At 36.0% G+C, this 90,283-nt stretch carries 78 protein-coding genes; 11 read left to right on the forward strand and 67 right to left on the reverse strand.

The genetic code is table 11. From position 1 onward, the window contains the following. Positions 1-379: 379 nt before the first annotated feature. Positions 380-1,300, reverse strand: coding sequence for a hypothetical protein (locus GYV61_RS07340; RefSeq protein ID WP_174795340.1), 921 nt, complete (start codon positions 1,298-1,300; stop codon positions 380-382). Positions 1,301-1,546: 246 nt separating this feature from the next. Between GYV61_RS07340 and GYV61_RS07345 the strand changes: the two genes are divergently transcribed. Next, positions 1,547-2,122, forward strand: a complete 576-nt coding sequence (locus GYV61_RS07345) for a phosphatase PAP2 family protein (protein ID WP_370448802.1) — start codon at positions 1,547-1,549, stop codon at positions 2,120-2,122. A gap of 97 nt (positions 2,123-2,219) precedes the next feature. Here GYV61_RS07345 and GYV61_RS07350 read toward each other — a convergent pair whose 3' ends face one another. Further along, positions 2,220-3,050 carry a DegV family protein gene (locus GYV61_RS07350; RefSeq protein WP_174795341.1) on the reverse strand — a complete coding sequence of 277 codons (831 nt, stop codon included), beginning with the start codon at positions 3,048-3,050 and terminating at the stop codon, positions 2,220-2,222. A 243-nt stretch (positions 3,051-3,293) separates the two neighbouring features. Between GYV61_RS07350 and eno the strand changes: the two genes are divergently transcribed. Further along, complete coding sequence (gene eno, locus GYV61_RS07355) at positions 3,294-4,580, forward strand: phosphopyruvate hydratase (protein ID WP_046324981.1); 1,287 nt, start codon at positions 3,294-3,296, stop codon at positions 4,578-4,580. A 70-nt stretch (positions 4,581-4,650) separates the two neighbouring features. Here eno and GYV61_RS07360 read toward each other — a convergent pair whose 3' ends face one another. Next, positions 4,651-4,986 carry a hypothetical protein gene (locus tag GYV61_RS07360; RefSeq protein WP_174795342.1) on the reverse strand — a complete coding sequence of 112 codons (336 nt, stop codon included), beginning with the start codon at positions 4,984-4,986 and terminating at the stop codon, positions 4,651-4,653. Between the two features lie 632 nt (positions 4,987-5,618). Between GYV61_RS07360 and GYV61_RS07365 the strand changes: the two genes are divergently transcribed. Then, on the forward strand, positions 5,619-7,892 hold the full coding sequence (locus GYV61_RS07365) for an HAD-IC family P-type ATPase (protein ID WP_174795343.1): 2,274 nt from the start codon (positions 5,619-5,621) through the stop codon (positions 7,890-7,892). Between the two features lie 102 nt (positions 7,893-7,994). On the opposite strand, the gene GYV61_RS07370 is transcribed toward GYV61_RS07365, so the two are convergent. From GYV61_RS07370 to GYV61_RS07500, 27 genes are all read right to left on the reverse strand, one after another. Further along, complete coding sequence (locus GYV61_RS07370) at positions 7,995-8,513, reverse strand: GNAT family N-acetyltransferase (RefSeq protein WP_174795344.1); 519 nt, start codon at positions 8,511-8,513, stop codon at positions 7,995-7,997. A 274-nt stretch (positions 8,514-8,787) separates the two neighbouring features. After that, the gene (locus tag GYV61_RS07375) at positions 8,788-9,315 is read right to left on the reverse strand and encodes an adenine phosphoribosyltransferase (protein WP_046324984.1); all 528 of its coding nucleotides are present in this window, start codon (positions 9,313-9,315) and stop codon (positions 8,788-8,790) included. Between the two features lie 100 nt (positions 9,316-9,415). Next, the gene (gene recJ, locus GYV61_RS07380) at positions 9,416-11,692 is read right to left on the reverse strand and encodes a single-stranded-DNA-specific exonuclease RecJ (RefSeq protein WP_174795385.1); all 2,277 of its coding nucleotides are present in this window, start codon (positions 11,690-11,692) and stop codon (positions 9,416-9,418) included. Between the two features lie 31 nt (positions 11,693-11,723). Beyond that, positions 11,724-13,562, reverse strand: coding sequence for a translation elongation factor 4 (gene lepA / locus GYV61_RS07385; protein WP_174795345.1), 1,839 nt, complete (start codon positions 13,560-13,562; stop codon positions 11,724-11,726). 370 nt (positions 13,563-13,932) lie between these two features. Then, on the reverse strand, positions 13,933-15,075 hold the full coding sequence (gene dnaJ, locus GYV61_RS07390) for a molecular chaperone DnaJ (RefSeq protein ID WP_174795346.1): 1,143 nt from the start codon (positions 15,073-15,075) through the stop codon (positions 13,933-13,935). An 80-nt stretch (positions 15,076-15,155) separates the two neighbouring features. Next, positions 15,156-17,012, reverse strand: a complete 1,857-nt coding sequence (gene dnaK, locus GYV61_RS07395) for a molecular chaperone DnaK (RefSeq protein WP_046324987.1) — start codon at positions 17,010-17,012, stop codon at positions 15,156-15,158. 18 nt (positions 17,013-17,030) lie between these two features. Beyond that, positions 17,031-17,624: a nucleotide exchange factor GrpE gene (gene grpE, locus GYV61_RS07400; RefSeq protein ID WP_046324988.1), complete on the reverse strand. Its 594-nt coding sequence runs from the start codon at positions 17,622-17,624 to the stop codon at positions 17,031-17,033. Positions 17,625-17,636: 12 nt separating this feature from the next. Beyond that, a complete protein-coding gene (gene hrcA, locus GYV61_RS07405; protein ID WP_046324989.1) occupies positions 17,637-18,686 on the reverse strand; it encodes a heat-inducible transcriptional repressor HrcA in 1,050 nt (349 codons plus the stop codon). A 135-nt stretch (positions 18,687-18,821) separates the two neighbouring features. Continuing rightward, the gene (gene ribF / locus GYV61_RS07410) at positions 18,822-19,754 is read right to left on the reverse strand and encodes a riboflavin biosynthesis protein RibF (RefSeq protein ID WP_174795347.1); all 933 of its coding nucleotides are present in this window, start codon (positions 19,752-19,754) and stop codon (positions 18,822-18,824) included. A gap of 18 nt (positions 19,755-19,772) precedes the next feature. Then, positions 19,773-20,666, reverse strand: coding sequence for a tRNA pseudouridine(55) synthase TruB (truB, locus tag GYV61_RS07415; RefSeq protein ID WP_174795348.1), 894 nt, complete (start codon positions 20,664-20,666; stop codon positions 19,773-19,775). Between the two features lie 46 nt (positions 20,667-20,712). Next, on the reverse strand, positions 20,713-21,075 hold the full coding sequence (locus GYV61_RS07420) for a ribosome-binding factor A (protein ID WP_174795349.1): 363 nt from the start codon (positions 21,073-21,075) through the stop codon (positions 20,713-20,715). A 17-nt stretch (positions 21,076-21,092) separates the two neighbouring features. Further along, the gene (gene infB / locus GYV61_RS07425; protein ID WP_174795350.1) at positions 21,093-23,732 is read right to left on the reverse strand and encodes a translation initiation factor IF-2; all 2,640 of its coding nucleotides are present in this window, start codon (positions 23,730-23,732) and stop codon (positions 21,093-21,095) included. Positions 23,733-23,736: 4 nt separating this feature from the next. Further along, positions 23,737-24,048, reverse strand: a complete 312-nt coding sequence (locus GYV61_RS07430) for a L7Ae/L30e/S12e/Gadd45 family ribosomal protein (protein WP_046324994.1) — start codon at positions 24,046-24,048, stop codon at positions 23,737-23,739. Between the two features lie 2 nt (positions 24,049-24,050). Continuing rightward, complete coding sequence (gene rnpM, locus GYV61_RS07435; RefSeq protein WP_110446180.1) at positions 24,051-24,347, reverse strand: RNase P modulator RnpM; 297 nt, start codon at positions 24,345-24,347, stop codon at positions 24,051-24,053. Between the two features lie 18 nt (positions 24,348-24,365). Further along, entirely contained in the window at positions 24,366-25,622 is a 1,257-nt protein-coding gene (nusA, locus tag GYV61_RS07440; RefSeq protein ID WP_174795351.1) for a transcription termination factor NusA, read from the reverse strand. 19 nt (positions 25,623-25,641) lie between these two features. Continuing rightward, positions 25,642-26,115: a ribosome maturation factor RimP gene (rimP, locus tag GYV61_RS07445; RefSeq protein ID WP_174795352.1), complete on the reverse strand. Its 474-nt coding sequence runs from the start codon at positions 26,113-26,115 to the stop codon at positions 25,642-25,644. Between the two features lie 105 nt (positions 26,116-26,220). Next, complete coding sequence (locus GYV61_RS07450; RefSeq protein WP_174795353.1) at positions 26,221-30,528, reverse strand: PolC-type DNA polymerase III; 4,308 nt, start codon at positions 30,526-30,528, stop codon at positions 26,221-26,223. Between the two features lie 5 nt (positions 30,529-30,533). Then, positions 30,534-32,234: a proline--tRNA ligase gene (locus GYV61_RS07455; protein ID WP_174795354.1), complete on the reverse strand. Its 1,701-nt coding sequence runs from the start codon at positions 32,232-32,234 to the stop codon at positions 30,534-30,536. A gap of 24 nt (positions 32,235-32,258) precedes the next feature. Then, positions 32,259-33,515: an RIP metalloprotease RseP gene (gene rseP, locus GYV61_RS07460; RefSeq protein WP_174795355.1), complete on the reverse strand. Its 1,257-nt coding sequence runs from the start codon at positions 33,513-33,515 to the stop codon at positions 32,259-32,261. Between the two features lie 10 nt (positions 33,516-33,525). Next, a complete protein-coding gene (locus GYV61_RS07465) occupies positions 33,526-34,323 on the reverse strand; it encodes a phosphatidate cytidylyltransferase (RefSeq protein WP_046324999.1) in 798 nt (265 codons plus the stop codon). 8 nt (positions 34,324-34,331) lie between these two features. Further along, entirely contained in the window at positions 34,332-35,066 is a 735-nt protein-coding gene (locus GYV61_RS07470; protein WP_122037677.1) for an isoprenyl transferase, read from the reverse strand. A gap of 4 nt (positions 35,067-35,070) precedes the next feature. Next, on the reverse strand, positions 35,071-35,628 hold the full coding sequence (frr, locus tag GYV61_RS07475; protein WP_122026157.1) for a ribosome recycling factor: 558 nt from the start codon (positions 35,626-35,628) through the stop codon (positions 35,071-35,073). After that, complete coding sequence (gene pyrH / locus GYV61_RS07480; protein WP_122026158.1) at positions 35,621-36,352, reverse strand: UMP kinase; 732 nt, start codon at positions 36,350-36,352, stop codon at positions 35,621-35,623. The genes frr and pyrH overlap by 8 nt, the downstream gene beginning before the upstream one ends. Positions 36,353-36,515: 163 nt before the next feature. After that, on the reverse strand, positions 36,516-37,427 hold the full coding sequence (locus GYV61_RS07485) for an ROK family protein (protein WP_046325003.1): 912 nt from the start codon (positions 37,425-37,427) through the stop codon (positions 36,516-36,518). 76 nt (positions 37,428-37,503) lie between these two features. Beyond that, the gene (locus tag GYV61_RS07490; protein WP_174795356.1) at positions 37,504-38,388 is read right to left on the reverse strand and encodes an alpha/beta hydrolase; all 885 of its coding nucleotides are present in this window, start codon (positions 38,386-38,388) and stop codon (positions 37,504-37,506) included. 9 nt (positions 38,389-38,397) lie between these two features. Further along, positions 38,398-39,585, reverse strand: a complete 1,188-nt coding sequence (locus GYV61_RS07495) for an MFS transporter (protein WP_174795357.1) — start codon at positions 39,583-39,585, stop codon at positions 38,398-38,400. Beyond that, positions 39,578-42,364, reverse strand: a complete 2,787-nt coding sequence (locus GYV61_RS07500; RefSeq protein ID WP_174795358.1) for a family 78 glycoside hydrolase catalytic domain — start codon at positions 42,362-42,364, stop codon at positions 39,578-39,580. Before GYV61_RS07500 ends, GYV61_RS07495 begins: the two co-directional genes overlap by 8 nt. 113 nt (positions 42,365-42,477) lie before the next feature. Here GYV61_RS07500 and GYV61_RS07505 point away from each other — a divergent pair, with 113 nt between their 5' ends. Both GYV61_RS07505 and GYV61_RS07510 read left to right on the forward strand, forming a co-directional pair. Beyond that, positions 42,478-43,572, forward strand: coding sequence for a helix-turn-helix domain-containing protein (locus tag GYV61_RS07505; RefSeq protein ID WP_122026161.1), 1,095 nt, complete (start codon positions 42,478-42,480; stop codon positions 43,570-43,572). A 157-nt stretch (positions 43,573-43,729) separates the two neighbouring features. After that, a complete protein-coding gene (locus GYV61_RS07510) occupies positions 43,730-44,851 on the forward strand; it encodes an acyltransferase family protein (protein WP_174795359.1) in 1,122 nt (373 codons plus the stop codon). A 59-nt stretch (positions 44,852-44,910) separates the two neighbouring features. On the opposite strand, the gene GYV61_RS07515 is transcribed toward GYV61_RS07510, so the two are convergent. The 8 genes from GYV61_RS07515 to GYV61_RS07550 form a co-directional block, all read right to left on the reverse strand. Continuing rightward, a complete protein-coding gene (locus tag GYV61_RS07515) occupies positions 44,911-45,537 on the reverse strand; it encodes a nucleoside/nucleotide kinase family protein (RefSeq protein ID WP_174795360.1) in 627 nt (208 codons plus the stop codon). 103 nt (positions 45,538-45,640) lie between these two features. Further along, a complete protein-coding gene (locus tag GYV61_RS07520; protein ID WP_046325015.1) occupies positions 45,641-45,823 on the reverse strand; it encodes a hypothetical protein in 183 nt (60 codons plus the stop codon). 24 nt (positions 45,824-45,847) lie between these two features. Further along, entirely contained in the window at positions 45,848-46,693 is an 846-nt protein-coding gene (locus GYV61_RS07525) for a MerR family transcriptional regulator (protein ID WP_174795361.1), read from the reverse strand. An 89-nt stretch (positions 46,694-46,782) separates the two neighbouring features. Next, positions 46,783-48,807, reverse strand: coding sequence for an FAD-dependent oxidoreductase (locus tag GYV61_RS07530; protein WP_174795362.1), 2,025 nt, complete (start codon positions 48,805-48,807; stop codon positions 46,783-46,785). Positions 48,808-48,988: 181 nt separating this feature from the next. After that, positions 48,989-49,171: a hypothetical protein gene (locus tag GYV61_RS07535; RefSeq protein WP_174795363.1), complete on the reverse strand. Its 183-nt coding sequence runs from the start codon at positions 49,169-49,171 to the stop codon at positions 48,989-48,991. A gap of 292 nt (positions 49,172-49,463) precedes the next feature. Next, on the reverse strand, positions 49,464-50,339 hold the full coding sequence (gene tsf / locus GYV61_RS07540; protein WP_174795364.1) for a translation elongation factor Ts: 876 nt from the start codon (positions 50,337-50,339) through the stop codon (positions 49,464-49,466). Between the two features lie 40 nt (positions 50,340-50,379). Continuing rightward, positions 50,380-51,183, reverse strand: a complete 804-nt coding sequence (gene rpsB, locus GYV61_RS07545) for a 30S ribosomal protein S2 (RefSeq protein WP_046325020.1) — start codon at positions 51,181-51,183, stop codon at positions 50,380-50,382. 155 nt (positions 51,184-51,338) lie between these two features. After that, positions 51,339-52,370 (reverse strand): GIY-YIG nuclease family protein, encoded by a 1,032-nt coding sequence (locus tag GYV61_RS07550; RefSeq protein ID WP_174795365.1) that lies wholly within the window; start codon positions 52,368-52,370, stop codon positions 51,339-51,341. 58 nt (positions 52,371-52,428) lie between these two features. Here GYV61_RS07550 and GYV61_RS07555 point away from each other — a divergent pair, with 58 nt between their 5' ends. Together GYV61_RS07555 and GYV61_RS07560 are read left to right on the forward strand one after the other, a co-directional pair. Then, a complete protein-coding gene (locus GYV61_RS07555; RefSeq protein WP_174795366.1) occupies positions 52,429-53,043 on the forward strand; it encodes a lysophospholipid acyltransferase family protein in 615 nt (204 codons plus the stop codon). A gap of 82 nt (positions 53,044-53,125) precedes the next feature. Further along, positions 53,126-54,301: an SAM-dependent methyltransferase gene (locus tag GYV61_RS07560; protein ID WP_174795367.1), complete on the forward strand. Its 1,176-nt coding sequence runs from the start codon at positions 53,126-53,128 to the stop codon at positions 54,299-54,301. Between the two features lie 76 nt (positions 54,302-54,377). Here GYV61_RS07560 and GYV61_RS07565 read toward each other — a convergent pair whose 3' ends face one another. From GYV61_RS07565 to GYV61_RS07585, 5 genes are all read right to left on the reverse strand, one after another. Further along, on the reverse strand, positions 54,378-55,778 hold the full coding sequence (locus GYV61_RS07565; RefSeq protein WP_174795368.1) for an FAD-binding oxidoreductase: 1,401 nt from the start codon (positions 55,776-55,778) through the stop codon (positions 54,378-54,380). Between the two features lie 267 nt (positions 55,779-56,045). Further along, positions 56,046-57,836, reverse strand: coding sequence for an ABC transporter ATP-binding protein (locus tag GYV61_RS07570; RefSeq protein WP_174795369.1), 1,791 nt, complete (start codon positions 57,834-57,836; stop codon positions 56,046-56,048). 1 nt (position 57,837) lies between these two features. Continuing rightward, positions 57,838-59,592: an ABC transporter ATP-binding protein gene (locus GYV61_RS07575; protein WP_174795370.1), complete on the reverse strand. Its 1,755-nt coding sequence runs from the start codon at positions 59,590-59,592 to the stop codon at positions 57,838-57,840. Between the two features lie 72 nt (positions 59,593-59,664). Beyond that, positions 59,665-59,880, reverse strand: a complete 216-nt coding sequence (locus tag GYV61_RS07580; protein WP_046325029.1) for a YneF family protein — start codon at positions 59,878-59,880, stop codon at positions 59,665-59,667. A 68-nt stretch (positions 59,881-59,948) separates the two neighbouring features. Further along, positions 59,949-60,197 (reverse strand): DUF896 domain-containing protein, encoded by a 249-nt coding sequence (locus tag GYV61_RS07585; protein ID WP_046325031.1) that lies wholly within the window; start codon positions 60,195-60,197, stop codon positions 59,949-59,951. A gap of 142 nt (positions 60,198-60,339) precedes the next feature. Here GYV61_RS07585 and lexA point away from each other — a divergent pair, with 142 nt between their 5' ends. Next, positions 60,340-60,963, forward strand: coding sequence for a transcriptional repressor LexA (gene lexA, locus GYV61_RS07590; RefSeq protein ID WP_046325032.1), 624 nt, complete (start codon positions 60,340-60,342; stop codon positions 60,961-60,963). Positions 60,964-61,016: 53 nt separating this feature from the next. Here lexA and GYV61_RS07595 read toward each other — a convergent pair whose 3' ends face one another. Further along, positions 61,017-61,373 (reverse strand): MerR family transcriptional regulator, encoded by a 357-nt coding sequence (locus tag GYV61_RS07595; protein WP_174795371.1) that lies wholly within the window; start codon positions 61,371-61,373, stop codon positions 61,017-61,019. A 59-nt stretch (positions 61,374-61,432) separates the two neighbouring features. Here GYV61_RS07595 and GYV61_RS07600 point away from each other — a divergent pair, with 59 nt between their 5' ends. Further along, positions 61,433-61,591: a hypothetical protein gene (locus GYV61_RS07600; protein ID WP_174795372.1), complete on the forward strand. Its 159-nt coding sequence runs from the start codon at positions 61,433-61,435 to the stop codon at positions 61,589-61,591. Between the two features lie 365 nt (positions 61,592-61,956). Here the strand turns inward: GYV61_RS07600 and GYV61_RS07605 are convergent, their stop codons facing one another. The 7 genes from GYV61_RS07605 to ylxM all read right to left on the reverse strand — a co-directional run bounded on the left by GYV61_RS07605 (position 61,957) and on the right by ylxM (position 66,715). Next, positions 61,957-62,724 (reverse strand): nucleoside phosphorylase, encoded by a 768-nt coding sequence (locus tag GYV61_RS07605; protein ID WP_174795386.1) that lies wholly within the window; start codon positions 62,722-62,724, stop codon positions 61,957-61,959. Between the two features lie 97 nt (positions 62,725-62,821). Then, entirely contained in the window at positions 62,822-63,169 is a 348-nt protein-coding gene (rplS, locus tag GYV61_RS07610; RefSeq protein WP_034981588.1) for a 50S ribosomal protein L19, read from the reverse strand. Between the two features lie 117 nt (positions 63,170-63,286). Beyond that, entirely contained in the window at positions 63,287-64,012 is a 726-nt protein-coding gene (gene trmD / locus GYV61_RS07615) for a tRNA (guanosine(37)-N1)-methyltransferase TrmD (RefSeq protein ID WP_174795373.1), read from the reverse strand. Then, positions 64,002-64,517 (reverse strand): ribosome maturation factor RimM, encoded by a 516-nt coding sequence (rimM, locus tag GYV61_RS07620; protein WP_174795374.1) that lies wholly within the window; start codon positions 64,515-64,517, stop codon positions 64,002-64,004. Before rimM ends, trmD begins: the two co-directional genes overlap by 11 nt. A 64-nt stretch (positions 64,518-64,581) precedes the next feature. Continuing rightward, positions 64,582-64,854: a 30S ribosomal protein S16 gene (gene rpsP, locus GYV61_RS07625; RefSeq protein WP_038523039.1), complete on the reverse strand. Its 273-nt coding sequence runs from the start codon at positions 64,852-64,854 to the stop codon at positions 64,582-64,584. Positions 64,855-64,941: 87 nt separating this feature from the next. Beyond that, positions 64,942-66,369, reverse strand: a complete 1,428-nt coding sequence (gene ffh, locus GYV61_RS07630) for a signal recognition particle protein (RefSeq protein ID WP_174795375.1) — start codon at positions 66,367-66,369, stop codon at positions 64,942-64,944. Positions 66,370-66,373: 4 nt separating this feature from the next. Then, positions 66,374-66,715 carry a YlxM family DNA-binding protein gene (gene ylxM / locus GYV61_RS07635; RefSeq protein ID WP_174795376.1) on the reverse strand — a complete coding sequence of 114 codons (342 nt, stop codon included), beginning with the start codon at positions 66,713-66,715 and terminating at the stop codon, positions 66,374-66,376. Between the two features lie 364 nt (positions 66,716-67,079). On the opposite strand from ylxM, the gene GYV61_RS07640 reads away from it, so the two are divergent. After that, entirely contained in the window at positions 67,080-68,513 is a 1,434-nt protein-coding gene (locus GYV61_RS07640) for an amino acid permease (protein WP_174795377.1), read from the forward strand. 73 nt (positions 68,514-68,586) lie between these two features. Here the strand turns inward: GYV61_RS07640 and GYV61_RS07645 are convergent, their stop codons facing one another. From GYV61_RS07645 to GYV61_RS07715, 15 genes are all read right to left on the reverse strand, one after another. Beyond that, positions 68,587-70,011, reverse strand: a complete 1,425-nt coding sequence (locus GYV61_RS07645) for a C69 family dipeptidase (protein ID WP_174795378.1) — start codon at positions 70,009-70,011, stop codon at positions 68,587-68,589. Positions 70,012-70,042: 31 nt separating this feature from the next. Then, on the reverse strand, positions 70,043-71,275 hold the full coding sequence (ftsY, locus tag GYV61_RS07650) for a signal recognition particle-docking protein FtsY (RefSeq protein WP_174795379.1): 1,233 nt from the start codon (positions 71,273-71,275) through the stop codon (positions 70,043-70,045). Positions 71,276-71,277: 2 nt separating this feature from the next. Next, the gene (gene smc, locus GYV61_RS07655; protein WP_174795380.1) at positions 71,278-74,841 is read right to left on the reverse strand and encodes a chromosome segregation protein SMC; all 3,564 of its coding nucleotides are present in this window, start codon (positions 74,839-74,841) and stop codon (positions 71,278-71,280) included. A gap of 12 nt (positions 74,842-74,853) precedes the next feature. Continuing rightward, the gene (gene rnc / locus GYV61_RS07660; protein ID WP_174795381.1) at positions 74,854-75,540 is read right to left on the reverse strand and encodes a ribonuclease III; all 687 of its coding nucleotides are present in this window, start codon (positions 75,538-75,540) and stop codon (positions 74,854-74,856) included. 107 nt (positions 75,541-75,647) lie between these two features. Further along, entirely contained in the window at positions 75,648-77,420 is a 1,773-nt protein-coding gene (locus GYV61_RS07665) for an oligopeptide ABC transporter substrate-binding protein (protein ID WP_174795387.1), read from the reverse strand. Between the two features lie 339 nt (positions 77,421-77,759). Continuing rightward, positions 77,760-79,535, reverse strand: a complete 1,776-nt coding sequence (locus GYV61_RS07670; RefSeq protein WP_110446218.1) for an oligopeptide ABC transporter substrate-binding protein — start codon at positions 79,533-79,535, stop codon at positions 77,760-77,762. Positions 79,536-79,879: 344 nt separating this feature from the next. Beyond that, positions 79,880-80,800, reverse strand: coding sequence for an ABC transporter permease (locus GYV61_RS07675; RefSeq protein WP_110446219.1), 921 nt, complete (start codon positions 80,798-80,800; stop codon positions 79,880-79,882). A gap of 14 nt (positions 80,801-80,814) precedes the next feature. Next, positions 80,815-81,774, reverse strand: a complete 960-nt coding sequence (gene opp4B, locus GYV61_RS07680; RefSeq protein ID WP_110446220.1) for an oligopeptide ABC transporter permease — start codon at positions 81,772-81,774, stop codon at positions 80,815-80,817. 2 nt (positions 81,775-81,776) lie between these two features. Further along, positions 81,777-82,754, reverse strand: coding sequence for an ATP-binding cassette domain-containing protein (locus GYV61_RS07685; protein ID WP_110446221.1), 978 nt, complete (start codon positions 82,752-82,754; stop codon positions 81,777-81,779). A 3-nt stretch (positions 82,755-82,757) separates the two neighbouring features. After that, complete coding sequence (locus tag GYV61_RS07690) at positions 82,758-83,768, reverse strand: ABC transporter ATP-binding protein (protein ID WP_046325048.1); 1,011 nt, start codon at positions 83,766-83,768, stop codon at positions 82,758-82,760. Positions 83,769-83,886: 118 nt separating this feature from the next. Next, the gene (gene acpP, locus GYV61_RS07695; protein ID WP_110446222.1) at positions 83,887-84,129 is read right to left on the reverse strand and encodes an acyl carrier protein; all 243 of its coding nucleotides are present in this window, start codon (positions 84,127-84,129) and stop codon (positions 83,887-83,889) included. A 17-nt stretch (positions 84,130-84,146) separates the two neighbouring features. Next, a complete protein-coding gene (plsX, locus tag GYV61_RS07700; RefSeq protein WP_174795382.1) occupies positions 84,147-85,148 on the reverse strand; it encodes a phosphate acyltransferase PlsX in 1,002 nt (333 codons plus the stop codon). A gap of 17 nt (positions 85,149-85,165) precedes the next feature. Continuing rightward, positions 85,166-87,202 (reverse strand): ATP-dependent DNA helicase RecG, encoded by a 2,037-nt coding sequence (gene recG, locus GYV61_RS07705; RefSeq protein WP_174795383.1) that lies wholly within the window; start codon positions 87,200-87,202, stop codon positions 85,166-85,168. A gap of 2 nt (positions 87,203-87,204) precedes the next feature. Beyond that, positions 87,205-88,863: a DAK2 domain-containing protein gene (locus GYV61_RS07710; RefSeq protein WP_174795384.1), complete on the reverse strand. Its 1,659-nt coding sequence runs from the start codon at positions 88,861-88,863 to the stop codon at positions 87,205-87,207. A gap of 21 nt (positions 88,864-88,884) precedes the next feature. After that, entirely contained in the window at positions 88,885-89,247 is a 363-nt protein-coding gene (locus GYV61_RS07715; RefSeq protein WP_046325053.1) for an Asp23/Gls24 family envelope stress response protein, read from the reverse strand. Positions 89,248-89,411: 164 nt separating this feature from the next. Here GYV61_RS07715 and rpmB point away from each other — a divergent pair, with 164 nt between their 5' ends. Further along, positions 89,412-89,597, forward strand: coding sequence for a 50S ribosomal protein L28 (gene rpmB / locus GYV61_RS07720; RefSeq protein ID WP_034981532.1), 186 nt, complete (start codon positions 89,412-89,414; stop codon positions 89,595-89,597). A gap of 476 nt (positions 89,598-90,073) precedes the next feature. On the opposite strand, the gene GYV61_RS09780 is transcribed toward rpmB, so the two are convergent. Further along, a partial coding sequence (locus GYV61_RS09780; protein WP_238786767.1) for a hypothetical protein occupies positions 90,074-90,283 on the reverse strand: 210 nt, incomplete at its 5' end.

A 90,283-nucleotide genomic window follows, 5' to 3' on the forward strand; every position in this document is an offset into this window, starting at 1 on the left:
GCACGGCATTCGCACGGCATAGAACTATAAAAAGAAAAAATTCAAGAGACGAAAATGTTGTTATATCAGTAATTCTAGACAATCATAAACCAAATGAAACCTTATTGTTAATCCCTGTACTCTCCTTTTATTTTGCTCTGTAATTGCTGCTATTACAGACTTTTATACGGAAAAAGTATTCAAAAGGTGTCCAAGTTCTAATTTAAAAAAATAAAGTCTTTTTTCAAATCCTTCTGAAAAAGAGCAAATGAATAGAATCAAGCTTTATAACCAAATCTGTTTTCGGTATTAAAAAAAGCCAGTGAAAGAAATTACTTTTACTGGCTTCTCTTTGTATCAGCGTCACAACTGTTAAAATTATCCAAACTTAATCTTATAATTAAAAGACTCTGACATTATGTAAATATTTATATTGCAATCCAGTTCCAACTATTGCTACCAATGCTCCTAACAAGTTTGCCGCCAACCAATTGATTGAATTGCACGTGAACAGACACACTGCAACCCATGGTACAATGGCTATCAGATAGCCGCGCGCAGCCGTCATTAATAAAGTACCCCACTTAAAGCCTTTACTTATATTATTTGTAACAACTTTATTGTGTAAAAACCTTTGAAATAGAACTGTACCCAATACTATTAAAATAGTAATTAAAACAAATTGCCAAACTTCAAATTTAACTAAGATGAATTCTTTATAGGAAAAATGATTTGCCAAAAGTGCAAAACCACACGCAATATCAAAGAAAAAACCTTGGCTAACATAACCCTTTTTGCAACTATTAACACTAAAGTCAATAGCATTTTTGCAGGTCTTTCCTAGTGATTCCTTTTGCCTGTCAATGACTTGATGATTAGTTAGGTAATGATACTGACAGGTTAATCCAATCAAAGCTACAACTAGACCAACCAGCAAAGAAATAAAGAGGTTAAATCTTCCTTGAGTATGCATACTAAGAGCTAGTAATGGTGCGTTTCCAATTACGAAAGACCTAATCCCAGTTGAAATCAAACTAGTATTTACGAAATATGAAGTCATTTTTTGGGAATTAACCTTGTGTCGCAAGAAGTTTTGGTAACGAATTACGCTAATGATTGCAACAATAGCCAACAATACAAATAGCCAGTCAAACCAAATAACAGAAAATAAATTTTCCAAAAGATAAATGGTGCCATAAACAACGAGATCACCAATATGATTGGTAGAATTATCAGCTAAAGCAAAGTTATGTTCATGGTGAGCAATATCACGTATAGCTTCACCCACAGTCTCTTGCTTAGAAGTGTGATTTTTACTCATTTTTTCCTCCTAAATTACGCCCTAACTTGATAAGAATAATTTTAAGTTGGTTTTAATTAAAGTCAAGCTTTCTTTTAAAAATAATTACCTTGCTAGAACTTATCTTAGCGAAAGTTATAATTCTGAATCTCCTTTAAATTACAATTCTTAAGTTTTACTCAAGAGTAGATTTTAATTTTTATGCTTTGCCCCGTTGCTGTTAAAATACAAGCGAATATAAATTATAGGTAGGGATGTGTTTTGAATATTAATTTTTGGATATCTTTATTATCTGCTCTAATACTAATACTACTTATCTTTAATGTCAGAAATTCACGGCGTTTCAATCTATTCGATCACTGGCTGCACCACAAACTGATTAGAAGGCGTGATGGCATTGGCTGGCAAATAATTGCATTTATTAACGATCCTAAACTGCTGGTTGTTTTGGATGTATTTTTAGCAAGTTTTTTAATTAGTAATAATGAAAATTTACTTGCCTTCTGGGCCTTATTTACATTAGGCTTTACCGATTTGATTGGGATCTTTTTAAAAAAATGGATGCGCAGAAAACGTCCAATTCTGCACTCAGATTTAGAAGATGGCTATAGTTTCCCTAGTGGTCACGTTTTAGGAAGTACCGTCATGGCTTTAATTATCTGGCACCTCTTTGCAGGCCAACTAGGAAACAGCTTGCTGTGGGTTTTGCTGATAATTTGGCTGATGGTGGTCATTTCCCGTATCAGTCTTAAAGCACATTTCCCATCGGACATTATCGGAGCAACATCGCTTGCAGTATTCTGTTTTAGCATTTCTCAACAATTATTACTAATGATTATTTAAAAAACAGCTCTCAACTAAAAAAGTTAGAGCTGTTTTTTGCATACAAAATTATTTTTATCTTATACAGAAGAAAAGCAGACTATCTGCTATTGAAAAATCATAAATCATCAAAGCCTATCATTAAACTTCCCTCTTCGGCATAAAAGGTACAAAGCCCTCTCATTGAACGAATTACTATTTCTGCTTGAGGGTAACTTGCTAAAATTTTTTCTTTTAACGTTTGGGCATCTTTTTCATTTCTACAATGATCTATAATCAAACGCCCACCTTTGTATTTCATTTCGGCCATTAATTTAAGAATTTCTTTAAAAGCACGCTTTATCCCTCTAACTTTTGATAATGGCTCTAATTTACCCTCATCACTGGCGGTGCCAACCACATCAATATTTAAAACTTTTGCTACTTTGGCAACAGCCATGTTTATTCGGCCATTTAGGGCTAAGTTATGGAGCGACTTTAATACAACAAGTAAATGTGTATGTGTCTTGTAATCTGAAATTTTTTGCTCTAAGTCTACGAAACGGGTCTTACTATTAACTAACCTTTCAATTTCCCGTAAAATAACAGAAATTTCTGGTCCGGCCGTTCTGGAATCAACTACAAGCACGTGGCTTCCTGGATGATCTTTTTCATAAATTTGTTTTGCCTGAAATGCAGAGGAGAAGCTTCCGCTCAAACCACTAGTAATCGTCATAATGATCGCTAATTCTGATCCCTTTAAAGCATTTAGCCATTGATTAATACTAGGGCAAGATGTTTTGCCTTCTTCAGTGTTCTTTTCCATACTAGCAATAAAACTATCAAGATCAAGATTTTCGTCATCGACAAAATCTTGTCCGGCAATCGTCATTGTTAATGGTACGACAGTTAAATCATCATTCATTCTGTCGTTTGAACCAGAGTCGATTATTAACTTTACTTTATCCATATTTTATGTCCTTATAGAAATAAACTATCCTTTTTAAAAAATATATAGCTAAATCATAAATCAAACCTGCAAAAAAAGCGACAAAAATATTTTTAATATTTTTTAACATTAGAAATCGTTTACAAATGTTTACATAATCACAAACTTAGGCTAAAATTTGTGATGTAGATATGGAGCTTGTGCTCCACTAATGTATGTACTTACACAAAATAGTACAGCATTTATTATTTAGGAGGTTTTTAGATGTTAAAATCAGTCATTGAAAATGTTCATGCACTGGAAATCTATGATTCACGTGGTAACCCAACTGTTGAGGCTTTTGTAACCTTATCAAATGGTGTCGTTGGTAAAGCTGAAGTTCCATCAGGTGCTTCAACTGGTGAAAATGAAGCAGTTGAATTACGTGATGGTGGCAGCCGTGTAGGCGGTAAAGGTGTTTCCCAAGCCGTTGAAAACGTCAATACTAAAATCGCTGATGCTTTAAAGGGTTTGGATCCACACGATCAGGCAAACATTGACCGCGTAATGATTGAATTAGATGGTACCCCTAACAAAGCTAAGCTTGGTGCTAACGCCATTTTAGGTGTATCTATGGCTACTGCAGCTGCTGCCGCAAAAGACAGCCACCAACCTTTATACAGATACCTTGGCGGCACTGATCTTGAAATGCCTCAAACTTTCCACAACGTTATTAACGGTGGTGAGCATGCTGACAACGGTATTGACGTGCAAGAATTCATGATCACTCCAGTTAAGAAAACTTCATTCCGTGATGGTTTTGAAAAGATCGTTAACACTTACCACACTTTAAAGAAAGTGCTTGAAGATATGGGTTACGAAACTGGCCTTGGTGATGAAGGTGGTTTTGCTCCTAACATGAAGAACTCTGAAGAAGCTTTACAAGCTTTACACGACGCTATCGTTAAGGCTGGTTACAAGCCTGGTGAAGACATTGCCATAGCTTGTGACTGTGCTGCTTCTTACTTCTACAACAAAGAAGACGGCAAGTACCACTTCGAAGGTAAAGTATTTAACGATGAAGAATTAGCTCAATACTACGACAAGTTACTTGACGAATTCCCAGAGTTAATCTCAATTGAAGACCCATACGATGAAAATGATGTTGACGGCATGATTAAATTTACCCAAAGCCACAAAGACAGAATTCAAATTGTTTTGGATGACTTCATTTGTACCAACCCTAAACTTTTGACTAAAGCTATTAAGGAAGGTGCTGGTAACGCTTCATTAATCAAGTTAAACCAAATTGGTACTGTTACTGAAACTTTGGAAACTATCCGTCTTTCACGTAAGAATGGTTACAACACTATGATTTCTCACCGTTCAGGTGAAACTGGTGATACATTCATCGCTGACTTTGCCGTTGCTGTTAACGGTGGTCAATTAAAGACTGGTGCTCCAGCTCGTTCAGAACGTGTTGAAAAGTACAACCGTTTACTTGAAATCGAAGAAGAACTTGGTGAAGGCGAGCGTTTAGCTACCTTCCCAGACAGTGTTGATAAAGATTAATTTATCAATTCAAAAAGTCTGCAATAATTGCAGACTTTTTTTGTGCCTTTTTAAGCTGATAACAAAGTGGTTACTCATTTCCTTGTTTAATTGCTTTTAGGTAAGTGGTTTTTGAAATGTAGTCAATTTTTCTGACATACTGACCTTTGTGGTCAATCCTTATATATTGCCTACCTGGTTCATAGCCGCCCACTCTCTTGATTCGATATGGCAATTTTTTACCAGTTTCTGGATCTATTGCTTGAACATTTAGGTACTCTTGAGTATTACCCGGAACTTTCGCATAACTTATAGCTTCGTCAATTGTGGGATCTGCTCTATCAGTCCATGAATTATGGTTTAAAGGAATTTGGTTAGTGATAATTAAAAAACAAACATATATTGGTACTAACATTTTTTCAAACATGGTATTTCCTTTCTGCTAGCCGATATTTATACTTTTTGTCCAATTTTTAAAGATAACAAGTTTATTTACTGCTGCACTAAAATCGATAGAATTTCTTATTTATTTACAACTTTTAAAAATTCTTTTTTAGAAACGTATTGAATTTTCTTAACATACTGACCTCTATGATCAATTATTATCTATCCCAAACTGGGATCGTACCACCTACCCTATTTATTTTGTAGGGAAACTGACTTCTAGTTTTTAATCATAAGCCTGACCTTTATAATATTGTTGGGTATTTTTCGCTACTTGAGCATAACTTTTGGTTTCCAGAAGCGCAGGGTTAAAGTAATCCAAAATTTCATTATGAATAAAAAAGGAAAACAAAAGAAAGCTGTAATTGTTAGCAATGAAACTAAAAGTATCTTTTTAAAGGACATGGGACTCACCTGATTAAATTAGGTATAACTGCATACATCCGACAGACTTTGGAATAATTATAATTGTTTAAGAGAAGTGTACTAATACACTACTATACCTAGTGTACACTATTTTGGGATTTTTTAAAACAAAATTGGGTATAAATTTATAGCAAAAGCGGTCTTTTTATGCTACTTTAATTAAAGTATTAAAACTAAGGAAGTAAAATTATGTCGGAAAAAATCACTGGTTTAACTCAGGCCCAAGCAGATAAACTTTTGCAAAAAAATGGCTTAAATGAGGTACCGGAACCCCAGTTCAATTTTTTTAAAGAGTTTTTGTCCAAGTTGTGGAATTTATCAGCCTGGATTCTCGAAGCTGCCCTAATTTTGGAATGTGTTTTAGGGAAATGGATACAATCCCTATTCGTTCTTTTAATGCTTCTTTTCGCTGCTTGGAACGGTGCTTCCAAGAAAAAGCAGTCTAGACGCGTTTTAAATAATATTTCACACAAACTGACCCCTACTATTTCTGTTCAAAGGGATGGTCAATGGCAAAATATTGATTCTAAATATTTAGTCCCAGGAGATTTAATCAGTATGCAAGCTGGAGATGTTTTGGCGGCTGATGTAAAACTAATTGATGGCCAAATTTCTACTGATGAGAGCTCAATTACTGGTGAAGCCAGAACAGTTCGGAAAAATCCCCAAGATACAGCCTACGCCGGTACTACCGTTACGGAAGGCAACGGCCTTGCAGTTGTTACGGCTACCGGAGCTAATTCACGGTCTGGTAAAACAATTAATTTAATTAATAATTCCGCTGCCCCGGGTCACTTGCAACAACTACTTACTAAAATTATCTATTATTTGTGTATTCTTGACGGTATTTTAACTTTAATAATTATCATTGCTTCTTTCTTCAAAGGAGGAGACATTAATAATCTCATTAATATGCTGCCATTTTTGGCAATGATGTTTATAGCTTCCATTCCAGTGGCAATGCCCTCTACCTTTGCCCTTTCCAATTCATTTGAAGCTACTCGTCTAAGTAAAGAAGGAGTATTAACTTCAGATTTAACTGGAATTCAAGATGCCGCAAACCTAAATCTGATTTTGCTCGATAAAACGGGCACCATTACCGAAAATAAAACAGCAGTTGGTCAATGGACAAATTTCAGCTCATTTAGTGATAAAGAAGCCCTTGAATTAGCTTCAGCAGCTACAGATCAAAGAAATAAAAAGCTAATAGACACTGCGATTGCTGAATACATAAAAAAGCAGGGTTTAACCGTCAAATCAGGTTCTGACTTTACTCCTTTTACCTCTAGTACAGGCTATTCAATGGCAAATTACAACGGTCATAATATTAAACTTGGCTCTTTTAAACAACTATCATTAATTGATAGAAATGCGAACGAAAACGCTAAGGAAGTTGATTTTAGTGCTGGTCGTTCAGTCGCTTTATTAATTGATGATAAATTAGCCGGTGTTTTCATCTTGCAAGATATGGTGAGATCTGATTCTAAAGAAGCCTTAGGTGAACTCAAAAAACGTGGAGTGAAACCGATTATGTTAACTGGCGATAACCAAAAAACGGCCGTTGCAGTTGCTAAACAGGTTGACCTACAAGGTGAGGTAATTTCTATTCATGATTTTACTGATCAAACTGATACTAGTAAACTAGCTGGAATTGCAGATGTTTTACCAGAAGATAAATTGCGCATGGTTAAATTCTTTCAAAAGCAAGGCTATATTGTGGGGATGACGGGTGACGGTGTAAATGACTCGCCAGCCTTAAAACAAGCTGAGGTTGGGATTGCCGTTTCGAATGCGGCAGATGTTGCAAAAAGATCTGGCAAAATGGTTCTTTTGAATGATGGCTTATCTTCAATAGTAAAGATACTTGATGCCGGACACAGAGTTTATCAAAGAATGACGACCTGGTCCTTGACCAAGCTAGCCAGAACCGCACAACTAACCATGCTCTTGACCTTTGGTTATTTATTCTTCAATTATATTCCGATGGCACTAAACGCCATGGTTATTTATACAATCATGAATAACATGGTGACGATGATGATCGGTACTGACAGAACTCATATCACCTATAAACCTGAAAATTGGAACATGGCTAAATTGGCTAAAATTGCTTTTTCATTAGCTTTCGGCTGGACCGTAATTGGAATAGCAGGTATTGCTTATCTCAATACTCATGGCTGGAGCCACGGCACAATATCAACAATGGTTTATGTTTATTTGGTTTTAAGCGCAATGTTTATTGTCCTGATCACCAGAACTAAAAAGTTTTTCTGGCAGGATTATCCTTCTAAAGCTGTTGGCTTAACCCAACTAGCTGATGTACTCTTAACCATAATATTAGCTTTACTGGGAATTGCTATGACGAAAATTAGCTGGACTAATTTGCTACTCACTTTCGCTGTTGCCCTAGTGGCTGCCATATTGATTGATGTCTTTTACCAACCAATTATGAAGAATCGCTAATTAAATAAAAGCATAGAAAAACCTGGTAATGGAAAAACGCCATCACCAGGTTTTTAGTTTTGAATAGATTGCTATTGTGATAATTGATAACAATTTTTTCTTTTATTTAAGTAGTTCATAAACATATGAGGTTTCGTTAGGACGGTAAGCGCCATGCAAATAACCAACTTTAGAAAAACCCATCTTTGCAATCAAATGTTGCATGGCTTTATTGTCTTCGTGAGTATCAATTCTGATTGAGTCAATATCGTCCCTGTTGTTTTTAATATCATTGATAACAGCCTGTAACAGCTTGGTAGCATAGCCTTTACCAGAATGCTGAGAATGAATTGCCACTCGATGAATAACCACATATTTATTAGTATCAGCCAACCATTTGCCATCTAAATGATCATAAACATGGTCTGGTCCGTCCACTATGGCAATAGCACCAACTGTTTCCTGATCTTCAGAAACAGCTAAAAAGGCCCAGCCGTTTTCAATATCTTCTTTAATTTGTTCTTTTGACGGATAATCTCCTTGCCACTGATCAACACCACGTTCAGCCAGTTGATTGGCTCCGTCTTTTAAAATAGCGATAATTCGGTCAAAATCGGCCATTGTTGCTCTTCTTAATTGCAAATTACTCTATTCTCCTTTTTTAAAAATACTGTATCATTATATATACTTGACTTTGTCTTGTAAAAAATTTGCACTCAAAAAGAGCATAAAAGTTTTCATTTTTCAGAAATCGCTTTCCTTAAATTTTAAGTTTTGCGTCAGAAATTTATTTTAGTCATGAAAAAAGTGCCCCTAATAGTTGACTTTATGGTCTAACTATTAAGAGCACTTGAGATAAAAGCAGTATTTAATTGTAATTCATGAATTCACCATAAATTGCTAGCTTTTGGTGATTTTAAGCACCATGATATTTAACGAGTGAAAATACGTCAAGTCCTGGTAATTTTTCTTTTCCCTTCAAATCTGGTAATTCAATATAAAAAGCTGAACCCACTAGTTCTCCACCAAGATTTTCAATTAGCTCTTTACATGCCCTTAAAGTTCCTGCAGTAGCAAGTAAATCATCACAGACTACTACACGCTGACCAGGTTTAATAGCATCTTTATGAATTTCCAAGCTGTTTGAACCGTATTCCAGATCATATGAAGCCCTTTCGACTTCCCGCGGTAATTTATGCGGCTTTCTAGCTGGAACAAAACCAATACCCAACTCTGTAGCCACAGGGCAACCAACAATAAAGCCACGGGCCTCCGGACCAACAATTACATCAGCATTTTTACTTTTAACGTATTCAGCTAACTTATGAGTAGCTGCTTGAAACAACTTGCCATCCTGCAGAACAGGGGTAATGTCACGAAAGATAATACCCTTATTAGGGAAATCCTTAACACTTGCAATATGTTTCTCAAAATCGTTTGCCATAAGAAGAAAAAACCTCCAAAACTTAACTTTCTTGCTAAAGCTTACTCGACCTTAATATTCTAACAGATTTTGAACTTAAAAGCATTAAATCCGTGAGAAATTAATGTTGTTTTAATTGCTCATTCACGTACATTAGTAATTTTTGACTTGGCATCTGTCTTAAATCAGTTATAAATTTAATTTGGGAATTAGTTGCCCTAAAATAATTAGAATCTGTTAATCTTCTTTTTATGGGATTGGCAACGCCAAATATTCTATCATCTTCTAATTTGACAAATTTTAGTTCAAAAAACACCCGCAAAATGAAAAGAATCTTATCATAAGTGATTTGTAAAAATAAACCTACCGCACGATAATCGGCTACAGCCAAACCAGGGTGAGAATACACGTATTTCAGCAGCCTCACAAAATCAGCTTTTAGCGGTAGCTGCTTAACAGGCAATTGATCCATAATAAAGCGCAAATAAAGTTGGTCGTAATTATTGGTTAAAGCTGAATTGAGTTCCTGCAGATTACGGGGAACATCAAGAAAAGCGGCTACTTCACCCTCATTGTTATAATCATTTACCAAAGTAATTTTAGCTGGATCAATATCATACAGGCTAGAAGCAATATTTTTATTTCTTTTATCAAAAATCAAATACCTATCGGCAAATCCCATTATGTATTTTTCATTCCGCAAATCAATAACAGGTGCAGGAACTGCTAATTTTGGCGCAGCAAAAATGATGCCCTTGATTATTCCTTGTAGTTTTATCTGATTACGATAACAATTTTCCTGCAGCTCAACAAATATTTGATCTACATATGGTAAGAGGATCTTGGTCAAATATTTTTTGTTAAAGCCGACAACATCAATATTCTTATTATTTTTTCCAATATTTAACTTAATATGGTTTTTTTCTTTTCCCATGTAAAAGCAGCTATTTATTGCCGGATGCAATATGCTGAAAACAGGAGTTACATTATCGCTGCCAAACGGCCCCGCCTTTTTAATGTCAGTAATTATTTTCAAGTCAAGATTAGAAAATGGTAATTCACAATCATAATAGCGAATATTTTGATTATAAATTCCTTTAAAACTTTTCTCGAAAGTGGCACGCAATGAAGTTATCTTGTCTTCTGTCATTGACAGACCACAGGCAAAGTCATGACCGCCAAATTTGAGAAACAGTTTATCTTTCAAAGGTTCTAATGCATTAAAAAGATTAAAACCGTCTACATACCTCCCAGAACCTTTTATGATTCCCTTGTCATTTTTAGTCAATACTATAGTTGGTTTGTGAGTTTTTTCTACCAGTTTATTGGCAACTAATCCTAAAACGCCTTCATGAAACTTAGGATTATATAAAACTAAGGTTTTCTTTCTTTCCCAGCCATTATTTTTAATTTGATTGAGACAGGAATTGTAAACTTTACTAGTTAAATTTTTACGTTTAGCGTTTAATTCTTCAATTTTATCTGCAATCTTTTCTGCCTCATCATCAGTTTCACACAAGAGAAGGTCTACAGCTAAACTGGCATTATCCAGTCTGCCAACCGCATTCAGTCTTGGTGCAATATTAAAACCAACATCTGTTTCATCTATGTGTCCCATTTGCAAGCCGGCTTTTTTTATTAGAGCTCTCAAACCTGGTCGCTCAGTTTCGTTGAGCATTTTAAGGCCCCGCTTGACGAGAATGTGGCCTTCCCCTGAGACTTTAACCATGTCGCCGATTGTACCAATCATTGCCAGCTCCAATAATTCTGGCATTGAATCTTGCATCAAGGCTCGGCTAATTGTATAGGCTACTCCAGCGCCGCAATAGTCATCAAACGGATATTTTTGTCCGGGGTAATTACAATGAACTAGGGCATAACTTTCAGGCACTTTATCTTGAAATTTATGGTGATCAGTAATTATTGTATCAACGCCCATATTTTTAGCATAGTCTACTTCTTCAACCCCTGTAACACCATTATCAACAGTAATAATTAGTTTCGTACCGTCTGCCGCAATTTTCTTGTAGGCATCAAGATTTGGACCATAGCCATCTTTAAAGCGATCAGGAATGAAGAAATGAACATCGGCTCCTAAAATTCCCAGCGTCTCCATCATGATACTGGTGGCAGTAATACCATCTGCGTCATAATCACCATAAATAGTAATTTTTTCACCTGCATCAATTGCCTGGTTAATCCTTGTAACAGCTTTTTGCATATCGTGCATTAAGTACGGGTCTGCTAAATCGTCTTCAGTTGCATTAAACCAAAATGCAAGTTTTGCGTCAGTATTTATTCCGCGCAAAGAAAGCAGCTTAGCCGTAATCGGACTAAGCTGATACTTTTCAATCAATTCTGGAGCTAATTTTTCACCCTTGCGCTCACGCCATTCAATCATTAATTAATTCAGCCTTTTTATTTTCCTACTATTTTGAATTTAAATCATCATCATTCATTTTTAAAACTGCCATAAAAGCATCTTGAGGAATTTCAACATGCCCTACAGCCTTCATCCGCTTTTTACCCCTCTTTTGCTTTTCTAGTAATTTAGCTCTTCTATCAGGGTCTCCCGTATGAATTTTCCAAGTTACATCTTTACGGTAGGGTTTTACTGTTGCTCGCGAAATTATTTTAGCACCAATTGCTCCCTGAATATCAACCTCAAAGTTTTGCCGCGGAATTAATTTCTTAAGCATCGAGGTCATTTGTCTTGCTCTATTTTGTGCTTCGTCTCGGTGGGCTATGAAACTTAAAGCATCAACAACTTGCTTATTCAACAGAATATCAATTTTAACTAAATCTGTTGCGCGGTAACCCGTAATTTCGTAATCAAGAGAAGCATAACCTTTAGTAGAAGACTTCAAATCATCAAAAAAGTCATAAATAATTTCGGCTAATGGCATATTGTAAATTACGTTAACCCGATATTTGTCTAAATAGTCCATTGTCACAAACTCGCCCCGTTTGCGTTGACATAATTCCATCACAGGACCGACAAAATCATTCGGCACCATTACTTCTGCTTTAACAAAAGGTTCCTGCACTTCCTTATATTCACCAGCAGATGGTAGATCTGAAGGATTATCAATTACTTTTGTGGAACCGTCATTCATAATCGCATGATAATCTACAGAAGGGGCAGTCATAATCAAGTCTAGGTCAAATTCCTGTTCAAGTCTCTCCTGCACCACATCCATGTGGAGTAAACCTAAAAAGCCGCACCTAAAGCCAAAACCTAAAGCGGTTGAAGTTTCAGGTTCAAATTCTAGAGCAGCATCATTGAGCTGCAATTTTTGCAAAGCTTCTTTAAGATCATCATATTTAGAGTTGTCTACGGGATACATACCTGAATAAACCATTGGTGGTATTTGCCGATACCCAGGTAATGGCTCAGCTGTGGGATGTTCCGCTGCAGTAATTGTATCACCAACACGAGTTTCACGAACGGACTTGATGTTAGCCGTTAGGTAACCAACATCCCCCGCAATCAGAATATCCTTTTTAACCGGATGTGGACTAGAAACTCCCACTTCAGTTACTTCATACTCTTTACCCGTATTCATGATTTTTATTTTATCGCCAGGTTTAACCGTACCTTCTTCAATCCTGACAGAGAGAACTACCCCGCGATAGTCATCATACTTAGAATCAAAAATTAATGCTTTAAGTGGGTTTTGCAAATTACCTTGTGGTGCTGGAATATCTTTTACAATCCGTTCAAGTAGTTCTTTAATACCCTGACCAGTTTTACCAGAAACTTCAACAGCGTCGGATGCATCAAGTCCCAGCATTTCTGTAATTTCTTCTTTAGCTTGCTCTGGGTTAGCCGAAGGCAAATCGATCTTGTTTATTACAGGCAATATTTCTAAATCATCATCAATTGCTAAGTATGTATTTGCTAAAGTCTGAGCTTGCACACCTTGTGAAGCATCGACTACTAAGAGTGCACCTTCACATGCGGCCAAAGAACGTGAAACTTCGTATGAAAAGTCTACGTGTCCCGGTGTATCAATTAAGTGAAAAATATAATCCTCACCATCGTTGGCATGGTACTTAATTTCGACCGAGTTCATCTTAATGGTAATACCGCGTTGGCGCTCAAGCGGCATGTCGTCTAACATCTGATTCTTCAATTGGCGCTCAGATACCGTATCGGTCAATTCTAAAATGCGGTCCGCAATCGTTGATTTTCCATGATCAATATGAGCAACAATGGAAAAATTGCGAATGTGTTTTTGATAATCTTGTAATTTTTTTATATCCATAAATAATTTGCACCCTTTACTCTATCTTTATTATTATAGCAAATTCAACAGACTGTATAAAACTAAATAAGAAACATGACAAAATTAAAGAGCTAATTCCTTGATATTTTAGGAATCAGCTCTTATTCAAATTGTCAAAAATGTTAATAATACTTGACTATACCGTGTTTATCAGGTTTTCCATTTTTTGCAAAAAGTTCCATATACTTGTAAAATTCTTTTTTTGTCCATTGAGGTGCATCCGCCGATATAGTTATCCCGGTATCATTTTTATTCCAATATTTATAACCCTTAGGACATTCTAACATTGCAATTTTTCTTTTCTTTTTATCAAAAAGATCTAATCAGTTAAGTCATGATAACTTGATTATCACTGTAATTTTTCTTTTAGTCTTTCAAAAAAACCTTTTTCTTGCGGTGTTATTGACCCACCACCTGCTTTGACAAAATCAATTAGAGCCTGTTTTTGCTTCTCATTAATTGATTTTGGAATTTGAACTTGAACGGTGGTAATCTGATCGCCGTTACCGTTGCCACGCAAATACGGAACACCTTCACCGTGTATGGTAAATTCCTTATTTGGTTGAGTGCCTGCAGGAATCTTTAGCTTCTTTTCGCCATGTACTGTTTTAACATTAATCTCATCGCCTAACGTTGCCTGAGCAAATGAAATTGGAACGGTCGTATAGATAGTTGTACCTTTACGCTCAAATTCCTTTGATGGTTTAATCCGATAGCTGATGTACAAATCACCGTAAGGACCACCATTTTTACCAGCTTCGCCTTGACCTTCATAACGCAATTGCTGACCATTATCTATTCCAGCGGGAATATTGACTTCAATGGTATTCTTACCGTCAATTACGCCATTACCATGACAAGTCTGACAAGGATGTTCAATAATTACACCTTTTCCATGGCACTTGTCACAAACAGCTTGCTGTCGAATCACACCTATCAGAGATTTTTGAGTTATGGTCATATAGCCTGAGCCATGACATTTATCACAAGTTATAGGATGTGTGCCTTTTTCAGCACCATTGCCCCCACAAGTTGGGCAGGTTTCACTCCGAGTATACGAAACTTGTGTTTTCTTACCCGTAATTGCATCCATAAAATCAATAGACAACGTATAATCTAAGTCTTCACCGCGAGTTGGCGCCGTGGGATTTACATGATGTTGACTCTCACCATTGGCACCACCGAAGAAATCATTAAATATATCGCCAAAATCACCGAAGCCACCAAAGTCACCGTATCCTTGACCAGCACCACCGAAACCTCCTTGACCATTGACTCCGGCAGAACCAAATTGATCATATTGGGCTCTTTTTTGCTTGTCATGTAATACTTCATAGGCTTCGTTAACCTTTTTATATTTTTCCTCAGCACCAGGCTCATGGTTTAAATCGGGGTGATACTTCTTGGCAAGTTTGCGATAAGCAGAGGTAATTTCTTTATCACTGGCATTGCGATCTACTCCCAGCACTTCATAATAATCTTCTTGTGCCATCTATAAGCTCCTTAACTTTACAAAAGAAAAGAACTACTTTTCCTGGCAGTTCTTTTCTAATTTATTCAATTATAAACCCTTTACTTATCTGGGTCTACCTTATGGAATTCACCTTCACCCGCTGAACCATTATTACCATCTTGTGAACCAGGATTTTGTGGTCCGGCTTGAGGTCCAGCTTGTCCTTGTGCACCTTGAGCTCCACCATTAGCTTGGTACAATTTGACTGCTAAGTCTTGTGCAACCTTGGATAATTCATCTTTCTTAGCTTTCATTTCATCCAAATTGTTGTCTTTTTGAGCTTTCTTTAAAGCATCAAGTGCATCTTGTACTTTCTTAGTGTCGTCATCAGATACTTTGCCTTTGACATCTTTCAAGGTCTTTTCAGTGGAGAAGATTAATTGATCAACTTCATTACGTAAGTCAACTTCTTCTTTCTTCTTCTTATCCTCTTCAGCATGTTCTTCCGCTTCTTTTTGCATCTTCTTAATTTCTTCATCAGATAAGCCGGATGAACTCTTGATAGTAATCTTTTGTTCTTTTCCAGTTCCCATATCCTTAGCAGAAACATTAACGATACCGTTCTTGTCAATATCAAAAGTAACTTGAATTTGTGGTACACCACGAGGAGCTGCAGGAATATCAGTTAATTCAAACCGTCCTAAAGTCTTATCATCGGCTGCCATTGGGCGTTCACCTTGCAAAACGTGAACGTCAACAGCTGGTTGATTATCTGCAGCAGTTGAGAAAATTTGGCTCTTTGAGGTTGGAATAGTTGTATTCTTTTCAATAAGTTTGGTAAATACACCACCCATTGTTTCAATACCAAGTGATAATGGAGTTACATCAAGTAAGACAACATCCTTAACGTCACCTGAAATGACACCACCTTGAATAGCAGCACCTAAAGCAACAGCTTCGTCTGGGTTAATTGAGTGATCAGGTTCTTTACCAGCCCACTTCTTAACTGCATCCTGTACAGCAGGAATTCGGGTAGAACCACCATTTAAAATCACCTTGTCAATGTCATTAACTGTTAAATCAGCGTCTTTTAAAGCATTATCAAATGGGATCTTGGTCTTTTCAACTAAGTCAGAAGTTAATTCATCGAATTTTGCCCGAGTTAAATCGGCTTCAAGGTGCAATGGGCCAGATTCACCTGCAGAAATAAACGGCAGTGAAATATGGGTTGCTGACACACCAGACAAATCTTTCTTCGCCTTTTCGGCAGCATCCTTTAATCTTTGCAAAGCCATCTTATCTTTTGAAAGGTCGACACCATTTTCATCTTTAAAATTCTTAATCAGCCAATCAATAATCTTATTATCAAAATCATCACCACCAAGGTGGGTATCACCATTAGTTGACAATACTTGAAAGACGCCATCACCTAACTGCAGTACGGAAACATCGAAAGTACCACCACCAAGGTCGTAAACTAAGACTTTTTCATCTTCTGCGTCTTTGTCCAAACCATAAGCAAGTGAAGATGCAGTAGGTTCATTAATAATTCTCTTAACATCTAAACCAGCTATTTTACCAGCATCTTTGGTAGCTTGGCGTTGAGCATCATTAAAGTATGCAGGTACGGTAATAACAGCATCAGTTACTTTCTCGCCTAAATAATCTTCAGAGAATTTCTTGATGTACTGCAAGATCATTGCTGAAATTTCCTGTGGTGTATAAGCTTTATCACCAATTTTAACCTTGTAATCAGTTTCACCCATGTGACGTTTAATAGAAGAAATAGTATTAGGATTGGTAATTGCTTGTCTCTTAGCAACTTCACCAACTTGGATTTCTCCATCTTTAAAGGCAACTACTGAAGGGGTAGTGCGATTTCCTTCTGGGTTAGTAATAATTTTGGGTTCTTTACCCTCCAAAACGGCAACTGCTGAGTTAGTAGTTCCGAGGTCAATTCCGATAACTTTTGACATTGATATGCTTCCTTTCAATTATTGTGCTACAACAACCATAGCTGGTCTTAAAGTACGATCTTTGTACAAGTATCCCTTTTGTAAAACTCGTACAACATGATCTTTTTGATCATCATTTTCAGCTGCAACGGTTTGAACAGCTTGGTGTAAATTGGGATCAAATTTGACACCTTCAGCTATAATTTCACTGATACCGTGATCTTTCATCGCTTTAACCAGTGAATCAAGTGTCATCTGTACACCTTTTTTAAGCTGTTTTGATGCTTCGTCATCGACTTTAGTAGCTAAAGCTCTTTCTAAATTATCCATCGCTGGCAAAACATCTTTAGCTAAGGATTGAGACTCATATTTGATAAGCTGCGCTCTTTCTTTATTGTAGCGATTTTGCATATTTTGCATCTCAGCTTGACTGCGCAAATACTTATCTTCCAGATCGTCTTTTTCTTTTTGCAATTGAGTCAAATTACGCTGCAATTTACTTTCCAAAGACTCTGGTTTCTTTTCTTCGTTAGCCTTAGTCTTAGAATTTTCTACTTCTGTCTTTGACTTTTTATGCTCATCTTTTTTTGGCTCTTTTTTTGAGTTTTTACTATTATTTTCTTCTTTACTCACGGCTAACCTCCTTTATTTGAATCTACCATAATAATCAAGTAATTTTTTAGATAGTTCGTTTCTGAAATACTCGAGTAATCCAATCACCTGAGAATACGGCATATTATCAGGGCCAAGTAAAGCAATTATGCCCTTTCCATGAGAGCCAACGCTGTACTCTGCCGTAAGCAGACTGTAATCCTTTAACAAATCATTTGATAATTCGGATCCTAAACTAACTCGAACCGGATACCTGTCGCTTTTCAAATTTTGCCTATTGTCCAAAATACTGGAAATCAAATCATTATGCTCAATCATTTCATAGAGCGATCTTAAGTTTGAAATATCGTCCAGAGAAATGTTGTTAAGCAGGTTAATCTGACCATCAACATAGGTTTGCTCACTGGCAGCATCGTTAATAACATCCTCGACCAAATTAATCAGTTCAGAGACATGAGCAACTTTAAGTTTATTGCCCAAAGTCTTTTTAAGATAGTCTGGAGTAACTTGATCTAAAGTTTTGCCCACCAGCTGATCGTTAATCATGCGCACAGCCTGTTCAATTTCATCACCATTAACATTATAAGGTAAAGTATAAACCTGGTCATGAACGTCACCATCACTAGTTCCTAAGACAGCCATAATCTGTCTGTTAAACAATGGCACGATACGAAAACCAGTAATAGTTAATTCACTATTTTCAGGACCTTCCGCAAATGCTGTGTAATTGGTTAGATCCGATAAAATTTTGACAGCTGCCTGTACGATATCGTTAACCTGATGAAATGGTTGATCAAGCTGACTAATGATTCGCTTGTATACAGAAGATGAAATTTGTAAAGGTTCAACTAAATTGTCAAGATAGTAGCGGTAGCCTTCAGTTGAAGGCACGCGGCCACTAGACAAATGAGTTTTCTCAATCAAACCCTTATCTTCTAAAACAGCCATTTCGTTACGAATAGTAGCACTTGAAACCTTAATAGGCAGTTGGTTCATAACAGTCTTGGACCCAACAGGATCATGTGTCTGCGTAAAATCATTGATAATTGTTTTTAAAATTAATTCTTGACGTTCGGTCAACATAAATATCGCCCTCACTTTTAGCACTCAATCTGATTAGGTGCTAACAATTTATATGATACTAGCTTTTAGCAGAATGTCAAGTTGAGTGCTAACTTTTTTCTTAAAAAACGTCAATCATTTTTTCAGTATCATTAATTAATTCATCGTAGCAAAATAATTTTTAATTTCAGCCTCGTCTTGACTCATTTGTTGTGTTAGCTCTTTTAAATTGGCAAATTTAATTTCACCACGGGTATACTTATACCATTTAATTACCATTTCCTCATCATAGGCTTCCTGATTAAAGCCAAATAAGTTTGACTCAATATAAAGCTTTTTCCCCTGATTGATAGTCACATTATAGCCTACACTTGTCATTGAGTCATACCACTTACCACAAATCTTAGTTTTAGTCGCATATACGCCAATTTTAGGAACAGCCTTGTCATCAGTCCAAACCAAATTAGCTGTAGGAAAACCGAGTTTATGACCATTGCGCAAACCGTGACCTACGTAGCCTGACATAACATAGGGAAAGCCTAACAACTTAGCGGCTAATTCCATATTTCCGCTAGTTATCGCTTTTTTGATTTCCGTAGAACCAATTTTTTGACCATCATAAGACTGCTTAGGGACATTAATTATATTGAACCTTCCCTTAGCAAACTTAGGGAAATTTTTCATATTAGCAGTATCTTTAGGACCATATGTGTAATCAAAACCAGCAACTACAGTGTCAGCATGTAATTTTACTATAATATTATCAACAAATTCCTGTGCAGTTAGTTTACTAAAAGCTTCATTAAAGTGCATCACCAACAAATAGTCAACTTTAAGTTTCTGCATCTTGTATGCTTTTTCTGGAAGAGTATCAATGTATGTAACTTTTTTATTTTGATAAACTTCTTTTGGATGACGATCAAACGTCATTACTACTAGTGGTAAATGTCTTTGCTTTGCTTTTTCTTTTGCGATTTTGATTAATTCTTGATGTCCGCGATGAACCCCATCGAAGAAACCTAAAGCAAGAATTATATTTTGGGGAATTATGTTTTCCTTAAAAGGGTATGTTAAATGGATAATTTCCATAATAAGACCTTCATTCACCTATTCATTTTGTAAAAGCATTAAATAAGGGCGATAAATGGTACCATCTTTGCGATAGATTGCCTTAACTTTATTATTGTAACGTAATGCCACCTTTTTTGCATTCGTTTTCAAAGAAATAGCTGCACCATTTTTAACTTTAGACCATAATTTATCATCAAGATCCATTTGCACGTAATTTCTAAAAAAAGAATCAATTGGTTGAATAATTTGATCAATTAATTTAGGATCTTCGGTAATTTCAGAAAGTTTTACAGACTGACTAATATCAAAACCTGAACTAGATGTGCGACGCAAACTTTTCATTACTGCTGGTATTTTCAGTTGGGTACCTAAATCATTTATTAAAGAACGAACGTAGGTTCCTTTACTACATTCAATTTCAAAGTCAAACATTTCTTGGCCTTTTTCTTTATCAAAGATAGGTTCATTTACAAGATTATAAGCAAAAATTTTAACTTGCCTTTTAGGTCGTTCTACCTCCATACCAGCTCGTGCATATTCATATAAATGCCTACCGTTAACCCTCACAGCAGAATAGATCGGCGGCACCTGTTCAATTTGTCCCACAAATTCTTGCATTGCATCTTTTATCTCAGTTGATTTGACTTTATTCGTGATCTTTTTGCTAGCTGTTATTTTGCCGCTAATATCGCAACTATCAGTGGCAAAACCAAGTATTCCCTGTCCGATATATCTTTTATTTTGAGTATGCATTAACTCAATTAGTTTAGTAGCCTGTCCTATTGCGACTGGTAAAACACCTGTAACATCAGGATCAAGAGTACCAGCATGACCTATTTTCTTAATGTGCAAGACTTTGCGTAATTGATAGACAACATCAGCACTCGTCATGCCTTTTTCTTTGTCTATCACCAATATACCATTTAACATTTTTCCCGTACCTTAACCATGAAAAAAGCGCCTAACAGCGCTTTTATTAATTATTTCGATGTTCATCCTGCTTTTTAACTTCAGCAATTAACCGATCAATTTTGCTACCGTATTTAACTGAATTATCTCGTTTAAATATTAATTCAGGAACTTTGTAGACAGTTAAGACCTGACCCAACAAATGCCGCATCATGCCCTTTGACTTATTTAAACCAGCTGCAGCCTCTTCTTCCTTTTTAGCATCTTCTGAAAGAATACTGTAGTAAACAGTAGCATACGAGAGATCATTAGTGCATTCAACTGCTGTAATAGTAACGTCATTAACACGTGGATCACGAATATTTTTGCGCAAAATTTTCGTTAATTCACGGAGGATTTCTCCTTCAACACGACCAATTCTGTGTTTCATACTTTCCTCCCAGTTAATTACTCTGGTTTGACTTCTTGCTTTTCAACGGCTTCCATTTCATCACCAATTTTGATATCATTGTAGCCCTCAATTGTTAAACCACAGTCAAATCCTTGTTTAACCATTTTAGCATCATCTTTAAATCTTTTAAGTGATGCCACTTTTCCAGTATATATTACAACACCGTCACGAATCAAATTGATTTCAGAATCTTTTGAAACATAACCAGAATCGACAAAGGCACCAGCAATTGTTCCTACCTTGGAAACCTTCCAAGTTTCCCGTACAGTCAAATTGCCCACAACCTTATCTTCATAAGTTGGTTCAAGCATACCCTTCATGGCTGCTTTAACATCGTCAATAGCCTTGTATATGATGCTATACAGACGTATATCTACACCATCTGTTTCAGCTTGTGACTTTGCGGTAGCTGTTGGACGAACATTAAAGCCAATTATGAATGCATTCGAAGCGCCAGCCAAGGTAACATCTGATTCATTTACAGCACCAACTCCAGCATGAATGATGTTTACACGCACACCTTCAACTTCTATCTTTTCAAGTGACTGCTGTAAAGCCTCTACAGAACCTTGAACATCCGCTTTTAAGACAACATCTACTTCCTTCATGTTTTCTTTCTTCATAGTGTCAAACAGGTTATCAAGAGTAACATGTTGAACATTTTCCCGAGATTGTTGCAAAGCTTGTTGCGCTCTTTGTTCACCAACACTTCTAGCCGTCTTTTCATCATCGAACACTACTATTTTATCAGCAGATTCTGGAACATCATTTAATCCGGTAATTTCTACTGGCATTGATGGAGTAGCCTTTTCCACTTGACGACCGCGGTCATTAGTCATAACACGAACTCTACCAAAGCGGTTCCCAACTACAATTGGATCGCCAACTTTTAGTGTTCCTTGTTGAACCAAAAGGTCGGCAACAGGACCACGTCCACGAGAAAGTCTGGCTTCAATAACAGTACCAATTGCTTTTTGCGTTGGGTCTGCTTTCAATTCCATCACATCCGCTTGCAAAAGGATCATTTGCAAAAGTTCATCAACATTTTCACCAGTTTTAGCAGAAATGTTAACAAATATTGTGTCACCACCATAATTTTCCGGAATTAAATTGTACTTCATTAACTGCTCAGTAACATGCTCAGGGTTTGCTCCCGGAACATCCATCTTGTTAATGGCAACAATAATTGGAACTTTAGCACTCTTAGCATGATCAATTGCTTCAACAGTTTGAGGCATTACACCGTCATCTGCAGCAACAACCAAGACAACAATATCGGTAATTTCTGCTCCACGTTCACGCATATTTGAGAATGCGGCATGTCCTGGTGTATCCAAGAAAGTAATTGGCTGATTATCAACTCTTACCTGATAAGCACCAATTTTTTGCGTAATTCCTCCAGCTTCATGAGCCGAAACATGCGTATGACGTAAACGATCAAGCAGTGTTGTCTTACCATGGTCAACGTGTCCCATAATAGTAACTACTGGTGGGCGTTTAATTAAATGCTTAGATTTCAGAGAAGCTTTCATTCTCTTGTCATAAAGATTATCAATGTCAGATATATCCTCATGAACCTTTTCTTGAGCATTAATATTATATTCAGCCGCTACTAATTCTATTGCATCTTTATCAAGGGATTGATTTTGATTAGTCATGACACCCAGCATAAATAATTTTTTGACTATTTCAGCTGGCTCTCTGTGCAAAATTTTTCCTAAGTCTTGAGCATTCATACCCACTTCGTAAACCAGAGTATCTGGTAATGGACGCTCTTTTCTTTGCGTTGGCTGCTTTTTAGGTACTTGTTCAAACTGCTTCTTCTTATTTTTACGCTTACGCTTTTCTTGGTGTTTCGAATAATTATTTGCACCATAGGTTTGATTTTTACCTTTTCTGCCTGGCTTGCCAGAGTTACGACCATGACCGTTGCCACGACGTTTTTCTTCTTTTTCGGGTTCAGGAGCAGCAGTATCTAAAATTTTAGGCTGGCGAACAGGCGTAGACTTTTGATTATTCTTAAACCTGGCTGGTGAAGGTTTAAGAATTTTAGGTCCAGTCACTTTAGGAGCAGTAGTTTCAGTTTTAACTACTTTATTTTCATTCTTAGAAACAGACTTATTAGTTTCAGCAGACGTTGGTTTAGTTTTAGTCTGATTTTCCTTATAAGACTTTTGTGCTCTTTCTGTTTGCCGATTTAATTTTTTCTCTTCCACTCGTTGTTTTTGCTTTAATTGCTTTAATAAATCTTGGGCTACTGGTTTAGAAGTTTTTTGACTCAAATTGGAATGTTGTCTAGTGCGATCTTGACTTTGTCTAGATCTATTATTTGACTTGTGAAAGTTATTGTTTTTTCTATTACTTTTACCATTCTTAGTTTCATCATGCTTTTTTTCATTTTTACGAATTGAAGTAACAGAAATTTTGATTTTACTGCTCTTTTTCGCTGGTCTTTCTTGCTTTTTGGCGGGAGCGGAGCTACTGCGGAAACTACCCTTTATTTGCTCTACTTGTGTATCTTCAAGTGATGACATATGATTTTTAACATCAAACCCCAGGTCCTTTGCTTTATTGACCACAGTTTTATTATCGATGCCTAATTCTTTCGCCAATTCATAAATTCTTGTTTTAGTCATCAAATCACACTCCTTCTTTGATTTTTTGTAACAATGCTTTGCCAAAACCAGTATCAGTAATTCCCAAAACTTTACGCTTTTTACCAATAGCTTGGGAAATTTCACTACTATTAAATTCTGTAATCACAGATACGTTATTTTGTTTTCCAATCTTGGTAATCTTTGCGGTGGTATCCGTCTGTGCGTCTTGAGCTAAAATAATCAGCTTAACCTTTTTAGCCTTTACGCTTATTGACACAATTTCAAATCCTGAAACCAGTTTACCTGCCTTTTGGCTTAGTCCTATTAAATTTAATGCTTTTTGTCTATTTTGCAAACCTATTTATCACCAAACAATTCTTTTCTTGCCTTTTGATGGTCAACATATGAATAAAGCTCTTGGTAAAACTCTTCAGGCACTTTTGTTCCTAAGCTGCGCTCAATCAATCCCTTTTTCTGAGCGTTTTTGATCTGACTTGGATCAAGTGAGACATATGCTCCTCTACCAGGTTTCTTTCCAGTAGGATCAACTGCGATATTTTTTTCTTTGTCTACCACAATTCTGACCAATTCTTTTTTGGGCTGCATAGTATTAGTTAACAAGTCTTTTCGCATTGGAATCTTTCTTTTTTTCAAAAAGTTTCACCCCTTGCATTACTCTTCAGTAGTATCTATCGTTTCACCGATAGTAGCTTCAGCTTGAAGTCCATCTTCTGTTTTGGTCTCATCAGATGAAGTTTCTGCTTCAGGTTCTTCTTCTGCAGCAGAATCTTCTGTTATATCACTTGCAGAACTTGCATCACCTGCTACTAAATTGTCAGACTCAGCTTCTTTATTTTCCTTTTCAGCTTGATCACTGCTTTCATCAACAAATTCTACTTCTGATTCTGGTCTGATATCTATTTTATAACCGGTTAACCGTGCAGCCAAACGAACATTTTGGCCCTTTTTCCCAATTGCCAGTGATAATTGGTAATCAGGAACTATGACTAAAGCACTTTTTTCATCGTCTTCATCGCCAAATTGCACGGCAATAACTTCTGCAGGATTCAAAGCATTAGCTATATAATCTGATGGATCTTCTTCGTATTTAACTACATCTATATTTTCACCGTCAAGTTCGTTGACCACATTTTGCACTCTGGCACCTCTTTGACCAACGCAAGTACCAACCGGATCAATGTTAGGATCATTCGATTTCACGGCAATCTTGGTTCTGTCACCTGCTTCACGTGCAATTGAAACAACTTCTACAGTTCCATCGTAAATTTCAGGTACTTCCTGTTCAAATAACCTTTTTACCATATCAGGGGCAGTGCGTGAAACCGTAATTTGGGCTCCCTTAGAATCCGAGCCAACGTGAGTCACTAAAACGCGAATCTGATCTTGCGGATTATAAGTTTCACCTGGCATTTGATCATTGCGAGGCATTACTGCTTCAACATTACCAATTTTAACATAAACAAAGCGATTATCACGTCTTTCAACTGTGCCAGTTATCAATTCATCTTCATATTGAGAATATTCATCAATAATATGGTTTCTTTCAGCTTCGCGTAAATGTTGCATAATAACCTGTTTAGCAGTTTGAGCAGCAATACGACCAAAGTTCTTGGGAGCAACCTCAAAACGAATTTTATCACCAAGTTCATATGCTCGGTTAATTGTCAAAGCATCTTTTAAACTGATTTCTAGGCGTTCATCATGAACTTCCTCAACGACAGTTTTTTCAGTCATTAATTTGAAGTCCCCTCTGCGTTCGTCGAATTCAACTATGACATTTGTTGCTTGGTTATAATTCTTTTTATATGCTGCAACTAATGCCGCTTTTATTGCTTCAACAATTACATCTTGTTTTATACCTTTAGTTTTTTCCAAAGTAGCAAACGCTTCAAGCATTTCTTTAGACATAATTTCTAAATCAACCTTTCTAAAACTCAATTGCAAAACGAATATTTGCAATTAATTTACGGGGAAGTGATAAAACCCTTTTCCTTGTTTTTACTCTTATTTCAAGTTTGATTTCGTTATCATCATAAGATTTTAAAGTTCCCTCATATTCCTTTTCGCCTTCAACTTTTTGATAAAGGTTAACATGTACATAGTCATTTAAAGCCTTTTGCCAGTCGGAAGCATTTTTTAATGGTCTCTCGATACCAGGTGAAGAAACTTCTAAAATATATGGATCAGGAAATGGATCAGGTTGCAACTGATCAAGTTTCGTAGATAATAGTCCACTTAACCCCGCAATTTCATCCATATCAATACCATTTTCACGGTCAACGTATATTCTTAAATAATTCTGACCTTTTTCTTTAACATATTCCATATCGACAAACTCATCGTTTCGTTCAGCAATAATTGGTTTGATCTCTTCGATAACAGAATCTTTAACTTTCGCCAAGTACTTTCCTCCGTAATAAAAAGAGTGAGCAAATTTGCCCACTCCGAATCATTTATTCGAACTTCTTTAGGAAGTATAACACATTTATATTAATACTGCAAAATTTTAAAAGAGTGACAGTTGATTTTGGTCTGGCATACCTGCTAAGACTTCGTTATCCTCCAAATAATCCATGATCGATTGCGATACTTTGCCCCGATTAGCCAAATCTTCTTTGGATAAAAATTCTTGCTCAGTTCTAGCAGCCACAATCTGTTTAGCTGCATTGTTTCCTAATCCGGGAACAGCATTGAACGGTGCTAAAATAGTATGCTTATCTATTATTTTAAAATTGGTCGCTTCTGACTTATTTATATCGACCATTTTAATTTTAATTCCACGTTCTAAACATTCATTAGCAATTTCAAGAACAGTTAACAAACTCTTGTCCTTTGCCGATGCATCGTTTCCCTGATTCTGAATATCGGCCATTGCCTTTTTGACCGTATTTTTACCATGGCTCATAGCGACCAAGTCAAATAAGTCGGCACGGACTGAAAAATAGGCGGTATAGTAAATTTCAGGATAATAAACCTTGAACCAGGCAATTCTAAGAGCCATTAGGATATAGGCGGTAGCATGGGCCTTTGGGAACATATACTTAATTTTGAGACACGACGGAATATACCAGTCAGGTATCTTATCGTTTTTCTTTAAAACAGCCATGTCTTCATCACTAATTCCGCGGCCATGACGCACAGATTCCATTGTAGAAAAGGCTACTTCAGGTTTAACACCCCAGTGGATCAGGTCCATCATGATATTATCACGACAGCCAATAACATCTTTTAACTTACACGTGCCATTATTAACCAATTCCTCGGCATTTCCTAGCCAAACGTCAGTACCATGTGACAAACCTGAAATTTGCAACAGCTCAGAAAAAGTAGTTGGCTTGGTTTCTTCAAGCATCCCTCTAACAAATTTAGTACCAAATTCCGGTACCCCTAGGGTACCTGTTTCTGATTGAATTTGTTCAGGGGTCACGCCTAATATTTTGGGACTTGAAAAAAGTGACATCACTCCGGGATCATCAGGGGGAATTGTTAACGGATCAACGCCTGAAAGATCCTGCAACATCCTAATCATCGTTGGATCATCATGGCCTAAAATATCAAATTTTAAGATATTATCATGAATGGAATGAAAGTCAAAATGCGTCGTTAACCAGGCAGCATTAACATCATCTGCTGGGTATTGTACCGGAGTAAAGTCATAAATATCCATATCATCGGGAACCACAACAATTCCTGCCGGGTGCTGACCAGTTGTCCTTTTAACGCCGCTGACTCCAGCTGCAAGACGATCTAGTTCTGCTCCGCGCAAATTCAATTCTTTTTCTTCATCATAATGCTTAGCATAACCATAGGCTGTTTTATCTGCCACTGTGGCAATTGTACCGGCACGGTATGAATTATCAGGTCCAAACATTACCCGAATAAAGTTATGAGCCACTGGTTGATAGTCACCAGAGAAATTCAAATCAATATCTGGAACTTTGTCACCATGGAATCCTAAAAATGTTGCAAATGGAATATCCTGGCCGTCTTTAACTAACTCTGCCCCACAGTTGGGACACTTTTTATCAGGCAAGTCATAGCCTGAACCAAATTCACCATTTTCAAAGAACTCCGAGTATTTACATTTTGGACAACGATAGTGCGGTGGCAGAGGATTGACTTCAGTGATTCCTGACATTGTAGCAACAAGGCTGGAGCCCACAGAGCCCCGAGAGCCAACTAAGTAGCCGTCTTTATTAGATTTAGCCACCAATCTTTGTGAAATCAAGTAAATAACTGCATAACCATTTGAAATGATCGAGTTGAGTTCCATGTCAAGTCTGTCTTGAACTATCTTAGGTAACGGATCTCCATAAAGTTCATGAGCCTTGTCATAAGTCAAACGTTTCATTTCTTCATCTGCATTATCAATGTGAGGAGGATAAAGTCCATCTTTAATAGGTGAAATTTCTTCAATTGATTCAGCTATTTTATTAGGGTTGGTTATGACTATTTCCTTAGCAACATCTTCACCTAAAAAGCTAAATGCGTCCAGCATTTCCTGAGTGGTGTAAAAGTGCATATCAGGCTGCTTTTTGTTTCTATCAGGATTGCTGCGTTGTGCCGAAATTAAAATTGTACGGTAAATAGCATCATGTTCCTCAATGTAATGCGCGTCACCAGTAGCTACCACTGGTTTATTCAATTCCTTACCCAATTTATAAATGTTAGTCAGAATTTCTTCAAGTTCTGCTTCATCGGCAATCAAATGATCTTCAATCATAATTGAATAATTTGCGGGAGGTTGAATTTCGAGATAATCATAAAAGCGGGCTTTTTTACGGGCCTCATCATATCCCTTCTGCATCATTGCGACAAAAACATCGCCCTCAGAACAACCTGAACCGTATAGCAAGCCTTCATGATTTTTCACCAAATCAGACTTTGGCGTTCTTGGTATCCGATAAAAATCTTTTGTACTTGCGATTGAAACCAACCTGTACATGTTTTTAAGACCCGTCTGATTTTTAGCTAAGATAGTCATGTGTTGTGGTCGTGCTCTCTTAAACACTTGACCTTGAGCAGCATATTCGTTCATCTTACCTAAATCATCTTCATGATACTTTTTGGTAAAAGCTTCCAGAAGCTTAAACATTAAATAGCCCGTAGCCTCAGCGTCCTGATTAGCTCGATGATGATGCTCTAAGACTACATTATATTTTTTAGCCAGTGAATCAAGCGTATGTCTTGATTGTTCTGGGTGAAGCAAGCGCGATACTTCAAGTGTATCCACTACCGGTTGAGTTATTTCGCTGAGGTCTGCCCGTCTTAATGCAGCATTAACAAATCCAACGTCAAATTGCACATTATGACCGCAAAGTGGTCGATCGCCATAAAAATCTTGAAATTGCTTAATTACTACAGCTTCGTCATCAGCAGCCCCAACCATTTCATCAGTAATTGAAGTTAAGTTAATTGTCTGTTCGCTTAATGGATGGTGGGGATTAATAAATTTATCGAATCTTTCTAGAACTTCACCATTTTTCATCTTAACGGCGCCAATTTCAATAATAGTATCGTAAACAGAAGAAAGACCAGTTGTTTCAACGTCAAAAATGACAAATTCACGATCTTTATAAGTCATTGATGCAGGATTAAGAACAAGCAGAGCATGATCATCAATCATATTAGCTTCAAGACCATAAATAATTTTGACGCCATTCTTTTTACCAGCATTATATGCTTCTGGAAAGGCTTGAACATCGGCATGGTCTGTAATGGCGATTGCTTTTTGACCGAACTTTTTGGCGGCTTTGACAAAGTCTGTTGCCGTATTGGTTGCATCAAGCTGACTCATATTGGTGTGCAGATGTAATTCTACTCTTTTTTCTTCGCCTTGATACTTTTCCGTTCGACCGCCATGCTCAATAATTTCCAAAGCCGAAATGTTAAAAACTGTATCATGACTCCACTGGTCCTGAGAAGCTGATCCCTGCATTTTTGCCCAGGTTCCAGGTTTTATGTCTTTCATACTTTGAATTTGATCTTTATCAGAAACAAATTTCTTAAATGAGATAGAATCAGTATAGTCTGTTATTTCACCAGTAAATATAATTGAACCGGTTTTTAATTCTCTGCTGGAAATATTAAAAATATTTCCCTCTATTACAACATTTCTGCTGCCATCGATAACATCTTTAATTTGTGTTAGAGGCAGATTTTCATCAAGCTTACGGTTGCCATAACGACTTTTTTTAGTAGGATAACTTGGAGTTTTGACTTTCTCTTGTGTTGGAGCAGCATCATATTCTTCCTGCATGTTTTGCTCATGCTGCTGCTGCAATTCTTGCAGACTGGCTAAATTATTGAGAGAATTTTCATCATCGATTTCAGTTACAAACTTTAAATTAAAGAAACCGTAATTCCTCATTTCTTCAGCTAGCTCATCAAGCATCTTTTGTTCAAGCAGCCCATCAACAACCAAATTATCTACGGGAATAATCCAGCGTCCATCTTCCTTTTTAGGCTTATGGCTGGAAATAAATTCTCGAGCCACCGGCTGCAAAGCCTGAGAATTCTGAACAGCATAGTGCCAATAATCGGTTAAATAGTCATCTGCTCCATCCTGGGAACGAATATACAAGCGAGTATTAACAAAAGAAGAAAAATTAGCGGTTATTGCCTTATTTAGTGCATCAAAAGTTGCAAATTTTAACGGTGTAGTAAAAAGAACGTGGATATCCCACCTGTGTTCTCTAGCGTAAACATCCACGTTCTCAATTTCGCCTTTTTGCAACAATTTATTATCTGCAAATTCTTGCGGAAACTTTATTTGCTGCAATAACCTTAAAAATAGTTTATTTTTATCAGTCACGAAAATTATCCTAACTCTTTATTAACAAAATCATCTAATTCAGACAGTGTCATTTCAGTAGCTTTTTCGTCAGCAGGTCTTTTGACTTCAACTACACCTTCAGCTGCTTTTTTACCGACTGTTACCCTGACCGGAGCGCCAAGTAAGTCAGCATCCGCAAACTTCACACCAGCACGCTCATTACGATCATCATATAATACATCATACTTAGCACTATATTTTTCTTCAAGTTTTTGAGCCAGAGCAGATTGATCATTATCTTTCATTTTCATTTGAACGATATGAAGACTAAATGGTGCGATTTCTTTGGGCCAGGCTACACCATTTTTGGTTAAATGTTGTTCAATGACTGCAGATAATACTCTGGTAACACCAATGCCGTATGAACCCATTATAACGGGCTGGGCTTTACCATTTTGATCTAAAAAGTCTGCACCCATGGTTTCGGTATAATATGTTCCCAGTTTAAAAATATGACCAACTTCAATAGAAGTAGTGAATTTTAAAGGGAGATGATCAACCGGATCCGGTTCACCTTCATTGGCTACCCTAATATCTCCAAACTTGTCTGGATTAATATCACGCTTTAAATTCACATTTTTAAATTGAAAACCAGTTTTATTAGCACCAACAACAACATTATACAAGTTTTTTACCGTGTTATCTGCAATAACTTGATCTGCCCAGTCAGCATTAATTGGTCCGACGCTACCCTTAGTGACACCAGTTATCTGTTCTAGTTCATCATCTGTAGCTACTCTAAGTGAATTTACATCTAACAGGTGCTTTAATTTTACTTCGTTGATCTGTTTGTCGCCACGAATTAAAACCAATACCTTTGTTTTTTCATCAGCAAGGTAAAGGATACTTTTAACTATCCGTGTAGCTGGCACTTGCAGGAATTGAACAAGATCAGAAATAGTTTCTTTACCTGGAGTAGCAACTTCTTCAACTTGCTTTAATTGTTCTTCTTCTGGCTTGAAAGTATCGACACTTGAAGCCATTTCTAAGTTAGCTGAATATGTTCCTGTTTCATTAGTGGCAATAGTATCTTCACCAATTGCTGCAGGAGCTTGGAATTCTGTCGAATTTTTGCCACCCATAGTACCAGAATCAGCAATTACTGGGGTAACCTTTAAACCACACCGATGATAAGCGGCCGTAAAAGCTTTCTTTTCATCCTCAAACTGCTGATCAAGTTGCTCTTTAGTGGCAGCAAAGCTATAGGCATCAAGCATTATAAATTCACGAGACCTTAATAAACCAAAACGAGGTCTGTTTTCGTCCCTAAACTTTGATTGAATTTGGAAAAGAGCAATTGGCATTTGTTTGTAGCTCTTTAAATCTTTAGCGACAATATCAGTAAAAGTTTCCTCATGAGTCGGTCCCAGTAAACTTTGGCGGCCATGTCTGTCCTTTAATTTAAACATTTCAGGCCCATATTTTTGCCATCTACCCGATTCTTCCCATAGAGTCGCAGGCAAAAGATCTGGCATTGCCATTTCCGGCACGTTGATTTTTGCCATTTCTTCGCGCATTATTTTCTCGGCTTTACTTAAGACGCGATATCCTAAGGGCAAATAGGCATAAACTCCAGCTGTTACTTGGCGAACATATCCACCTCGCAACATTAATTTATGACTTTCAGCAACAGCATCAGCTGGTGCCTCTTTTAAAGTCGGCATAAATAATTTAGATTGACGCATTAATTCTCTCTCCCAAATTGTTTTTTATTTAATAAAGTAACGGTAGATATCATTGCCCGTTACAGCAATAATTAAAACTAACAGTAAACCGAAACCGATTAATTCCACTATAGCTTCATGATTTTCAGAAATTGGTTTACCACGAATGATTTCAATAATATTTAGTAAAAATTTACCACCATCTAAGCCAGGAATTGGTATTAGATTGACAATACCCAAGTTAATAGAAATCATTGCCAAAAAAGCCAAAATATAGGTGAAGCCCATTTTAGAAACCTGTGATGTCTGTGAATAAATCCCAACTGGGCCAGAAAGTTTATTTAAGCTGAAGTGACGGAATAAACCACCAACTGCATTAAAAATCATCCCCGTAGTGGAAACGGCTGTATCCCAGCCACGCTTAAACTTAGCATTAAAACTATCATCGCTTTTTGCTCTAATTCCAATTTGATAAACTTTTTGCCCCTGCACCTTAACGACCTGTGGTTGAACACTTATCACTTTTTGGTGATTATTTTTGACCACCGCAATATTAGTTTTTTTGCCTTTGCTTTGATAAATTTTTTCAGATATTTGTTCAAAAGAGGTTATTTTATGACCATTAACAGCCGTTATTTTTGAACCAGGCTCAAGTTTTGCAAGCGCAGCCGGCGAATTTGGTGCCACTTCTGCTACTTCTGTAGTAGCTGGTCCAGGAACGGTAAAGGTCCAAATCAAAAAAACAACAAAACCCAGAATAATATTCATCAAAGGGCCAGCAATGTTAGTAGCTAATTTTTGCCAGACATTTGCTTCTTGAAACTGCGTGTCACGGGGAGCAATGATCAGTTCAGTATTTGATTGATCAATGATAGTGGCATCATGATTAACATGATATGTTACTAGTTTTTCTTCTTCGCCGTTTTCATACCCTGAAATAAAGAGTTTATCAACTAGGTCAAACTTAGTGATCTGCAATGGAATTCCTTCAAGCGGGACATCCGACTCAGAAGCATCAATCCTGACTACTTCATTTTGCTGATTAAGTTGCAAAAGTACTCTCATACCAGGAGCTAACGTGGTTTCATCATCTTTACTTGCCAAACGCACATAGCCACCTAAAGGCAGCCATCTAATGGTATAAGTAGTAGGATTGCGTCGTACTTGGAAAAGTTTAGGTCCCATCCCAATTGAAAATTCACGCACTAAAATGCCGCATTTTTTAGCAACAATAAAATGCCCAAACTCATGGACAAAAACCAATATTCCAAATACAACTAAAAAGATTAGTATACCTTTCACAAGAATTCTCCTAGTGCATGATTCCCATTAGAGCAGCAAATACAGGCAAAACAAAGAGCATACTGTCAAAACGATCTAAAATACCGCCATGACCAGGTAGTATTTTGCCAGAATCCTTAACCCCGTAATATCTCTTATAAGCTGATTCAACTAGGTCGCCCATTTGTCCAACAATTGATAGCACAAAGGCAAAAATAATCATTTCAACTTGAGAATGATTTAAGTTGACAAAATAAACATAAATTGCCGCACAAATCACTGCACAAATTGTGCCTCCAATTGATCCTTCCCAAGTTTTATTGGGACTTATCACGGGCCATAACTTATGTTTACCAATTTTTCGGCCAATCATATATGCACCTGTGTCAGTAAGCCATACAACGACAAAAACGTAGCAAAGAAGTGCAAGACCATTACTTGCATTTCTGACGCTTGCCATATAATGAAAGCCTGTGCCGACATATAATGAGCCTAAAGTATAAACGGCTACATCGTCAAAAGTGGTTTTATTTTTAGTTAAAACAGTCCAGGTAAGCATTAGCATGATAAGGGCAAAATAAATACCATATTTCGTCCAGTGAAATGGCATTGACTGGATAAAATTATCTGGTACAGCCCAAGTGATTGTAGCCAGTAACGCCAATAAAAAATTGACTGAAACCAGAATTTGCTTTTTCATTAAAAAGAATTCGCTAATACCAACGGCTGCAAAGATGACGGTGAGCCACTCCATCCAGAGCCCACCCATAATTACAATAGGAATAAATAAAATTAAAGCAATTACTGCTGTGATTATACGTTGTTTCATATAAATACCTAACTATCCGATTCATCAAGTTTGCCGAAACGACGATGACGATTCTGAAAATCATTAACAAATTTTTCTAAATCAGTTTTAGTAAAATCTGGCCAATTTTTCTCACTAAAAGCAAGTTCTGAATAAGCTAACTGCCAAAGCATAAAATTAGAAATCCTTTGTTCACCAGATGTTCTAATTAATAAATCAGGATCGCTATATTCGCCAAAACTCGCAGTCATCAATCTGTGGGAAATCATTTCCTCATCAATTTCTTCGCTTGTTATCGCATTTGTTTCAACGAGCGTGGCAAGTTCTTTTACTGCAGTCGTAATCTCTCTTCTAGAGCCATAATTGAAAGCAAAGTTCAAAATTAAACCGCTATTTGTGGCGGTTTCCGCCATTGCTCTTTGGACGACATCATAAGTCTTGGGCGGCAGCTCATCCAAGTAGCCCATAATATTCACTTTGACATTTTCCTTCATCAATGTAGGCATAAATTTATCAAAAAAACGCACTGGCAAGTTCATCAGATATGCTACTTCCTCCTTAGGTCTGGCCCAATTTTCTGTAGAAAATGCATATAGTGATAAGACTTTGATACCAAGCTGATCTGCTGCCAAAGTTATTCTTTCGACATTATTCATGCCTTCGTAATGGCCTGCTATTCGTGGTTTCCCTTGCCTAGTTGCCCAACGACCATTACCATCCATTATAATAGCTAAATGGTTTAATTGATTTTTTTTACTTGCCATTTAATTAGCCTTGTGTAATTTCCTTACGCTTTTCTTCCGCAATTTTGTCGATTCTTTTAGTAGCATCATCCGTAACTTTCTGCACGTTCTTTTCCAAATTGCGTTGTTCGTCTTCCGTGATTTCATCGTCTTTCTGTTGTTTTTTCAGACTGTTCATAGCATCACGACGAACATTCCTAATGGCAATCTTACTCTCTTCAGCCATCTTGTTGACTTCTTTGGCAATTTCTTGTCGTCTTTCACCAGTAAGTTGCGGGATCACTAAACGGATCACCTTACCATCATTTGCAGGTGTTAAGCCCAAGTTTGAAGCCAAAAGAGCATGTTCAATGTTATCAAGACTGCTTTTGTCATAGGGCGTGATTAATAATACTCGCGGCTCCGGAATAGTGACACTGGACATTTGCGTTAGTGGTGTCGGGGCACCATAATAATCAACTTTTACACCTTCAAGTAAAGCTGCATTAGCAACACCAGCACGAATAGAGCCCAAGTTTTTTTCAAAAACGGTAATTGATTTATTCATATTATCTTGTGCTTTTTTAATAGCATCATTATTCATTATTTTCTCCTCCGATTACTGTTCCAATATTTTCACCTAAAACCACTTTTTTAATATTACCTTCAGTATTAACGTTGAATACAATAAGAGGAATGTTCGTGTCCATTGAAAGTGAACTTGCCGTTCTGTCCATGACTTTTAAGTTTTTAGAAATAAGATCTAACTGAGAAAGTGCACTATATTTTTTGGCATTGGGATCAACTTTCGGATCAGCAGAGTAAACTCCGTCAACTCCATTTTTAGCCATCAGAATGACATCCGCGCCTATTTCAGCGGCTCTTAGTGCGGCAGTGGTATCAGTCGAAAAGTAAGGATTACCAGTGCCACCACCCATAATTACTACTCGCCCTTTTTCTAAATGACGAATTGCTTTTCTTCTAATATATGGTTCTGCTATTTGTCTCATTTCAATCGATGTTTGCAATCTAGTAGGTACGCCTACATGTTCCAAGCCATCTTGAAGAGCTAAACCATTCATTATAGTAGCAAGCATACCCATATAATCAGCTTGTGAACGCTCCATTCCTAGTTTTGCACCAGTTTCACCTCGCCACATGTTACCGCCACCAACGACAATACCAATATCAACACCGAGTTCATGAACTGATTTGATTTCTTTTGCTAAATGACTAATGACCGTGGGATTTATTCCAGTTCCTTCAGCACCAGCAAGAGCTTCACCAGAAATTTTTAAAACTATACGCTTATACTTAACTTTAGTCATGACAGCCTCCTCTATTAACTTTAGTTATTCTACCATATAAAAAGCGCAAATGTGGACTTAGAAATAAAAGAGAGGGATTTCTTAAAAAAATTCTTTGAACTAAAAATTAACGGGAAAAGCAAAAAATCTCAAAGTTATCTACTTCGAGATTTTCAAAATATAATTAATATTTATTTTCCCTATTAATTTGCAGCAATAAATTGTAAAGTGACCCATACAAATTTGAATCGTTCCTAAAATGAGCAGAAACAATGGCAGGCTTAGTTAAAGTATTTCCTATAATAGGGTTCTTTTCCTGTACCAATTTGTCATATTCTTTGTTAATACCACTTATTAAAATTGGTTGGGCACTGATACCACCACCAATAGCAATTTTTTCAACATCTACTACGGTTTGGATATTGAGAATTAAACCAGCTATTGTAAGACAATAGTTCTGAAAGATATTTACCGCGTCAGGTGACTTCTCCTTAATTGCCTCAAAAGCATGAAGTCCATCATTTTCTTTAGGATAATTAAGTTTGTGGTTTATCTTTTTAATAAAATTGACGGCAGAGCCAATGTTACCCAAAGAGCCCTGCATATTATCTGGGTGAGACAAATCATTAATCATAAAACTTAATTCACCAGCCTGATAATGTGTTCCTCTTAATAAGTGACCATCAATAATTATGCCACCGCCAACTCCTGTTCCCAAAGTAATAGCGGCACAATTTTGTTCACCTTTTAGACTCCCCAACCAGTTTTCAGCTAGAACACTGGCTTTACCATCATTAATAACAGCAACCGCTATGTGATACTTTTTACCATATATTTCGGCAAAGTCAATGCCATCTAAAAATGGTAAGGCCCCGCCAAATCTTATTTTAGTATTTTCAATTTTACCAGGAGCACAAAAGCCGATGCCCTTGATATCTGAAATATAGCGGTTAACAATCTGGTCAATATTTTCTAAAAACTTTGCTTTATCTTGATCAGTAGCAATTTTATCTTTTTCAATTATATTTCCAGCAGAATCTAATTTAGCAAATTTAATTTCAGTTCCACCAATATCAATGCTCAAATAATTTTTCATAAATCTCTTCCATATAAATCACAACAATCACTGCAAACGACTTTAATACATTATCTCAAATATTCACCTTAAACAACTATTTGACATGCGAATTAAAAAAATCACCTATTTGCTTTATTGCTAATTTGGTTTCTGGACAATCAAATAAAACAAAAACATGAAAAAGATCTTGCCAAACATGCCACTGTACATCAACTCCAGCTTTTTGACACAAAAAATTTAGTATTGCTGAATTATCGTATTTTACTTCCTCACTGCCACAATTAATTAAAATTGGAGGAAAGTCATGGAAGTCGTCATATATTGGTGAGATTAAGGGATCTTTCTTTTCGGGATTATCAAAGTATGGAACGGGAGCAGTTGCCCCAATGAGCATAGGATCTCGTTCATTTCTATAATATTCAGATGGAAAAATATTAAGCTGACTAATAATCGGAGAAAATACTGAAATTTTTTCAGGTAAATTTTTATGTTCATTTCGCAATTGAATAGTAAGTGTAAGAGCTAGTGTAGCTCCTGCTGACTCACCAAACAACAAAATTTTATCATATTTATCTTTTAAGTAAATATAGGCATTGTAGACATCTATTTGAGCATCTGGATGTTTTCCTTCTGGATACTGTCGGTAATCTACTGAAAAAACATCTGTTTTACTGCTTTTACCCAAACTTATTGCAAGTTTTCTTCTTGAAAAAACTGTTCCTGTAGCATAGGCACCACCATGAAGAAACATAATAACATTATTTTTGTTTTGCGCATTTTGAATTAAATAAAACTCACCTTTTACGAATTCTTTATTAACTTTCTTAACTTTTACATCTTTAGGTATTTTGTATTGATTCCCAAGATCTGCATTTGCTCTTGCAGCTTTTACGACTTCTGGCGTCAGTGGTTCATTTTGACTAGGCTTAATATTATTTCTAGAGAAATCAATCGCCTTTTTTGCTTGTTCACTAATCATTTTTACTCCCTATTTATTTGAATGATAAACTAGTTTTTTATAGTTAAAGCCAATCCATAGTACAAATATTAACAATAATCCAAAAATTACAGTTCCACAAATGAAAGTAAATTCAGCACTGTTATTTTTAAATAGTGCCCCAAAGACTTGGGCGGTATATGGAGCAATTAGTGTACCGATATTAGCAATAGTCATGACAACTGAAGTAGAAAATGGGACTTGCGATGGTGAAGTAAACGCACCTACACTTGACATTGTTGAAACCATTGTCATTGAAACTGAAATCCCTACCAGTATTACACCTATACTACTAACCAATAAGGAATTAGAAACACTAAATATAAAAAATGCTAATAGACCGCATCCGATGGAGATAGACAAAGAAAAGTTTTTAATAGTTTGCGGTAAAGCCATGTAGATAAATCCACCTGCTGCCATTGCAAAAGACATTATTCCCAATAATGTACTTGCATCTTGAGCTGTGCCATATCCTTTTTCAATTACCAGAGTTGCAAACTTAATTGAAACAAAAGCAAAGATAGAATTAAATAAGAATATGAAGAGTGCTAAAAGCCAAATTTTTCCATTTATTTTTCGACTATTATTTTCAGGTTTTTCAGATTTATTGTTCTCTTGATCAATTCTTAAGTTCTTAGGTATATAAGCAAAAAACATGAGTAAGACTGGCAAAGCAACTGCATTAACCCAATAGGCCATGTGCCAACCATAATTTAGCAGCACCCCTGCCAAAAAAGTCATTAAAAACATACCTAATCCTTGAACTACACTTGACCAGCCAAGAAGTCGCTGCTGTTCTGTGCCGCTGAAAAGAGAAATGATTAAAGATTGAGAATACGAAGCTAATAGTCCTGTTCCAATTCCGATACCAATTCTTGACGTAAAAATCAAACCGAAATTGTTACTAAGTGCAGGTATTATGCCACTAAGAAAAATTATAAATAAGCCTGAAATTATCGTGCTCTTAATCCCGATTTTATCAGCTAAAATATTACTGATAGGTGTGAAAATAATTATTCCAAGTGATGAAACCGTCATGGTTAATTCAACAAGAGTGGGGTTAACATTTGAAAAAGTTTTTATCATTAAGGGTATAGTTGCAGCCGTTGCACCCGATGAAACAACAAAAATATTTAACAATAGTATTGCTAATTTTAATCCGAAATTCTTTTTATTCATTTTTGACTCCTAAGATCGCTGTTTGTTTAAATAAGTCATTAATTCTTTTAACTTCTTGTTCATTGAATGGTTTAAACCCAATACCTTTCATCTCTTTACTTAATTGATAAAGGGAATATTTCGCAAAGTTTTTCATATTTCCTGGCAATGTCAAGAAATCCCAAAAAGGTACCAATTTACTTATTTTGCTAGTTAAATTCTTATTATCTAAAAATTCACTAATAGGTGTGTGTACATCAAAAATCTCAACGATAGGCTTCTTAAGAGTTAAATAGATATGATATTCTCCAGATGGCAAAGTGTATTGACCATGTTTATCATTTACTATAAGCTCTTTAACATTTGAAAATTTCAGCATCATTTTACTGCCATATGGAATATGAACGTTAAAAGCAACATGAAATGCATCTTTAATTTTCCAATTTACTTTTACCAATCCAGTTGGAAGCTTTATCTGACCAGATACCGTGTGGAATTTTGTTGATATTGCTGGACCAAACTCAACATTGCTTCCAGATTGTTTTAGTCCAAGTAGGTATTCATATGCCCACGCCATTACTGAACCATTAGAATAGTGATTTAATGAATTCATACCATTTTCAGCAATTTTGCCTTGATCATCAAGAGAATTCCATCGTTCCCAAATTGTTGTGGCTCCGTGTTCAACTTCAAATAACCAACTTGGGTAATCTGTTTGCAAAAATATTCTTAAAGCCAGATTTTTCTGATTGTTTTCAGATAAGGCTGGCAATAAAATTGGCGTTCCCACAAAACCAGTATCTAAATGATTTTGCTTTTTTTCTATTTTCTCAACCAATAGATCAATGACCTTCTGTTTGGCATTTTCAGGGTACAAATGGAACTTTAAGCAAAGAGCTAAACCCGTTTGTGTATCCGCAACTGTAAGTCCATCTCCTGTATAAAAGTGCTTGATAAAGGCCATCTTGATTGAATTTGCTAGTTGACCATATTTCTCTTCTTCTTTTTTAAAATAAAGCACTTTAGCTGCATTTTTCACAATAAAAGAAGAATAGTAATAAAATGCACTAGCAATCAAATCATCTGCAGTTTTACCCTTGAGTTTCAGAATATCTTCTGTGTCTAATGCTAGCCAATCGCCTAGTTGATCGTCACCTAACCACAAGAACTCATTACCAGCTTTTTTGGCCCTCTTGTGAATCCAGTCTACCCAGGATTTCATTTGCGAAAAATTTTGTTTTAAGATTGATTTGTCTTGACTTCTTTGATATGAAATCCAGGGGATGATAGTCGCTGCATCACTCCATACAGCTTTGCCGCCGTCATCTGTATCAACTTTTGGCACATAAAGTGGAACTTTTCCCTCCTGTTCATCTTGTTCAATCGCTATATCTTTAGCAAATTTTTTAAAAAATGCGTAAGTTTCCATATTATAACTAGCTGTTTCGGCAAAAATAGCAGCATCTCCTGTCCATCCCAAGCGCTCATCACGCTGAGGGCAATCAGTTGGTATATCTATAAAATTTGATTTTTGCCCCCATTTAATATTTTCAAAAAGTCTATTTACTTTTTTATTATCAGTTTTTATATTGCCTGTTTCCTCCATGTTAGAATACAAGGCAAAAGCTTTAAAATCGTCAGGATTAATTTCTTTAGCAAAATTATCCAATTTTACATATCTAAAACCAAAATAAGTAAAGTGTGGCCTGACCCACTTTGATTTACCATTACTTTTGTAGGTGAATTTTGCCCTAGCTGAGCGAAGATTATCTCTATAGAATTCTTCATCTTGCAAAATTTCACCATATTCTAACGTTACTTTCTGTCCTTGAGGCAAATTATTTTTAAATTCAACCCAACCAGCAATGTTTTGACCAAAATCTAAAACTGTAGAATTATTTGGTGTATGAATAATTTTTTTAACTTTGAATACTTCATGCTTTTTGACTGGTAAACTTAACCTGTCATTTAAGACGCCTTTAGTTTTTTGGCTTAAGTGCGCAGACTCTAAAACTTTTGGTGAAATAGTATCATCGTAATCTTCACCATAATATATTCCCGAATCAGTAACAGGTGATTTAATTACTTTCCAACTTTCATCTGTGGTAACTATTTGTTCACCATTTTTATTAGTAATTATCAAATCAGCAATAGCAAAAAGATCTGCACCATAGTTATTTGGTTGTCCACCATGAGTTTTTAGGCCCAGTTTACCTTTATACCAGCCATCCCCAACTAAAATTGAGATAACATGATTGCCGCTACTTAAAAAGTCAGTTACATCATATGTTTGAATTTGAATATTACGAAAATAATTTGTAAAACCGGGGGTTAAATATTCATCACCTACTTTTTTATTGTCTATGTATACCTCATATAGTCCCAAAGCAGAAATGTAGAGCCTAGCATTATTTGCCTTCTCAACTGAAAACTTTTTGCTAAATATCACTGAATGAAGTTTATGAAAGTTGGTTCCAATCCAGTTTCCTTTTAAATTTTCATTGATAAATGCCGTTTCAAACCAAGTTTCTTTGTTTACAATTTTTTCTTTATTTTTAACAGACATAATTACATAATATTTGGTTCTTGGCTTTAAAATTAACGAAATATCATATATTAAGTCGTTAGCCGCCTCCCAGTTGGTTTGATAAATCTTTTTATCATTATTTTTAATCACCAATTTCCTTTCTAATTTTTGGTCAGTACCTTGATCTAAAAAGCCAACTATATGCAAAGAGTTATTAAAATCAAAACCTAGTGGTTTAATCATATGATTTACTTCTATAGTTGTAAGCTTCATAAATATCTCCCCTTTCTGATATCGCTTACAAACAAATTATGGTATAATCTTAATAACTTTTTTTATGTTTTCTGTTTATTTTTTATGTTTTCTGCTGCAAAAGGAAATATTTTATGATAGATAAATATCTTGAGGAAATTTTAAATAACTTTCATCGTGCTACAGACTTGAACTTATATGTTTTTAAAAATCAATATGATCAAATAAGAAAGTACACATCTCCTTTAGCTCCAAACTTTCCACTGAGTTTATTAAAAGAATCAGATAATACAAGCAATAAATTAAATTTAATATTGTTTAATAATCAATGCGCCATGGGCTTTTTTAACATAAAAGATTTAAAAATTATTGGCTTAAACTTAAATTTTACAATTGCTAATAACAAAAATTATGATCGCCTAGCTCCACTATTAGGGTGGAATAAATTTTCACAAACCATGAAATGTCTTTATTTCATGATCTTTAATAATTGGCCAATAATTACAAAATCCAGTGAGACTTTTCCCCTAGGAGAAAATATTTCACTGGATAATAAGAAAAAAGCTTCTTACAAAGGATATCTTATAGAAACTGAATTAATGAAATCAGTTAGTAAAGGTAACTTAGATGAATATAATGATAACTTCAAAAAATTCGTTAAGTATGGTAATTTAGGCACATTTGGAGACAACAAGCTCAGAAATTCCAAGGATATGGCAATTGCTGCAACTACCTTATGTACTAGAGCAGCAGTTAAAGGTGGTGTTCCCGTATCTGAAGCATTTGGGCTCAGCGACGAAATAATAAAACAAATTGAAAAAGATACCGTTATATCTAACTACTATGAATACTCAAGAGCAATTGGTGAAATCTTTGTAGCTCGAGTTAACAGAGTAAAGAGGAATAACATAACTTCCATAGTTTATCGTGCACAAGAATACATTTTTTCTAACTTAACTTCTATCAAAAATATCAGTGAAATTGCCGCAGAACTAAATGTCAGTACCTCATATTTACAACATCTTTTTAAAAAAGAAAAAAATTCTTCCTTAGTAACTTATATGAACCAAGAAAAGGTAAATTTGGCTGTTCACGAACTGATTTTTACTAATAAAAAAGTAGAAGAAATCGCGTATGATGCTGGGTTTAGCAGTACAAGCTTGTTTTCGACTACCTTTAAACGTTTTAAGGGTCTATCGCCTTTAAAATATCGCAAAAAGTTTAAATAGCCGAAGGATGAAAATTTTATTTTCGAAATTTGCAATTTTCGTTAATTTATCAGGTAATTTGCCATTATATTTTTGAACTTTATAATAAAAATTATTACAATCTCTATGATGGTTTTAGCAATTTATCCTAAAAGAAAAGGAATTTTTAAATTAGAAAATGAAAGCGTATTCATCAGAATCATGTAAATTAGCTGACATAGGTGATTACCTGAAGGTTTTTGCTTGCAGCGCCGTTATGTCTCAACCAATAATGTCCTTAATTATGGGAGTGGGACAACCATATAATACGCAAGATATTTTTGGCGTTATGTATAATTTGGTTAAGTACACTGCTCCAGCATTTATCTTTGGCATTTTGTATACAACTATTCGTACTAACGATATAGCAGGCAATTTTTCATATCAAAAACATTTACGAGCAAACTGGTCAAATTTGTTTGTTCCTACAATCTGGTGGACTTTGATCTACTTGTTGGGAATGCCCTGGCTTCAGCAAATAAGAAAGTTCAATAATTTTGGTACATTTTGCTGGCAATTTGTCAACGGTAACGCTGCTCCTCATCTATGGTATAACACCATGATGTTACAATTTATAATTTTGATGCCAATTTTCTGGGGAATCAGTCGTTATGTTGCTAACAACGTAAAACGGGGTTTATCAGTTGCCGGTATTACGTTTGTTTTGTATTTTTTCTGGCTGTGGTTTTATGACTTTTACGTTTTTCATGGGCCACACGAAAAAAGCTGGTATCTGCTGGATCGTATTTTCATTTCGTTTGTGATTTACGGTGTTTTTGGTGTATTGGCGTGGCAATTTAGGGATTACGTTAACACATTTCTATATAAGTTTTGGTGGCTAATTTTAGTTGTTTTTGCTGCATGCTTTTTCTGGACTAATTTTGAATTACATGGCTTTGGCCATCCGGTTCTTTTTGCAAATGCGCCTTATTATAAACCATCAATGACATTTTATTGCTTGGCTGTAATTGCTTTGGTAGCTGCACTATGTCTATTTAATATCAGGCACAAATCGGAGAAATGTTTAAAAATTTTTCACTTTTTAGCAACCTATGCCTATAGAGCATATTTATCAAATGTGTTTTGGGATCAACTGCTGTGGCGTGGCTTAAATATGAGTTATCATGCTGTTTATCACCCATTTCTAACCTTTTTTGGCATGTGGGTACTGACATGGACATTATCCTTCACTTCAGCATATTTTCTTCATATTTGGTGGTCAAAAGCAAAAAAGTTCTTAAGCGGGTTTAGTCTAAAATAATAAATATTTCTAACCAAAAAGCACCTTGACACTAAAAAGAGTCAAAGTGCTTTATTTTTTTACTTTTTTACTATAGAAGCAATGCCTGCCATAATATTTAAGTACTGCTTTTCATTTTCTACAAAAGAATCATTGTTAACAATAATATCTGCTATGTCCTTTACTTTTAGTGCCCCATGCTTGATTTTGAACTGATCCTTATTTTTGGTCCGTTCTACTATTTCATCAAAAGTAAAATTCTCGCCGTTATCAATTGTTTGCTTTTTATATTCTCTTTGTGCGCGAACTTCAAGAGGCGCTTCAACGTAAATGTTCATCATTTTAGGACCCAGTTCGTTTTTAAGATAGACACCTAATTCCGAACGGTAGAGGCTTTCTATTGATGCATAATGAATATTTTCTTCTTGCATTTTACCTATTAAACGATATAAAAACTCTTTAAACACTTTTTCAGTGTCTTTGGCATAAAGATTGGTAAAATCTTGTTCTGATGGATGTCCAGTGAACTGATAATTACGTTCTATCATCATTTCTTTTTCTATTGCAATAATCTTCATTCGTTTGATACCAATGCTGTCAAAATAGATTCCAGCAGCTGATTTGCCACATTCACTTAATCCGCCCAAAGAAAACATACCTTTGACAAAATTTTTACGATTTTCAAAATCTTGCTCAGTAAATTCCATTTTCACGCCTCCATTAAAAACTAAAATACTGCGCTGTAAATTAGCAGTGCAGTTTTAAAGTATACACGGACTGCTAATATTTTGCAAGCGATTTCATGATAAATCAGGTGATTTTCATTACAAATTCGGCTCCGTCTGGAGTAGACAAGAAAATAGCTCCAGCTATTAATAAGAAACCGACCAAAAAAGCAATATATTTTGTTGTTTTAGAAAACCGACCAGCAAAGCTAAGATAAATTAATATTGCTCCAAAGGCAAGACCTAAAACCATAATCCAAAACTTCATAAATTTCCTCCTATGTTACTATTTTCACCACTTACTTTTGATTGGTATCCAGGCCTCATCATATCTGATGTGTTTCTGCGAATTATCTAAAACCAAAAGCAAGGAAGTTATGATATCACCGTTTAAAAGATAATTATTTTCTTTTAAATAAGATCTTATAGAATTTAACCACCCCTTATTATCAATATTTTGAGCATTACCCACTACAACTGTATGCAAGCAAGTTTTGGAAGGGATAGTATTAACACGATTACTATTTTTTAAACCAAAAGCTTTAAAATATTTTTCGCTGATAATCATTTCAATTTCTGGTTCAATTTTTGATGTTTTATTCAAAATATCCTTTTTTCTATAACGGATTGAGCCATTCGTTATCGGCATTAACTCATTCCAAGTGCGATATTCATCTGTTTGTTCTTGATTACTTTTATGAGGACCGTCCATTTCTCGTAAAAACAATGTTTTTAATGTTGGTGATTTTGTTATTTCAAAAAAACGCTGATAGTTCAAAACTTTTTGTAAAAGTTTTATGTTATGAGTCATTACTTCTATGGAGGCTTTAATACGGTCAAATTCTTTTTCAGAATCATGCAAATTTTTTATTAAAAACTCTAAAGCAATATGTTCTTTGGGAGCATTTAAGACATCCAATGTGTCATTAAGAGTTAAACCCGACTGACTAAGATACCTAGCCATGAAAATTCGATATGTATCATTTAAATTAAACTGTCTCTGATTATTATTGCCTACTCTTTTAGGGTTGATTAATTTTTTTCTCTCATAATATTCTATGCCTTTAATGGAAATTCCAAAATACTTTCCCAACTGTGAAGAAGTATAAACATAGGGATACGCTTTATGATCTATCATTTTTCTACTTCCTTTGCATGCTTATAGCTATATTAAAGCAGAAAAAAAGACTTTAATATATTTTGTCAAAGTCTTTTAAATTTTTTTAACTAGTTTTCATTCAATTTAGAAACGGCATCTTTAGCTGCAGCGCGTCCAAATACTCCACAATTTAGTAATGACATACCATCTCCAAAGTAATCGATTCCCATTACTCCACTGTCAGCACATGAACCGGCTGCGTATAATCCTGGAACGGGCTTTTCAGTACTGTCAAGAACCTGACCGTTTTCATTAATTTTTGCTCCAGTATAACCATCAGTACAAATTTGTGGCATTCTTAAAATGTAAAATGGCGCAGTTATTTTGATCATATTTTTACTGTTTTTGTGGAAGTCCTCATCTTTTCCTTTTTCACAGAGTATATTGTACCGCGAAACTGTTTCTTTGAGGTTATCAGGATTAATTCCAACATCCTTTGCCAATTTTTCAAGATTATCTTCTTTATAACCAAAGTTTTTACCATGAATTGTCTTTTTGGTTAGGCCCAATTCCGTCATAACTGGATACTTTTCTGCCGTTTTCTGCCCATAAACGGCATAGCCTTCATCATAACCATTACGCCAGCATCTTTTAGTAAACTCAAATGTGAAATCATCTTCAGAAACCAGTCTGTGACCGCCACCATCAACACATAAGACATCATAGTTTGGTAAAGTAGGAGATTCAGGAATTGCCTCTGGGAATTTATCGCCAAAAGAGACACCGTAAAAGTAATACATAAATTGCAAATAAGGAACATTTATTATTTTGGCATTAACCTGCTTGAAAAAGTTCAAAGCTGATCCATCGCCATTGCCAACTATTACCTCTATATTGGTCATTTTAGGATTAAGTTCCTTAATTTTTGCCATATTTGCGGTATAAGAACCTGTTCCAACTATTACCGCTGACGCATAGATCGACAGTTTATCACCATCTACAGTAGTTGCTTTAACACCTTTAACTTTTCCATCTTCCACGATTAGCTCATCTACTTTTATTCCCAATCGCAGATCTACACCTTTTGCTTTGGCTGAATCAACCAGAGCATGAATTAAAGTGGTTCCCATACCTTTAATAGTGTGAGCGCGTTTTGTTAATCTTGGCTTTTTAGGAGCTATATTAACCACTTTATCCCATTTTATTCCCTGATTTTCTAAAAATGAAATATAATCTGCAGACTCATTAGCTAGCTTGCGTAACAATTTGGGTTCAATATTTGGCTCATCACCATAAACAGTCATTAAATCATTATAAAAGTCATCGGCTGAGTCCTTAATCCCCCTTCTCTTTTGTTCATCCGTATCAGCACCCATGACAAATCCTTGTGCACGGGTAGTAGAACTGCTATAAGTTTGTCCTGCTTCTAGAAGGATTACTTTAGCACCTTCGTCTGCTGCTTCAATTGCAGCACTAAACCCAGTTAAACCTGCTCCAATAGCTATAACATCTGTATGTATTTCCTTATGCTTAGGAGCAGGTTTGTGAATTTTGCGATTTGCAAAAGATTGTGGGTTACCCTCTGCTTTTGAAATTGCTTTTGCAACACCAGAAATGTATGCATTTGAAGAAACTGTTGCACTAGTGATCACATCAACAGCAGTAGACTGATTTTCTATTATTTTATTTTTTAACAAATCAAATGCCATTCCGCCAATTACTGGCGTATCAGTATATTCTGGCACAACAATATTTGTTATTTTATTATCTTTAAATGTGACATTCATCAAAGCCCTGCCAGTACCAGGCAGTCCCTGGTTTTCTTTAAAAGACTTTACTTCAACTGTATAATTACCATCTTTTACAGTAGTTTCTGTTCCGACTTCTACACCATTTAACTGATTCTCAATATCTTTTAGAGCTTCGTTAAAACCCTTAGAGGTTCTGGAAGCACCAGAAACAGCATCTACTTGAAAACTCTTATTTTTATTAGCTGCAGTAATTAATTTGGGTAAAGCCTTTTCGCCAATATCTTGGCTTTCATTACTTGAAATTAACTGTATTTCACTTAATTTATTGTCAGCAAATTCTCCTTTTAAAACTATCTGACTCTTAAATCCCTGGCCTTTACCTACAAATGATTTCTTAGTCATCTTTAAATCTCCTTATTAAATATCTTTTACAAATTTATTTTAATTGATGAAGTAACTTCATCGTCAAGATCATAAGTGATAAAAGTCACAATTTTTATAAAAAAAGTATCTTGCTGCCAGTGCAACAAGATACAGTGCCAATTTTTATAAAAGCTCTAGCACTTAAATACATTTCACTTTCCTATGTGATTTTCATTATAAAGTCCGCTCCGTCTGGTGTAGCTATAAAAATGGCTCCAGCTAACAGTAAAAATCCTGCTAAAAAAGCAATATACTTTATTGTTTTAGAAAACCGACTAGCAAAGCTGAAATATATTAACATTGCTCCAAAAATTAGAGAAAGAATCATAACCCAGAAACCCATAAATATCACCTCGTTTTAAATAAATCTAGTTATAAACAAAATTTTGTCCTTTAATAAATACTACACTAATTCTAAAAGAAATTCCGCAATAAATGTAAATTGCTTTTAAAAATAAAAGAAAATTTAAGTTTTTTTGTTGAGATAGCTGTTTATTTTATACGTTATCTTGTTTTTTCTTACCATTTAGTCTTGATTAAGATTTTTGTTACCTTAAAATGAGCGTTCAACTGAATACAAAAAGCTCTCATCAATAGAGATGAGAGCTTTTCATCAGATAATTTTTCAAAAATATCTATTTCATTTGTTCTTTTACTTCAGCAGCAAAGTCTTCTTGTTTCTTTTCAATACCTTCGCCAACTTCATAGCGCTTGTAGCCAACAACTTCGCAGCCTTCTGATTTAGCATATTCAGCTACAGTCATGTCGCCATCTTTAACATAAGGTTGATCTACTAAACAAATTTCACTAAGATACTTGTTTACTCTACCTTCAACAATCTTAGGAATAATCTTAGCAGGCTTGCCTTCATTTTCAGTTTCCTTAGTGAAAACTTCTTTTTGACGATCAAAGTCAGCCTTTGGTACAGAATCTTTGTTCAAGTATTCTGGATTAATTGCGGCAACGTGCATGGCAATGTTCTTAGCTGCTTCTTCACTGTTTCCTTTTAAGGTAACAACCGCAACAATTGCACCACCATTATGCTTGTAAGCACCAAAGACTTCATCATCATTTTTAGTAATTAAATCAAATCTTCTTAAAGTGATTTTTTCACCAATAACTGCTGTTAAATTAGTGATAGCATCACCAATTGTTGAATCACCTAGCGGAGCTTTCAATGCCTCGTCAACATTTGCTGGTTTCGCTGCCAAAATAGCTTTGGTAACATCGTCTACCAACTTAATGAATTTATCATTAGATGAAACAAAGTCAGTTTCTGAGTTGACTTCAACCACAACTGCATTGTTGCCATCAAAAGCATATTCAGCAAGACCTTCGGCTGCGATACGACCACTCTTCTTCGCAGCTTTAGCAACGCCATTTTCTCTTAAAATGTCAATTGCTTTTTCAATATCACCATCAGCTTTAACCAAAGCCTTCTTGGAATCCATCATGCCGGCACCGGTGCGGTCACGTAGTTCTTTTACTTGTTTAGCAGTAATATTTGCCATTATTTTCCCTTCCAAATAAAAACTTATTAATAATTAAAAACTAGTCTTCATCTGAGTCAGAAGTTTCTTCAGCTTCTACTGCTTTTTCTGCATCATTTTCAGTATCAGCATGCTTTTCTTCTGCACCCTTAGCCATTTCAGCCTCGGCATTATCGTCATCTTGACCTTGTTTACCTTCAATAACAGCGTCAGCCATAGCACCAGTAATTAAACGAATTGCACGGATAGCGTCATCATTTGCCGGTATGACTACATCAACTGGATCTGGATCAGTGTTAGTGTCAACCATAGCAACAACAGGGATACCAAGAATGTTAGCTTCGTGAACAGCAATCTTTTCTTTCTTAGGATCAACTACGAATAAAACGTCAGGAATTCTAGGCATATCTTCAATACCACCTAAGAATCTTTCCAATTTATCCTTTTCTTTAGTCAAAAGAGAGGCTTCCTTCTTTGGCAACACATCAAATGTGCCATCTTCTGACATCTTCTTCAAATCTTTTAATCTTTGTACTCGGCTTTGGATAGTCTTCCAGTTAGTCAAGGTACCACCTAACCAACGTTGGTTAACGTAGTATTGACCAGCACGAGTAGCTTCCTCAGCAATTGAATCCTGTGCTTGCTTCTTAGTACCAACAAAAAGAATAACTCCGCCATTTTGAGCAACGGCTCTAACAAAGGCATAAGCATCATCCAACATTTTGATGGTTTTTTGCAAATCAATGATGTAAATACCATTTCTTTGGGTGAAGATATAAGGAGCCATCTTAGGATCCCATCTTCTGGTTTGGTGACCAAAATGGACACCAGCTTCAAGCAATTGTTTCATTGAAACTACTGACATATTAAATTCCTCCTACGGTTTTAATCCTCTCAAGCGGTCATTTCAGTATTTCACCATTGTGTGGCACCAAAATACTGATCGCCCTTGATGTTTTCTACATATATGCTAAAACGCATACGTTAAAATAATACTAGATTATTGCTGAAGATGCAAGGCTAAAAGTTAACTTTATGCTCTTTTAAAAATTTTTCTTTCCATAACCTGTTATGGTGTTTAAACCAGTATTCTCTCTTAAGTGCCAAATTTTTATCTTGAAATTCTTCATGATAAATTAATTTTACTGGTCTGCGTGATTTAGTATATTTAGCACCCTTACCGTTGTTATGAGCCTCTAATCTTTTTAATAGATCGTCCGTAAAGCCCCCATAAAAGCTGCCATCACTACACAACAAAACATAAAAAAAGTATTTTTTTAATTTTTTCCTTTTGACCTTATCTTGTTCAGTCTCACGAATGATACACTGAACAGCAGGAAGATAATTGCCTTTTTGATCGTGTACCTCGATTGCATCTTTTAACACTAATCCGTCGCTACCAGTATGCTTAACTGCTTCAATAATTATCAAATTGCAGTCTTCTCCACGGTGAGAAACGTATGGCTGGATCACTTTTATACTCAAATCATGCTGAAGACAAAAATAAGCAATTTCGTTTAACCGCTCAGGCCTATGAACCATAAACATTTTTCCCTTCATCTTAAGCAGGCCGCTCGCCACAGCAATTATTTCTTCAAGATTAATTAAGATCTCGTGTCTAGCAATGGCTTTTGCTGGATCGGGATTAACTTTATGGTTTGGCGCCACTTTAAAATACGGTGGATTTACGACAATAACATCATAAGAATCTTTTCTTAAAAATTTGGGGGCAGCCTTAACATTTTTTTGAAAAACTTGAATCCTATTTTCCATATGGTTTAATGCAATAGATCGTCTGGCCTGTGATGCCACTTCTTTTTGAATTTCAATTGCATCATATTTGGCACGATTAAAATAAGCCATATACATTGTGGCTGCACAATTACCGGCACATAAATCAGCTACTTTAGAACTGTCTTTGATAGCATTTTTTGCGGCTGCCGCTAATAACAGCGTATCTAAAGAAAAACTAAAAGAGGTTTTATTTTGAATAATTCGTAAATCATCACTATACATATAATCAATGCGTTCATTTTTCAATAATTTTGCCATAAAAATTTGTCCTCTTCCTCAGCTTTGTTATAATATTCTACATCAATTGGAGGAAATTATGTTTTATCATTTTATTCGTCCCGTAGCTCGCTTTATAGTTTGGCTATTAAACGGACATCTACACGTTAATCATAAAGAAAGAATACCAGAAGGCAACTATATTTTAGCAGCACCGCACAGAACATGGTGGGAACCAATATTGTTTGCACTTGCCGCTAGTCCCAAAGAATTTATGTTTATGGCTAAGATAGAATTATTCAAAAATCCTATATTGCGCTTTATCTTAAAGCACGCACATGCTTTTCCTGTTGATCGGAAACATCCTGGACCTTCAGCTTTAAAAACACCAATTAAAGGTTTGAAAAATGGGAACTATTCACTAATTATTTTCCCCTCCGGTACCAGACATTCAGCTGAAATGAAAGGTGGCACTATTGCTATTGCCAAGCTGTCGAATAAGCCCATAGTCCCCGTCGTTTATCAAGGTCCCCTAACCTTTACCGGATTGCTAAAACGGCAACCTTTGGAAGTTTGTTTTGGCGAACCATTCATGGTTGATCGTAAAACTAAGCTTACACATGAAAATGAAGCACAGATCGATAACAAATTAAAAAAGGCCTGGGATAAAATTGATTACGAACAGAATCCAAATTTTCATTACCATCCTCAATAAAAAGAGATAGTTTTACATAAAAATTATTTTATTCCGGTGTTAGAATATTAGTGTGAAAATGTCAGACGGAGGATTTTGAAAATTGTTAGAAAAAACTTTTTACAGAACAATGTTAAGTAAGTCTTTTCCGTTCCCTGTTAAAGTAACTTACTGGGACGGTAAAAGCGAAATATATGGAAACGGTACTCCGAATATTGAGATTATTTTTAACGAAAAGATCCCAACCAGCGCTATTTCTAAAAATGCTTCTTTAGCTCTTGGAGAAGCATATATGGATAAAAAAATTGAAATTAAAGGGAGTTTGCAAAAATTAATTTGCGGAGCTTATGAAAGTGCTGGAAGCTTTTTGCGCTCCAGTAAATTCCGTAAATTTTTACCAAAAGAAAAGCATACAGAAGAACAAAGCGAAAAAGATGTTCAACGTCATTATGATATCGGTAATGACTTTTACAAATTATGGCTCGATCCTACTTTAACTTATTCCTGTGCTTATTTCGAAAATGAAAATGATGACCTTGAAACTGCGCAGTTGGCAAAAATACATCATATTTTAAATAAATTAAATCCAGAAAAAGGCAAAACTTTACTTGATATTGGTTGTGGTTGGGGAACGCTCATGCTGCTAGCTGCAAAAGAATACGGCCTAAAGGTGACCGGTGTAACCCTGAGTGAAGAACAATATAAGTTAGTGCAAAAGAAAATCTATGATCAAAACTTACAGGATGTTGCTGAAGTTAAATTAGAGGACTATCGGGAATTAGGCAATCAACAGTGGGACTACGTAACTTCTGTCGGCATGTTTGAACATGTTGGTAAAGAAAACTTAGGCCAATACTTCGGAGATGTTGCAAAATACTTAAAGAAGGACGGAGTCGCTTTGATTCACGGTATAACTCGTCAACAGGGTGGTGCTAAAAATGCTTGGCTTAATAAGTACATTTTCCCAGGTGGTTATATACCTGGTTTAGCCGAAAATATCGACCATATTATTGCAAATAATATGCAAATTGCAGACATCGAAATGCTAAGAAGACATTATCAAAAAACTTTGGAAATTTGGGATTATAACTTCAACAGCAAACGAGATCAAATTCAAAAGAATATGGGCGAACGTTTTACCCGAATGTGGGATCTATATTTACAGGCTTGTGCTGCTTCCTTTGAATCGGGAAATATTGATGTTGTGCAATATCTCATCACCAAAGGACCATCTGGTAAAAATTTACCTATGACAAGGAAATATATGTTAAACAAGTAAAAAATTATCATATACAAAAAAGCTGATAAAACAAAATTTATCAGCTTTTTTTATTTGTAAAAAACAGAAAATATTTTTAAGGCTCAAAAATTTTTCCTGGGTTGATGACATAGTTAGGGTCAAATAGCTTTTTAACTTCACGCAATAAATCAGTATATTCTTTGCCGTAAAAGTCTTCAAAGTAATTTGCTCTAGCATAACCAATACCATGTTCACCTGACATATTACCATCAAGAGATTTAGCAGTCTTATATAGTTCAGAAATAACCTTATTGCTAGTCTTGACATATTCTTCATCTGTCATATTGTCAGAGCAAAGGTAGATATGCAGGTTACCATCGCCTGCGTGACCAAAGTTTGGAATGCGAATATTCAGCTCTTGCTCAAGTTCTTCGATGCGGTCCAAAACTACAGGAATGTGATTTATTGGTACACAAACATCAATTTCGTCCATTTTTGGAGTGGAATTTTGAATTGCTAAAAGCAATTCTTCACGACATTTCCAAATTTTCTTGGCTTCTTCGGAATCAGCACCCAGGACAACAGCTTTTTCAGCTTTAAACGGCTTTACTACTTCCAAAGTTTCCTTCAGCTCAGCCTTCCACTCATCTTCAGTAAAGGCATCAATACCAATCATAATGAAGCCATCACCTTTTTTAAGTGGAAATTCATCTTTAGCATATGATTCCCATAATTTAATCACTTTACGTCCCATAAATTCAACAGTTGTTGGCACAACACCTGATCTTAAAATAGCCGGAACGGATTTAATTGCATCATTTAGAGTTGGAAATGGAATAATAGCATTTATTGACTTGTGAGGTTTTGGATATAACCGGATTGTAACTTCCGTTATAACCCCAAGAGTACCTTCAGCACCGATAAACAAATCTTTTAACGAATAACCTGACGATGATTTAACTGCTTTGGAGCCAAATTTATATAACTTGCCATTTGTCAAAACAGCCTTGATCTCACGAATATGCTCTCTCGTTACACCGTACTTTATAGCCTTAAGACCACCGGCGTTTGTTGAAACATTTCCTCCTATTGTAGCCCAATGCATAGCAGGTGCTGGCATATAAACAAATGGCTTATCAGCACAAAACTCGTCTAGGTCCTTCAACCTGATTCCTGCTTGAACTGTCATTGTCAAGTTTTCAGGATCGTATTCTAAAATCTTATTCATCTTGATCATATCAAGTGAAATTCCGCCATCAACTGTCAAGTTAGCTCCCATTAAACCGGTGGAATTACCTCTTGGAACTAAAGGTATTGAGTGGTCACTTGCATATTTAACAACGTTCATGACTTCTTCATTAGTTGTCGGTTGAATTACCAAATCTGGCATTGCCCTCACAGTACGAAATTGGTCATGATCCCAGTGCTTTGTGGGATTAGTAATAAATCTTTCTGGATCTGAGATAAATTTTCTTAAATTTTCCAAATCAGTTTCATTGATTTTATGATATTCCATTATAATTCCCTTCTTACTAAAAAGCATAGTATCCTATGCTTATAAATTAATTTACTCTATACTGCAAACGCTGTCAATAGTGTATATATTTATAACGTATATAAATATTTTCCAAGTTAAAAGTCCATTAAAAGTTTCAATTACACTTCTTTAATCCTAGAAAATAAAAGCTTTTAATTTGGTTTCTTTTATTAAAAATAGACACAATAAAACCTCCAAATTGAAATAATTTGGAGGTTTTATCAAAGCTTTTAATCGAGTACCTTTTTACTTTTGACTGTTCTGTAATGTATACAAGTCATAATAATAACCCTTTTGTGAAAGAAGCTCTTCGTGATTACCCCTTTCAACGATTTTGCCGTCATTTAATACAATAATTTGATCTGCATCCACAATAGTTGAAAGTCTGTGCGCAATAGCAAGAGTAGTACGACCCTTACGAAGCCGTTTCAAGCCCTGTTGAATAAGTGTTTCGGTTTCAGTATCAACATTTGCTGTAGCTTCATCTAAAACTAAAATTTTAGGATCAGTAACTAATGTACGAGCAAATGAAATCAGTTGTCTTTGTCCTTGGCTAAATTCACTTCCTCCTTCACCCACTTTTGCATGATATTTACCAGGAAGATTGTCAATAAAGCCGTCCGCTTGGACAGTTTCAGCAGCCTCTTTTATTTGTTCATCCGTAATATCTTTATTATAAAGACGGATATTTGAATTTATATCCCCATAAAACATGAACGGCTCCTGCAATACCAGGCCAAGTTTTTTACGCAATTCAGCTTTAGGATACTTTTTAATATCTACACCATCAATTAAGACTTCACCCTGATAGAATTCATAAAAACGCATCATCACGTTTATAATTGAACTTTTGCCTGAGCCAGTATGACCTACAATACCGAGAGTTTCACCGGGATTAACGGTGAATGAAATATCATGTAAAATTTCGTTTTTACCATCGTATGAAAAACTGACGTGCTTAAATTCAATTTTTCCTTGTGTTATTGTCAGGCCTTTTTCAGCATTTTGTTTAGGTTCATAATCAGTATTATCTAAAATCCGGAAAATTCTCTTACCCGCAACAATACCGTCCTGGAAGAAAGTCATTTGATCCATCATATTAGCGATTGGATTAAAAAACTGTGAGATGTACTGTGAAAATGCATAAACAACACCAGCTGGTACAAAAGTTTCCCTTAATGGAAAACCAAAGTACATTAAAGTTAAAGCGAGGGCAAGCGAATACAGTAGACTAGTCAAAGGGGAAAGTAAAAGTGAATTAAGATTAATCATATTGAATCTTGTTTTCATTAAGGCTGTATTTTCATCCTCAAAATGATTAGTCATACGCTTTTCCTGCTTAAATTGCTGAATTAACGAAACCCCTTCGATTGATTCATTCAGGTTGGTATTAATGCGACTTAATCTTTCACGATAACTGCGGTAAAGTTTGGAACTTCTTTTAGAATATTGCCATATTATTACCAAGAGTAAGGGCAGAAAAGCCAACACAATCAATCCAGCCATCACATTTGTAGAAAACATTGCCACCATGGCTGAAATAATTGAGAAAAACGACATTACAACACTGGATAAAACGGTAAGAAAGTTACTCAATGTCATAGTATCATTAGTTACTCTTGAAACTATCGATCCAGCCGGAGTTTGATCAAAGTAGCGCATTCCCAGAGTATGTAATTTTTGATATAATTCCGCACGCAAGCCTTCAAGCGATTTTTCAGAACCTAAAGCAAAGAAGTACTCGTATGTGAATTGCAAAATTCCTTTGACAACTGAACCAAAAGCATAGAGAAAACCAGCAAATAATATTATTTGAGTGGTTACATCTGCTTTTACCAAAAAGTTATCTAAAAAATACTGTAAACCATAAGGCAGCAGAACATTAATAATACTTACTAAAAGCGCTCCAACTCCAGCAATAATCATTTCGTTCTTAAAATGCATTACAAAACGCAAAAGGCGTTTAAAAATACTGAGCTGTTCTTTTACTGGTATTTCTTGAGACCAAACTGATTGAAATGAGTTTTCATCATCCATCTTATTCACCCACCTTGTCTTCTAATTCCTGTCTTTGCCACATATCAGCGTACCAGCCATCTAGTTTGAGTAACTGATCGTGAGTACCTCTTTCAACAATGCGGCCGTCTTTTAATACTAAAATTAAATCGGCATTCATGACAGAAGTAAGTCTGTGTGTAGCAATTAAAGTTGTCTTGCCTTGTCTTTCTTTCTTTAAAGAATGCAGAATGGCCATTTCTGTTCTGGCATCAACAGCAGAGAGAGCATCATCTAAAACTAATATTTGACTGTGCTTAAGTAAAGCTCTCGCAATCGACATCCTTTGCTTTTGCCCACCAGAAAGTGAAACACCATTTTCACCAACCAGGGTGTTGTAGCCACCCGGCATTTCTAAAATGTCATTGTGTAAATCACTCTTTTTTGCGGCAGTGATAATTGCATCCTTATCACTATCTGCATTTGAAAATGCAATGTTCTTTTGAATACTAGTAGAAAATAAATAATTATCCTGCGGTACATAAGAAATTTGCCGCAATAAAACATTAAGTGGAATTTCTCTAATATCATACCCATTTAGAGTTATCTGGCCATCATACTTGTCAAATTCTCTCAGCAAAAGCTGAATTATAGTTGTTTTACCGGCTCCAACTTTACCAACAAGTCCCAAAGTTTGTCCCGTTTTTAGAGTAAAATTAATATTATTCAGCACTTGAACATTTGGTTCATCCGGATATGCGAAAAATTTAACGTGATAATCAAGATCTCCCGCTATGTCCTTAGCCGAAAGCTTTTGATCTGCAAATTTATCAGTAATTTCTGATTTTTCTTCCAGCAACTTTTCTATCCGGTCGTAACTGGCACTACCACGCTCTAAGATGTTAAAAAGATAACCAATCGCAAACATCGGCCAAACCATATTACCAATATATGCAATAAAAGAAACCAGTTGACCAATGGTAAGAGCTTTATTGAAAACCAAAAGACCACCATAAATAATGGTAATAGTATAGGTTAAACCAATAAGCAATGTTCCTAAAGGATCAAACAGTGAATCCCATTTAAAAACTTGTTTATTAATTTTAATGGTGTCTTCAACCATCTGGTCAAAAGCGGCAGTATCTTCTTGACCCTGACCAAATGTTTTTAAAACTTTAATACCTGAAACTGATTCCTGCGTTTTATTATTCAGCCTTGAAAAAGCCGCTTGGGATTTGTCAAATGCACCGTGAAGCCTGTCACCTAATTTCCAAGCTCCCCAAGCTAGAAATGGTAATGGCAAAAGAGCAACAATCGTCAGGCGCCAATCAACAAATGCAATCATTGCAACCATAGTCGATACACTCATGATAAGAGAATCCACCAAAGTTAAAACGCCTTCACCCGCAACTTCCTGGACAGCTGAAACATCATTTGTGGCATGAGCCATTAAGTCCCCGGTTCTGTGACGTTGATAAAAAGTACGATCCATCGCCATAAAGTGATCAAATAATTTCGATCTCAATTGCAATTCAAGTTCCGCAGCTCCACCCCATATTTGTCTACGCCAAAAATAGCGAAAGCCATAAAGCAAAAGGGCGGAGAAAATAATAGCTAAAATTAACAGACTATATTCTTGCCAGCTAATGTGACCTTTATCCAATTGATCTGCCATTAAGCCTAATATTCTTGGTGGTACTAAATTTACAACAGATGTAAGTGCTAAAAATGTAATACCGATGAGGTAACGCTTTTTTTCTTTTTTAAAAAACCAACCTAATTTAAAAAATATTCCCATTATTCACCTTAAAATTCAGTAAAAAAGCGGAGAAATTATTCTCCGCCGCACTAATTCAATCTAGTAAAATTGTTATTTTTGGTGCTTCATCATGTTCATCACTTGGTTGACCTTCTTAGCCGAAGGCTTTTGGCCCATTTGAGACATCATAGCAACAATCATATCTTCACTGATTGGCGGATTATCTTTAAAATATTTTTTCATATATGATCTAGCACCATAGAAGCCCCCTACAAGGCCCAATAATAGTGCAATCACAATCAGAAAAATCGCTAATCCTAAATTCATAAAAAATCACCTCAATTTGTCCAATAGTTATATCTTACCTAAAAAATAAGGAAAATTAAAGATCAAAGTTAATCTTTTCTTAAACCTTTTTTTCTTTGAGCTCGCTTTGCTTTCTCAGACGTAATTTCCTTACCATTCTTGTCAATTATGACTAAATTTTCAACATCTTGCTTGAAGCCAGCTCTAAAATTTTTGATAAATTCCTGGTGTAATTCCTTACGTTCTTTCTCTTCAGCTTCAGTTAAGCCAACGGATTTCTTTTTGTGATAAAGCTCATTAATACGATTGATTAATTTTTTTTCGGGATCTTCACTCATCTTTGCACCTCTCAATTAAAAAATTCTACCTTATTTTGGCAACGAAAAAAAGTATAAATTTTTAGAACGCTTGTTTGCATTATACGAAATATTTTGCTAAAATTAAATATATAAGAAAACGTTTATAATACTGGAGATAATTATGACAACTAAACAAAATACTAAGCAGTTGCAAATTCTACGCTATATATATGAAACAGTTGAGGACAGAGGATTCCCTCCTACTGTACGCGAAATTTGTCATGCTGTAGATTTATCTTCAACTTCAACTGTACACGGCCATTTATCTAGGCTAGAAAATAAAGGTCTACTGATCAAGGATGCCACCAAACCAAGAGCTCTGGAAATAACAGATGAAGGTAAAAAAGCAATTGGCGTCCAGCCGAAAGAAATTCCCGTAGTTGGTGATGTCACAGCTGGTCAACCGATTTTGGCTGTTGAAGATATAGAAGATTACTTTCCCTTACCTCCAGATCTGGCAAACGATGCCGGAGATCTTTTCATGTTGAGAGTTCATGGTGAAAGTATGATAAACGCTGGTATCTTAAACGGAGACAATGTCATTGTCCGTAAGCAGTCTTCAGCAATCAACGGAGAAATTGTAGTGGCTATGACCGATGAAAATGAAGCAACTGTAAAACGGTTTTACAAGGAAAAAGGTCACTATCGATTGCAGCCTGAAAATGATACGATGGCACCGATTATATTGTCAAGCGTTCACATTTTAGGTAAGGTAGTTGGTCTATACCGTAATACTATTATTTAACAAAAGAACTTTATAGCATTATTGGGATAAATAAAAATTATTTTTTACGAGTTTCAATAATGCTTTTTTTGCAAAATTTCTCCTACTTCTTCTAGCACTTTTTTCTGCATTTTTAATTTGTTTATTTTTGCATTTATAACAGCGATTTTATCCTTAATTAACTTTAAGTTTTGTTTACGCTGCTTTTCAGTACTACACGACTCATCGTGTAGTTTTTTTATGTCCTTTATTTCTTGAAGTGAAAAGCCTAAGCCTTGGAACTCTTTAATTGCTTCAAAAGTATCAGTTTCGTTTTCAGTAAACCAATAGTTTTTTCCCTTACGACCAGGATTTAATAAATTTAAATAGATATAATGTCTAACGGTATCAGGTGTAGTATTTTCCTTTTGAACAAATTCTTTTAAATACATAATTATTTCCTTGACGTTGGGTCGACCCCAGATGGTTAAATTTTTGTGGAGGTATTAAAATGTCATATCTTACGATCTTATTTAATATTATATATGGTGTTTTCATGATTAGCGCCAGCTTTTTATCTTTTACTAGTTTGCCAATTTGGCTAATCATGATCAACGTTTTGTCCGCATTAGGCATTATTGCTGGAAGTTTTCTAAAAAACCACTTTTAACTACTATATTTCTAGTAGCAGTTTTACTTACCGCTCTAGCAAATGGAATTTTTCTTTACGGACAAATCACTTGGTCTCACTGGTTTATCAGACTTATTTTGACTATTATTTTGATTTGCTTGAACTTTAAGTATTTTTAGATATTTATCTAGCAAAATTCCTGTTAATAGTCAAGCGTAACTTCTCAAAATACTGTCATGATGGCAAGAAATTGACTTTCCACAACTAATGCTTTAAATCTATTCACAAACTTTATATTGAAAATATACTTCAAAATGTTGTTTCTAAAGCTTTTATGTTATTTGCTTGTGAATTATGTGGCTGTTTCACTTTAGTTCCACAGCAGTATTTTTTCACAAACTTGGTTAAATTTCCTTAATAATATTTGCTGCCAAATTGATGGCAGTCTCATGAGCATCCCTGCCCCAGCCTCTGTCATCATGCTTTTCTATGTCTTTAAGAGAATCTGCCGTAAATAATATTTGTGCAAAATCTGCCTCTCTAAATTGTGCACACGCAGCCATTGCTGCACATTCCATCTCTACACAAGAGGCTCCCAGCTCTTTAGCCTGCTTTACTTTCTTGACAGTTTCCCTAAAGAAGCCATCAGTTGTCCAGGTAGTTACTTCTTCAACCTTAAGACCTTCTTCTTTCAGCAATTTTTTGGTCTTAGTTAAAAACTCTGACTTTAAGTCAATATATGTTCCTGGTTTCATATAGTGGAAAGAAGTGCCCTCATCTCTAATAGCTTTTGTAGGCACTAGAAAATAGTTTTCTGGTAAATCAACTAAGCAGCCTGCTGATCCTATTGCTAAAATTTGTTTAACACCATAGCTTATTAACCAATCTAATAGCTCTACAGCAGCTGCAGCACCTATCTTTGCCTGACAAAAAGTAATTTTTTGTCCGTCTAAATCAACCTCATAAATTGGAGTTTCTCCTTCAAAGCAGTCAAAGCAACCCAACTTTTTATGAGGATAACGAGCCAAAAAAGCACTGATCACAGCAGGAGTTAAAAATGCAAACAGCAACTTGGGCTGAAAATGAAAGTTATTAATTTCCTGTTCGTGATCTGGTTCTAAAACAGCCTGCTTTTCCGGATCAAAATTTAACAAAAATGGTTCTTTCATAATTCTCCTCCTCAATAAAAATATATTGCTAAAGATTTTAACATAAACAAAAAAGAGAATCATCCCTTTTGGAAATGATTCTCTTTCACTTAAGCGTGAACTAACGACGCTTTTCTGCAATTCTAGCAGACTTGCCGTGACGATCACGTAAGTAGTAAAGTTTAGCACGACGTACACGACCATGACGCAATACTTCAACTTTAGCAACACGGGGATCGTTTACAGGAAAAGTACGTTCTACGCCGACACCAGATGCCATTTTACGCACTGTGTAACTGGCACCAATGCCAGTGCCCTTACGCTTGATAACTACGCCTTCAAACATCTGAATACGTTCATGCGAACCTTCGACAACACGCACATGAACACGAACTGTGTCCCCTGCACGGAAGTCAGGTATATCATCACGTAATTGTTCTTTAGTTAATTCTTGAATTAATGGATCCATTTTTATTTTCTCCTTCTGCGGCATTCATTAGCGTTTTCTACGTCAGCGGAATACCCCTAACTATTAGTGCAAAATAAATTTACACCTCAATCATACTAGCAAAAATACCAGGTAAAATCAAGTTTGATCTTCTTCTTGTTTTATTTCTGCCATCATTTTTTCTTCTTCTGCACTTAAAGCATGTTGCTCAAGTAAATCTGGTCTGCGTAAATAAGTTGCACGCAATGCTTCTTTATGACGCCACCGCGCAATTTTTTGGTGATTGCCTGAGGTTAAAACCGCAGGAACTTTCATTCCTTGAAAATTCTCCGGTCTAGTGTATTGGGGATATTCCAGTAACCCATGAGCAAAGCTTTCCTCTACTGGTGAAGCATCATTACCTAAAATTCCGGGAATTAACCTGACTGTAGCGTCTATCATACTCATTGTTGGCAGTTCACCACCTGTCAAAACATAATCACCGATTGAAACAATTTCATCAGCCAAATCATAAACGCGTTGATCAAAACCCTCATAATGACCGCAAATAAATGTCAGGTTTTCTGCTTGAGACCAATCCTGCGCCATTTTTTGATTAAAAGTTTTACCCTGCGGCGCGGTAATGATTACTTTACCTTTATTCTTAATTGAGTCGAGTGCTTTTTTGATCGGCATAATTTGCAAAACCATGCCAGCACCCCCACCATAAGGACTGTCATCAACGTGATGGTGAATATCAGTGGTAAAATCACGAAAATTGACTAAGTTGAGCTGCCATTTGCCATCATCTAGTCCACGCCCAAGCATGGAAGTCGTCAGCGGTGTAAACATGTCAGGAAAAAGCGTCAATACATTAATCTTCATTGCGTAATCCTTCCAAAAGTTCTACAAATATCTTTTTATGTGCAATATCTATTTTCTTAACTACTTCATCAATATAGGGGATTAAATATTCATTACCATTTTGTTCGGTAACTTCCCAGACATCGTTTGCACCGGGAGTCTCAATACCGGTTATTTTACCTAAATCATTGCCTGACTGATTATCTATGATTGCACAACCCAAAATATCGCGGTAATAGTATGCGCCATCAGGCAGGTCATGTTGATTTTGCTTGCTGACAACTAGCGTTTTTCCTAGCAATTTTTCAGCGCTATCAATATCAGTTATTTCATTAAATTGCACTAGCCAAAATTGCTTAAAAGGTCTACCGCATTTAACAGTTAATTTGGTTTGCGGATTATCCTTTAAAGCTAGTTCTTGGTTTGAGGCAAAGCGTTCTTCAGGAAAATCAGTAATCAGAGCAACTTTTACCTCTCCTTTTAGTCCATGGGTAGACAATATATGCGCAACATCATAAAATTGCATAGTTTCTCCTACTCAAAGAAAAAAGCTTGAAGCAGTTGACTTCAAACTTTTAATAAACGATTCACTATTTATTGAACTTTGAATCATGCAGCTTCTTCATTAAGCCTGCACCTGAAAGTAGTGAACGTACAGTATCTGAAGGTTGTGCACCCTTCTTTAGCCATTCAAAAATTTTATCTTCATCTAATTTCAATTCCTTAGGAACGGAAACTGGATTATAATAGCCAACTTCTTCAATAAAACGACCATCACGTGGCATTCTGGAATCAGCGACAACAATTCTGTAAAATGGCTTTCTCTTGGCACCCATACGGCGCATACGAATTTTTACTGACATAAAATTATTTCCTCCTAAAAGTTACGTTAAATAATATAGCACGTATTTTTAAAGGTGTAAAGTGTTTTTACTTAACAGGTGCTTTTTTTATGAATGATACCTCTTGACCTTCATCCGTTTTTTCTTATTCTTCTTAAATTTCTTCCCCATGTGACGCATAGCCATCCGTCCCATTGGTGAATTCATTCCGGGCAAATTATCCATTCCCTTAAAATTACCCTTGGTAATTTTACTCATCATATCCCGAGCTTGTTTAAATTGCTTAATCATTCTGTTGACTTCAACAATTGGCCGACCGGAACCAGCTGCGATTCTCCTTCTGCGACTTGGATTGAGCAATTCGGGATTTTCTCGTTCTTCTTTAGTCATAGATGAGATAATTGCTTTTATATAAACGATTTGTTTTTTATCAAAATTAACATTTTTAAGCTGGGGATTGTTAGCCATTCCGGGAATCATCTTCATCAATTGATCAAGAGGACCAATTTTTTCAACTTGTTCAATCTGATCGACAAAATCGTTGAAATCGAAGGTATTTTCCTTCATCTTTTCAGCAACTTCTTCAGCCTTTTTAGCATCATAATCCTGCTGGGCTTTTTCAATTAAAGTCAGCATGTCGCCCATGCCCAAGATTCTTGATGCCATCCGGTCAGGATAAAACGGCTCTAAGTCAGTTAATTTTTCACCCTGTCCGGTATAGATAATAGGTTTGCCAGTTACAGCTCTGATTGACAGTGCAGCACCGCCACGGGTATCGCCGTCAAGTTTGGTTAAAATCACGCCCGTAATATCCAAGCGACTGTCAAAGCCTTTGGCCACATCAGTTGCTGCTTGACCTGTCATTGCATCCACTACCAGCAAGATGTTGTCTGGCTGAGCAACGTTTTTGACTCGTTCAAGTTCTGCCATTAATGGTTCATCAATTTCCAAACGACCAGCCGTATCAATGATGACATAGTCATTTTTATTTTTATCAGCTTGGTTTAACCCATTTTGGACAATTTGAGCGACGTCTTTTTCGTCTCTTTCACTATAAACAGGGACTTTTAACTGGTCACCAATTTGCTCAAGCTGGTCAATGGCGGCTGGACGATAAACGTCGCCTGCAATTAACAGCGGCCGCGCTTTTTCTTTTTGCATTAATCTGTTAGCCAACTTGCCAACTGTGGTAGTTTTACCAGTACCTTGCAATCCTACCATCATGATAATAGTGGGAATGTGCTTAGACTTGTTTAAGGTTACGGCACTTTCCCCCATCATCTTGGTTAATTCGTCATTAACGATTTTAATAACCTGCTGACCGGGATTAAGGCTTTCCTGAACCTCTTTTCCTAAAGCTTCTTGTTTAATCTTTTTGATAAAATCTTTAACAACCTTAAAGTTAACGTCGGCTTCAAGTAAGGCTAGTCTGATTTCTCGACTGGCGCTATTGATATCTTCTTCAGATATTTTCCCTTTACCGGTTAAATTTTTTAAAGCCTTTTGAATTCTCTCACTTAAATTTTCAAATGCCATAGAATTATTCTCCCCTCAGTTGGTTTATTAAATCGGTAGTTATTTGCAAAGCTAGGTCTGACTTCCCTTTCTGAAGTGCAGTCGTAACTTTAAGCAATTTGTCTTCTATCATGTTGTAATCTCTTTGCATGTGCAATTTATCTTCGTATTTTCTAAGCAGGCTCCGGCAACGACGCAAATTGTCGTATACGGCTTGACGAGAAACTTGATGGTTAAGAGCTATTTCTCCTAAAGATAGGTCATTATAATAATAATCTTCAAAATAATCTTGTTGACTCTTGGTTAAAAGACTACCATAGTATGCGTATAGATCACCTAGCATTTCATTTTTTTCAAGTTCGTCCATTACTCTCACCTTGAACCAGTATAGCAAAAATGTCAGAAGTTGACGATCTTGAAAGCCAAAATTTAAGTAAATGAAAAATATAAATTCTTGCTTTCTGAAATGTAAATCTGTATCATTATTTTTAATTTGGTTTTGGGGATACCTATGTCAATTTTGAATAAATTATCCCTTAAAATTCTAAAAACGGTACATATTATTATATAATTTCGTACCGTTTTTTATTTGGAATCTCTGCCAAAATATCTGAATGAGGTAAGTTAGTAACAACTGTTTAACCCGTTCGCATTTAAATATTAGCAAGTGCTTTTAAAAACGCAGTGTATTTTCAAACAAATTATAAACTAAAGTTAAGGGGTAGTTTAATGTGAATTTATGGCAATTAATGAATCGCAAAGAAGATCCAGGCATTTATCAAGAAAAAGACGGCCACTTAGTTAGAACGCTCAAGGTGCGTGACTTCCTGGCACTTGGTGTGGGCACAATTGTTTCTACTTCAATTTTTACTTTGCCAGGAGAGGTTGCGGCTTTACACACCGGTCCAGCCGTCGCCATATCATGTGTGATAGCATCTGTTGTCGCTGGTCTGGTAGCGTTTGCTTATGCAGAAATGGCTGCTGCTATGCCTTTTGCAGGCTCTGTTTACTCATGGATTAATGTCATTTTCGGTGAATTTTGGGGCTGGTTTTCAGGCTGGGCTTTACTAGCAGAGTATTTGATAGGAATGGCTTTTATCAGCTCCGGTTTGTCAGCTAATTTGCGTGCACTAATTGCTCCACTCGGCTGGAAACTACCTGCTAGCTTAGCTAATCCATTTGGTGTCGATGGCGGTTTATTAGATTTAGTCGCTCTATTAGCTATTTTATTAGCAGCATTTTTAGTTAGCTTTGGCGTTTCTAAAGCCTCTAGAGTTGAAAATATCCTAGTAGTTGTCAAAGTGCTCGCTATTTTACTTTTTGTCGTTGTTGGCTTAACAGTTATCAAAAAAGCTAATTTTATTCCTTTCATACCTCATTATCGCGCCACAAGTCACGGTCCTTTTGGAGGTTGGCAAGGAATCTATGCCGGAGTTTCAATGATTTATATCTCCTTTTTAGGCTTTGATACAATCGCTTCAAACTCGGCTGAAGCTGTTAATCCCCAAAAGACTATGCCGCGTGGAATTATCGGCTCATTATTAATTGCAGTGGTGCTTTTTGTTGCCGTGAGCCTGGTTTTAGTGGGAATGGTTCCTTACCAGCAATATTTAAATTCTGCTGAACCAGTCGGATATGCCTTGAGAACAGCTGGTTTTACTCACATAGCCACCATAGTACAGTCAGTTGCTATTTTAGGGATGTTTACAGCTTTGATCGGCTTATGTATGGCAAGCTCCCGCTTAGTGTATTCATTTGGCCGTGATGGTATGATTCCTAATAAACTGGGCAAGTTAAATAATAATCACCGTCCCGCAAACTCATTATGGACTGTGGCGCTAATTGCGATTGTTATTTCAGCTTTTATTCCCTTTTCATTTTTAACACAATTGGTTTCTGCTGGTACTTTAATAGCATTCATGTTTGTTTCAATCGGTATTTACCGTTTGAGACCACGTGAAGGGAAAGATATCGCCGACCCGGCATTTAAAATGCCCTGGTATCCGGTCCTTCCGCTTCTGGCATTTTTAGGTTCTTTTGCTGTTTTTTGGGGATTAGATCTGCAAGCAAAGAAATACATGCTAATCTGGTCACTAATAGGGATTGTTATCTATTTTGTTTATGGTATTCGTCATTCAGCCATGAACAAAAACTCAAAGAATTAAAATTATTTAACTTATAGCTAACAAAAAAGTCTGGAAAGTTTTTTCCAGACTTTTTTAAATGTCCAAATAGCAGTTACAGGTTTTCATCCATATTAAAAGTTAATTTTGACATATTAATTGAGTCAATCATCATTTGTGCCCAAAGTTTTTCAGACCGTTTTCTGGTATAAGCAACTGTCTCTTGGTTTGCTTTGGTCAAATATGTAGTCAATTCACTGCCATTTTTAGTTCCTGCTGCTTTAATAACATCGTAAACCCGCCGACGATAATATTGGTTCAATTCGTTAAGGTAATCTGTATCCAATTGCACAAATTGCGGATAGTGGGTTTCTACCAAAGCTGCCAGTGATTTATAGTACCACCAGGCATCGTTAAGATTATATGTCATAGAAGTATTATTGTATGAAGGATCCGTGTCCTTCATATTAGCAAAAAATGGTACAAATGGTGTGAAAGTTGGACCACCAATGCACAACCACATAATAGCAGCTTTATCATGATCAACATCATTTCTAATTTGCAAGATATGAGAATTTTGGGTTCTGTTTAATCCAATTGGCCGAAAACGGTGTTTTTCCTCCTCTGTTCCTTTACCAAATGGATCATAAGGTGTGTTTTGGTAATGACTGCCGAGGACAAATTCAATATCCTCTCTGGTTATTTTCTTCGCCGCACGCCGAATGAATGGTAAATCACCGTCAGTGGGTTCTTGTTCAATTTCAGGGTTAAAATATTTTTGACCGTACCATACGCGGTTAGTATTATAAAATCGATCTTGCTGACTATAGGTACCAAAAATATGACGGAAATTCCAACCTTGATGATCAACGTTTAAATGATGTTGCGCCACAAACTCTTGAATGCCTTCGCTCCACATAAAGTTGTCCGGATCATCAAAATCAACTTGTTCGATTGAAACCCGATTGGCTGCTATCGCATAGGCATCATCTGGAATACGCTGAGCAACCCAATGATGGCCCGTAACTATTTCCATATACCATATTTCATCTTTATCACTAAAGAGAACTGAATTACCTGCTGGCGAACCGAATTTGGCAATCAGTTTCCCTAAATATTCAACTCCGTTTCTAGCAGAATCAATATATGGCAGCACAACAGATTGCATGCAATCTTCGTCAAGCCCGTCCTTTACCAGTGGATCGAAAGCCAGTGCACGTTCATTGCCATATGTCGATTCAGTACAGGACATAGCAACATTCTTTTGATTAATGCCGCTCTCATCATAATAGCCGCGATTTTTATAGTCAACGTTAGGTACAGCTGGAACCGCCTGAGCGTTTTCCGGTAAGTCTAACTTAAAATTGTTTAACCAAGACTTAATTTTTCGCCCAGGTTCATTTTTAGCGGCAGGTCTGATAATGAACTTTTGCGGCGTAATAGGACGAAAAGTATCATCATTACGAGCAATCATAGTTGAACCATCAACCGACGCATTTTTACCTACTAAAATTGTTGTACACGCACTGTATTCTTTCATTAAGTATCTTCCTTTTGCACAAATTTTATTCTTAAATTAAATCATGAAATAGTCCAACTGCATAATTTGCAGCATCAAAATCTGCCAAATCGCTTGCCTTTTCACCTAGACCAACTAATTTTACCGGCAACTTCATTTCATTTCTAATTGCTAAGACTACCCCACCTTTTGAGGAACCATCTAGCTTAGTGAGCACCAAACCTGTTAGTTTGGTAGTTTTATCAAAGTCTTTGGCCTGCAATAATGCATTTTGCCCCGTTGAACCATCAAGTACTAAAAGAGTTTCAGTAGGTTCTTCTGGAGCTTGCTTTTTTATTGTTCTCTCAATCTTTTCCAGCTCGTTCATTAAATTCTTTTTATTTTGCAATCTACCAGCTGTATCAACAAGTAAAAAATCATAATTTTCTTGCAGTGCCTTTGTCGTGGCGTCATAAACAACAGAAGCCGGATCGGCTTGTTCCTTGCCAGTTACAACAGGAACACCAACTCTTTCTCCCCATTCAGACAGTTGTTCAACTGCACCAGCTCTAAATGTATCAGCTGCAGCTAAAAGAACAGACTTACCTTCATCCTTAAAACGTTTTGCCAATTTGCCAATTGTAGTGGTTTTACCGGCGCCATTTACTCCAACAAAAAGATAGATATTTGGTTTACCGTCATTATGAACAGTTAGCTTTTCATTTTCTGAATTACCACTTTCATCATAAAGGTCAACTAATTTTTCTACTATCACCTTTTTTAAATCGTCTCGAGATTTGGCTTTTTGCAATTTAGCTTCATCACGCAGTTCATCTGTCAGTTCTTCAGCTGTTTCATAGCCAACATCAGACTCAATTAGTAGCTCCTCCAAATCGTCAAAGAAGTCTTCGTCAACTGTTCTAAACTGTGCGAAAAAGCGATTTAATCTAGCACCAAAACCTTGATTCGTTTTCTCCAAGCCTTTTTCATATAACTCAGTTTCATCCTGATCTTCGCTAGCTGTTTCGTCCTCAGCTTCTTGATTTGGAGTCTGCTCCAGCGATGAAGTAGTAGAATCTTCATTTTGCTTTTCAGATTCATCTGTCTCAGCAGAATCTTTTTCTACTGACGCTAAACCATTATCACTCTCTTTAGCAATTTTAGCTTTTTCATCTTCTGCTTGGTCAGCGGAAACGTCTTGATCCTCTTTAGGACTTTCGTTTTTAGGCTGAGCACTATTTTCGTTGTTTTTGGTTTCGTCATTTTCACCAAACAATGATTTTTTTATTTTATCAAATAAACCCAATTTTATTTCACCTCATTTTTTAATTCTTTTAAAGAAACGGATAATACTTGTGAAACTCCTGATTCTTGCATTACAACCCCATAAAGCTGATCTGCTCTTTCCATTGTGCCCCTTCTATGTGTGATTACAATAAACTGAGTATGCATGTCATATTCTTCTAAAAAGTTGGCAAAGCGAGTGACATTAGAGTCGTCCAACGCAGCCTCGACTTCATCTAACACGCAAAATGGCACTGGCTTAACCTTCAGCATGGCAAAAAGAAGAGTGATTGCGGTCAATGCCCGTTCCCCACCAGAAAGTAAACTGAGTCTTTGCAGTTTCTTTCCTGGTGGTTGAGCTATAATTTCGATACCGGTAGCTAATAAATGATCTGGGTCAGTTAAGACTAGCTTGGCACTACCGCCCCCAAAAACAACTGGGAATAGTTCACTGAAGCTTTTAGCTACAGCAGTGAAAGTTGTTTTAAACCGATTACAAACCTCTTGATCAAGTTCTGACATTGATTCTTCTAAATTATCTCGCCCTTTTAGCAAGTCATTTTGTTGAGCATTAAGAAAATCATACCGTTTCTTAACATTATCATACTCTTCAATTGCTTTTAGATTAACTGGCCCGATATCAGCAATAGACATACGATGCAATTTCATATCTTTTTGCAGTTGGGCACGATTTGCTTCGGTATTTTCCTTTTCTGCTTGATTCAAAGCTGCTTCATATGTTAACGAGTAATCAGAACTCAGGGTATCTAAACGCTGGTCTATCTGGCTATTTAATTGCGCTATTTTGACAGAATATTCTTTTTGCTCGGCAGCCGCATCTTTACGCAGATCATAATTTCGGCTTGCCACCTGATCAAGCTGGTTAATTTGTGCATCATACTGGCCTAGTTTAGAACTTAGACTATTAAGCTGCTTTTGTAATTTCTGCTTCTTAACGGCGCCATCATTTTTTTCCTGCTCAAAAGCTGTCTGTTTTTTATGATCAAGAAGATCATTCTGCTTAAGTTCATTTAATTTTTGCTCTAAAGTAGCAATTTGTTTTTGCTGCTGGTTTGCATCCCGCCTTTTTTCAGATATTTGTTTTGTAATATTTTCCAACTTGTTGGCATAAACAGCAATCTGCGGATCAAGCTCGTTCAATTTGGACTGAATAGCATGATTTAGTTCAGTAAAGTTTTTAATTCGCAGTTGCAGATCACTAATTTTTTGCTTTTGCAGAGAAATTTCTGTTTGAAATCTCTTCTTTTCTTTTTCCGCTTGCATAATCTTTTGCTTAGTGGAATCAATTTCCTGATTGCGTTCTTCTTTTTGCTGTTCAAATAAACTATTAGCAGCCTTTAACCTGTTAACTTCTTTTTCCTGATTTTGATAAGAAAGTGCTGTCTCACCTAAATTCTGTTTCAGATTTTGGAGCTTTGCTTGTGCATCTTTTACTTTTTTTAGCAAAACATTATTTTTCTTATTGACAACAGCTAAATCTGCTTCGCTATTTTTTATTTTCAGCTGTAATTTGCCAATTTTTTGCTTTAGTTCACCAAGTTCTGCTGTAGTTTGAAGCGGAGAATTACTTTTTTGATTACGCACTCCTCCTGTCATTGAACCACCAGGTGAAATAACATCGCCATCAAGCGTAACAATACGATAGCGAGAAACGCGTTGCCTAATTTTCAGCGCATTGTTAATGGTATCAACTATTATGGTATTACCAAGCAAATAGTTAATTGCAGGCGTAATATTTTGACCAGGCAAACTTTTTACTATTTCACTCGCAATACCCTGAAAGCCAGGAAAAGAAGAAATCGTATTAATCGTCGAGGAAGGGATCGAATACTCCCGCAAGCCATCAAGGGGTAAAAAAGTAGCTCGTCCAGCACGATTTTCTTTTAACTGGTTAATTGCATCCCGAGCATCCAACTTTGTTGCAGTTACTAAATCTTGAACTCCATTACCCAGAGCCGTAGCCATGGCAACTTCATATTTAGCAGGAAAGGTAATTAATTCACCCACAGCACCTATAACACCATGGTAATCTGCTAAATTATTTAGCACATTTTTAACACCATAAAAATACCCTTCGTGACGTTTACGGATATTTTCCAACGCATCATGGCGTGCTTTTAATTGACTGAACTTCTGATTTGCTGTAGAAAGAGAATTTTGCAAAGTCAACAAATTATTTTGCGTTAGTTCTTGCTCTTCAGATAGCTCCTTTACCTGTTGTTTCTTATTTTGATAATCTTGTTTAAGCCTTTTGCCTTCGACCTGAAGTCTATTAAGTTCAGCTTTTTCTTTTTTTAGTTCGTCAGAAACATTTTCTGTTTGCAGTTGGGTATTATCGCTAAGCTTTTTCAATTCAGAATTAAGATAAACAATTTCATTATTATTAGAAGTTTGATCTTGTAACAACTGAATATATTTTGATCGCAGCTGCTCTAAATTTTGGTTCAGTTGTTCCGGGTTTTCTTTAAGCTGTGTCGTTAGCCCTACTCTCTTATTATTTAGCTCCTCTTGTTCTTTTTTTAGATGGCTTTCTTCTTCAAGCAGATTAGTTGTTTCCTTTCTGCTACTCACTACCTGCTCTTTTAAGTCGCTTAACTCGGACTGATATTCTTTTTTAGTAGCTTCATTATACTGTTTGCTCTGCTCCGAAACTTGCAAATGTGTATTTATTTCGGAAAGTTTTTTTGTCAACGAAAATAAATCATTTTGGACTTGATCTTTTTGAGCATTTAAAGTTTGAAATTCTTTTCTTTTGTCAGTTACCGCTCTCTGAGATGCTTTAACTTCTTGGTCCAACTTTGCTAACAGATTTTGATTTTGGTCAGCTTTTTCTTGCACTGACTGTTTTTGCTTATCTAAGTCTTGAATTTCAAAAGCGAACAAAGTTTTTAGTTCATGATCCAGACCTTTTTTCTGAAATTGATATTCCTTTGCGAGAGAGCTTTGTTCGTGAAGAGGTTCAATTCTCTGCTCCAGTTCTTTGACTAAATCATTGATGCGCACTAAGTTATCGGTGGTCTGTTGTAATTGAACTTTTGCTTCTTCTTTTTGCTTTTTAAAATGTAACACTCCAGCTGCTTCCTCAAACAGTGAGCGCCGCTCTTCAGGACGAGAATTTAATACTTGATCAACCCGTCCTTGTGAAATGATAGCTAAGCTTTCTTGTGAAATGCCAGAATCCAGAAATAAGGCTCGGACATCACGTTGTCTAACACTTTTTTTATTTATTAAATATTCGTTATCTCCCGACCGTAAAATTCGCCGAGTTACAATTACCTGGTCATCTTTAAAATTAAGTTCGCCTTTCTTATTGTCAAAAATAAGGGAAACTTCAGCGTGATTAGCTGGCTTACGAAATTCACTACCCGCAAATATCACATCTTTCATGTTTGAGCCCCGCAAAGACTTGGCGCTTGACTCTCCCATGACCCATCTTATTGCTTCGGTAATATTGCTTTTACCACTACCATTAGGACCAACTATGCCAGTAATACCAGTATCGAATTCTATTTTTGTTTTTTCGGCAAAAGATTTAAAGCCGTCAATTATTAGTTCAGTTAGTGGCACACACTCATCTCCCTAATTAAGCTTATTTAAAGCAGTTTTCGCAGCCTCTTGTTCTGCAGCTTTTTTATTATGGCCTTGCCCTTGAGACAATACTTTGCCATTGACAACTAACTGTACAGTAAAACTAGACGGCAGCTGTTCTTCTTTCAGAACTTCATATTCAATCTTTACTGGTCCGTTTTGCTGCAGCAATTCTTGTAAATCTGTCTTATAATCACGTGAAGCATCAAATTTCCCGGCATCAATTAACGGATACACTGTTAAACTCAAAAAATGTTCGACTGCTTCCATGCCCTGATCAAGAAAAAGCGCTCCGTTAAATGCTTCAAAAACATCCTCTAGCAGTGTCTTACGAGAACGCGCACCAGCTTTTTCCTCACCATGACCTAGATTAATTTCAGCCGGAAAGCCAAATTTCTGAGCAAATTCCGCAAAGCCTTCAGTATCAACAATATTAGAACGCATCCTGGTTAATTCACCCTCATTAAGACTCGAAAAATTACGATAAAGGTAATCAGATATTGCTAATTCTAAAACTGCATCCCCCAAAAATTCCAACTTTTCATAATCACGAATGCCGTTTCCAGGATGCTCGTTGGCATATGAAGAGTGGGTAAAGGCTTCTTCTAATAACTTCTGATCGTTAAATTTAATTTTATATTTCTTATCTAATCGATTAATAAACTTGGTACTAACCATTCTATCATCTCCTTAATAACCTAAATTATACCAGTTTTTAAGTATAAAAAAGAAAACTATTGTTTCAAAAAAACAATAGCCTTCTAATTTTTATTCTATATTAACTTTTATTTTGTATAAGCAACCTTGTACCAAAGTGGATGCCCATTATTTTGCTTGGATGGTTTTTGTGAATAACCGGTAAGTTTGCTATTAACGGCATCAATTTGATATGCATTGTAAAGTGGAACAACATAAGCCTGATCAAACATGTATTTTTGCCATTCATGGAATTTTTCTACACGATACTTATGGTTAAACGCCTTTTGAGAATCCATCTCTTTGATTAGTTTCGTGTTTTCTGGAGTGACAAAACGTGAATAGTTGGACATTGTCCCTTCACTGTACATTTGTTCTTGAGAAGGTTCAGACGAAAGACCCCATGCAGCCATAAACATGTCAACGTCAGGTGAATCATGTTGAACTTTATCATAAAATGAATTAAATTCTGTCAAGCGGCCACCAACTAATTTAACATTTAAACCAATCTTATTCCATTGTTGAATGAAGTTTTGCATGATCGGTTGTTGAACGGAATTGCCAGACATAGCCATGAAGTGAATAGTTAATGGCTTGCCATTAGGTTGTACACGCCATTTACCTTTTTTCTTGTAGCCAGCTTTGTCTAAGATTTGATTGGCCTTCTTAATGTTATAAGTATAGCCTTTTACGCTTTTATCAAAATAATCACCAAATTGTGCTGGAATCAAAGTTGGAACTTGGAAGCTTAAGCCGTCAGTATAATGTTTATAAACAGCATCAGTATTCATTGCATAAGCTATAGCTTGGCGTAATGCTTTGTTATTCATTTTGGCATTCGGATTCATCACATTCTTTGATTTTTTACTATCCCATTTACCAACCTTAAAAGCTAAATAACTGTAATATAGAGGAATTTTAGCTACAAATGTGACATCCTTAGTATCCTTAACTTGTTTCCACTGACTGTTAGTAACCCTGATAATATCAAATTTATGATTTTTAATTGCTTGTGAAGCAGAGTTTGGCGAAACAACCTGATAAACAATTTTGTCTAATTTTGGCTGACCACGCCAATAATACTTATTTGGAACCCAGGTAACAGATTGACCACGAACAATTTTATCAAGCTTATAGGGACCAAAGAACAAAGGATTCTTTCTCAACTTATCTGAAGATTCTAGTTTATCAAACGGAACATCTTTTAAATAGTGATATGGTGCGGCTGCCTCCCAAATATAGCCGTTACCACTATAATACATACCAGGTTTTAATTCTTTGCAGTGTAACACTACTACTCGTCCATCTGGACCATCAGGCATTTCTATTCCTGAAATTGTTTTGGCCTTGCCTTCATGATATTCTTTCAACCCATTAATAATATTGAGTTGATTAGCGTATCTTTGAGATTTAGTTGCTTTATTTGCAATTATCTCATACGCGAATTCTACATCCTTGGCAGTAACCTGCTTACCGTCAGACCATTTAACACCCTTTTTAACTATAATAGTTGCAGTCTTTGCTTTACGATCAAGTTTGAGAGTAGCTGGACCATTATCGTTTATCTTGTAATCATCATCTGTTTCAAATAATGATTCTTGACCAGGACTTGCAACATCAGCACTCGGTTGATCCATTTGCAATTCTTCATTAAAGACGCCGGTGAATGGTGTATCAGTTATTTCAGCAACTTTAATTGTTCCACCCTTCTTGGCAGTCTTAACTGGGGTTTCAACTGGGAACTTGCTGGCAGTCTTAGCTCCCTCATTGCTGGCGGTCTTATTGCTCTTGCCACAAGCTACCAAAGTTAACGCAGCTGCGGTTACAACTCCGACTGAGCTCAAAATTTTTCTTGTTCTCATCATACATGTCTCCTTTATATGCAAAGTTAATAGTATTTTGGAAACAAGCTAACAGATAAATGTTAACATTAATCATTAAAAAAGCAAGGCAAATTCAGAAATTATACTATTTATAAATAGTAAAGTAATCAAAATACATATTATTTAATAATAGAAATTCTTTCAAATGTATAAGTCAGCCAATACCAGAAAGAATTTAGATTTAAAAGCTTAAAAATTTAATTTTAATAATGTGTTATCAAAAATTATTTTATAGAAAATCATAAAAAGTGGTTTTAAAAAGCAAAAATAAAAAATATCAAACTATTTTGCTAGTTTGATATTTTTAGTTAAATTCAATTATTTAACATAACCAACTTGGTACCATAACTGGTGACCATTGTTATTTTGTGATGGTTTCAAGGAGTATCCAGTAATCTTATCATTTACAGCATCGATGCCATAAGCATTTGATGTTGGAACTACATAAGCTTGATCAAACATGTATTTTTGCCATTCGTGGAACTTTTGAACACGGTATTTATGATCAAAAGCCTTTTGAGAATCAATTTCATCAAGTAATTTACTGTTTTCTGGAGTGACAAAGCGTGAGTAATTGGATGGTGTTGCTTCTTTGTAAAGGTCAGCTGGAGATGGTTCACTTGAAAGGTTCCAACCTGCTGTAAACATATCAACAGAAGGATCATCGTGTTGCACTTTATCATAGAATGAATTGAATTCTGTCAGACGGCCACCAACCAAAGAAACATTTAAACCAATTTTATGCCATTGTTGTAAATAATTCTGTGCAATAGGCTCAGCCGTAGCATTTCCAGACATTGCCATATAATGAATCTTCAATGGCTTGCCATTTGGTTGAGTACGCCATTTACCCTTCTTCTTATAGCCGGCTTTATCCAAAATCTCGTTCGCCTTTTTCAGATTGTAGGTATAACCCTTAAGATCCTTATTATAATAATCACCAAATTGCGCTGGAATCAGGGTAGGTACTTGGAAAGAAAGTCCTTTAGTATAGTGCTTATCAACTTCTGCAATATTCATCGCATATGCAATAGCTTGCCGCAATGGCTTATGATTCATCTTGGCATTTGGATCCATAACGTTTTTGCCCTTTTTGGCATCCCATTTACCAACTTTAAATGCTAAATAACTATATGACAAAGGAATATTGGCAATAAAATTAACATTCTTAGTCTTTTTAACTTGATCCCATTGTGAATTTATAACTCCAATGATATCAAATTTGTGACTCTTAATGGCCTGACTGGCTGAATTAGGATTAATAACCTGGTAAATGACCTTATCTAGTTTTGGCTTACCACGCCAGTAATATTTATTTGGTGTCCACGTTACTGATTGACCACGAACAAGTTTGCTAACCTTAAATGGGCCAAAGTACAAAGGCTTTTTCCTAATCTGATCAGATTCCTTTAGCTTACTAAAAGGAACATTCTTTAAGTAATGATATGGAGCCGCAGATTCCCAGAAATAACCGTTACCACTGTTGCTCATACCTGGTTTTAATTCAGGATAGTGAATTACAATTGTTCTACCATTAGGGCCATCAGGCATTTCAATACCTGAAATTGTTTTAGCCTTGCCATCATGATATGCTTGTAAACCTTTAATAGTGGCTAACTGGCTGGTATATCTTTCTGATTGAGTAGCTTTATTAGCGAATATTTCATAAGAATATTCCATGTCTTTAGCATTAACCTGCTTCCCGTCTGACCACTTAACACCTTTCTTGATAGTGATTGTGACAGTCTTATTTTTATGATCCAACTTCATGGTAGCTGGACCCTTATCGTTAATCTTGTAGTTGTCATCAGTATCAAAAAGTGATTCTTCACCAGGAGATGCAACTGAACTGTCAATTGCACTCATAGCTAACTCATCAGAAAAAATTCCTGTGAATGGCGTATCAGTTTCCAAGGCAACTTTAACAGTTCCACCCTGCTTAGCTTCCTTCTTAGGCACTGCTTCTGGGAACTTCTTAGCAGTTTTAGCATTAGAATTGTCATTGGCCGTATTATTAGATTTACCACAAGCTACCAGCGTTAAAGCAGCTGCTGTTACTACCCCCAATGATTTATATAAATTAGATTTTTTCATCTCTACATAACTCCTTTTTATTATCAGGAAAATTTAATTTTCAAAACAAGTTAATAATTAAATATTACCACATAAAATTAAAAAAGCAACGGTTTATTCATTTTTATTTAATAGATATTTATTTCAAAAAGAGCAATTTCTGATATTAATTGTTGCCGTAAATACCTAATACTTACTTTTTTCAGTCTTTATGGGGTAAAAATTAAACAGTTTAATGTTGAAAATTTTGCTATAAAAATTAGTGATAGAGAAATTAGAGAAAAAACTGCTAATAAATAATATAGCAAACTCACGATATTATCTATTAGCAGAGATTTTAAAATATAATTGCTAAAAATTCAGTTTTAATTTTCCCTTTGCCGGGCGTCACCAGCTCTTTGTAAAGCACGACCAACATAATTGATACTTAAGGAAATAGCTAGTAACAATATTGTAGCCGGCAACCATAGCCAAGGCCTGTTGACAACGTTAACCGGATCGTTGGCAAAACCAATTAAAGTACCCAAGGAAGGAACTGTAGGCGGTAAGCCGTAGCCAATAAACGACAAGCTGGTTTCAATACCGATGTTACCGGCAATTGTTAGTACGACATCGATAATCAGCATAGAGCCAATGTTTGGTAGGACTTCTCTAAACATTATTTTCAAGTCTGATGAACCAGAAGTTTTTGATGCCAGAACATAGTCTCTTTCTCTTTGAGAAAGAACAAATGCTCTAAAGTACCTTGCCGTACCTGTCCAGCCAAAAATCGAAATAATCCAAACTAAAGTAACAGGACTGTAATGCGGTACAACAGTTACCAAGACAATTTCTATAGGCGTTGCAGGCAAAACCTGCACAAAGTCCACTATTCTCATAATGACTGCATCAATATAGCCACCATAATATCCTGAAACGAGACCGACAATTAAACCAACAGTCTCACAAACAGCAGTAACCCCTAATCCAATAAGGATAGAATTACGACCACCCATAATTAATAGATTGAGAACATCTCGTCCACCATCATCCGTTCCCAGAATATGACCATCAGTGAACCAGCCTGTATAAGCTTCAATTATGTTTGCCTCAGTGACTTTATCAGAATTCAGAAATAATGAACCGCCAAAAGTTAATAACAAAATTAAGACTATCACTATGAAGGCAGTTAAAGCTTTCTTGTCCTTTACAACTTCTCGTACAACTACTCTAAAACTTGAAGCAGGAGGAGAAACTTGCACTTTCTTGGCTTTATCAGTCGAAGTGGTTTTATTTTTTTTCAACATTTGTCTCCCCTTCTTTATTTTATCCTAATTCTTGGATCTACTATACTCATTATAATATCTGATAATAAATTACCGAGTAGAGTAAGAAAACCAAAGATTAAAATTAATGCAGTTAGCGTAGTATAGTCACGCTGTTGTATTGAGTCTAAGAACAATTTTCCCATACCAGGATAACTGAAGACAGTTTCAATAATCATTGAACCACTTAACAGACCAGTTATAACTGTACCAAATGAGGAAGCTATTGGTAACAGTGAATTACGTAAAATGTGTTTATTAAACACAACCTTTTCAGGAACACCCTTACTGTGAGCCGTTCTGACGTAATCTTCAACTTTATTATCAACAATTCCCGTTCTTAAATATTGTACGATTCCAGTAGTTGTTATCAACGCACTCAAGATAGCTGGAAAAATGATATGGTAAAGCTGACTACCCAATGTACCCCAGAAACCAGAAGCATTAGGAGAAACCGAACCTGAAATAGGAAACCAGCCTAGGAGAAAACCAAACAGCCATATACCTAAAATGTAAAATACAAAAGCAGGAATAGCAAAAGTAACATAATTAAAAATTTGTACAGCTTGGTCTTGCCATTCATCCTGGTGTTTACCAGCAATCACACCAAGAGGTATTGAAATACTGTAACTAATTATTGTTGTTAACAGCGAAAGCCAAAATGTATTTACAGCTCTATCGGCAATTAAAGAGGTCACCGGAACGTGCTGTATATAACTGGTACCTAAATCGCCTTTAAAAATATTACCTACCCAACGAGCATATTGAACAGGGGCCGGATCATATAGTCCGGCAGCTCTTTTCAGAGCTTCTAGTTGCCTAGGGTCAGTATTAGGATTAATTTGTCCCGTGAATGGGTCTCCCGGCATCATTTTTGCCAAGAAAAAGACTAAGATGCTTAAAATGATCAATTGTGGGATCATAATTAAAACACGTCTTAAAACAGTTTTCCACATGATTATGCTCCCTCCTTATCATTTGTTTCTTCTTCGACTATTTCTTTTTCAGGTAAAGCAACTAAATGATTATCTGATACATGCTTAAGTGGAAAAACACGGCCATCTTTGTCATACCACTTACTTTGATCATTTTGAAATTCTTGTTCAACTTCTTGACGATGCTTCTTATGTTCATCTCGGTGTTCAACATCGACTTGCGGAATAGCAGAAAGCAGCCTTTTCGTATAGATGTGCATTGGATGCTGATAAATATCTTCTCTTGAACCAATTTCAACCAAACGACCACGGTGCATAATAGCCAAATTCTCGGACATATGTTTAACGACACCTAAGTCATGAGAAATAAAGAGATAAGCAATATTGTACTGCTGCTGAATATGCTTCATAAAGTTTAGCACCTGTGCTTGAACTGATAGATCTAAGGCACTTGTTGGCTCATCAGCGACAACCAGACGTGGATTAGTAGCAACCGCTCTGGCTACGCCAATTCTTTGTCTTTGACCACCGGAAAATTCGTGCGGATATTTATATATTGAGTCACTCGGCATACCAACGATGTCAAGTAATTCTTGCACACGGTCACGTTCTTGATCAGTTGTTAAATTCTCAAAATTGCGTATTGGCTCTGCAATAATATCCTCAATTCGTTTTCTCGGGTTTAAACTTGACAGAGAGTCCTGAAAAATCATTTGGACGTCTTTATTGTAATTGAGTCTGTGGCGATTTTTAGATTTGGTAATATCGACACCCTTATATATAATACTGCCGCTGGTAACAGGTTCAACTCCAACAATTGCCTTGCCAGTAGTCGACTTGCCTGAACCAGATTCACCTATAAGTCCGTAAGTTTCTCCTTCGTTAATAGTAATACTAATATCATCAACGGCACGAACATAATCGGTGATACGATTCCAAAAACCAGATCTGATAGGATAATGAACTTTTAAGTTTTTTACTTCAATAATTTCTTTAGCCATAAACTACTCCCCACTCACTTCATCTTGAAAGTGGAACGTCTTCCAGCAAGTACATCTAACCCAATGCCCTGGTTCAACTTCATGCATTACTGGATTTTCCTCATGGGCACTTGCAGGTATCCACGGTATTCTAGCAGCAAACCTGTCACCTTTTCTAGGCATATTTTGCAATGATGGAACTGTTCCTTGAATAACATGTAAATCTTCTTCTTCATCTTCAGATTGAGGCATTGAATTTAACAAAGATCGGGTATAAGGATGAAGTGGATGTTCAAAAATTGTTTTGACATCAGCTTTTTCAACTATTTGACCACCATACATAACAGCAACTTCGTCAGCTGTTTCAGCAACTACTCCCAAGTCATGAGTTATTAAAATAATACCAGATTGAGACTGCTTTTGGATGTCTTCCAGCAAGTCCAAAATTTGTGCTTGAATAGTAACATCCAGGGCAGTGGTCGGCTCATCAGCAATGATAATTTCGGGTTTACATGCAACAGCCATGGCAATAACCACACGTTGCCTTAATCCACCAGATAATTCAAATGGATACATGGCGTATGTTTCTTCAGGTTTCGGCATACCCACCTGATTAAAAAGCTCAATTACACGTGCATGACGTTGTTTTTCATCCATATCTGTATGGTAATACAAAGTTTCTGCTACTTGATCACCAACTCTCATTAGTGGATTTAAACTGGCCAAAGGATCCTGAAAAATCATTCCGATTTTATTCCCACGAATTTTATCGAACAGTGATTCATTCAGGCCTACCAAGTTCAATTCATTATAAAGAATATCACCTGTTACTTTTGTATTTTTATGGTCGTACAAACCGATAATACTAGATGCGATTGTACTCTTACCACAACCAGATTCACCTACAATTGATAAAATTTCATTCCTTTTCAAAGTTAAATTAATATCATCTGCAGCATCATAAAATTTCCCATTTAAACGATATGCTGTATGTAAATGCTGGATATCTAGCAAGAGATCACTTTGTTTTTCCAAAGGTCATTTCCCCTCTCAAATCTTCAATGAATTTATTAAAGATATTTAATAAATTTATTTAATTTCTAATTATAACCGTGAAACAAATTGTATGCAAACTAATAATTAATTTTTTTAATTAGTTTTGATGATTCGCTACATAATTTACAGCATCACCAACAGTTTTAATTTTTTCTGCATCTTCATCAGAAATCTCGGCGCCGAATTCATCTTCTAATTGTAAAATGAATTCCACTAAGTCAATGGAATCAGCGTCCAAATCACTAGTGAAATTAGTTTCGTCAGTTATTTTCTCTTTATCAACTTCAAAATTATCTGCTAAAATATCCCTGATTTTATTAAAAATTTCTTCTTTGCTCATGTTGCTACTCCTTGTTGTTACTTGCTTTCGTTAGCGAATTCTGCTTTAAAATTATCAATTATTTTTTCCTGTAAAATTTTATCAATTTGCTTAATTGTAAAATATACAGCACGCTGTTCTGAACGACCGTGTGTTTTAACTACAGGAGCATTAACTCCGAGTAAAACAGCACCACCATATTTAGCTACATCAAATTTTGAAATTAAACTTTTTAGTGCCTTTTTTATCATCAATGCGCCTAATTTAACAAAAAGTCCATTATTGAGCAAACTATCTTTTAACAGGTGGATTAAAACACCAGAAGTGCCTTCAATATTTTTTAAAACTGCATTGCCTGTAAAACCGTCTGTCGCAATTACATCAGCTTTACCATCCAATAATTCGTTACCCTCAATATTACCTATAAAATTAAGCTTGCTATTCAGCAATAATTGATAGGCTTGTTGATGAACATCATCACCTTTATCATTTTCAGACCCATTATTAAGCAGGCCAACCCGGGGATTTTTTATTCCTCTGACTTTTTCAGCATAATATGAGGCCATTTTAGCCCAAGCCAGCAAATATTCCGGTCTGCTTTTGGCATTCGCACCAACATCAATCATATTGAAACCGTCATCAGAATTTTTTACTGGTAGGGTCGGCATAAAACCCGGACGAGTTACTCCTTTAATTCGTCCTATTATAAATATACCACAAGCTAGAATAGCACCCGTATTTCCTAGCGAAAAAAGTGCATCTGCCTTGCCCTGCTTCACAAATTGCGCCGCCACGACAAGTGATGAATCCTTTTTAGACCTGATTGCCTTAACTGGTTCATCTTCATCATTAATTATCTGAGTAGTATTAACAACCTCTGTTTGACTTTTATCCTCACCTAATAACTGCGTTATTTTCGCTTGATCGCCAAAAAGTATAAATTTTGTCTGCGGCAATTCTTTTTTTACCTGCAATACTGCTTGAATAATTGCTTCAGGAGCATTTTCTCCGCCCATTGCATCAATGGCAATAGTTCTCATATTATCCTCAACCTTTACTAAGTTCTTTTTTGTTGTAATTGCTTATATTCTAACACTTGTTTTAAAGTTTTATTTTCTGATTTTTGCAAGAGAGGATCATTTTTAATCAATTTTTTGGCCTCTTTTTGTGCCACTACCATGGTATTGTAATTGTTAACAACGTCTCCTACCTGAAATTCAGGTAAACCAGATTGTGCCTTACCAAAAAGATCACCTTCACCGCGCATCTTTAAATCTTCTTCAGCTAACTTAAATCCGTCAGTAGTGGATGCTACAATTTTCATGCGGGATTTACCTGCTTGGGTATTGGGATCAGCTAAAAAAATACAGTAACTCTGAGTTTTTCCGCGACCAATTCGTCCACGCAACTGGTGCAGTTGACTAATGCCAAAACGATCAGCATTATAAATAACCATCATATTAGCATTAGCAACATCTACTCCTACTTCAATTACGCTAGTAGTAACCAAGATATTAATATTACCTGCGGCAAAAGCAGCCATAATGTCGTCTTTTTTATTTCCTGGCATTTGCCCATGAAGTAAAGCAACCTTTTCATTAGGAAAGTCATGACTCAGCTTGTCATAGAGCTGTTCAGCATTTTTCAAATCCAAGGCTTCCGATTCTGAAATTAAAGGTGTGACAGCATATATTTGGAATCCCTGCTCTAATTGCTCATGCATTAGTTGATATACTTGATCCATTTGAGTGCTCGTTTTCCACCAGGAAACTATCTTTTTTCGTCCTGCTGGAAGGTGGTGTATTTCAGAAATAGTCATATTACCATACACTGTTAAAGCTAAAGTTCGAGGAATTGGTGTGGCCGTCATTGCTAAAACGTCAGGCAAATTTCCCTTATTGACTAGGGCTTGTCTTTGATTGACACCAAAACGATGCTGTTCATCAATAATAACTAATCCCAATTTTTTAAAAATCACACTTGATTGAATTAAAGTGTGAGTACCTATCACAACATTAATAGTACCATCAGTTAGTTCATTATAAATTTCTCTGCGCTCAAGTGTTTTAGTAGAACCCGTTAAAAGAGCACAGCGAACGCCCATAGGTTTCAGCAACTCATCAATCTTTTTAAAATGTTGCGTTGCTAATATTTCCGTTGGAACCATCAGGGCAGCTTGAAAGCCGGCCGTCACTGCCGCAAAAAGTGCATAAACAGCGACTATTGTCTTTCCAGAACCCACATCCCCTTGCAACAGTCGCTGCATTTGAACTGGAAAAAGCAAATCCGTAAAAATTTCGTTAATTACATGTTTTTGATCTGCAGATAGTTCAAATGGTAGTGACTTAGTAAGCTTGGCAATTTCATCTAAGTTATACTTTTTAGCAATCCCCTTATTACGCGGATTGTATTCAGTCAACTGGGCTAGTTCAGTTTGAAATATAAAAAACTCTCTAAAAATGGCACTTCTCTTGGCAACCTGAGATTCTGTAGCATTTTGTGGATGATGCATTTCTTGTACAATACTACTTTCAGGTAGCAAGCGGTATTTTTGCCTTATCTTAGTAGGGACTACATTATCAACTTCAGCTAAATAATCATCTAAGGCAAGATTGATTAAATCTATTAGTTTTTTTTGTTTAATTTGCCGGTTTACTGAATAAATGGGTGCCATACCACTGTCATTTTCTTTTGCTGCAACGAACTTAAAGGCAGCCAGACTTTGTCTAGCAGCATTATACTTACCGTAAATTGCTACTTCTTTGCCAATTTCAATTTTTTCTTTTAACCATGGTTGATTAAAAAAATTGACCATGATGACATCATGGTCAATTCTTAACTTAAAACTAAGGCGGCTTTTTTTATATCCAAACCTGGTTACAAAAGCATCTGTTGCAACAATTCCCTTTAGCATTACCTTTTGACCATCCATGATCTGATCAAGAGGAATCGTTTGAAGTTCATCATAACGAAATGGAAAATAATACAACAAATCATAAACGCTATAAATTCCCAAACTTCCAAGAGCAGCAGCAGTCTTTGTTCCCACACCTTTCAAATCGGTTACTGGAGCAAAAAGTTCTTTTGCTATCATAATTACTCAACGGAAATCAGGAAATTATATACTGGCTGACCACCATCATGAAGCTCAAATTCAAGGTCATCATGCTTTTTCTTTAATTCATCAACGAGCCTTTGCGCTTCGTTTTTATTAGAATCACGCCCATACATTACTGTGATAATTTCTGAATCTTCATCCAGCATTTTTTCTATCATAGAGGAGGCAGCAACAATTAGATCAGAAGCCGCTACTTTAATATCTCCATCAACTATTCCTAAAAAGTCGCCTTGATGAATTGCTATATCGTTGATCGTTGTATCACGGTTAGCTTTAGTAACTTCTCCTGAAACGACTGTATCAAGTGCATCAGTCATGTTAGCAACATTATCGGCAAGAGAATCATCCGGATCAAACGAAAGCATCGCCGTCAAACCCTGTGAAATAGTTTTAGTAGGAACTATACCAACAGGAATATCACTAACTTCTGCTGCTTGCTTAGCTGCCATAATAATATTACCGTTATTTGGCATTACAATTGCTTTTTTGGCACCAGATTTTTTGATTGAATCAATAATATCTTGCGTTGAAGGGTTCATAGTTTGTCCACCAGAAATTATCCGGTTAACCCCTTCACTTTCAAACAGCTTACGAATACCATTACCTGAAGCTACGGCAATAACAGCAAAATCAACGCTTTCCTGATTCTCTTCATTGTTATTGACAATAGTTTCATGTTGAATTCGCATATTATCAATCTTTATTTTTCCTAACTGACCAAACTGACTGCCATATGCAAAAACAGCTCCAGGTTGTTCCGTATGAATATGAACCTTTGCTACTTCTTCATCTGAAACAGCTAAAAGAGAATCACCAAGTTTAGACAAATGCTCTCTAAATTCATCTAAATTAAAGGTTTTCTTTGCCGGAACGTCAGCAGTTAAATCAACCATAATTTCAGTACAGTAACCATTAGCAATATCTTTAGTGGAAAGCTGAGATTGGACGGATTGATGATGCATTGCATTAATCATTTCATCCATTTCACCTTCGTCAGGCTGGTAACGATCAGCAAATTCTTCACCTAGAAGTCCTTCAAGAAATCCTTCATAAATAAATAAAAGTCCTTGTCCTCCTGAGTCGACTACTCCAACTTGCTTCAAAACCGGTAGTAAGTCAGGAGTTGATTTTAACGCTCTTTTGGCGCCTTCAACAATCGCTTTCATGACTTCTGCAACATCATCGGTTTCATTGGCTTTATTAGCACCTTCCTGAGCACCAATTCGGGCAACAGTCAAAATTGTTCCTTCAACAGGTTTCATGACACCTTTGTATGCAGTGGCAACTCCATTTGAAAAAGCGTTGGCTAATTCTTGTGCATTAAGTGTTTTCATGCCCTGAGTGGCTTTATAGACCCCTCTAAATAGCTGAGAAGAAATAACTCCACTATTACCTCGAGCTCCCATTAGCATTCCTTTTGCGAGGCTTTCTGTCAAGTCTCCCACGCTGTCACTATTATTTTGAGCAACAGCCTTTGCACCACTTTCAATAGTTAAATTCATATTTGTTCCAGTGTCTCCATCAGGAACCGGGAAAACGTTCAAAGAGTTAATAAACTCTGCATTGCGTCCAAGTCTGTGTGTGGCAACGCGAACCATATCTCTAAATTTTTTACTGTCTATTTCCTTTAAAACCAATATTTTTAACCTCCGCTTGAGTTATTCGTCAAGCACTTTAACACTTTGAACGATGACATTGACAGCTTTAGTTTCAATTCCAAGTTGATTTTTCAAATTGAATTTAACACTATCTTGTACGTTGCGACTTACTTCAGATATTTTTAGACCATAGCCGACAATTATATAGACATCAACTGTAATCCGATTATCTTCAGACCTGACAACGACACCACGTTTATAATTTGCTCGATTTAAAATTCCGTCGAAACCGTCACGGATAGCATTTTTTGAAGCCATGCCAACAACGCCGTAATTGGATGTAGCCGCACTTCCGACAACAGTTGCAATCACTCCGTTTGAAATATCAATCAAACCGTTTTTTGTTTTGATTTTTACAGCCATGTTTACCTCCGTATCATTGTTCTCAATATTATGAATCTATTTTATCATAGTAATCAAGTTTAAATACAAAATTCCCTTCATAAAAAATACTTTTGGAGTTGCAATGATCTTAAACTTATGCTATCTTAACTTAGTATGAAAACACAATAAAGGAGGTTTAGCAAATGGCAAAAGACTATATCACTGGCAAAAAGACCACTTTTGGTAACACACGTTCACACGCACTGAATTCATCACGTCGTGCGTGGAAGCCAAACCTTCAAAAAGTTCGTATTCTTGTCGATGGCAAGCCAAAGCGTGTATGGGTTTCAACTAAGACATTAAAATCTGGTAAAGTTACCCGTGCCTAGCGTAAAATAAAAAAGTTTTTAAAGCAGAAGTTTTCTTCTGCTTTTTTATTTCCCAAAATCTGTTTAAAAGTTTATGTTTAAATAGAGATATTCTTATTGCTCTTTCAATTAATTTTCAAGTCAAAAAAAGACAAGTTATAGTCTGTAGTTTTACTTGAAGGTATTGTTTTTAGCTAACCTCATTGGCAAATCTTTCATTTCAATTTTTTATATATTCTGCTATTAATAAAAGATGATGTTGCCGATACACTTCTCATTGCAACAATTTACTTATATAAAATTTGGTAATTTTAAGTTTTATCAAACATAACAAAGGCAGTATCTCCACCAATGTAAATCTTTTTTTACTCATCAAAAAGGATACAAATCATACCAATCTTTCAATTTTTTTAATTATATAATTTGTTTTGGAGCTTGCCACTATTAGTGGAAATCATAGCAGCAAGATAATTGAGGAGATATACCAAAAATATTTATTAACTTATAACAACTTGTTCCAAGAGATATAAAAAAACAGCAGTGAATGAAGTTAACCCCCGGAATTGAAGTGCTCCATAATAGTTAGACATTAATCTGACTATTAGGAGCACTTTTTTCATGACTAAATATTCAACTACTTTGAAAATGGAAATTTGCAGTAAATACTTATCCCACCAAACCTCTTTAGCTAAACTAGAACGCGAATA

The organism is Lactobacillus melliventris (assembly GCF_013346935.1).
GTDB lineage: Bacteria > Bacillota > Bacilli > Lactobacillales > Lactobacillaceae > Lactobacillus.

Bases quoted from the DNA above. Each gene is read 5' to 3' on its own strand.
- GYV61_RS07340 (WP_174795340.1), bottom strand. From the start codon at position 1,300: ATGAGTAAAAATCACACTTCTAAGCAAGAGACTGTGGGTGAAGCTATA.
- GYV61_RS07350 (WP_174795341.1), bottom strand. From the start codon at position 3,050: ATGGATAAAGTAAAGTTAATAATCGACTCTGGTTCAAACGACAGAATG.
- eno (WP_046324981.1), top strand. From the start codon at position 3,294: ATGTTAAAATCAGTCATTGAAAATGTTCATGCACTGGAAATCTATGAT.
- GYV61_RS07360 (WP_174795342.1), bottom strand. From the start codon at position 4,986: ATGTTTGAAAAAATGTTAGTACCAATATATGTTTGTTTTTTAATTATC.
- GYV61_RS07365 (WP_174795343.1), top strand. From the start codon at position 5,619: ATGTCGGAAAAAATCACTGGTTTAACTCAGGCCCAAGCAGATAAACTT.
- GYV61_RS07375 (WP_046324984.1), bottom strand. From the start codon at position 9,315: ATGGCAAACGATTTTGAGAAACATATTGCAAGTGTTAAGGATTTCCCT.
- lepA (WP_174795345.1), bottom strand. From the start codon at position 13,562: ATGGATATAAAAAAATTACAAGATTATCAAAAACACATTCGCAATTTT.
- dnaJ (WP_174795346.1), bottom strand. From the start codon at position 15,075: ATGGCACAAGAAGATTATTATGAAGTGCTGGGAGTAGATCGCAATGCC.
- dnaK (WP_046324987.1), bottom strand. From the start codon at position 17,012: ATGTCAAAAGTTATCGGAATTGACCTCGGAACTACTAACTCAGCAGTT.
- hrcA (WP_046324989.1), bottom strand. From the start codon at position 18,686: ATGTTGACCGAACGTCAAGAATTAATTTTAAAAACAATTATCAATGAT.
- ribF (WP_174795347.1), bottom strand. From the start codon at position 19,754: ATGGAAATTATCCATTTAACATACCCTTTTAAGGAAAACATAATTCCC.
- truB (WP_174795348.1), bottom strand. From the start codon at position 20,666: ATGTTAAATGGTATATTGGTGATAGACAAAGAAAAAGGCATGACGAGT.
- GYV61_RS07420 (WP_174795349.1), bottom strand. From the start codon at position 21,075: ATGAAACACAGAATTGGTCGTGTTGAAGGAGAAATCCTCCGTGAATTA.
- infB (WP_174795350.1), bottom strand. From the start codon at position 23,732: ATGACTAAAACAAGAATTTATGAATTGGCGAAAGAATTAGGCATCGAT.
- nusA (WP_174795351.1), bottom strand. From the start codon at position 25,622: ATGTCTAAAGAAATGCTTGAAGCGTTTGCTACTTTGGAAAAAACTAAA.
- GYV61_RS07455 (WP_174795354.1), bottom strand. From the start codon at position 32,234: ATGCGTCAATCTAAATTATTTATGCCGACTTTAAAAGAGGCACCAGCT.
- GYV61_RS07465 (WP_046324999.1), bottom strand. From the start codon at position 34,323: ATGAAACAACGTATAATCACAGCAGTAATTGCTTTAATTTTATTTATT.
- GYV61_RS07470 (WP_122037677.1), bottom strand. From the start codon at position 35,066: ATGGCAAGTAAAAAAAATCAATTAAACCATTTAGCTATTATAATGGAT.
- frr (WP_122026157.1), bottom strand. From the start codon at position 35,628: ATGAATAATGATGCTATTAAAAAAGCACAAGATAATATGAATAAATCA.
- pyrH (WP_122026158.1), bottom strand. From the start codon at position 36,352: ATGACTAAAGTTAAGTATAAGCGTATAGTTTTAAAAATTTCTGGTGAA.
- GYV61_RS07485 (WP_046325003.1), bottom strand. From the start codon at position 37,427: ATGAAAAATTATTTGAGCATTGATATTGGTGGAACTGAAATTAAATTT.
- GYV61_RS07490 (WP_174795356.1), bottom strand. From the start codon at position 38,388: ATGATTAGTGAACAAGCAAAAAAGGCGATTGATTTCTCTAGAAATAAT.
- GYV61_RS07495 (WP_174795357.1), bottom strand. From the start codon at position 39,585: ATGAATAAAAAGAATTTCGGATTAAAATTAGCAATACTATTGTTAAAT.
- GYV61_RS07500 (WP_174795358.1), bottom strand. From the start codon at position 42,364: ATGAAGCTTACAACTATAGAAGTAAATCATATGATTAAACCACTAGGT.
- GYV61_RS07505 (WP_122026161.1), top strand. From the start codon at position 42,478: ATGATAGATAAATATCTTGAGGAAATTTTAAATAACTTTCATCGTGCT.
- GYV61_RS07510 (WP_174795359.1), top strand. From the start codon at position 43,730: ATGAAAGCGTATTCATCAGAATCATGTAAATTAGCTGACATAGGTGAT.
- GYV61_RS07515 (WP_174795360.1), bottom strand. From the start codon at position 45,537: ATGGAATTTACTGAGCAAGATTTTGAAAATCGTAAAAATTTTGTCAAA.
- GYV61_RS07520 (WP_046325015.1), bottom strand. From the start codon at position 45,823: ATGAAGTTTTGGATTATGGTTTTAGGTCTTGCCTTTGGAGCAATATTA.
- GYV61_RS07525 (WP_174795361.1), bottom strand. From the start codon at position 46,693: ATGATAGATCATAAAGCGTATCCCTATGTTTATACTTCTTCACAGTTG.
- GYV61_RS07530 (WP_174795362.1), bottom strand. From the start codon at position 48,807: ATGACTAAGAAATCATTTGTAGGTAAAGGCCAGGGATTTAAGAGTCAG.
- GYV61_RS07535 (WP_174795363.1), bottom strand. From the start codon at position 49,171: ATGGGTTTCTGGGTTATGATTCTTTCTCTAATTTTTGGAGCAATGTTA.
- tsf (WP_174795364.1), bottom strand. From the start codon at position 50,339: ATGGCAAATATTACTGCTAAACAAGTAAAAGAACTACGTGACCGCACC.
- rpsB (WP_046325020.1), bottom strand. From the start codon at position 51,183: ATGTCAGTAGTTTCAATGAAACAATTGCTTGAAGCTGGTGTCCATTTT.
- GYV61_RS07550 (WP_174795365.1), bottom strand. From the start codon at position 52,370: ATGGCAAAATTATTGAAAAATGAACGCATTGATTATATGTATAGTGAT.
- GYV61_RS07555 (WP_174795366.1), top strand. From the start codon at position 52,429: ATGTTTTATCATTTTATTCGTCCCGTAGCTCGCTTTATAGTTTGGCTA.
- GYV61_RS07565 (WP_174795368.1), bottom strand. From the start codon at position 55,778: ATGGAATATCATAAAATCAATGAAACTGATTTGGAAAATTTAAGAAAA.
- GYV61_RS07570 (WP_174795369.1), bottom strand. From the start codon at position 57,836: ATGGATGATGAAAACTCATTTCAATCAGTTTGGTCTCAAGAAATACCA.
- GYV61_RS07575 (WP_174795370.1), bottom strand. From the start codon at position 59,592: ATGGGAATATTTTTTAAATTAGGTTGGTTTTTTAAAAAAGAAAAAAAG.
- GYV61_RS07580 (WP_046325029.1), bottom strand. From the start codon at position 59,880: ATGAATTTAGGATTAGCGATTTTTCTGATTGTGATTGCACTATTATTG.
- GYV61_RS07585 (WP_046325031.1), bottom strand. From the start codon at position 60,197: ATGAGTGAAGATCCCGAAAAAAAATTAATCAATCGTATTAATGAGCTT.
- lexA (WP_046325032.1), top strand. From the start codon at position 60,340: ATGACAACTAAACAAAATACTAAGCAGTTGCAAATTCTACGCTATATA.
- GYV61_RS07595 (WP_174795371.1), bottom strand. From the start codon at position 61,373: ATGTATTTAAAAGAATTTGTTCAAAAGGAAAATACTACACCTGATACC.
- GYV61_RS07600 (WP_174795372.1), top strand. From the start codon at position 61,433: ATGTCATATCTTACGATCTTATTTAATATTATATATGGTGTTTTCATG.
- rplS (WP_034981588.1), bottom strand. From the start codon at position 63,169: ATGGATCCATTAATTCAAGAATTAACTAAAGAACAATTACGTGATGAT.
- trmD (WP_174795373.1), bottom strand. From the start codon at position 64,012: ATGAAGATTAATGTATTGACGCTTTTTCCTGACATGTTTACACCGCTG.
- rimM (WP_174795374.1), bottom strand. From the start codon at position 64,517: ATGCAATTTTATGATGTTGCGCATATATTGTCTACCCATGGACTAAAA.
- rpsP (WP_038523039.1), bottom strand. From the start codon at position 64,854: ATGTCAGTAAAAATTCGTATGCGCCGTATGGGTGCCAAGAGAAAGCCA.
- ffh (WP_174795375.1), bottom strand. From the start codon at position 66,369: ATGGCATTTGAAAATTTAAGTGAGAGAATTCAAAAGGCTTTAAAAAAT.
- ylxM (WP_174795376.1), bottom strand. From the start codon at position 66,715: ATGGACGAACTTGAAAAAAATGAAATGCTAGGTGATCTATACGCATAC.
- GYV61_RS07645 (WP_174795378.1), bottom strand. From the start codon at position 70,011: ATGAAAGAATACAGTGCGTGTACAACAATTTTAGTAGGTAAAAATGCG.
- rnc (WP_174795381.1), bottom strand. From the start codon at position 75,540: ATGGTTAGTACCAAGTTTATTAATCGATTAGATAAGAAATATAAAATT.
- GYV61_RS07665 (WP_174795387.1), bottom strand. From the start codon at position 77,420: ATGAGAACAAGAAAAATTTTGAGCTCAGTCGGAGTTGTAACCGCAGCT.
- GYV61_RS07670 (WP_110446218.1), bottom strand. From the start codon at position 79,535: ATGAAAAAATCTAATTTATATAAATCATTGGGGGTAGTAACAGCAGCT.
- GYV61_RS07675 (WP_110446219.1), bottom strand. From the start codon at position 80,800: ATGTTGAAAAAAAATAAAACCACTTCGACTGATAAAGCCAAGAAAGTG.
- opp4B (WP_110446220.1), bottom strand. From the start codon at position 81,774: ATGTGGAAAACTGTTTTAAGACGTGTTTTAATTATGATCCCACAATTG.
- GYV61_RS07685 (WP_110446221.1), bottom strand. From the start codon at position 82,754: ATGGCTAAAGAAATTATTGAAGTAAAAAACTTAAAAGTTCATTATCCT.
- acpP (WP_110446222.1), bottom strand. From the start codon at position 84,129: ATGAGCAAAGAAGAAATTTTTAATAAAATCAGGGATATTTTAGCAGAT.
- plsX (WP_174795382.1), bottom strand. From the start codon at position 85,148: ATGAGAACTATTGCCATTGATGCAATGGGCGGAGAAAATGCTCCTGAA.
- recG (WP_174795383.1), bottom strand. From the start codon at position 87,202: ATGATAGCAAAAGAACTTTTTGCTCCAGTAACCGATTTGAAAGGTGTG.
- GYV61_RS07715 (WP_046325053.1), bottom strand. From the start codon at position 89,247: ATGGCTGTAAAAATCAAAACAAAAAACGGTTTGATTGATATTTCAAAC.
- rpmB (WP_034981532.1), top strand. From the start codon at position 89,412: ATGGCAAAAGACTATATCACTGGCAAAAAGACCACTTTTGGTAACACA.